The following is a 115,343-nucleotide window of genomic DNA, read 5'->3' on the forward strand; positions in this document are numbered from 1 at the left end:
GTAATTGCACTTCCGGGAAGCGCTTTTTTTGAAAAGAAGCTTCTGTTTTTTGCACTGACTAATCCCTGTTTTGTCATTTCAAAAATACCTATTTCGCTGGTTGAACCGAATCTGTTTTTAAATGCCCTTAGGATTCTCAGTTCCCGGCTTGCATCCCCTTCAAAATATAAAACCGTGTCAACCATATGCTCAAGCACCCTCGGCCCCGCAATTGAGCCTTCTTTTGTAATATGACCTATTATAAAAACAGGGATTTTAGTCTCTTTTGCCACCCTCATAAGCTCAAATGTAGCTTCCCTGACCTGCGAAACACTTCCGGGGGCAGATGAGAGGTTTTCTGAATAGATTGTCTGAATGGAATCTATTATTACCAAATCATAGTTTTTTATTTCTTCAAGTATGTTTTCAATTACAATTTCAGGCATAATAAAAAGATTTTTGTTCTTAATGCCGAGCCTTTCAGCCCTCAGTTTTATCTGTCCGGGACTCTCTTCCCCTGCCACATATAAAACTTTTTTATTAAGTTTTCCAGCAAGTTTCAGCATTAATGTTGATTTTCCAACTCCCGGGCTTCCGCCTATTAATACTAAACTGCCCGGCACTATGCCGCCACCCAATACCAAATCGAGTTCACTGTCTAAAGATGAAAAACGCTCAATTTCCTCTTTTTCAATATTTTCGAATTTTATAATTTTTGAAGGTTTTGAAGATGTTTTGCTTTTTTTTGTTTCACTTACTTCAACAAAGCTGTCCCACGCTCCGCAGGCGGGGCATTTTCCCATCCATTTTGCGCTTTTGTAATCGCACTCGGTGCATTCATAAGCTGTTTTAATTTTTGCCATTGAATTCTTCTATCGTTTTATTATATTTATTTATCTGCATCATTTTTGCCTCAACCATCAAATCTAAAATTCTCCAGGAGATTATGGCCATTACAAGTAATATAATATATATTGCCACAATCCATTTGTGTTTTTCTAAATCAATTTCATCGTCTTCTTTAAATCTTTTAACAGCAAGGCCTGTAAAAAAAACTATTATAATAATGCTTCCAAAATAAAAAACTATGTTATTCACTGTAAAGGCCCTCTAACATTCCTTCTATAAATTCATTTTTATCAAATTTAACCAAATCTTCTTTTTTTTCTCCGACCCCTACAAAATATATAGGGATTTTAAGCTCATTTACTATGCTGAATAAACTTCCTCCTTTGGCGGTTCCGTCCAGTTTTGTGACAATTATTCCGTCGATTCCCACAACTTCGTTAAATATTTTCGCCTGGTTTATTGCGCTGCTTCCCTGTGTTGCGTCGATTACCAAAAGTTTTTTTTGAGGAGCGTTAGGATATGCTTTTTTTGAGATATTTACTATTTTTTTAAGTTCATTTTGAAGATTTTTTTTGTTATGAAGCCTTCCTGCAGTATCAATAAGTGCTATATCAAATCCTTTTGCTTTAGCCGAGCTGATAGTGTCGTAAGTTATCGCTGCCGGGTCATGTCCCTGACGGGTTTTTATAATAGGAACATCTAAAATTTCAGCCCATCGGCTAAGCTGTTCGATTGCAGCAGCCCTGAAAGTGTCCGCAGCCCCTAAGATTACAGAATAACCGTCATTTTTGAATTTGTATGCTAATTTGGCAATTGTTGTTGTTTTTCCAGCCCCGTTTACACCGATGATTAAAAACACATACGGTTTATCGTTTATTTCAATTTTGTTTTCAGGCAGATTAAAAATTTTATCCAATTCTTTTTTAAGTCTTTCTCTGCTTACCTCATTTGGAAGTTTGTTTAGAAGTTTTTCTACCAAATCATAATCTATGTCCGCTTCAATTAAAGCTTCTTCAAGCAAATCTTTTGGAATTTTTTCTTTTTTTTCTGCTCCCACAATCTGCTTAATTGCTTCTTTTGTTTTATTTAAACTTTTTTTTAAAATTTTGAACATTTAAAATCCTTTTAATATTTCAACAGGTGTGAAATTTTCTAATTTTACGGTTTTGTTTTTATCTAAAATAACAGTGGTAGGATAGATTTTTATTTTAAAATAATCCTGTAAAAATTTATTGTCTGTTTTTATATATTTGATTTTCAGGTAATTTAAAGCTTCTTCTTGCATTTTTGAATAATTTGAATTATTATAAAAAAGAAGATAAGTTTTTTCTTTCGGATAAAGCAGTTTTTTATTTTTGAATGTTAAATTTATATCATTTAACCTAATAACTGTAATGTTTGATTCCATGGTTTTTTTAGTGATTTTTGTTTTAGATTTTTGCAAATTATTGTTATTTTTTGTATGATAATTATTGCATCCTAAAAATATAAGAATTATTAAAAAAAAATATTTCAAACCAGTCCTTTTTATGTAATTTTATCAAAAAGGTATAAAAATGAAAAACAGGTTTAGAAAAAAGTGTTTGGATAAAAAAATTTATAACAGATATTTGCTTTCAAAGAAAATATCAAAAGAAATTTATAATCTGGCGAAAAATTATAAAAATATACTTTTTTTTATCCCTTTGAAAAATGAGCCTGATATAAAAGGGGTGATTAACGCTTTAAGAAGGGAAAAAAAGAATATTTTCGTCCCGTTTATGCAAGATTTAAGCTTTAAGATGGTAAAATATCAATTGCCGATAAAAAAGAAAAAATTCTCAATTTTCGAGCCTGTAAACAAACAAAAAACTTTACAAAAAATAGATCTTGCAATAGTGCCTGTTGTGGGAATAACACAAAATTTTCAAAGAATAGGGTTTGGCAGGGGAATGTATGACAGATTTTTCGCCAATCTCAAATATAAGCCAAAAATTGTTTTCTTGCAGTTAACGCCTTGCGCCACAAAATTAAATGTGGCAGATAAGTTTGATATTAAGGCGGATGAATATATAAGTTTTAATATAAGGAGAAAAAATGAACGTTTTAATAATTTTAGCCGTTTCGATATTATCCGCTCTGGCGGGATACTTTATAGCCAGAAAAATTGATGTGGCAAAATATGATATTTATCTTTCAGAAGCCAAAGCCAAAGCAAAAGCTATTGAACATGAAGCTGAAATTTTGCTTGAAAATACAAAATCAAAAGCAAAAGAAATAGAACTTGAAGCTAAAAATTCTTTGGAAAAACAAAAAATTGAGCTTCAAAAAGAGTATGAAAACAAATTAAATGAAATTTTGAAAAAAGAAGAAGAAATTGAAGAATTGGTTGAGCAGCAAATGCAGGATGCACAAAAACTTGAACGGGAAAAGAATTTATTTGAAAAAGAAAAAAAAGTTATTGAAAAATTAAAAAACACTTTTAACCAAAAGATAAAAATACTTCAGGAAAAACTTGAAAATGCGGCAGGTCTTACAAAAGACGAAGCAAAAGAAATTTTATTAAATTCCTTAAAAGAGGATTTAAAAGATGATGTGGCGCATCTTACTAGAAAAATTATCAAAGAAGCTGAAAATAACGCAAAAAAAGAAGCGCAGTTTATAATAGCACAGGCAACTACGAGATATGCAGGAGATTTTGCAGGTGAGAGGCTTATAAATGTTGTTCCGATAGGAGATGATGAAATGAAAGGCAGAATTATAGGAAAAGAGGGTAAAAACATAAAAACACTTGAAATGGTGACAGGCTGCGATATTATAATAGACGACACCCCGGAAGCCATAACTGTCAGCAGTTTCAATATCTATAGACGTCAAATTGCAGTTGAAACCATAAAAAGGTTGGTGGAAGACGGAAGAATCCAGCCTGCCAGAATTGAAGATATTTATAAAAAAGTTACAGATGAATTTGAAGAAAAAGTTTTAAAAGAGGGTGAAGATATAATAATAGATTTGGGGCTTGCAAGTGCCAAAATACATCCCGAAATTGTCAAATTAATAGGAAGGCTTAAATACCGTGCAAGTTACGGACAAAATGCACTTGCACATTCTTTGGAAGTTGCGCATTTGGCAGGAATTATGGCTGCTGAAATAGGAGGAGACGAACTTTTGGCAAAAAGGGCAGGTCTTTTACATGATATAGGTAAAGCTCTGACTCATGATTTTGGAGGGGACCATGTAACGTTAGGATATGATTTATGTAAAAGATATAAAGAACCGGAAGTTGTGCTTAATGCAATAAAAGCACATCACGGGCATGAAGAAGCTAAAAGTATTGAAGCTGCGGCAGTCTGTGCGGCAGATGCCCTTTCTGCCGCAAGGCCGGGAGCAAGAAGAGAAGTTCTTGAAGCATTCTTAAAAAGGGTTGAATCGATAGAAAATATCGCCACTTCTTATCCTGAGGTATTAAATGCTTATGCTCTTAATGCGGGAAGAGAAGTTAGGGTAATAGTTGAAGCCGATTTGGTAAATGATGATGAGGCGGTTCTTTTAAGCAGAGAAATTGCAAAAAGAATTGAAAATGAGGTTAGTTTTCCGGGTGAAATTAAAGTAACCGTTATCAGGGAAAAAAGGGCCATATCTTTTGCGGCGGCATAAAATAGTGAAAATGGTGAGTAGTGAGTTGTGAGTGGTGAGCATGCCCGGCCGCTTGCAAAGCGGCGGGGTAGTGAATTATGAATTATGAATTATGAATTGAAAGTGGTCAAGTTCCACCAAGTAGCCAAGTTCCAAGCGAAAAGTGAGCTTGCTCACCTGGCTATCAAAAGCGGCTATGGTGAAAAATTAAAAATGAAAAGTGAAAAGTGATGGAAGTTTTAGCAAGACCTTTTGGGGAATTTCAAACAAACTGTTATATAGTTGATAAAAAAATTATTATTGACCCGGGCATTGGTGCGTTTGAGTGGATAAAAGAGAATGTAAAAGACCCTGTTGCAATAATCAACACCCATGGTCATTTTGACCATATCTGGGATGATAAGAAAGTAAAAGAATATTTTAATATTCCAATTTACATCCATAAAAATGATGCGTTTTTCTTGGAAAACGACCAGTTTGGTTTTAACCCTCCAAAAGTAAAACCGGATTTTTTACTTAATGAAGGTAATTATAAAATAGGGAATTTTGATATTTTAATCCGTCATTTTCCAGGGCATACACCGGGCAGTATCACTGTTGAAACAAGCGAATTTTTATTTAGCGGGGATTTTATATTTGACGGAAGCATAGGAAGGGTTGATTTTCCTTATTCAAATCCCGAGGATATGAAAAAATCAATCAAAAAATTTTTAAAAATTCCTTATGATAAAAAAATGTATCCGGGACATGGACCTGCCACAACAATAAAAAAGGCTCAGAAATTTCTTCCAATGTGGCTTGAATATCTTTAAAACTTTATTCCCTCTTTTAACAGGGCTTTATGGATATGGCTCATTTGAATAGATTTGTTTTTACACCATTTGGGGGCAAGCAGGTTTTCAGTTCCTGCCGTCATTCTTTGTATTGATACGTTTTGCGGCAGCATTTTAATGGCTTTAATTAATGTGTCTATATAAAGTTCTTCGTCTATCGGTTCAAAATTTCCTTTTTTATATTCAAGCGCTAAAAGTGTGTTTTGTGTTACATATAACGGATGAAATTTAACTGAATCCACTCCGAGATTGATTACATCTTCTACGGATTTTAGCATATCTTTTTGTGTTTCCCCCGGAAGTCCGAAAATTATATGAGCACATACATTTATCCCCATTTCTTTTGTTTTTTTTATGGTTTTTGCAATGTCTTCAAAAATTTCGGCCCTATTTATTTTGGCAAGTGTTTTATTGTTAGAACTCTGAACTCCGTATTCTATCCATATTTCATAATTTTTACTGAGTTCTTTTAAGTAATTCAAAGTATTTTCATCTATACTGTCGGCTCTTGTGCCGATGCTAAGACCAATTGCGTCGGGCAAATTCAAAGCTTTTTGATAAAGTGTTTTCAGAGTTGAAAAAGGGGCGTAAGTGTTTGTGAAACTTTGGAAATAGACTAAAAATTTTTCACTTTTATACAAATCTTTATAAAGTTTTACAGTTTCATTATATTGGGAATGCAGTTCTTTTAACTGTTTTTTTAAAAGAGGGTTTTCTTTTTTTAAAGGGGTTAAAGTAAATTTTTCTTTTTTAAAATTGGGGGAAAAGCTTTCATTTTCACAAAACACACACCCTCCCCTGGCTTTTGTCCCGTCAATATTAGGGCATGTGAAACCAGGTACGGAAATAGGAACTTTTTTTATTCTTTTATCAAATTTTTGTTTTAAATATTTTCCAAATGTATATAATTTATCCATAAACCTTCTTTTTACTTTTTATAACAAAAAAGAGAGGAAAAGTCTTGATAAAAGAAAAAACAGTTTTAAGAGGGGCTCAAATGTTTTCTAAAAAAGTTCCTTTGTTGGTAAGAAATCCTTTTTCTTTTAGTGCTTTGTTAAGTTCAGCTATAAGTTGTATTTTTGAACACTATTTTGAAATCTATATAATTTAATTTGTTTAAATTTCTTTTTCTTATTTTTGTATTTTCCATCCTTTCCCTTTAATTAATTCAAACATTTCGGTCATTATGCTTCCAAACATTGCGCTGATAGAATCTTTGACAGCACCAAAAAAACCTGTAAACTGTTCTTTTAAATCTTCCATAAAAGTGGTTTTTTCATCTGAATCTTCATCTTCCTGAACATTATATACCATAACCATTGTAGCCGCAATAACCGTTCCCGCTTTTTTTACAAAAGCCCCGGTTCTTCCAATGCTCTCGTAGCGTAAATGGTATAAGTCCGTCTGTCCAGTCGATAAACGGTCCGCTTCCGTCAAACGTCAGTTTGAAAACAATATACATCGTTGGTAGAATCCACCACATTAACAACACTATCCGGTTTTTCCTGCTTAAACTGTATGTTCCCGGAAGGTCGATAAGTTTTAAAGCGTTACCCCCGGCCAGTTCCCGACTTTTAAATTTGCACCTGCAATAGTATTAATTAATGCGGTTTTTCCCACATTCGGGTTTCCTGCAAAAGCAACCTGTTTTTTCAACTTTAATTTTTTCTCCTCTGATAATTCCCATATCTCTTAATTTTCTTTTATCTCCTCCACAATTATTTTGTTTGCAAGTCCAAATCCAAGGGCGATTCTGGATTCTCCTGCTTTTATAAGCAAAGGTCCCATATTATAAGTTCCTTATTTAATATATTCAACGAAAATCTTATCTGCAAGTCCTTCACCTATCACATGTTTTTTGCCTGTTTCTTTAACAGTTACCATTAAAGGTATTTTTTCTATATCTTTAATGTATAAAACCTTCTTTCCCACCTTCAAAATTTGCAACATCTGCACTCTCCCCCGGACTTAACTCAGCCAGTCTTTTTCCGTTTTCCATAATAACAGCTCTTGCCGATTCAAATCCTATAAGTCCTGTCTCTTATAATTAAATTCAACCAATTTTGTATTAGAATCTCCTTATATTTTTTTATTTCAAAAAGTCCATCATAAGATTTTAATGATAACTATTATCAACTTAATATTTGTTTAATAAAATGCGAGTATTATTCTTTTACAGTATGAAAAAGGCAAAAATAAAAAAATAATTTATTCAGGCAATATACCGTATATTCTCAGAGAATAAAGACAGATGTTTTTGTGTTATAGGTATAAAAAAACAATTAAGCGTTTATAGTCTGCAACAAATGCCACAGAGTTATAAAAAGTTTTTTACTCTTTTACATCAAATAAATTCACAAGGAGAATAAATGAAAAAAACAACACTCGGCGCACTGAAACTAAATCTTTTAGTGGAATAAGTGCAGACAGGGATTTTTTATACAGATGCAAATTATGAGGGTGAAAAGGATGATTTTTCTTATAGCTTAGGCGTTCAATATGCAAATCAGCATTATAATAATGAAGATTCAGCTAAAGTTTACGGATTTAGTGCAAGTGCAGGGTATAAAGGTTCTTTACATCTGCAAACTTCTTAACAATTGCTGAGGCTGGAAAAGACGGAGATGCAGTATTGGTAAACGGAGAATGGGACGCAAGTGATGTTATAAAAGGTCTTAGTATTTATTCAGATGTTGATGACAAGATTAATGATGATAAATTTAAAAATACAAGAGTGTTTGTAAATTACGCTTTTTAAAGACACTTTTTTGTGTCTTTAAAAAAAAAGGTGGATAGAATGAAAATAAAAAAATATTTAATTCAGGGTATTGTTTTATTTTTGGCAATATTTTCTTCTGTTATAATTTATACTGCTGTTTTTAATATATTAGAGGGATGAATTTAAAAATATCCGGATTTATATCTTGTAATAAAAAAACAATACCCTGAATTGAATATAGGAATAGCAACGGTTTATCGCACACTTGCAATGCTTGAAGAAAACAGTCTGATTAAAAAATTTGAAATACCAAAATCCAAGAAAAAATAGCAAAAGAACAGGAAAAAGAGAAAAAATCATAAACGGGATAATTGCCGTCAAAGCAGGCAAAACAGTAATTTTCCCTTTTATCATTTATCGCTTTTATTATGCTTTCAATAGAAAGATAGGCCAGGCTGTCGGCCTCTATATATTTTCTAATTTCTTCCACACTCATTTTGCTTGCAATAAGCTCTTCTTTTGTAGGAGTGTCTACACCATAATAACAAGGTGCTATGGTTGCCGGAGCCGCTATTCTCATATGAACTTCTTTTGCACCCGCATCTCTTAGCATTCTGACTATTCTTTTGGATGTTGTCCCCCTGACGATTGAATCGTCAATTACAACAAGTCTTTTACCTTTTATTTTTTCAATAATTGGAGAGAGTTTCATTTTAACTTTTAAATTTCTTATTTCCTGAGTTGGTTCTATAAATGTTCTTCCTACGTAATGGTTTCTCATAATTCCCATTTCAAACGGAATGCCGCTTTCTTCTGAATACCCCAGAGCCGCTGCAACCCCGCTGTCCGGTACAGGAACAACCATATCGGCAACAACCGGAAGTTCTTTTGCTAATTTTCTTCCCATCTGTTTTCTTGCAAGATAAACATTTTTTCCAAAAACATCACTGTCGGGTCTTGCAAAATAGATATATTCAAAAATACACTGCTTTGGCGAAGGCTTGAAAACCATTTCGCTTTTAATTTCATTATCTTCAAAAATAATCATCTCTCCGGGTTTTATATCTCTTATAAATTCGGCATCTACCAGCTCAAATGCGCATGTCTCGCTGGCTACAATATAGCCGCCTGAGCGTATTTTTCCGATAGAAAGAGGCCTGAATCCAAACGGATCCCTTAAGGCAAACATTTTATGCCGGGAAAGAATAACCAGTGAAAAAGCCCCTTTTACTTTTTTAACGGCATCTGTTATTCTTTCTTTGAGGGTGTTTTTCTGATAATCTTTGGCTATAAGATGAATTAAATTTTCTGTGTCCATATTACTTTGGAAAATAGCCCCTTTTTTTATAAGTTCTTTTCTTATTTCTTTTGCATTTACCAAATTTCCGTTATGTACTATTGAAATTTCCCCAAGTCCGTATCTTGCAAATATAGGCTGGGCATCAAGTATGGAATCGTCTCCTGCGGTGGAATATCTCGTATGGCCTATTGCCATATCGCCTTTTAAAATTTTAAAATCTTCTTCTTTAAAAATCTGTGTTACAAGTCCCCTGTTTTTAACCGTTTTGATGTGACCTTTAAAACTGCTGCTGATTCCTGCCGCCTCCTGACCGCGGTGCTGCATTGAAAAAAGAGAGTAAAATGCAAGTTTGCTTGCATTTTCATTACCGTAAATACCTACTACTGAACACATTTTTACTTCCTTAATCCCAATGCATCATTAATTGAATAAAGCCCCGGTTTTTGATTTATAAGCCATTTTGAAACTTTAATGGCGCCCCTTGCAAAGGTTTCCCTGTTTGTAGCCGTATGATTAAGTTCTAAGAATTCCCCGTCATTATAAAATCCTACAGTATGTCTTCCCACTACGTCTCCTCCACGCAAGGCAAAAACACCTATTTCATTTTTTGTTCTAGCCCCCACATGGCCGCTTCTTCCGGTAATCATTACATCTTTAAGTTCAAGTCCCCTGGCATTTGCACATGTTTTTGCTAATGTTAAGGCGGTACCGCTTGGAGCGTCGACTTTGTATCTGTGATGCTGTTCCACTATTTCAATATCAAAATCTTTAAGTTTTTCGCTGACCATTGCCACGAGTTTGTTTAAAATAGCAACACCTAAGCTCATATTTGTGGCATATAAAATAGGTGCTTTTTGGCTTGCCTCAATCATTAAATTTTTTTGGTGGTCATTAAGACCTGTAGTGGCGATAACAAGTGGTTTTGGATTTTCAAGGGCTGCTTCAAGAAGTTTTTGAGTCGCAATAGGTGCTGAGAAATCAATTGCTACATCAGAATTTTCAAGAAGTGTTTTTGCATCATTTGTTATTATAGTTTTTTCAGGAAATTCAACACTCTGTTTGCCTGTAAACATTACAGCTGAAAGAATGTCATCCGAATTTTTAATAATATTTACTAAAAGCTGACCCACTCTTCCGGTTGCACCAACAATTCCGTATTTCATTTATTCTCCTTTAGGTATTTTATAGCATTAATAGCCGCTGTTGCTCCATCTCCCGCTGCCGCAACAACCTGTTTGATGCTTGATTCCCTTACGTCTCCAGCCGCATATAGCCCTTTTAAACTGGTTTGCATTTTTAAATTTACTTTTACTTCTCCAAATTCGTTAAGTTCGGCTAAATCCTTTACCAGCTCATTATTTACATTCATACCTACAAATACAAATATTCCCTCGACGTTAATTTTTTCGTTTGAAGATAAAATTATACCTTCTACAAACTCATTTCCATATACTTTTTTGACGGTTTCGTTATAAATTATTTCAATATTTTCTGTATTAAAGACTTTTTTTTGAGTTGACGGGGCTGCGCGGAATTCAGAGCGTCTGTGGATTAAATATACTTTTTTTGCAATTTTGCTTAGATAGAGGGCTTCTTCCAAAGCTGTATCTCCCCCTCCTATTACGGCTACGATTCTGTCTTTATAGAAAAACCCGTCACACACTGCGCAATAACTGACGCCTTTTCCGGTATATTCTCTTTCGCCCTCAAATCCTGCTTTTCTTGGTGTGGCACCGGTTGCCAAAATTACAGCTTTTGCCGTATATTCATTCTTATGCGTTTTAATTTTCCATTTTCCATTTTCCATTATTAATTGTAATGCTTCCTCGCTTTTTATCTCGCATCCGAATTTTTTTGCCTGCTCGGGCCAGCACATCATCATTTCAAGTCCGCTTTTAACTTCACACACTCCGGGGTAATTTTCTATTTCACTGCTCAAAGTTATCTGCCCTCCGGGATTTAATTTTTCAAGAATTAGAGTTTTTGCTCCGAGTCTGCTTGCATATATTCCTGCACTTAGTCCCGCAGGTCCTCCTCCGATTATAATTACATCATATTCCATTTTTTCCTCCATTTTTAACTTTTCAACTCAGCTACTTAACTTCTTGGCAACTTACTCACAACTCACTATTCACTACTCACTTTTTTTAAAGGGCTGTCCTGCTTGTATAATAATTTATGATATCTTTTTATATTTACAGCAACAGGCACTTCATAAATGTTAAGATATTGTATAAGTTTAATTATAGTATTTATTCCGGCTGTTGTATAGATAATATTCGGATAATTTTTGCGTTTTTGATAAATATCTACTACTAAAACAGGGTAATGTGTTTTTATGTGTTTTATTAAATTTTTGAGATTGTTCATACGTGAGCTGAAAATAAGCAAAGTATATTCGTTTTTTTTGGGTATAAAAATATCATTTTTGGTATAAAGTATAATATTTTCAAAATTAACAAATTTATATTCACTGAATTTATATTTATAGTAGAAAAAAAAAGCAGCTACCATTAATGCTCCGAAAAAGGAGCTGAATGTATAGAAGAATTTACTTTTCAATTAAAGAAGCGAATTAATTTTTTCTTCGTACATAGCTTTTGGTGCAGCACCTATCATTGCATCGACAACTTCACCGTTTTTTATAAATAAAACTGTTGGAATACTTCTGATTCCAAATTGAATAGCAAGTTCTTGTTGTTCATCTGTATTAATTTTACCTACTGCTACGCCTTTGTCTTTATATTCTTCGCTTAATTCTTCAATAATAGGAGCAACCATTCTACAAGGTCCGCACCAAGGCGCCCAAAAATCTACTACAACTAATTTATTGTTTTTTACAGTTTCTTCAAAATTTTCTTTAGTAATTTCTAATGCCATTTTAATCCTTTTTTTTATTGAATTATATCCAAAATTTTATTAATTACCCATTAACAGAGGCTGTTTTTTTAAATTTTAACGATAAAATAACAAATCTTACAAACTGCCAAATTATACATTTTCTTTTCCATCTCTCAAAAGGAGTCGGATACATCCCAAATTTAGTTTCATCATATGCTCTTTTTTCCCATTCTTTTATTTTTAATCCTATTTGAGGACTTCTAATTGCCATTTTTTTCTCCTTAATTTTAATCTGGAATCAAATACCAAAAAGGTTTTGCTTTCGCTTTGTATAAAAACAGATAATGCATGAGCCACTTAAACCAGTGACCGGCACTTCCTACTTCACCTATTGTATATTTAATATCTCTTCCAAAATCCGGATATTTTTTGAAATCAGGTATTGTAGGATAAACAGACATACTTCCTGCAATTCCCCTAAATCCGTAATTTATGGAAACAATACAAATACTTGCAAGTTCTGCCATACTTGCTTTATGTCTGAAGCTTGGTTTTCCTTCAAGTATCCATTCTGCTATATTTAGAGCTGTTGCGTGAGCCATAACAGCGCTTGGCATACCTGTTCTTGGAGGTGCCGGTGTCAACGGACGGCCTGATTTAGTTTTATTTGGCATTGAAATTGGATGAGGAGGAGCGAATGCAATACCTACTGCAAATATGTTTTCATATGTCGGATTTTGAAGTTTTTTTGGCCAGTCTTCACCACTCCATTCATGATACGGTTTTTGCCCGCTTGAATAATCTGCATCTACTATCATTAATCCGTTTGGTTTAAATAGTTTATCTGTATAATCTTCCTCGTTTGGACCAACAGCTGTAATTCCGACACCGCTAAACGGAGGAATAAGCATTGCAAAATCATATTCGACTGTTTTTTCTTCACCTTCATATGTCTCATAATATACTTTGCCTCTCTCTACCTTATAAACACTTGCTCTTTTAATCCAGTCAACCCCATATTCACTAAACATAGAACGAATTATGTTTTTTGTATGTGTGATATAACCGTTGTTTTTAACATATGCACCGCCAAGGCCCAAATCACCTAAATCCATTTCATTAGTAATATAAGTTACATCAATATAATCCATTAAATCCAAATCATATATTAAAGATGCCACATTCATTGTATATTCAACCGCAGCACCCTGACAAGTACATCCACCATGTCCAAGACCGATAAGAACTTTTTGTTTTTCACCTTTTTTTGCTTTTTCTATAACTTTTTGAAGCTCTTTCCATGCATGATCCGCATGATTGTAACTGCATATAGATGTAGTATTTCCTGTCTCCGGTCCAAGCCCGGGAGTGGCTGAAAAATTTAATTTTGGACCGGTGGCATTAATTAAATAATCAAAATAAACTTTTTCTTTTTCTCCAGCTCTTGCACCTGCAGTATATTCAATAGTTACATACGGCTTGCTTTCTCCTGCATCACCTTCTGGATGAATACTAAGAGCTTTTGCCTGTTTAAATTCAATTCCAAGTTTAGAATATACAGGAGCTAATTCAAAATATACCTGTTCAGGCTTCATAGCACCTATTCCAACCCAGATATTTGAAGGAACCCATTGATATTTTGAATTAGGAGAAACTACAATAACTTCTGCTTTATTTTTAAGATTATGTTTTAAATTCATAGCTGCCGTATGTCCTGAAATACCTGCCCCTAAAACAACTATTTTTGGTTTCATTTTTAACCTTTTTTATTTTTTTATGTTTAATTATAACTCAAATATCTAATTTAAGATAATTTTTATCTTTATTTAATTAAAAGTTATTAAAAACTATAATCTGAAATTATTGACTATAAAGGTGACAGACACAACTTTTAATTAGAAATTATAAATGTTGAGTTATAAATTAAAAAAATAAAAATTAATTTAACATTTGAAATTTAACATTTATAATTATATTGGGTTTTGCCCAAAAGGGCAGGGAGTTAATGATGTTCGTAAGAATCTGTTACGTTTCTTATATCGAATATTTTATCAAGCAATGCAAAAACCGCTATGCCTATACCGAGACATCCTATAATTATCATCCATTCCATTGGATGAGGGGCAATATATGCATATGGGGTAATTGCGTCTAACTGGTAAACACCGTTTGCTTGATATCCCAGACCGTCAACCCTTGCGCTCATAGGAATAATATTACCTCCGAAAATAAATGCCTGTCTCATTAAAAATGCGCCTATAACTGCAGAAATGCCGCCTATTAATACAGCACCTTTACTCTTTGAAAAAAACAGGATAAAAGGAATTACAATTCCCAAAATCAGCCATCCCCAATACATCCAGCTGATTGGGCTTCCTTTAATCATTAAATTTACCCATTTAGGATCTACCAACATAAAATCTATTATTTCATAAATAGCGGCCAAAACTGTTAAAACAATCCCTGTTTTTGCTGCAATTTTAATAAAGTCGTCAAAATAAGGTTTTTCTCTTAATCCTAAAAATGCAAAAATAATTGCTCCGCCTATTCCTGTGATTCCACCTGTAATTAGGAAATAAATCCAAAGCTGAGGAATATCTGTCCATAAATGTCTTGGTGTGTTTTGGTTAAATAATAAACCTTGGATATAAAATTCTCCCAAGTCAATACATAAACTTAATATAACCAAAATTAACGCAAGTTTTTTCGCCAAATCTCTTTTGGATGTAATTAAGAAATAAATTTCGATAAATGTAAACGGTATATAAATACTGTATAAAGGCAGCATTAACCACATACCCGCCTGAGGCTGAGGATTTAAAACCATCCAGTAAATATGTAATAAGTTACCTAAGTCGCTTGCGATAGAAACTAATCCGCCAAAAACCATTGAAATACCGAAAGTCATCATAGCGGCTGCTACTTTTGGAGCAACTTTTACATGGAAAAGTTCTCCCAATGCAGTTAAGAAAATCAAGGCGCTTCCGCCGTAAAGCAGATAAACATACTGAGTTACAAATACGCCCCAAGGTTCCGCTTTGTTTACTTCTTCTATTTCCGGTAGATTAAAAATCTGCTCTTTCAAAGCAATAGCGGCATGTTTCAGTGCTTCAGGGTCACCTCCGGCTGCCACCATTCCTGCCTGGGAAATAAAATCGTGAAAATATCTTAAATGAAACAGTTCATACCAGCCTACCAAACCTATCGCTATTAAAACATATGCAATAAGCATTACTTTGTTAAAAAATAATTCTGTAAAACTGACTCTATTTATATTTAATCCGCAGCAATTTATATAATTTTTCATAGCGGCTCCTTACGCTTTTTTCCACTCAGGTTCTTTGGCCTGAGTTGCAGCTTCATATAATGGTTTAATCTCATCCCATGTGTGTGTTTTAACATCACCCAATGTTCTTTTTGCATATTCTTTATTTTCCGGTACAAGATAAAATAATTTAGGAAGCGTGCCTTCTTCTTCTTTTAAGAAGAAAAATTCTCTTTGTTTTAGTAAATTTACCAAATCGGAATCTTCATCTTCCAAATCACCGAATGTTCTAACTTTAGTCGGACATGTCGCACTACAGGCGGTTGTTCCGTATTCCTGGATTCTTCCGTCGCAGAATGTACATTTGTCAACTGCGTGTTTTGTCTCATCCACAAATCTTGCGCCGTAAGGGCAGGCTTCCATACAACCTTTACATAAAATACACATGGAAGGGTCTACTTTAACAAGTCCCCCTTCTGCATAATGGCTTGCCCCTGTAGGACATACAGTTACACATGGTGCGTCAATACAGTGATTACATTGAGACGGATAAAAATTTAAAAACGCGTCAGCGAGTGTTTTTCCGCCTTCTACAATACCAACCCATATTCTTTGTTTATCAGCTCCTAACATTACTCCGTTTTCGTCTTTACATGCCACTTCACATGCTCTACAGTCTATACAGTTTTGATATTCAAGTGCAATTGCATAATTTGCCATGGCTTACACCTTTCTTATTTTTACAAGAGTTTCGTTCATACTTGCGGAACCAAGAATTGGATCAATTGCGTTTTCACAAATCATAGCCTGGGATATACCGTTTTTGTATCCAAGTGTCATCATTGGAGACTGAGATCCAAACCCTGTTGCGATAAACGCCGTATCTTTTCTGATTCTTTTTGTAGGATAAACTTTGGCTCTTACTTTTTTACCCTGTTCGCTTGTAAGTTCCACTTCATCCTTGAATTTAAGCCCCATTTCTTTTGCAAGTTCATCATTTATCCACATATAATTATAATTCATTAAATCAAGCAGTAAATAGTTGTTTGAATGAAAACTTTGAGTAAAATATGCGTGTCTTCCGACTACCACCCTCACTTCTTTTTCATTGGTGTTTGGAGCTTTATATAAGCTGTCTCTCCACATAGGAAACATTCTTAAAGTTTCTATTTTACCGTTTATAGGATTTGTGAATTTTTTACCTTCCAATCCTTTTAAGGCTACTTTAATATATTTTCCTTTTTTAGGGACAATATAATAATCTTTCGGAAGAGTGGTAAATTTTTGATAAACAGTTTCAGCTAATTCATTTTTATTTTGAGTATCTTTTTTGAATGCTTTTAAATGTTCATCCAAAATACCTGATTTAACTGCATTTTCTATTCCAGGCCAGTAAACCCCCCATTCTTTTGCTATTTTGGCGGCTTCTTCTCCGTATAGTTCCTTCATTGTTTCTTCGTTATACTCAGAAACAGTTTTATCATAAGCCGCTGTTAATCTGAATGTTTCAATTCCCAAATCATCATCGCTCGCATGCTCTAAAATCGCTTTTAGAAGTTTTTCATCTTTAATATCTGCTTTTAATTTTGTTTTATCTATTTTAAAATCATCTGTTAAATATTTGGTTAAATCAAAGTTTTTTGGAAGTTTTACTCCAAAACCGCCTTCGTCCCAGGTATATTTAAATGTAATTGCCGCAAAAGGCTTTTCTATTCTTTTTGAAAGTTCTTTGCACATAAAATATATATCCTGAGCGTATCCTCTAGGTTCGACTCCCTGGCTTCTCCAGGTAATGTAAGGTTCTATTGTATTAAACATTTTTAAAGGGGATTCTCTTTCTACATAAACGGTATCCGGCAAGATTACGTCTGCATAAAGAGCTGTATCGGTTCCCTGAATGTCAATTACAACCACCAAATCCATTGTTTCATACATTTTGGCGGTTTTTTCATAATCAGGAACCGATTGAAGCGGATTTTGTTTATAATGGAATGCCGCTCTTACAGGATATTCATTATCAGCTAATTTTTCGCCTTTTTTCCATCTGGTATTTACATCCAAAATTGTATCTCTGATAATAGGCCAGCTACCTTTTTGAGGGTTGCCCAATGGATATGTGTTTGGTTTTAAGCAGGCAATATCAATTCTTGTTTTTGCGTTATCATAAATAGGAAAATCCTCATATTCATAGCTTTCAAATTTTAATCCTCTTCCAAGAATAATTCCGCCCGGTCTGTTAACGCATCCGTGAATTGAATTGAAAATCGCCTGAGCACGTCTAAAATCAAAATCCTGATAATACCATGTGGATTTTCTGCTTCTGTAGCAGTTTGCGGCACCTTTATATTTTTCAGCCGCATCTGAAAATTCTTTTGTAATTCTTCTGATTGTAGAAGCAGGAATTTCAGTTATTTTTTCAGCCCATTCAGGAGTATATTTGGCACCTTCACCCGTTGTAAAGAATTTTTCAAGTTCTTCAACTCCGGTAACATATTTTTTAATATAATCAGCCTTATAAGGAGTTTTATGAAAACCTTTATTAATGCTTTCATGAATCATTGCAAGGATTAAAGCACCGTCGGTTCCAGGTTTGATAGGAATAAATTCATCAGCCTGGGCAGCTGTATTAGTGTATCTTACATCAACATACACGATTTTTTCAATTCCTCTTTTGTGTGTTCTTTTAAACATATCAAGAGTATCCGGGGTTACAATTCCCTCAGCCCTGTTTGCTCCTAAGTTCAAAAGATATTTTGTGTTTCTGAAATCTCCCTGTCCCCAACTTCCAAATGTTAAGCTGTTTGCTATAAATGAAGGCGCAAAACATGTTGAAAAGTGGTCAATAAAGTTAGCAGTTCCAATACCGTTTACCAAGTTCATTATAATTGGTTCATCAACTACCCCTGATGTTGCACCGACACCGAAAAGGAATGTGCTTCTGTTATCTTTTTCCTCATCAAGTATTTTAATCATTTTTTTAGCAATATAATCAAGCGCTTCATCCCAAGAGGCTTTTCTAAATTTACCTTCACCTCTTTTCCCAACCCTGATTAAAGGTGTTGTAATTCTATCCGGGTCGTATTCTTCCGCAATTCCCGCATTACCCCTTGCACACATAAAATTTCTGCTTTTTGGATAAAGCGGATTCGGGTCTATTTTTGTTACCTTCCCATCAACGTTTCTAACAATTACCCCGCACATGTTTACGCACATACCGCAAACATTGGGGGTAAATTTTGCGTTTTTAATATCTTCTTCTTTCTTTTCTTTTTCGTTTAAACCTTCTTCATAAGGTCCAAAAGCAAATGCTGATGAGCCGGTTACCGCTACACCTGCTGCCGCAGCTGCTGAACCTTTCAGGAAGCTCCTTCTTTTTAAATCAACAATTTCAGACATTGATTCTCCTTTTAGAAATTTACGTAGTAATTGTAGCATAGTATTGAAAAAAATATATATCCCGAAGAGGGATATAAGAGAAAATTATCTTAATTTAATTAAAAGTTATATCTGATATAAGCTCTTATGTCTTTAGCTTTTTTAACATAACTGAACATTGTGTTATCTGGGTTACCCATATCACCAAAGAATGCATCACTTCCAGGATGATTGTATTTAATGTATGTATATCTTAACTGTGCTGTTAGATGAGGAATAATCTGATGATTGTAATATACATCAAAAGCGTGTCCTCTAACTGCTGCAATGCTTCCGGCTAATGTATCTTCTCCGTAAGTAAAGCTTCTCCAGTATTTGCTTCCGTTTACATAAGATAGACCGAATCTGTCGTTATCTGCAAATCCCGGCATATCAGCACCTACCCAGATACTGTGACCTGTTCTTTTTTTATCTGAACCAAGCATAGTTTGTCCGGATTTAGGTCTTGTTTCTGAAAATGCCCAAGAAACAAATGCTGTAGTGTTGTCAAGAAAATCGCTTATCCCGTCACCGATTCCTTGAGCCGCAAATACGGCGTTTTCACCGAAATAATTTCCTAATGTTGCCATGTCAGCAACAAATGTACTAGGACCTGTGAAAGCCATTTTAAAACCTTGAAGGTTAAATGCCCAGACTGTTTCTGTTTTTAATGAATATTGTCCGTCATCATAAGGAATTAATAAAAATCCTCCAAAATCTGCATGATGAGCATTACCTTTTGTATAATCAGGTTGAGTGTTGTTTAATGACCATTTTCCGTTAGAAGCGGTATAACCTCTTCCCAAACAGAATTTAATCCATGTTCCCCAATCAGCAAATTTATCTGATAGTTTAGAGAATAATGAGTTTCCAACTTCAAAACTGAATCCGTCAAATTCCATATTGATTAAATGTCCAAGCGGACTGTTTGCATTGTCTTCGTCAACTAAATTAGCTGGAAATCCCTGAGTCGCCGGTCTTCTACCCGCACTGAACATTAATCCGTTATCCGGACCAAACCAGTAATTAAAGAAAGCTTCTTTGATTCTGATATTTGCATCGTCAGGTGTTTCATTTACTACCCAGTCAACATTTTGGAAAGGTTGATTCATGCTGTTAATTGAAGTCATACCAAATACTTTATTGGCTTCGACTCTTACAGTTGCTTTTAAATTATCTGCGGGTTTGTATACACCTGTTAGGATAATTCTGTTTTGTAAAACCTGACCAATATGATCTTTTTTGTCAGTTTGTCCTGTAACTACACCTGCAAATTGATGTCCGCTTTGTCCTGTCATATCAGGAGCAATATTATATGTTAATCCTGATGTTGTTTGTTTGTTAAGATAATCGAATGCTGTTCTTAAATCATATCCCCAAAATAGATGTGAATTTACTACCACAGGCGATACTTTTTTATAGTATCTGTCGTTTTGTTCGTCAACTTTTTTTTCAACTTTTTGCTGGCTGGTTTTTAACTGATTTAATTGTTGCTGTAAAAGCTCGATTTGTTTTTGTAACTGCTCAACCGTAGGCTGTGCGAAAAGTCCTGCTACAACTGATGCTGAAAGTAAAAATTTTTTCATTTTTTTTTCTCCTTTGATTTTTTAATTTAATTTCGGATTTTTTTAGTCAGTGCAAATTATAACAAATTTAATGTAATTGTCTACCTCTCCCGGAGGTATTTTTTTTAAAGTCATCCGGGAGGTATTCTTCCCTGCAGTATTTGGGTGAAGAATACTTTTAAATAAGGGAGTTTGCCTTTTTCAATTATCTTTTGCATTCCTTTAGCAGCTTTTGGGTTCAATGTTTTTAGCTTTTCTAAAAAAGGTTTTGCGTTATCGGCAAACAATGCATTTAACTGATCTGGCGTTACAACGTTTAATTTTTTTAACAGTTCCGGCGCTTTTAATGTATGGCCGCCCGAATGTTTGATGTATCTTATGTATGCTCTGTAACCCGCTGTATAAGCGTTGATTGCATAAGCAAAAGATACAAGCATAATTGCACTGACTAAAATTTTAGAAAATTTCATAATCCGCCTTTAATGAATAAATGTTCATTTGCAATGAAATGATACATCATTTTTCCTTAAAGTTTGCTTAAAATAAAAAAAATTTATAACAAATTTAACAAATTTTTGCTAAATAAATGAAATTTGGAGATTTTTGTATGATTTTTCAATCCTTTTATTAATATTAGAATATGATATAATTTTATAAAAAAGGCAGTTATTGAAAGAAAAAGCGTATATACTTTTGGCAAAACAGGAAAACATATCAAACAGAAAGGCCAAGGAACTCATTGACAGAGGTTTGGTTTATGCAAGGGAAAAAAAAATAAAGATAGCAAGAGGGCTTCTTCCTGCTAATATAAAATTTAAAATTATCAATATTCCTGATATAAGAAAAATTTATGAGGATAAAAATATAGTGGTAGTTGACAAACCCCCGTTTATTACGAGCGAAGAAATTTCTCAAAAATTTAAACAGCCGCTTTTGCACAGGCTTGATAAGCAAACAAGCGGTATTCTTGTAATGGTAAAAAATAAAGAGTTTAGAAAACGGGCCATTGAAGAATTTAGAAATAAAAATGTTTATAAAGAATATATTGCATGGGTAGAAGGTATAATCGCCCAAAATGACATTATAAACCTTCCTATTGAAATTATTAAGACAAAATCGGCTTCTTTTGCTAAAATTTCACCAAAAGGTGAAGAGGCGGTTACCCAAATTGAGCCGATTTTGGCATTCAGGACAAAATCTAAAATAAAAGCCGTTATCCATACAGGAAGAACACATCAGATAAGGGCTCATTTAAAAGCGATTGAACATCCTATTATAGGAGATGTGAAATACGGGGGAAAAGAATACGCAAGGGTAATGCTTCACCACCATAAATTTAAACTGTTTGATTATGAATTTATTTCACCAGAGCCAGATGATTTTAAAATGCAGGAAGAAAAGTAATCAATTGAAAATGGAAAATTAAAAATTAGTTTTATTGTTACTATTTTTTTACAACTCACTAAAATGTAAAGGAGAATAATGTTTGGAAAAATAAGTGAAGGTTTTAGAAATGCAATTAATAAAATCAAACTTAAAGATGATGAGAAATCTTTAAAAAAAGCGCTCGATGAACTTAAAAAAAACTTGTTAAAAGCGGATGTTCATTTTAAAACGGTAAAAGAACTTATTAAAAAAGTGGAAATTGAAACAAAAAGAAAAGGTATAGGAAAAGCAAATTTTTTAATGGCGCTTGAAGATGCCCTAACCCAAATACTTAAAGCCCCGGGAAATTTCGGATTTGTATTTTCTCCCAAACCTCCCACTGTTGTAATGATGACAGGCCTTCAGGGTAGCGGTAAAACAACCACAACTGCAAAATTAGCATATTATCTTAAAACATTTAAAAAGAAAAAAGTGTTAATGGTTGCGGCCGATTTACAAAGACTTGCAGCGGTTGAACAGCTTAAACAGTTAGCCGAGGCAAACGGGCTTGATATATATTATGATGAATTTGCAAAAGACGCCGTTGAAGTTGTTAAAAAAGGTGTTGAATTTGCTAAAAGTAAATATTATGATGTTGTGCTTATAGATACGGCGGGACGCCTTGCTATTGATGAAGAGCTTATGAGCGAACTTGTTAAAATGAAAAAAGAGGTGAATCCGGATGAAATTTTTTACGTAGCCGATTCGCTCACGGGTAAAGATGCAATAAATACCGCCAAAACTTTTGATGAAAAACTTGATATATCAGGTGTTATTTTAACCAAATACGATGGTGACAGCAAAGGCGGGGTTGCCTTAAGCATTGCCCATCAGGCCCATAAACCTCTGAGATTCCTGGGAACCGGAGAAAAAATAGCAGATTTGGAAGTATTTATGCCCGAGAGGATTGTAAACAGATTATTAGGAGCCGGGGATATAGAAGGGCTTGTTGAAAAAACGGCCGCTATAATGGATGAAAAAGAAGCCAAAAAAATATCCAAAAAAATTAAAAAAGGCGAATTTAATTACGAAGATTTTATAAAGCAGCTTGAACAGATTAAAAAGCTCGGGAGTATGAAAAACCTGCTTTCAATGATTCCCGGAATGGGCGGAATGTTAAAACAGTTAGGAGAAATTGACCTTGAAAATTCTGATGAAATTAAAAAAATAAAAGCCATGGTAAATTCCATGACCCCAAAAGAGAGAACCAATTCGAAATTACTAAAAGAGAGTGCAAGTAGAAGAAGAAGAATCGCGAGCGGAGCAGGACTTAGTGTACAGGAAGTAAACAGAATCAATAAACAGTTTCAGAATGCGGCAAAAATGGCAAAAAAATTTGCCGGTAAGAAAATTCCAAATATGAATGAGCTTATGAATATGACAAAAGGCTTGAATTTTCCAAAATAATGTATTAAAATTTCACATTATTTTTAATGGGTCGGTTTGGGCGGGATAAAAAATAAATAAATAAACTAAGGAGATACACGTGGTAAAAATCAGACTTGCAAGATTTGGTAGAAAAAAAAGACCTTTTTACAGAATAGTTGTAACAGATTCAAAAAAAAGAAGAGATTCAGGATGGATAGAATCAGTAGGATATTATAATCCTTTAACTGAACCAGCAACAGTAAAAATGGATTTAGACAGGGTAAATTATTGGATTGGTGTAGGTGCTAAAATGAGTGAAAGAGTTATTAAACTAAAAAAAATAGCTGAAGAAAACGCTTAATGGTTGAATCTTTTGTAAGGGAATATGCCAAACTTTTGGCATTTGAACCTGATGTAATTAAAAGTGAAATTGTGCCGCATAGTGATTTTGATGAAATTATAATTTATGCAAAAAAAGCCGATGTGGGCAGAATAATAGGTAAAGACGGGGCAATGGTAAAAGCTATAAAAACCGTTATAAGCGGCTGCAGGGCAAAAGAAGATAAAAATTATAAAATTACACTAAAAGCATATGAATAAAAAAATTCCAATTGCAAAAATTGGAAAAACTTACGGGGTGAAGGGATGGCAGAAACTTCACCTCCTAACCGACTTTCCGGAGCAGTTCAAACCTAATGCTACATTTGAATCCGACAGAATAGATTTAACCATAGAAAAAATAGATATAAAAAGAAATCTGGTTAAATTTAAAGGCATAAATACACCCGAAGAAGCCAAGAAACTTATTAACAGAGTCCTTTATACCACTTCTGAAAAAACAAAAGAAGAAATAAAATTAAAAGAAAACGAATATTTCTGGTTTGAAATTATCGGATGTGAAGTAATGGAAAATATTGAGAATCGCCAAGTTGGAAGTTCCAAGTTCCAAGTTTTAGGAAAAGTGGTTGAAATAGAAAGGGTGGATGTAGATTATTTAATAATTAAAACCGGTGAATCTCTGGTAAATAAAGGTTATCCAAAAAGATTTTTAATTGATTTTAAAAGAAATGTGGAAAATGTGGATGTTGAAAATAAAAAAATTTATGCTAAAGGTGCAATAGATATTCTTGAAAGTCTTAAATGAAAATTGTTTTTGTTACTCTTTTCTCCAATTTAATAAAACCTTATTTTGAAGATTCTATTTTAAAAAAAGCATTAGAAAAATCTGTTTTTGAAATAGAATTTGTAAATTTTAGAGAATTTGCCGAAAATAGACATATGCATATAGACACTCCTCCTGCCGGGGGTGGGGCCGGAATGGTTATTGATAATATTGCCTTAAGGGGATGTTTAAATTTTTTAAAAAATAAATATCAAAATGCAAAAACTATTTTTTTAACTCCCGTTGGAAAAGTTTATAATCAAAAAGACGCTGTTCGTTTAAGTTACGAGGATGTTTTAATATTAGTTTCCGGAAGATATGAGGGATTTGATGAAAGGCTTATAGAAGATTTTGCGAATGAGGTTATAAGTATAGGCGATTTTATACTAACAGGCGGAGAGCTTGGAAGTTTAATAATAGCTGATAGTGTGTTAAGAAATATTAAGGGAGTTTTAGGAAACAGTGAAAGTTTAGTTGAAGAGAGTTTTAACAATAATCTGCTTGAAGCCCCCCAATTTTCAAAAACGGGTAAAATTCCGGAAATTTTAAAAAGCGGAAATCATAAAAAAATAAAAAAGTGGAAAGAAAAAACTTCGCTTTTTAAAACTAAATTTCATAGACCTGATTTATTTCAAATAAATAATAAAAAATTGAAAATGTAAAATTAATGTTTAGAATTTAATTTGTTTTTTTGTTAATTTTTGATATAATTACGCTTCAAAATAAGTGTGGATGCCCTAAGCGGCCAATGGCACAAAGGAGAAAATAATGAGAAACAGATACATCGAGGCTTTTGAAGCTAAACAAATTGAAGGAAAAAATGTTCCTGAATTCAGACCCGGAGACACTGTAAGGGTCGCGGTTGAAATTAAAGAAGGCGATAAAAAAAGAATTCAAAATTTTGAAGGTGTGGTAATTGCAATTAAAGGCACCGGTGCAGGCAAAACATTTACCGTGAGAAAAATCGGTGCAAACAATATCGGAGTGGAAAGAATTTTTCCATTTTACAGCGAAAGTATTGCCGGTATCGAAGTGGTAAGAAAAGGTAGAGTCAGAAGGGCAAAACTTTATTATTTAAGAGAAAAAACAGGTAAAAAAGCAAGAATCAAAGAAAGAAGAGATTAATCTCTTTCTTTTTTTGTAATAAATATAGTGACAGACACTGTGAATAATGTTAAATTGTGAATGTTGAGTTCTGAATTAGAGATTTTTGAATATTTTTTTAATTTAATATTTAATTCAACATTTAACATTCAACATTTAACATTCAACATTCAACATTCATAATTCATAATTTTTATACGGGCACTTTTTTAACACTTTGTTTTATTAAAATAATAATAAAAATATATTTTGATATAATTTTTAAAAAAAGGCAGAGGATGAGAGATTATAATGAACAGATTTTAAGTTTTGGGGAAATTCAAGAACCTCATGAATGTATTACAATTGCATACGGAAGCGTAAGGGTGGAACAGGCAAGAATGTATGATGATGTATTGCCTACCGATGCTTTTAAACAGGTTATTATAATGCTTCAGGAACAGGCTAAAGAAATGGAAGCTGACGGGGTAAAAAATATTACTGTCACCATTACTCCTTCTAAAAATAAAGAGGGAATAGATGTACTTGATTATTATTCAATGGGAACTTTAATTAAACTTAAAGATTGATTCTCTCGACAACATCCGGTAAAAAAGTCCATTCGGCTTTTTTTAATTCTTTATGATATTCTTCGTAAGTTTTAAATTTATAAGGATTTATGTGATATTGTAAAATAATATCGCCGCTGTCAAGCTCTTCTGATGCAAAATGTACTGTTATACCGCATGCTTTTTTTGCCTCGAAGGACAATTTGTCTGCATTTAAGCCTTTGAAATTCGGTAAAATGCTTGGATGTAAATTTATTATTTTGCCCTTGAATTCATTGATTATAAAAGAAGGCACTATTTTCATAAATCCTGCAAGTACTATTAAATCGGGATTTAAATTTTTAAGGTGTTCCAAAATTTCATTAAAATCACTGCTTATTAAAATAGGAGGTAAATTTTTTTCTTTTAAAGCATCAGAATCGGCTCTGTTTGTAATGCCTGCAATTATTTTATAATTATTTTCTTTTTTTATTAAATTTAAAAAATTGCTTCCGCCTTTTCCAAAAAATACAACTACTCTTTTCATTTATTCTTTTTATTTTTTGGAATTTGCAGCCATACCGGTTTTGGAGAGTTGATGGAAGCTTTTTTAAATTTTTGATGATATTGTTTGATTAAGGCTTTTAATACCCTTAAAAATTCCGATTTGTTTCTTGAGCCTGTTAAAATATAAAATATTTTTCCGTTAGGTTTAGAAAAAATCAATGTAGGGGTAACACCTTTAAAATGTTTTTTTATTGTTTCGGGAATGGAATTTTGTTGAATAAAATAAAAAACAGGAATAAAATTTTTGTTTATAAAATTAGAAACTTTCTTATCTGAATATACATATTTTGAAAGATATTTTGAAGGAGGGCATTTAATACCAGCTATTTCCGTCAAAATAAGTTTATGCTTTTTTTTAGCCAATATTTTTGCCATGTCATAAGATTTAACCCAATGAATGTTTCCGTACCAGTTAAATGCGAATAAATTTATTAATAAAATAAAGGGAAATAAAAACTTTTTCATATTTATCCTTAAATCAGTGTCAAACACTTATAATTTAGATTAAAAATATTATTATTTAATTATGCATTTTACATTTTCAATTATACATTTGATTAAATGGTGCCCAGGGACGGAATCGAACCGCCGACACAGGGATTTTCAGTCCCTTGCTCTACCGACTGAGCTACCTGGGCAAATTTTATAATTTTAAATGTTAAATTATAAATAATAAATGAAATTATATGTAATTAAATTTAATTTTATCTTAAATTTAGCATTTATAATTCAAAATTCATAATTATTTTTTTAAAAATATTTCCCCTGTCTTTATAACTTTTAAACTGGTCGAAACTTGCACAGGCAGGACTAAGCAGGGCGAGTGAATCTTCATTATGTTTTTTATCAATTAAATTAACAGCGTTTTGCAGTGTTTTTGTATCATTAAAAGGTATTTGATGTTTTTTTGCTAAATTAATAAATAAATCTCTTTTTTCCCCTATTATAAAAAGTTCAATATCAAGTTTTTGCATATATTTAAATAGTTCTTCGAAATTTTGACCTTTATCATCTCCGCCTATAATTAAATAAATTTTTTTATTTTTGTATCTTTTGAGTGCATTTAATGTTGCATCTATATTTGTGGCTTTTGAATCATCAACCCAGATTCTTCCATATTTATCTTTTATTTCTTCTAATTTATGCGGGTCTATTTTAAAATTTTTTAAACTTTTTTCTTTAAAATACAAAATATAATAAACAGCTTTTGCCAGTATTTCATCAAGTAAAAACGGAGATTTAAATTCAAATTCTTTAAATCCGAAATAATGTAGTAAATCCTCTTCATTTTCATAAAGGATTTTAAAGGCTTTTGTCGGTGAATTAAGTATTTTTGGCATTATTACCACGTCTCTTTCACTCATTCTTTTAAGAGGCGAAAGTTTTGCTTTTACATAATTTTCAAAACTTCCATGCCAGGAAATATGGTCTTCTTTTATAGGTAAAATTATAAAAATATTCGGTTTCGCAAATTTTGTATAATGGAGCTGAAAACTGCTGGCTTCTATCACCCAAAATTGTTTGTTTTTATCCATATCAGCAAGTGGAATACCGATATTTCCACCAATATCAGAATTTTGTAATAGATAATGTATCATCTCGGTAGTTGTTGTTTTTCCGTTTGTACCTGTTACCCATATCTGAAAAGGAGCTTCATTAAAATAATCAAATTCGCTGATTAAATTTTTGGCTTTTTTTATTAACGAATTATAAGGGGGAATACCGGGAGACGTTATTTCAAGATGGCTTTTTTCCGCTTTAAAAAGAAAAGGGGGCAAAAGAATATTGCCGTATTTATCAAACTCTATTTTTTTAAATCTGTCGTCATATATTTCCCAGCCCCCGCTTTTTGCAATGGATTTTGTGGTTAATCCGTATCCAAACAGAGATTTCATTTATTAAGATATCCTTTTAGCAGATTATCCAAATCAGTATTAAGTTTTATATTTAATTTTTTCTTTAAATGCCGTAAGGCTTGAAGTTTGATCAACCAAAATTCCTTTTACACTGCTTGCTATATATATTTTTCCGTCTGCATATTTTTTGAGCTTATCAATTGAAATATTTCTGTCTTTTGCCACTGTGTCAAGAAAATTATTGTAAGTAGGAAGCAGAAGATGTTTAAGCAGATACTCTTTTTGCTCAGGTGTTGCTTTTTTAAACCAGCTTATCGGTTCTTTGTATTTTCCGACTGTAATGGTGTCTTCTTCTATACCGAGTTTTTTGGCAAGTTTTGCTATTACGTAATGCGGCATAATAACGCCTATACTTCCAACAATTGCGTTTTTGTTTGCAACAATCGGTTTAACTGCGCTTATAATATAATATCCCCCGCTTGCCGCCATACTTTCGACATATGCGTAAACTTTGAGATATGCATTAAATTCATCGCTTCCGCTCGGACTTCCGCCGGGAGTATTAAATATAAATAAAAAGGCTTTTAAGTTTTTGTCTTTTTTAAGTCTGTTTATTTTGTCCATCAAAGAATTTATATATTTTATTGTTATGGTTTTATTTATATTAATTTCTGCCACATACGGTTTTGTAACAGGTTTATTAAACGAAAAACTTTTTTTAAAAAATAAAAACAAAATAAAAACTTCCGCAAGTAATATTAAAATAACTCCTATTAAAACAATTTTTTCTTTTAATGCTTTTAATTTATAAATTTTAAGCTCGGCTTTCAACTTTTCTTCCATATTTTTCCTTTACTTGTAATTTGGCCATTCACCACTCACTACTCACTATTTTTCACCTTATCTTTATTGAAAGTATAGCAATAATATTTGTGATAAGTGCAATTATCCAAAAGCGTATGGTGATTTTATTTTCCATCCACCCTGATTTTTCAAAATGATGATGAATGGGGGCCATTTTAAAAATTCTTTTTTTTCTTGTTTTATAGCTTCCGACCTGCAAAATTACCGATACTGTTTCCATTATAAAAACAAATCCTATAAAAATAAGAAGTATTTCGTTTTTTGTAAAAATACTCAATATTCCTATAATGGCTCCAAGGCTTAAACTGCCGCTGTCACCCATAAAAACTTCTGCAGGATTTGCATTGTACCACAAAAATCCAAGAAGCGAGCCTATTAAACCAAATGCTATTATGCTGAGTTCTCCCACACCTTTTTCAAAAGGATAAAAAAGATAATGAGAATAAATCGCATTTCCTAAAATATACGCAAAAATAGCGAGTGTAAGCAGGGCAAATATGCTCGGTATGGTGGCAAGTCCGTCAAGTCCGTCTGTAAGGTTTACCGCATTACTCATTCCCACAATTACAAATGCCCAAAAAATTATAGAAAAAATTCCCATATCAAAAAGAGGATGTTTATAAAAAGGAATATAAAGTTTTGTGTCAAATCCGTTTTTATATAATAAAAAGGCAACTATAAACCCGCCTATCCATTGAAAAATAAATTTTTGTTTCGGTGTGAGGCCTGCGTGATTGGATGAAGCTTTTATTTTGCCCCAGTCGTCTATTATTCCTATAATCATAAAAAAAACGGCCGTAAAAATTGTAATCAAAACAAAATTATTGAGTTTGGCGCTTAAAAGAACGGCTGTTAAGGATGAAATCATAAAAACAACCCCTCCCATTGTAGGGGTTGATGATTTGCTTTTATGGGTTTGGGGGGCGAGTTCGTAAATAGGCTGGGTCGCTTTGTTTTTTGCCCATTTTATAAACATTGGATATGTTAATATTGCCAGAAAAAAAGCTGTAAAAAAAGCAAATATTGCCCTGAATGAAAGATAATGAAAAAGGTGTATATGAAAATGCTCATATAAAAAATATAGCATAAAATCCCTTTTTTAGGTAAAATTGTATCAAAAAAAGGGTTAAAATGACTTTTAGCGGTAAAAATGTATTAATAACCGGAGCCAGCAGGGGAATTGGTGCTGAAATTGCAAGAGTTTTAGCCAAAAAGGGCTTGAAAGTCTGGATAAATTACAAAAGCTCTGCAAACTTAGCCGATAAGTTAAAAGAAGAAATTGAATCCGACGGAGGAATCGCAGGAGTGATAGGGTTTGATGTAAGTGATGAGAAAGCCTTTATTGAAGGTATAAAAACTATAATTGAGAGTGACGGCGAACTCAGTTATTTAGTAAACAATGCGGGAATTACAAACGACAAGCTTGCAATGAGAATGAGTGTTGATGATTTTAAAAAAGTAATTGATGCCAATTTGGTTTCCACCTTTATAGGATGCAGGGAAGCACTTAAAGTAATGGGTAAAAAAAGATTCGGGGCTGTTGTAAATGTTGCAAGCGTTGTTGCCGAGTCTGGTAATGCGGGCCAGGTCAATTATGTTGCAAGCAAGGGCGGAATTATTTCCATGACCAAGACATTTGCGCTTGAAGGGGCAGCCAGAAGCATAAGATTTAATTCTGTTACGCCCGGATTTATAAAAACCGATATGACAGAAAAACTTCCAGGGAAGGTAAAAGAAGAAATTTTAAATAAAATCCCTCTAAAAAGAATGGCCAAGCCCGCTGAGGTGGCAAATGCGGTTGCATTTTTACTTAGTGACGGGGCAAGTTATATAACAGGGGAAACCCTTAAAGTAAACGGCGGAATGTATATGTAATAAGTGGTGAGCTTGCCCGGCCGCTTGCAAAGCGGCGGGGTGGTGAGTTAATAATTATGAATGTTGAATTATGAATTATGAGTTTTGAATGATGAATTTTGAATGTTGATTTTGAAGTTGTGAATTGAAAAAAAATTAAAGGAGCGATATGAAATTCATAGGAACCCGTGGGACAGATAAAGAAAAAACATTCAGCGAAGTTATCTTGGACCCTGCCGCACCGAACGGAGGGTTGTATGTTCCTAAAAAACTGCCTAAAATTAATGAAAAATGGCTTTTAAAATATTATGATGTGCAAGGAGACAAACCTTATACACATATAGCAAGAGGAATTTTAAAACAATTTAAAGTTGATATTGATAATAAATTAATAGAAAAAGCACTGTTTACATATTTAAGAAATTTTGACGATGAAGAAGTCGTGCCTGTGGTAAGAATAAACGAGGATCTTTTTATAGGTGAGCTGTGGCACGGTCCTACCCGTGCATTTAAGGATATGGCGCTTCAGCCATTTGGAGTGATATTCTCAAATCTTGCCAAAAAAAGAGAAGAAAATTATTTAATTTTAGCTGCAACAAGCGGAGATACCGGGCCTGCGACCCTTAAAACATTTGAAAACAGAGAAAATATAAAAGTGGTATGCCTTTATCCTTATAAAGGGACAAGCGAAGTTCAAAAACTTCAAATGGTAACAACTGATGCTGAAAATGAAAAAGTCCTTGGAATCATGGGTAATTTTGACGATGCACAAACGGCACTTAAAAATTTATTAAAAGACAAAGAATTTAGAAAAACTTTAAAAGCAAACGATATTAAACTTTCAGCTGCAAACAGTGTAAATTTCGGAAGAATTATTTTTCAGACAGTTTATCATTTCTGGGCGTATCTGAAACTCGTTGAAAGAATGGAAATAGAAATGAATGATAAAATAGATGTTATTATTCCAAGCGGAAATTTCGGAAACGCACTCGGGGCATATTATGCTAAAAAAATGGGCTTGCCTATTGAAAAAATTGTAATTGCAAGCAATAAAAACAATGTTTTATATGAATTTGTCACATACGGAAAATATGATTTGAGAGATAAAAATTTAATTAAAACAATATCACCTGCCATGGATATTTTAAAATCATCAAATGTCGAAAGACTTTTATTCGACAAATTTGGAGAAAAAAGATGTATAGAATTGATGGAAAATCTTGAAAAAGAAGGGTATTTTGAATTAACTCCTAAAGAACACGAAAAAATAAAAGAAGATTTTTTGGCTGATTTTGCAACTGATGGAGAATGCGAAGAAATTATTAACAAATATACAAAAAACAATTATTTAATGGACCCACACACCGCTACAGCCGTTAAGGCTTATGAATATTTAAAAAACAAAAGTTTGATTAATAATAAAGTTGTAGCTTATTCCACAGCCGAATGGACAAAATTCGCTCCAAGCATATATAAAGCCCTGACAGGCGAGGATGTTGAAAGGGAAATAGCCGAGTTGGAAGAGAGAACAATTTCCGATAAAGATGCAATTGCATATATTGAAGCCAGCTTAGATGTAACAGCCCCTGAAATAATCAGAGAGCTTTTTGAAAAAGATATTAAAGAAACTGTAATCGATAAAAAAGAAATTAAAGAAAAAATTATAGAATTTATTGCTGAATGAAAACTGTTTTAGGAATATATCTATTTATTTTACTGGGGTTTTTGTCTAAAAAAAGTTTTAAAGAAATTGAGGTAAAAACCCTGGTTATTCTTTCGACCTATTTTCTCCAGCCTTTTCTTACCCTTTGGGGCATAATGCTTATTCCTTTAAATAAAGAGCTTGTTTTGGCACCGTTGATTTATCTGATGGCTGTTTTTACGGCACTGATTTTTACATATTTTTTTTCAAGAGGGCTTGAAAGAAAAGAAAAAATAATAGCAACTCTAACTCCTTTAATCGGAAATACCGGAAATTTAGGGATTCCTCTTAGTTATGCACTTTTTGGAGAAATCGGTGCAAGTGTTGCGACTTTGATTAATCTTGCAAATATATTTTTTATTTATACCTTTGGTATATTTTTTTATGCAAGCTCAAAATTTGATTTTAAAAACGCTTTCAAAAAAATTATAAAAATTCCTGTTATATGGATAGGGATTTTGGCAATATCGCTTAACCTTTTTGATATCAAATTTGATAAAGAAACAATGAAAATACTTCAAATGGGCGCTTTTGCCTCCATAGTTACCCAATTACTGATTTTTGGCATTTATATAGCTGAAATAAAAATAAAAGAGGTCAGTTTTAAACTGGCTTTTTTAACAAGTTTTAATAAATTTGTGGTTTTCCCTTTTGTCGCTTTTTTGATTTTAAAAATTTTTGGATTTAACGAAATTTTTTTTAAAACAATTTTATTGGAAGTAATGACACCTTTGGCAATTACAAATGTAAATTTGGCAAGTCTTTTTGATTTATATCCGAGAAAAGTTGCATTTTTAATTCTTTTAACTACTTTTTTATTTTTGATTGTATCTTTTTTATTTATTTAATTCCTCGTAATGTAAGACTCAAAAGTCCAAAATATTCATGAATTGCTTTATAACTTTTATGAAAATTTCCTTCTTTTGGAAAAATGTCCCATATTGTATAATAAGGTTTGTAATAAAATCCCACAGGTTTTGGAATGATTTTAAATCCGAAATGTTTAAAAAGTTTTATAGCCCTTTTCATATGAAATGCACTTGTTACTAAAAATATCTCTTTTTTTAGATGTAATTTTTTAAAAACTTTTGAAGTAAATTTTGCATTTTCATAGGTATCAAGTGAATTTCTTTCATAAAAATCTTTAATTTTACAATTACATATTTTTTTAAATTTTCCAACATCTTTTTTTATGAAATCGGCTTCTTTTATTTTAATCCCGCCTCCTGTATAAACAAACGGAAGATTATATTTTTTGGCTAAAAGTAAGCCGTAAATTTCCCTTTTAAATGCATCGGGATATGCTTTTAATATATCGTTTGGATTTACTCCTCCACCAAGTACAACAACGGCTTTTGGTTTGATATAATCTTTATTATAATTATGTTCAAGCGGATAAAGAAGTAAATTTGCAGCAAATTTATTTGATAGTAAGTAAAGAGTTAAAGCAGATATATAAAAAAGCCATTTTAATTTTTTAGCAAAAATACCGGCAAATATCAGTATAATTATAAAAATTCCTGGCGGCAGGAAAAGATAAGTAAACAGCTTTGAAATTATAAACATAAAGGAGCCTTTTTTGAATGTAATTATAACAGGTGCGAGCAGGGGAATAGGCAGGAAACTTGCCAGATATTACGCAAAAAAGAATAAAGTTTTTGCCATTGCAAGAGATGAAATTAAGTTAAATGAACTAAAAAAAGAAAATGAAAATATAATTCCTATAGTCTGTGATTTAAGCAATATTAATGAAGTTAGAAAACTTAGATTTGATGAAATTGATTTAGTTATTTGCAATGCCGGAATTTCACTTCCACATGCTCCAGATTTTACTCCGTATGAAGAGTTTGAAAAACTTTTTCAAATAAATTTTTTAAGCATTCACGCACTTTTAGAAAACATAGTGCCAGATATGCAAAAAAGAAAAAGAGGGAAAATTGTATTTATTTCTTCTCTTGCATCAATTATTGCATCTCCAACCTCTCTTCCTTATTCGGCATCAAAAAGGGCTCTTAATTCATATGCCCAGAGTCTTAGAAATATGTTAGCAAAATATAATATAAAAGTTATAAATATAATGCCTGGATTCATTAAAACCGATTTAACTGCAAAAAACGATTTTTATATGCCATTTTTAATGGATTTAAACGAAGGTGCTAAAAGAATTATTGATGCAATTGAAAAAGAAAAAAAAGAGTATGCCTTTCCAAAAAGATTTTATTATATTTTGAAAATGTTTAATCTGCTCCCTTTAAATATTCAGGATAAAATTTTGCAAAAATTTGCAAATTAACTTGCATTAAAAAAATTTTTTATGTATAATTTCAATCCACAAATATTCCGGCGTAGCTCAGTCGGTAGAGCAGACGGCTGTTAACCGTCGGGTCAGAGGTTCGAGTCCTCTCGCCGGAGCCACAAAATCAATGTAAAATGTAAAATTTTATTTTAAGGTGTCTGGCACTAATAAAGAATCATGGATAATTGATGTTAAATTTTGAATTAATATAATTATTGAATTATTTATATTTATAATTTTATACGCTCTTAATAATTGATTTTGTGTTTCTCTTGCAAAAATCTTTAAAATAAGATATATTAAATCCAAAAAAGGCTTTTAATGAAATCTGTTTGCACATATTGCGGTGTAGGATGTGAAATAGATGCCAAAATTCAGGATAATAAAATAGTAAAAATAAATCCTGTTAAAGACGGAATTTCAAGTGGTGGTGAACTTTGTATAAAAGGAAAATACGGATTTGAATTTTTAAACAACAGAATTAATAAACATCTGATAAGTTATAAATTTATTGAAAATAACGCTGATAATATGCCGCTTGAGCTTCAGGTCAGGCTTGCTAATTTGAAAGAATTTGATGAGAATTTTTATGAAGCTCCTTTGTCTTTGGCTGTTGACATAACCGCATGGAAATTAAAAGAGATTATAAAAAATTTTTCTTCCCATTCTGTCGCCTGTATAGGTGGGGCCAGAACAAGCGTTGAAAGTGCCTGGATGTTTCAAAAGTTTGCAAGGGAAGTTATAAAAACTCCTCATATCGATAACTGTGCAAGGGTTTGCCACGCTCCAAGCCTCAGCGGACTTAAAATGAGTATAGGGGAGGGGGCGAGCAGTGTGGATTATGATGCAATTTTTGACGCCGAGGTTATTTTTATAATCGGCTCTAACACAACGGTTGCACACCCGATGGTTGCAAGCAGGATAATAAAAGCCAAAAAAAGAGGCGCTAAAATAATAGTTGTTGATGTTAGGGAAATTCCTATTATGAAATTTGCCGATGTTAAAGTTATTTTGCCGCTTGAAAGTAATCTTTTATTTTTAAATGCAATCGCAAAAGAACTGATTGAAAACAATTTAACTGATATTGATTTTATAAAAAAAAGATGTGTTAAATTCGAAGGATATAAAGAGCTTTTATTTCATGATAAATATGATAAACATTTTTTCAAAAAATTAAAAGGGTTTGAGCAGGTAAAAGAGCAAATCGAAGAAATTGCGAAACTGATAACCAAAAAAACAATTTTTACATGGGGACTCGGGGTAACGGAGCATATTGACGGGACTGAGGCGGTTAACGCCATAAGCAACTTGGCTATGCTTACTGGTAATATTGGAAAAAAAGGTGCAGGGGTATTGCCTCTCAGGGGTCAGAATAACGTGCAGGGTGCCTGCGATGTGGGGTGTTTGCCTTATTACGGGCCTGATTATGCAATACCTGAAAAAATAGGGGAGATGACTCCGGATATAATAGAAGAGATGTTAAAAGGTAAAATAAAAGCCATAATAAATATGGGGGAAGATATTTTGCATATTCATCCCAATCAGAATAAAATAAATAAAGCTTTTGAAAATTTGGACTTTTTGGCAGTTTTGGAAGTTATGGCGAGTGTTATAACAAAAAAGGCCGATATTGTATTCGGTGTAAAAAGTGCATATGAAAAAGTGGGTGTTTATATAAATGCGGAAAGAAGGCTTCACCTTTCAAATCCTTTAATTAAATCAGATATGCCTGATGACTGGGAAGTATTGCAGGCAATATCTGAAAAATTAGGAAAGCGTTTTAATTTTAATTCAAGCGAAGAGGTTTTTAATGAAGTAAAAAAAGAAGTCAAAAGATTTGAGGGAGCCACATATGAAAGATTAGAAAAAAAACCTCTCCAATGGCCAGTAACAAAAGACGGAAAAGATTCACCCATTTTGCATACAAAAACTTTTTCCACGCCTGATGGGAAAGGCCATTTTCATTATCACAAATACCATTTAAGAGGTGAAGTAAAAGATATACTTGAAAATAAAAAAAGATGGTGGTTAAATACAGGAAGGGCTCTTGCGCAGTATAATAACGCCGCACAAACCAGATATTCGGAAAAATTAACTAAAAAATATGATGATGATGTTTTATTGGTAAATCCTGTTCATAAAAACGAAATAAGCAATACTGTTAAATTAAAATCACATTACGGAGAGAGCGGGCATTTGAAAGTAAAATTTACAAATTCCCTCAGACCCTATACTCTTTTTACAACTTTTCATTTTGCAAAAAATAAAATAAATTATCTTTTTGGAGACGAACATGACCATAAAGTAAAAACCCCAAATTTTAAAGCTGTGGAGGTGGAAATAATAAATGTTGATTAATATGAATGATTATCTGAAAACTGATTTTGATATGATTATAGATACCAGAAGCCCCAGAGAATTTGAAGAATCCCATATTCCGGGAAGTATAAATTTATATGTATTAAATAATGAAGAACATCACGAAATAGGGTATTTATATAAACAGGTTTCCAAAAAAGCCGCCAATAAAAAGGGTGTTATATATATTTTAAAAAACATTGCTTCGCATCTTGAAAATAATGAATTTGAAAATAAAAAAATTCTGATTTACTGTGCAAGGGGAGGAAAACGCTCCGAATCTTTTTATGTGATTTTAAGACAGCTCGGATTTGATGTTTACAAATTAAACAGAGGCTATAAGGCATATAGAAAATATGTCAGCGGATATTTACAAAATATTCCGAATAATTTTTTGGTGCTCAGGGGGCCGAGTGGGTGCGGTAAAAGTGAATTATTACAAAATTTAAACCCGAGTCTTGATTTAGAAGGTTTGGCCAATCATTACGGAAGTTCTTTCGGTTCAAAAGGAAAACAGCCTTCTCTTAAGAAAAGTGGATAAAAATGACTCTATTTTTGTAGAGGCCGAAAGTTCCAGGCTCGGAAATTTACTGCTTCCCGGGAATTTAACAAAAAAAATAAAAACTTTCCCACAAATAGAAATAAACGCACCTTTGGAAGACAGAATTAAAAGAATTTTGAAATATTACGGAGATATCGATAAAAATGCTTTTAGCGAAAATTTAAATAAAATTAAAAAATATATATCAAATGAAAGTTATAACGAAATATTCAGCAGTTTTGAAAAAGGCAATCTGGAAAAAGTGGCAAAAATATTGCTTGTGGATTATTATGACAAAGTTTATAAAAAAAAAGAATCAGATTGTTTTATTTTAAATACGGATATTGAAACAACACTGAAAAAATTAAAAGAAATAAAAGAAAAATTTGTTAAAATTTTTTAAAAAGGAGATTTATGAAAATAGAAGATTTAGGACTTTTAAAACAGCTTGGATATTCTGAGAATAATATTAAAGAATTGGAAAAAATAAAACAAAATACTCCAAATTTTAAGAAAATTAAAAATCATTTGGTTTCTTTAAATGATAAATTAAAATATTTAAACGGTTTTATTGCTTTTTCAAATTCTGTGCCGCATTTAAAAATCAAAATTGAAAATAGCGGGGAATTATTAAATGAAGCAAAAGAGATTATTGAAAAATGGGCTAAAAAATATAATGTAATTTTAGAAGAAGTAAAAGAAAATGTTTTTTATATAAAAGGTATTAATTGAACATATTGTTTTTATTGCTAAACTGATTTACAAAAGGTATGATTTTTAAAATTGTATCTTTTGTAATTATTTCATTCCCTTTTTGAATAATTGCAACCGAATTGGATTTAAGGAGGGGTTTTAGCATTCCTGAACCGTATTTATAACTGTTATATACTTCCCATTCTCCGTTTTCATAAAATCCGAGTGCCGTATGGTCTTTTTTTGAATTAACTTTAAAATCGTTTTTGTTTTTTGCAAAATAAGTCTCATGATAATATTTGTCTGCACCGCTCATTTTTCTTAAAACTGGTATTCCTATGCAAAACATATTTAAAAAACTGCTTAAAGGATTTCCGGGCATTGCAAAAATAAATTTTTTACCTATTTTTCCTATCATGGTAGGACGTCCGGGTTTTACCATTATTCCGTGAAAAAATTCTTTTAATCCCAAGGTTTTAAAAACATTAAACATAAAATCTTTTTCCCCGAAACTTATTCCGCCGCTTGTTATGATTACATCATAAAAATTTAGTATATTTTTTATTTCTTTTAATGTTTCTTCGTAAGTATCTGCTACAATTCCGATAATATCGGCATTAAAACTGTATTTTTTTAAGAGTGAATAAATTGAGTAAGAATTGATGTTATATATTTCATCTTCATCGGCTTTTTCATAAGGCTCTTTCAGTTCATTTCCGCTTGAAAGTATGGCAATAGAAGGTTTTTTATATACTTTTATATTTGTAATTCCCTGGCTTGCAAGCAGTGCGATTGTCTCAGGTGTTATTTCTTCGCCTTTTTTTATTAAAATTTCCCATTTTTGGATATCTTCGCCTTTTTTTCTTACATTGGCGCCTTTTTTTATTTCTGGAATTTCAATATATTCACCTGTAACTTTTAAGCAGTTTTCAATCGGAATTACAGTGTCTATACCTTTTGGGATTTTTGCCCCTGTCATAATTTTAACGCATTCATTGTTTTTTATATCAAAATCATCAAATTTATCTCCGGCATAAATAGTTTTTATAATTTTAAATTTTTTTTTGTCTGAATGCTTAAATCCAAACCCATCCATGGCGGAGTTGTCAAATGAAGGGTTGTTTTTAGCGGCTTTTACATCTTCGGCTAAAAAATAACCTAATGCTTCATTTATAAAAACATTTTTGGAAGTTGATAAAAAACTTTCTTTTAAAGAAACTTCCAAAGCCTCTTTATAGGGAATATTATTTAACATTATTTTTTCTTGGATTTTTTTACAGGGGTTACCAGTAAATTTATATAATTTCCTTCAAGTTTAGGCTCGTTTTGTTTTTCAGCCACATCTTTTATCATTTCCCAAACCCTGTTTATAACTTCAAAACCTTTCTCAGGTGTTGCAAGTTCTCTTCCTCTTAAAAAAACTCTTAGTTTTACATGTTTTCCTTTTTCAAGAAAATCTTTTATATGTTTAACTTTATAATTTATATCGTTGTCTTGAATTTTACTTGTAAATTTTACTTCTTTGACTTCAATTTTAACCTGTTTTTTCTTTGCTTCTTTTTTCTTTCTTTCCTGTTCGTATCTGTATTTTCCGTAATCCATGGCTTTAGCAACTGGAGGGTTGGCATTTGGGGCTACGCATACCAAATCAAGACCTTTATTATATGCTGTTTCAAGCGCTTTGGCTGAATCTACTATTTTAGGCTCACCTTGGGTGTCTACAAATCTTACTCTGTCTGTAAAATCAACTACTTCTTCGTTCAATAAAACCTTGTCTTTACTCATAATTTAACCTCGCATAATTTTTTGATCATTTCTACAAATTCTCCTTTGCTTAATTTATATTGTTCTCTTTTTTTTCTGTCTCTTATGGCAACCAAATCATTTTCCACCTCTTCATCACCTATAATTACTACATATCCGACTTTTTGTTTTTCAGCATTTCTTATTCTTTTATTGAGTGAATCACTGCTGTCATAAATTTCGGTAATAATATCGTCATTAAGAAGTTCTTTTTGAATTTCTTTTGCATAATTTACATGATTTTCATTAATTGGAACAAAAATCGCTTTAACAGGGGCTATAAAAGTAGGATATTCGCCTGCATAATGTTCTGTAAGGATTGCTATAAATCTTTCAAAACTTCCTATAATCGCCCTGTGAATCATTACCGGGCGTTTTTTGGTGTTGTTTTCATCAATATAATTTATGTCAAATCTTTCAGGCAGGTTAAAATCTACCTGAATTGTTCCGCATTGCCATTTTCTCCCTATTGCATCAGTAATTTTTATGTCTATTTTCGGACCGTAAAATGCCCCACCGCCTTCGTCTATTCCATAATTTCTGTTAAGTCTGTTTAATGCACCTTTGAGGGCATTGGTTGCTTTTTCCCAGATTTCATCGCTTCCTATTGATTTTTCAGGTCTTGTAGAAATTTCCATTTCATATTCAAAGCCGAATCTTTGCATTATGGCATCTACAAATTCGAGTACTTTTATTACTTCATCTTCTATCTGGTCGTCCCTGCAGAATATATGTGCGTCATCCTGGGTAAATTCCCTAACTCTTAAAAGTCCGTGTAAAACGCCTGATTTTTCGTGTCTGTGGACTGTTCCGAATTCAAAAAATCTAAGAGGCAGTTCTTTATAACTTCTTACTTTATGCCCGAAAATTTTGACATGACTTAAGCAGTTCATAGGTTTAATACCGTATTCTTCCGCCGGTTTGTTGGGGTCGTCGTTTTCAATTTCTGTAAAATACATATTTTCCTTGTAGTTGTAATAATGCCCTGAAATTTTCCACATATGGCTTCTTAGAAGTTCGGGACCTTTTACGGGCAGGTAATTTCTTCTTATATGTGCGGAATATAACAGTTTTTCAAGATTTCCCCTTAGAAGTGTACCTTTTGGCAGCCAAATAGGCATACCCGCCCCGATTTCTTCATCAAACATCCAAAGTTCAAGCTCAGTTCCGAGTTTTCTGTGGTCTCTTTTTTTTGCCTCTTCAAGCATTTTAAGATACTCTTGCAATGCTTCTTTTGTTGCAAAAGCGGTTCCGTAAATTCTTGTCAGCATCTCGTTTTTACTGTCTCCTCCTAAATAGGCACCTGCAACTTTTTGAAGTTTTACGTTTTGAAGGTATTTGGTGTTTGGCACGTGGGGTCCGCGGCACAGATCTTCAAAATCCCCCTGTTTATAAATAGAAACCTTGTCTTCGTTGATCATATCCAGAACCGCCTGTTTCAGTTCATCATCTTTAAATTTTTTTCTTGCCTCATCCATTGAAATATAATATTTTTCAATAGGAATTTTTTTCTTAGCAAGGGCTTTCATTTTCTTTTCAATATTTTTTAAATCTTTATCGGTAATGCTTTCTTCTGTTTTTAAATCATAATAAAATCCGTTTTCTATGCTAGGCCCCACATAAAATTTAGCATCGGGATAAAGCTCTTTTATAGCCTGAGCCATTAAGTGGGCAGCTGAGTGTCTTATAAGTTCGAGTGATTCAGAAGAGTTATCAAAAAATATTGGTTCTAAATTTTCAATACCCATTTCCTGAGCTGTTTGAATATCAATAATTTTATCATTATATTTATAACCGATTATATCGTTATGCATTTTTGTCCTTTGAAGTATTTTGAAGGTTTAATAGTAGAAATAATAATCAAATGTAAAATCCTACTTTATTAATTTTCCATTTTACATTTTTGATTTTCAATTAAATTAACCCCTTTTTTGGTATGAATTTTAACTTAATTAATTTTTAATGTCAACAAAAAATAATGGAGAATGGAGAAATATACCAACCCTACGGTTATTTTGACAATTTGATAATGAGTGAATAGTGAGTAGTGAATGGTAAATAAATGTAAATTTTTTTATAATAATTGGTATTAATAATGGAAAATTAAAAAACGAAAAGTAAAAATTATAAATAGAAAATTTTAATAAAATGTTTTTACATTTATTTTTTATTTCCAATTATACATTTTACATTGAATAAGGTGTCAGAGAAATTTTTGTGTTAAAAAGAAAAATCCCAAAAGAAGGGATTATCCTAAGAATGGATTAGCATAAAGTGCTATTAAAGCAAGTACAAGTGCATAAATAACTTGTGCTTCGATCATCGCTAATGCGATGAACATTGTACCCATTAATTTACCGCCAAGCTGAGGATTTCTTGCAGTACCAGCAATTGTTGCTGCAGCAGTATGTCCCATCCCGATAGCACCACCAAGTGCAGCCAAACCTAAACCTACAACGGCAGCTACTACGCTGTAAGCTTGAATCATAGTAGAATCACCTGCAAATGCAAATGCCAAAAATCCTGCCATTAAAAGAGTGATTTTTTTCATTTTCTTCTCCTGTATATTTTATTACGCTATGTCCGTTCGGCTTGCGTATCCCTACTTATCACACAGCGCATTGCAATTATAAATAAAAATTAATTTTTTTGCAAGGTATGTTTTTTAATAATAAGTATAAATAATTAAAATAAAATATTTTTTCAATTGTTTTTTTAATTAATTTATGATATAATAATCATAGATAAGTTTTACTTATCTTAAGCTTTATTTAAGTTTTAGGCTGTATAATTACACCGAATGTGTATTCATTAGGTTAATGAATGCACACATAAAATTAAAAGGAGAAAACATGAGACGCTTAGCAAAAATGTTGGTAGCTGGAGCGCTACTTGCAAGTGTCACAGCAACAATGGCATTTGCTGATTACAACAAAGGATTTAAGTATTACGAAAAATATGTGAAAAGAATGTCACATATCAAAGGTACTAAATTCCTTAAAATCATAGGTGCTCAAACACCTGATGATATTAATGCATTATTTAAAAATAATGCAAAACCGTTAATTTCTCTACTTGAAAAAAAAGGTCAAAAAAAAGCTGCTAAAGCTATTGAAAAAATCGTTAAAAAACATAAACTTAACGATTTAAAAGACTTTTTGGTAGGAATGGTTAACGGTAAAATTCCAGCTGGCTGATAACGCTTAACAGGGCTTCGGTGAAGCCTTACGTTTTCTTAAATATTTTGATATAATTTTTCCCTTCGATGGAGGGGATGTGATCCCGGTGGACACCCCGGGCTTCAAACCCGGTGGGGCGGCAGGTGACTGTTTGCCCGGAAGGTTCGATTCCTTCCCCCTTCCGCCAAAAAATTATAAATTTTATTTATAAATAATTAGTGTCTGACACTATTGAAATAAAAAAAAAGAGAAAGAAAATTATTTGTGAAAAGTTTTAACTGCTTTTTCTTTAAATTCTTCGATTTTTTGAAGAAGTTTTTTAAATATATTTTCTGTTTTATTGCCGTTTTTAATCTCTTTTTCAAGCTGTGTAATTTGTTCTTTTAACATTTTGTATGTTGTATCGCTTGTGCTTGTATATCCTAAAATTTCAGCTAAAGATAACTGTTTTTTTGCTTCATCCAAATATTTTAAAGCCTGATTTTTGTCTTTTTTAACACTCTCGCTTGCATTTTTAACAAGGGCTTGAGCTTTGATAAGCGGGATAGGAATAATGGTATCTGTTTCTACCAATGTTGAAAGTGCCATTGACAAAACATCTTTTGCTTCTTTGGCTTTTCCTTCATTTATATATTTTAATGCCAAATTAAGAGCAGCCGGATATGTTGCAATAGGTAAATTGATTGTTTTGATCACAATTTCGCTTCTCAGAGAATTTAACACTTCCCTTGCCTGAGGTAATTTATTTTCTGCTACAAGTATTTTTGCTTCACTTGCAAGTTTTTTTACGTCTTTTACATCTCCTTGATATTGATATGCGTTAATTTGAACATCAACAGGTAAAAGATAAGGTGTATTAGGTCTATTTAATAAATCGCTAAGTTCCCCAATAGCTTTTTTTATTGAGTCTTTTGCTTTTTTAGTATTTTTTCCGCTTATATATATTAATGTATCCTGGGTATATTGGATAGCTTTTACCGCTTCATTTGCAAGTTCAGTGTTTTGGGCTTTTTTTTCCGCTTTGATTACGGCTTTTTTACTCACCTGAGCGGTTTTTGCATCTGCGGCTAAACTAGATGATACCAAAATGGAAGCCAATACCACTGATGTTAAAATTCTTTTCATTTTTCCCTCCTAAAGTTTTATTTTTTAGAATTATATAATTTTAGTCGTTTATTGTCAACAATTTTATTTATATTTATTTATATTTTTTAAATACTCGATTATAACTTCTTCGACTGTCGATTTTTTTTGTTGAGGTATATAAACTTTGAAGTATTTATCATCAATATTTTCACCTGTTATAATATGCTTCATAAAAACGGCTTTTAAAAAATTAATTAGTTTAGTTTTGTCTTTTGTCTGATATGAAGGTGATTTCATAGAAGAATATTCTTTTGTTTTAGTGTCATAAAGAATTAAATATTTACATTCTTCAAAATGTGGACAAAATTTTGAAGTCATCCATTCTCCGTCGCTTGTTATAATTATTTTCATAAAAATCCTTTTTTTGATAAAATATTAACAAAAATACCGGCGGTATTTTACAAAGGAAAGAAATGAATCTGTTTAGACAAATTCCAAAAGTGGATAAACTTTTAAAAAATAAAAATCTTCAAGATATTCCAGAGAATGTTTTGCTTTATTCCATACATTCAGTTTTGAATGAACTCAGAGAAAAAATAAAAAATAATAAAATAGATAAAATAGATGAAAATAAAATAATAAATGAAATTGAAAAAAAAGCTTGCGGCATATTAAGCCCTTCTTTAATTAATGTAATTAATGCCACAGGTGTTACAATCCATACAAATCTCGGCAGAAGTTTGATAGATGAAGAGATTTTTGATGAAGCAAAGAAAGTCAGTACGCATTACTGTAATTTAGAATATGATTTGGATAAAGGAAAAAGGGGGGACAGGTATCATCACAGTGCGAAACATTTGAGTTTTCTTTTTGGGTGTGAAGATGCGTTGGTTGTTAATAATAATGCGGCGGCTGTATTTTTGATTTTAAACACATTTGCAAAAGACAAAGAGGTTATAGTGTCAAGAGGCGAACTTGTTGAAATAGGGGGAAGTTTCAGAGTGCCTGAAGTTATGAAAGCAAGCGGTGTAAAACTTGTTGAAGTCGGAACTACAAATAAAACAAAACTAAGAGATTATGAAGAGGCAATCAATGAAAATACAGCAATGCTTATGAAAGTTCACAAATCAAATTATACTATTGAAGGGTTTAGTGAAGAAGTTTATATTGATGAAATTGTCAATCTTTCCCGTAAACATAATCTGCTTGATTATTATGATTTGGGAAGTGCATATATTCCAAAGCTTCCTTACGGACTTTCAAACGCTGAGCCTTCAATTAATGATATTATGAAATTTTCACCTTCACTTGTAAGTTTTAGTGGAGATAAGCTTTTTGGAGGTGTTCAGGCAGGAATAATAGTTGGTAAAAAAGAGCTAATTAATAAACTTAAAAAAAATCAGATATTAAGAATGTTTAGGGTAGATAAAATTACACTCTCCCTTATTCAGGCAACCACTTTAGCGTATATTAAAAAAGAATATGAAAAAATTCCAACTATAAGGCAGATTTTTGCATCTATTGATGAACTTAAAAACAGGGCAAAAAAAATACTTAGCCTAACACCAGCCCTAAGGGCTAATATAAAAGAATCAAAAACATACGTAGGCGGGGGGACTATGCCAAATAAAGCCATTCCTACCTTGGTAATTGAAATTGAAGGAAATGCTGTGAATTGGGAGAGAAAATTCAGGGAAAAACTTGTTATCGGTAGAATAGAAAATGAACATTTTGTTCTTGATGTAAGAACAATTCAGGATGATGAAATAGAAAAACTTGCAAATATAATAAATGAATTAATAAGCTGTGAGGTGAAACAATGAGAAATATTATTATTGGAACCGCAGGGCATGTAGACCATGGAAAAACATCTTTGATTGAGGCTATGACCGGATATAACGGAGATGAGCTTAAAGAAGAAAAAGAGAGAGGAATTACAATTGATTTAAGCTTTACAAATATGAAAAGAGATGATGTAAATGTGGCATTTATAGACGTTCCGGGGCATGAAAAACTTGTAAAAAATATGATTAGCGGGGCGTTTGGATTTGACGCTACGCTTTTTGCAATAGATGCAAACGAAGGTGTTATGCCGCAGACCATAGAGCATTTGGAAGTACTTGATATTTTAAAAGTTAAAAATATCATTGTGGCTTTGACAAAAATAGATTTGGCAAGTGAAGAGACTATTGAAAAAAGAAAAAAAGAGATAAAAGAATTAATAGCTAAATTTAAGAATTTAAAGCTTCTTGATATTATCCCGACTTCCACTAAAATGCCTGAGACTATAGAAAATCTTAAGAATTATCTGTTTAACCTGCCTCCGAGAAATATTACACATTCCAAATTTTTCAGATACTATATAGACAGGGTGTTTTCCCTAAAAGGAATAGGAACTGTTGTAACAGGGACTGTTTTAAGCGGAAAAGTCAGACTTAAAGATAAAGTTTATATTAATGAAACGGCTACTGTTACAACGGTTAAAAACCTGCAGGTTCATGGTGAAAATGTTAGTGTTGCCCATACCCATCAAAGACTTGCCATTAATCTCAATATTTCACACAATGAACTTAAAAAAGGATATTTGTTAAGTACAAAAGGATACTTAAGAGGATTTAAATTAATTGATGTTTATATTGCACCGGTTGAAGGAAAAGAGATTAAGCATAATATGGAAGTTTTATTTATAAGCGGTGCAAAAAGAATACCTGCGAAAATTTTGATGTTTGATTCAAATGCAAAAGAAGGTTTTGCAACTATGAAGTTGCAGGAAAAAGGATTTTTTGTTTATGAAGATCCGTTTGTGGTGCTTCATAAAGGAAGGGTTATCGGAGGAGGCGAAATTTTAAATCCTATAAGCGACCCTATTAAAAGAAATAAAAAATTATTGCTGTTAAATGCTTTAAAACAAAGGGATTTCCAAAAAGCATTTTCTATTTTGGTTGAAAATCACAAAAAAGGTTTCGGACTTCTTCAAAGTTATCAGAGATTTAATTTTTCGCCCGATGAAGCTCTCGGTATTGCAAAAACATTAAAAAATGTCTTTATAGATGAAGAAAATTATAATATTTTTTCAATGGATGTAAAAAAAGAGATAGAAAATGTGATAAAAGAAACTTATGAAAAAAACAAATTTGCCTTTCTTTCTCCTGCATCACTGAAACTCAGATTAAAATGGGCGAGTGAAAAATTGATTGAAACTGTTTTAAATGAATTTGTGGAAGAAGGATTTTTAATAAAAGAAGGCAATATTTATAAAAGAAAAGATCTTGGTGAAGTGAATATTGAAAAATCAGTCGAGCACAGGCTTTATTCGCTTTTGGATAATTCCGGCTTGACTCCCGAAGCACCTTATAATATATACGAAAAATTAAATATTGACAGAAAAGTGGGCGATCAGGCTATGAAGAACCTGACTAAGGCTAAAAAAGTTGTAAGGCTTGCCCATAATTTGTTTGTAAGTGATAAAAATATAAATTATGCAATGAAAAAAATGCGGGAAATTATGGAGAAAAAAGGATATATTGATATTAAAACATTTAAAGAAGAGATGCCTATGAGCAGAAAATATATTGTGGCTTATCTTGATTATTTGGACAATATGGGGGATATTGTTAAAGTAGATAATAAAAGATATTTGAAGAAATAAGAAGGAAAAATTATTTAACAACTAAAGGAAACTCTTTAAATTCCTTAACAGTTGCTATTGCTTTAGCACTCACTCCTTCATTTTCCATTCTTTTTAAAAGTTCATTAACTTTTTCTTGAGAGGCGCTGATTAAAAGTCCTCCGCTTGTTTGGGCGTCAAATAAAATCATCTGCTCTTCAAAACTGAGTTCTTTTTCAAATTTTACTTTTCCTTCTAAAAATAGCTGGTTATTATAGCTTCCGGCAGGAATTATTCCCATGGATGCCTGATTAATCGCTTCTTTTAGGAAAGGCACTTTTTCAAATTCTATTTCTATAGTGAAATTATTAGCACTCATTTCATATAAATGTCCTAAAAGACCAAAACCTGTAACGTCAGTCATTGCATTTACACCGATTTCTCTTGCAATGAGACTTGGTTTGTAATTTAATGTCCTTAAAATTTCAGCTACTTCAGAAGCTGTTGTTTCATCTACTAAATCAGCTTTTATTGCTGTTGTTAAAATTCCCATTCCAAGCGGTTTTGTAAGCACAATTACATCATCTTTTTTTAATGTATTGTTCCTTATAATTTTTTGAGGATGAATTGTACCTGTAACGCTAAGTCCGTAAATCATTTCGGGAGTTTCTATTGTATGGCCTCCGGCCAATACCCCTCCGCACTCTTTTATTTTATTTTCACCGCCTTTTAAAATTTCGTTTAATACATCTTTTCCATGATGACAATTATCAAATCCGACTAAATTAAGTGCTGTTTTAACATCTCCTCCCATTGCAAACACATCGCTTAGGGAATTTGCAGCTGCAATTTGTCCGTAAATAAACGGGTCGTCAACAACAGGTGTAATAAAATCGGCTGTTTGTACAAGTGCTATATTATCACTCAATTTATAAACACTTGCATCCTCATTTCCTTCAAATCCGACTATTAAATTTTCGTTTTTTCCATCAAGAACTTTTGTAGCTTTGTTTAGCTCCTCCGGAGCCAATTTTCCTGCTCAGCCGGCTGCTCTTACATATTTTGTAAGTTTTGCGCTGTTGTTTAATTTAAGCATATATATCCTTTAAAATGTTATAACTTTGTCTGCTTCTTCAACCCAGGCAGCCAAGTCTTTCATTGTAGCTTTGATTTCAGGTGCAAAATATGGCTCGTTTTTAAATAATCCACATCTTGCCTGACATGTGCCGCATACTTTTAATTTTATACCGTTTTGATACATTTCTTTTAACATTGCAACCAAATCGTTATCGTAAGTTTCTGGTTTTTTATTGCAATCCCTTGCCATATCCACGGCATCATTCATTAAAAAAATTTTTACATCGTTTCCTTTTTCAAATAAAACTTTTGCAAGTCTAAGCCCGTTCCAAGCAACATCACTTCCGTCATAAGGTTCGTGATTGAATATAATTAAAATTTTCATTTAACCTCCTTAATTTCTTTTATTTTTCCTTTATAACCTACGATTTCTATTGCGTGTAACAGTTTTTGAGGTGTTGTTTTTGTATCGTCAAAAATTACCGTTGCTGTTTTAGTGTTTAGTAGTACTTTTGCTTTTATAACACCCGGTGTCATTTTTAAGCTTCTTTTTACAGCCATTGTACATAATGGACAAGTCATTCCACTTACTTTAATAATAGCTATTTTTTCAGCACCAAAAAGTGAACAAAATAATATTAAATTTAAAATAATTTTTTTCATTTATTCTCCCATAAACAGATATTGAGCCCAAAAAGGGTAAGTCAGCATAATTAGTACAAAAACAGTACCTATACTTAAATATTTTACATAATTTTTGCAAATACTGCCACTGCAAACAGGCCTTTTTCTAAGTTTAAAGAAATAATTTATCCACAGATAAACAATAATTACAACAGCCGCAATTGTAAAGTATATTCTATATGGTGCAAAAATATGTAAAAATGAAAGACTGCCGACACTTACTCCAAAAATCAAAAAAAGCAAAGGCCCTAAACAGCATGTGCTAGCCAAAATTGCTGTTATTGCCGCACCTGCTATTAAAGCCCAAAAAGATTTTGACTCTTTACTTTCATTTTGAATTTCGCAACTGTAACCTTTTATAGCATTTATTATTGTATCTTTTCCTTCTTTTTTTTCATTAAAATAAATTCCTTGCGTTTGCAAAAATCTTTTTACATTTTGAATAGAAGAGAAGGAATTAAGTCTTATTTCAATAATTCCTTCTTCTATTTCCTCTAATGCCTCTTTTGTTTTAAGAACTGGTTCCGGACAAGCTAAATTTCTTAAATCCAGCTTTTTTACCATTAAAACAGTTCCTGAGAAGTAATTTTATATTCAAAACTTTTTGGAACATAATAATTTAACACATCATCATTTACCTCTGCATACGGATAACCAAACATATTTAATGGATATTGAACAGGTTTTGGATAAAGTATGAAATCTCTTGCATGATTAAATCCAACCCAGTTCATTTCCCATGAATGCAGATATTTTTTTACTAATTTTTGAACTTTTGGGTGGTTGTAAGGATATTTTTCAACTAATTCTAGTTTTGTAACATCAGCAGGGTCTGTAGGTATCCATCCGGCCCCTGGAATATAATATTCAGCCCTGCAGTGTTGCCAAGTGGTAATATTTGCAAAACCTTTGCTGTCACTTTTTCCAAGGGCCTTGTCAAAGTGGCTTTTTCCAAGTCTGATACCAAAAACCTCTCTTGCAGGAATGCCTGCCGCTCTTGTTAGGGCGGTAAAAAGTGAGCTTAAATCTGTACATTTTCCTCCAAACCATCCGTTTTTATAAATATATTCGGCTGTCGGTTTTTTTTGCTCCTGCATCATTTTGCCAACTTCACCTTTTCCACATCCAATAGTTTTTGGATTTCTGAATGTATGGGCTGTACACCATAAATAAATTGCTTTTACTTTTTCAAATCTGTCTTTTTTACCTTTTGTGATAAGTTCCGCCACTTCTTTTACAAGTCCGTCAGTAGGAATATGGGCAGTAGGTTCAAGATATTTTAACACTTCTTTTGGAAAAGGAAGATTTTTTTTGCTGGCTTCTTCTATTAATTTTAATGGAACACTTCTATCTTTTGTTTCAATTTCCATTTCCATGGTCAAAATTTTAGGCATAGCTGATTTTTCCCAATATGCATAAAAAGTATTTGCATCATATTCATTTTTATTGTTAATATCATAATCGTTATAATTTCCGCCAAATCTTAAAAATTTAACTTTTTGATATGGTGCATTATATGGAAGCGGGTTCCATAATCTTGCAGGATAAATTGACTCGTCGTATTTTATGTCAAAATAATATTCAACCCTGAATCTTCTTGTGTTTTCATCGTTAGCACTTACTATACTTGGCATAGAAGCTGCCACGCCTAAAGCCGCACCTGTTTTTAAAAATTCTCTTCTTTCCATTTTTACTCCTTTTAAATTTTTTGTATTTTTATTTTTGTTGAACTAAAATCTGGTATACCTCCGATCGGATCAACCAAAGGTAAATCATAAAATTTTTTGTCTAATTTACTAATTTTATTTACACAAATTCCCATTGCTCTTTTTTTATCAGGAATTACGTAATTATTTTTAGTAACATCTCCTAACATTACATCAGCAGCATTTTTTATAAATAAAGTATTTGCTCCGTGTTGCCAGTGTCCAAAATGATGCGAATAAGCACAGCATCCTTTGGCAACAAAATTTGTAATTTTAATTGTCGTAATTAGATTTTTTCCATCTTCATTTACTATTTTTACTTTGTCATAGTCTTTTAATCCTAATTTTTTAGCATCAATTGGGTTTATTTTTAATGTAATATCTGGTTCGTAATAAAGGGCTTTATCTAAACATATAGTTCTTGATTGTGTATGTAATGCCGATTTGTATGATGTTAAATAAAATCCAAATCGATTATCGGTTTTAATCAATTTTAATGTACCGAAATTTTTTTCTCCTATTATGGTATTTGTAGAAGTTGCAAGTTTTTCATTATATATATGTATTTTTTCAAAACCAAATATATAATTGTCATTTTCATCAAACCAATTGTTCTCTTTAAATACACCTCCTTTTGCTAAAACATTACATACTTTTTCCCATTCTTCTGATTGTAAAATATGTTTGTGTTTTGTAACAATATAATTTTTTTCTACATAATCAATAGTTTTTTTATCAGCCTTAGATATTTTTGCATTGTGTGCAAGATTGTAAATACCTCTTAGATAATAATCTTCTTGGGTATTTAAAGAAAATTTATTGTTTATAGCTTTTTCTCCATAACCAGGTAATTTTAATTTTTTAGAAAGGTCAATCAAAAATTTTTCTAAATTAATATTATTTTTTGTGAGAGGCTCTATTATAGGTGTTCTAACACCAGTAAAATGACCTCCAGGAGCATGTGGATTTAAAAAGCCATAATGTCCTTCTAAATACGATACATCAGGAATTATATAATCTGCATAGATATTTGTTTCATTAATAGTTGTGTCTATTGATACAAACAGAGGAACTTTTGTTTTATTTTTTAACGTAGATTCAAATCTGTATCCTCCAGGCATAGAATATATTATATTAGAGAAGTATGTAAATAAAATTTTTATATTATAAGGATATTTTTGGTCTATACCGCTCATTGCGGCTACACTTAATCCTCCTTTAGTAAATTCATACCAAGGTAATTTTGATGGGTATCCATGTTTTTTAAATTCTGCAGTTTCTTCATATTTTGCTTTTTCTCTTGAAATTTTAATACCTTGAGGCTTTTTCATTCCAGCAAATTTTGTTAAATCATAAACGCCTTTTTTCCAATCAGCTGCTTTTTTGCCTCTTCCTAAATATCCTCCTTTTCTGTTTACATTTCCAATTAATGCATTTAACATAGAAATTGCATAACTTGCATAAGTTCCGTTTATATAGTTTCCTCCTCCATGATACGCAAAAGCTGCACTGTGTGGGGCATTTTCCCAAAATTCTTTTGCCAATATATAAATGTTTTTTTTATTAACTCCGCATTCTTTAGCATAATCATCAATTGAATGTTCAAAAACAGAGTTTTTCATTATTTTAAATGCTGTAACTACCTTTATTCCTTTTATTTTACCTTCATATTCTAATTTTGGATTTTTAGCATTATTTGAAGGAATAATTTTTCCATTTTCATAAACCATAAAATCATCATTTTTTAGTCCAATATCTGACCCTCTTAAAAATTTTCCATAATTTTTGTTTTCTTTATCAATTATTACTAAATGTGTAGCATTTGAAAATGTTGATCTTTTTTTATTTTTAGCTTCTTTTAAAGAAGGAATTCTTAAAAAGTTTTTATCATACCAGTTATTTTCTATGAGTATTCTTATTATACCCATAGCTAATGCACCGTCTTTAGTAGGGGTTATCGGTATCCATTTGTGAGCAACTTTTACTGCTTTTGGAGCTTTTGGATCAATTAATACGATTTTTAAATCATTATTTGCAGTTCTTTTTGCAATTATACTTCCTGATGTATTTACTCCAGGCTGTAATGCTGAATAAATATTAGCACCAAATATTAACATATATTTACAATTTTGAAAATCTGCCTTCATTTCAGCTTCTTTTCCGTCTGTAAAAGCGTAATTACCCATTCTAAAGCCGATACCACATATATCAGTATGTGCAATATAATTTTTTGAACCGATAGAATTATAAACCCATCTTTTTATAAAATCTACTCTTCCTCCTTGGGAACGTCCTGTAAACCATACAAATTGGTTTCTTTTAGAACCTAATTCTTCAGCTTCTTTATTGATAGGTTCATCAGATAAAATATCTTTTATGCCTGGATAATATGTTTCATCCCCTAAATGTTTAAAATTTTTACCTCCGAAAGCTATTTCATTTATTAAAGTATCCCAATCTATAGGTTCGAATTTTCCGCTTCCTCTTTCACCGATTCTTTTTAAAGGTTTTGTTATTCTGTAAGGATTATAAACATATTCATTATTCATTTGCGGTTTTGCACACGTTGATGCTGAATATTTAAAACTTTTTTCTATATCTGTTGAATAAGAAATTTGGTTGAAATCTCTATTATATGGGTGATAAGGATTTCCATCAACTTGTACACATTTGTTGTCTTTAACGGCTATTCTTAAACCGCATCTTGCATTACAAGCTAAACAGACGGTATTTACTATTTTATCTGCTTTTGGTTTTTTTGTTTCATAAAATCCATATTTTTCTTTATAAATAGGTGTAACATCAGTAAAAGTCGCTAAATGGTGATAAAGTGCATATTTTAAAGTTGGATTGTTTTCTAGAAGTTCTTTTAATTTTCCTTTAGGATTTTTAAGATTTCCATAAACTAAAGCCCCGCCTGGGCAAATACTGACACATCTTGGAATGTCTCCTTGAATAATTCTGTCAAAACACATATCGCATTTTTTTGCTTTTTTATCAAAAACTATAGCGTCAAAAGGACAGGCTTTAGCACAACTTTGTTTATTTTCGGCACAATTGATATCACATTTGTCTTCATTTATTAATATAACTCCATCTTTTACACTAATTGCATTATATTCACATGCTTTTAAACAAGGTTTTGTATAACACTCAGCACAAATGTTTTTTTGTTTTGTAATTAATTTGGCTTTTGGATATTCTCCTATTTCTTCTTTTTCTATTTTGAAAAACACTACATCATAAGGAAGATTTTTTTCAAGTTGACATGCTGCCATACAGCTTTTGCAGTCTAAACATCTGCTTTGGTCATATATTAAAACAGGCATAAATTCATTTTCTTCAGCATTAGCAAATTTAAATGTTGTTGTGCTGATTAAAACACTAAATGCTCCAATTTTTAAAAATTCTCTTCTTTCCATTGTTTTCCTTATAAACTTATCGTATTTTTATGCAGTAAAAAGTCCATTGTGTCGTATGCATTTCCTATTTCTCCAACTTTTAGTTCTTCTGGAGGAATTTTGTAAAAATTCATACAAACACCGCATGAATAAATTTTTACGCCTCTTTTTTCAAATTCTTTTAAAATTTCTATTGTTTTTTCATTTTTAGTGGTTAAAAATACGCCTTTGTTTACGCAAACTATAATTTCAGGAAGTTTTTTAAATTCGAGTGTTGTTTTTAAAAATCCTTCCATTAATATATGCCCAAGTTCTCCTTCGCCAACTTTGTCGTCTTTTATAAAAAGCACCTTATCTAAAAATTTATCATTATCTTCTTCTTTTGGTGCAATGCTGCATTCATAACCTTTTACAATCCTGATTATGGTTTCACCGTTATCCAGTTTTTCTTCTTCTGCAACCAGTCCCTGGTTTGCCGCAAATCTTTTAACATTTTGAACGGATGAAACAGAATTTACCAAAACCTCCAAAATTCCTTCGTCCATCTCTTCGAGGGCTTTTTTTGTATCAAGCACAGGTTTTGGACATGCCGCATTTCTACAGTCTATTTTTTTATTCATTTGTTACTCCTTTTGTTGTTTCGTATCCGGCAAGAGCCGCTCCAAATGCCCCCATCATCTGAGGATATTCCGGTGTATATACTTCTTTTTTTAATTTTTTTGAAAGCAATTCCCTAAGAAGTGAATTTTTAGCACCTCCCCCTGTAAAAACAATTTTGTCTTCCGGTCTAATGCTTTTGGCCATTCCGGCAAGTCTATTAGCAATTGAATCAATAATTCCATATCCTATATTCTCAGGTTTTTCTTTTTTTGCTATAAGTGAAATTACTTCAGATTCTGCAAACACCGCACACATTGAAGAAATTTGAATAACTTTGTCGGCATTTTTGCAAAAATCCCCAAATTCATCAAGCGGAATCTGGAGTTTCGCAGCCGCCATTTCTATAAATTTTCCGGTTCCGGCAGCGCATTTGTCATTCATTTTGAAATTATCAAAATTTCCACCTTCGGTTACTTTTATTACCTTGCTGTCCTGTCCTCCTAAATCAATAACAGTTCTTACATCGGAAAAGAAAAAATAAGCCCCTTTGGCATGGGCTTTTATTTCACTGATTACCGGAACGTCAAACGCTTCTTGTATCATATATCTTCCATAACCTGTTGCGACCAAAGTTTCTATTGGCTTATCTTTTAAATATTCTTTTACCTGCTCGTCGGGATTTATAACGGTATCCAATACTTTAATGTCAATTATGTTTTTATTATCATCAATTCCAACAATTTTTGTATAGGTTGAGCCTATGTCAACTCCGTAATACATTAAAATCCTTTAAATTTAACGTTCTTTTTAAATGAAATACTTTCCAAAAACGCTTCAACCCTTGTTTTAATCTGACCCATATCTTCCATTGAATAGTCTGATTCAATTCTAAGTACAGGAATGTTTTCAGCCTGAAGTCTGTCTATTACTCTTTTTGATTCTACATTGTATGTATGGCAAAAAGAGAGTGAATAATAAATAATACCGTCAGCTTTTCTTTCTTTATACATTTTGATTATTTTATCTATTCTATCATCATTTGGAGTAAAGCATGCACAGTCTATTTTCATATATCTATCGAGCATATTATTCATCAAATCATCAATGTTTTTTGCATTTTCTGTTTGGATATTGTCTTTATAATATCTGTGGCCTATGCAGGCTTCTTCGTTTATTATTGCTCCTCCTGTAGTTTCTACTATATGGTGAAGTTTCCAGTTTGGAGGCGCCATAGGCGTACCTATCACCATAATTCTAGGAGTGTCTTTTGGCACGACTGAAACTTTGTTTTTGATTCTTTCTTCAAGTTCGTCGCATAGTTCATTTACTTTTTTTGTAAATCTCTCAGGGTCATCATAAAAAGAGATTTGGTTAATTAAAAGCCCGTCTTTCCCGCTAATTGGCACAACATCAGGATACATTCCCCTTAATTTGTCAAGACGCTGCATTGCTTCTCTTTTTTTGTTTATTATTTCAATTCCCTTTTTAAGCTCTTCAAATGTAAGTTCTTTTCCTATAATTGATTCTATATGTTTTTTAAAATCATAAACTTCACTTTTCCAAAGTTTTTTTTCTTTTTCTCTTTTCATTTGAGGAATATGCATTACATGAGTTGGGTGCAATTCGTTTAAAATTTCCCACGTTTTTTTCTTAGCTTCGCAGCTTGTTTCCCCGTAAATAAAATCTGAAGCCTGTGTATACGGACATGTTTTTTGAACTTTAAATCCATACGCAGATTTAATTAAAGGGCATATATTTCTCGGTAAATCCCTTTCGGCATCTGCAATAGAAAATTCAGCCCCGCCGCATAATCCGTAACATACTCCCTCAGCCCCGACAACAATCTCTTCCGGGACAAATATACAAAAAGTTCCAACTAAAGGTTTTCCTTCTTTTTTCTTTTCTAAAATTTCTTCTATTCTTTTACCGTGTATTTCACTCATTACATAATCAAAATATTCCATTGCTTTTGGTCTGTTTTCCTGCTTTAAATAAAACTCAGGATATATTTCACCAAGAGCAGCTAAGAGTTCATTGTGTTTTTCTACATCCATTCCTAATTCTTGATACATAGGTGTGTAATCTTTAGACATACTTATCCTTTTTTAATTTTTTAATTTTTATTTTTTTAGGATAAGCCTTATCCTTTTAACAACATTTTATCTTGAAGGTTTTAGAAGTACATCATGAAGCTTTTTTGAAGTTTATGCCTCATGTGTTTCCCAGCCTGGGAGCTTAATTAGAGAATTATAACTCTTTTTTTCTTAAAGTTTGCTTAAAGTTTAAATTATTGTAAATAATTTTTTAATTTTTTCATATCTATAATGATGTATTTGTCTTTGCCGATTTTTTTCAAAATTTTTTCTTTTATCAGCTGGTTAAAAAATTTGGAAGTAGTCTGTCTTTGCGAACCGATAAAAGTTGCCAAATCTTTTATGCTTAAAGATAAGTCTATTTCAATACCTTCATCAGTTTTTTTACCGCTTTTTTTTGCAATTTCCAAAAGAAATGAAATTATTCTTCTTTTGCAGTTTTCAAAAACCAAGCCTTTAATGATATCTTTTTCAACCATCATAATATTTCTGAATGAATTTAATACAGAATTACAAAACATAGGATTATCGAAAACGGCAGAATATTTTGTAACATCAAGAGATAAAACAACGGAGTCGCTTATAAATTCAATTATAGATTCCGGATGCATTACATATATATTATTTTTCGATAAAAAATATAATATAAATTCTTTGTCTTCATATAAAAAAGAAACTTTTGCTTCACCTTCTTTAAAAATTAACAGTTTTGTTTTTTCTTCAGGATAAAATATTTCCCCTTTTTTAAAATGCATTTTTACAAATTTTGATAAATCTTCTTTACTTAAAATTTTTTCTATATCAAAACTGTCAATTTTAATTCTGCAAAATTTCATTTTAACTCCTTTTATATGGAATTATAACAAATAATGAATTATTATTCATTTGTAATCAGAGCGTCTTTTATATGACACGGTTGTTTATAAAAAAGATATATTATTTTGATGAATAAAAATCCCAAAAGGAGGAATAATGACAAAAGTACAAACCACATGTCCTTATTGTGGGACAGGTTGTAATATAGATTTGATTGTTGAAAACGGAAGAGTCGTTAAAGCGGAAGGCACTAAAAACCATCCTGTAAATGACGGTGAATTGTGTCTAAAAGGTATGTTTGGATGGGAATATATACATTCTCCAAAAAGACTGACCAAACCTTTAATCAGAAAAAAAGATGGTAAATATTCAAGAGATGGGCGTTTGGAAGAATCTTCATGGGAAGAGGCATACGCTCTTGTTGCTTCAAAATTAAAAGAAACAGTTGAAAAATATTCATCTGATAGTGTTGTGGGTTTTTCATCAGCAAGATGTACAAATGAAGAAAATTATATTTTTCAAAAATTTATAAGGGCACTTGGTTCAAATAATGTAGACCACTGTGCTCGTTTTTGACACGGTCCTACAGTAGCCGGTCTGGCTAAAACACTTGGAAGCGGGACTATGACAAACGATTTAGCGGAATTTGCAACAGATACGGATGTTTTTTTGCTTATAGGTACAAATACAAGCGAATGCCACCCTATTATAGCTATGCAGGTTTTAAGAGGCCTTGAGAGAGGTGCAAAGCTTGTTGTAATTGACATTAAAAAAACAGATATGGCAAAAAAAGCGGATATATTTATCCAGATACCGAGCGGATATAATATACCTTTAATTAATGCAATGATAAATTATATTATTCAAAACAATTTATATGATAAAGAATTTGTTGAGAAATATACAAACGGATTCGAATGGTTAAAAGAAACAGTTAAAGATTTTACTTTTGAAAAAGTGGAAAAAGAAACAGGTGTGTCAAAAGAACTTTTGATTGAAGCTACTGAATTATATGCAAAAGGAAATCCTTCCGCAATACTTTATACAATGGGAATTACTCAGTTTATAGACGGAACATATAATGTAATGGATGTTTCAAACCTTGCAGTTGTTACAGGAAATTTAGGTAAAAAAGGAGGGGGTGTCAATCCATTAAGAGGCCAAAACAATGTTCAGGGTGCAGGTGATATGGGTGCTCTTCCTGGTGATTTGCCAAGCGGAAAAGTGACTAATCCAAAAGCCCGTGAAAAAGCTGAGGAAATTTGGGGATTCAAAATAAATTCTAACCCGGGATTAAAGCTTTCTCAGGTACCTCATGCAATTGATGAGGGAAAAGTGAAATTTTTATATATTTTTGGAGAGAATCCTGTAATGAGCGATCCGTGGACGGAACATTTTATTCACGCTTTGAAAAAAACAGATTTTATAGTTGTTCAGGATATATTTTTGACAGAAACAGCCCAGGAAGCGGATGTTGTATTGCCAAGTGCGTGCTGGGGTGAAAAAGACGGAACATTTAGTAACACTTCAAGAAAAGTTCAATTGGTAAGAAAAGCTGTTGAGCCTCCTGCAAATTTAAATCCGGACTGGAAAGTAATCTGTAATGTAGCAAACAGAGTAGGATTAAAAGGTTTTAATTTTAATACGGCTGAGGAAATTTGGAATGAAGTCAGAAAATTAAATCCTTTCAAATTTAAAGGTATTACTTATGAAAGAATGGCTAAATTAAACGGAATAAACTGGCCTTGCCCCGATGAAGAGCATCAGGGAACTCCTTATTTGTATGAAGATAACAAATCTTTTTTACCTGACGGAAAATTCAGACTTGTACCTATCGGTTATACACTTGATAAAAATGAAAGAATTGTTTTAGAAAATAAATTAAGAAAAACTTTTAATATTCCTGATGATTATCCTGTAGGCGTTGGGTGTCCTAGTGAACAGCCTACAGAAGAATATCCTTGTATGTACACAACAGGCAGGAAAGTTTACCATTATCATACAGGAACAATGACAAGAAAATGCAAACCTTTGGAAATGGGAGCAGATATTATGGGACCTGTTATTGAGGTCAGCGAAGATATAGCAAGAGAAAAAAATTTGGAGAATGGATGCTATGCCGTGGTTTATAATAAAAGAGGAAAGATTGCTGCGAAAGTGTTGGTAAATAAAGACTTAAGATACGGAACTATATTTACCACATTTCATTATGCGGAAGCAGACGGAAACGAACTTACCAATGCAGAAGAATCAGACCCGGTATCAGGAATGCCGCCGCTTAAAATGTCAATAGCGGATATTAAAAAAATTTCCGAAGAAGAGTTTTTAAAAATAAGAACAGAAATTCTTAGAGAAATAGAACCTGAAATTATTGAAAGGAGGGGTTAAAATGCAATCAACAAGAAAAAATAAATTTGTTATAGCCAATCCAGAAGTATGTATAGGATGTGCTACCTGTATGGCGGCTTGTTACAAGTCCGCATATGAAAGAGGAAAACTTGCAACCCCTCGCTTGATTGTAACAAGAACTTTTAACGGAGTAATGCCTAATCAGTGTAGACAGTGTGATGATGCGCCGTGTGCAAATGTCTGTCCTGTGGGTGCGCTCACATTTGGAGATGACTGTATAGAACTGCATGAAGAAATATGTATTGGTTGTAAATTATGTACTATTGCCTGCCCTTTTGGGGCTATAAGACCTGCAGCGGAAACAATGCCTTCGGTTGATTATGCTCTTGAACCAGATACTATGCTTACACTGGAATCTGTTGCGGGATTAAAAACGGTTGCAGTAAAATGTGATTTATGCAAAGGAAGAGAAGGCGGGCCTGCTTGTGTTGAAGCATGTCCTACAGGGGCATTGATGTTTTTGGAACCTAATAAACAGGAAAACATGATTTTGGAAAAATCTGAAAAAGCAGTGGAAAAAACAGTAGAAACTTCTCACCAACATAAAGGATAAAAAATGGGAGTGGTATATTCACTTTATATAATAGCCGCTGTTACTTCTTTGGTTTTATATAAAGAAAATAAAATAGCGCTGAAAGTGGGCTTTGGTTTAACGGCATTGGCCTCGGCTTATGCTGTTTTTTATTTTTTAATTCATCTGACATCAACCGAATCTTTATCTCTTGGAAATTATTTTATCTTTAATCCGCATTTTATGCTGGATCCATTAAGAAACTTTTTTTCTTTGGTAATTTCTTTTATAGGACTGGCTGCTTCAATTTATTCAATGAATTATGCCGAAGAATATTCAAAAGCTGGAAGTCTTGGGGTAATGGCGTTTTTTTACAGTGCATTTATACTTGCAATGCTTTTGGTTATTTCAGCGGCAAATGTATTTTGGTTTATGATTTTCTGGGAATTAATGACATGGGTTTCATATTTTTTAATTTGTTTTAATGATTCTCAAAAATCTCTAAAAGCTACCATTATTTATATGGGAATTGCCCATTTCGGTGGTGTAATGATATTAATATCTTTATTGTTACTCTCTTATCAGGCGGGTTCTTTGGAATTCAGTCATTTTTATAATCTTTCTCTTTCACCTGTAATGGCAGCTATTATATTTTTATTTGCATTTTTCGGTTTCGGCTCAAAAGCGGGTATGTTCCCGCTTCATGTATGGTTGCCTATGGCCCACCCGGCTGCACCTTCTAATGTATCAGCCCTTATGAGTGGCGTTATGATTAAAGTTGCAATTTTTGGAATGATTCAAACCTGTTTATGGTTGCCTTTGACTTCATGGATGGGAATTACAATATTAATTATAGGTGCACTTTCAGCACTACTTGGTGTATTATATGCCTTAATGCAGCATGATTACAAAGCACTTTTGGCTTACCATTCAGTTGAAAATATTGGGATTATCCTTTTAGGTTTGGGAACAGGCGTTTACGGTATGGCCATACATTCTCCTGTTCTTGCGGCAGTTGGATTTTTGGCAGGTTTATATCATGTGTTAAACCATGCAACATTTAAAGGATTGCTTTTCTTAGGTGCGGGAAGCGTATTATATACAACTCACACTAAAGATATGGAAGTTTTAGGCGGGCTTGCAAAAAAAATGCCTTTAACTGCTTTTGCGTTTTTAATTGGTTCTATGGCAATATCAGCACTTCCTCCTCTAAACGGATTTGTTAGTGAATGGTTAACTTATCAGTCTATGCTTCAGGCCGCCCTTGGCGACGGAATTTTATATAGATTTGCCTTTACACTTTCAATTGTGGCTTTAGCACTTACAGGTGCACTTGCTGTATTCTGTTTTGTAAAAGTATACAGTGTAATTTTTGGCGGAGTTCCGAGAAACAGAAAAATTTATGAAAAAGCAAAAGAAGTTCCTCTTTCAATGCTTACAGGAATGTATTTATTGGTTATAGCATGTTTCGCATTCGGTCTTGGAGCAACGAAGATAGTTAATTATTTGATGAATGTGGTTTCTTCATTTGCGGGGAACTATCAGGCGACGGCAGGAGGAAATTTAGTTTCACCTTTAGGTTCAATGGTTTCAACGCCGTTTATAGCCATTATGTTAATTTCTTTCTTGGCACTGCCGTTTATTTTTGTAGTTATATATATTAATAATTCAAAAACAAAAGTAACTATCAGAGAAACTGACCCTTGGGCATGCGGATTTAAATATTCTCCAAGAATGCAGATGACTGCCGCTCCGTTTACAGGAAGTTTAAGAAGATTAATGGACTGGTTATACAGATCAGATACAAAAGTAGAAGACCAGGGATATTTTAAACCTGTAAAATTTATTTATCATGCCAGGGATATCTGGTGGAATTTATTTTATTCTCCATTTATCAAAATTACGGCCTATTTATCAGAAAAAATGAAATATTTGCAAAACGGTAATACAAATATTTACATTTTATATATTTTATTGACGTTATTTATTTTCGTCGGTATAGCATATTTGCTATAAAAGGAGAAAGCTATGAACAGTATATTTTGGATGGTAATTCAAGTTGTCACAATAGTGGCGGTTATGCCTTTTTTTGACGGAATTGCAAGAATTGTCAGGGCAAGGATGCAATCAAGAAAAGGTCCTAACAGTGTTTTTCAGACATATTACGATATTTTTAAATTATTGAAAAGAGGAGGAAAAACAACCCCTAAATATTCCCACTGGTTTTTCAGATATGCACCTTTTATGCTTTTTGCAGCAAATGCGGCAATTTTAGCCGCACTTCCTATTACTTACAGCGATAATATCAATGCCGGGGCATATGCGGATATATTTGTAATTATTTACTTAGGTGCTCTTGTAAGATTTATTTTCGGTGTTGCTTCCATGGACAGCGGTAGTCCATTTGCCGCAATAGGGGGGAGCAGGGAGCAGATGCTCGCTGTTTTTGTAGAGCCGGTGGCGATTATCTGTTTAATTGTAGTAATGCTTCTTGCCAAAACATCAAATTTAGTTGTTATTCAAAATTTAGTAAGGGAAGGCGTGGTAGGATATCAAATCCCGGCGTTTGCCGTTGCGTCAATAGCATTTCTTTGGGCAAGTTATGTTGAAACGGGAAGAAATCCTTATGATTTGGCCGAAGCTGAACAGGAGGTTCTTGAAGGAGTTGCTGGAGAATATTCAGGAAGCGATTTGGCAATAGTTGATGTGGCATTAATGATAAAACAGGTTGCAATGATAGGACTTTTTTTATCTATATTTGAACCTTGGAATTTTACAAATCCCCTTTTGGCATTATTTATTTTTATTATTGAGATTGGAATTTTTTATGTAGGCGCAACATTTATAGATAATTTGGGACCTCGTTATAAATTGTTAAAAGGTTTCAAAAAAAATGCCTCTTTTGCATTTTCGGTTGCATTTGTTGCATTAATACTTTATGTGGTAGGAGTTTAAAATGGATATGGTAAGTTTTTTGGCAATTTTGATGATAATTGCATCATTTTTGGTGTTTTCCCTTAGAAATCTTAAATTTGCAACATATGCGTATATATTAGAAACTTTGCTTTTAGTTGGTATTTTTTTTACATTGGCAGGAAAATATCAAGTAAATTCACTTTACGGATGGGCGGTTATTGCTTTTTTTACAAAAGTTTTAATTGTGCCTTACATAATTTTAAGGCTTATTAATAAACTTGGTGTCAAGTCTGAAGAAACTCCGGTAGAAGGATTTTTTGTAAGTCCGGTTATTGCTCTCGGTTTTTCTTTGGCCATTGCAATGATGCTTTTTCCTGTTTTAAAGAGTTTTGCTTTACTTAAAGAAGATATACCTTTAGTAGCGTCTTTAACTATTTATTCATTGGGAATATTTGGACTGATTTTAAGAAAAAACGCCGTTAAACAGATTTTATCATTATGTCTTTTTGAAAACGGAACACATTTAACACTTGCGCTTGTTGCTTATAATTCTCCTGAAATTGTTGATATAGGAATTTTAACAGATGCCATTTTTGCAGTAATTATCATGTCAATTTTAGCAACAAGATTTTATAAATTTTTTGGTTCTTTAGATACTTCCAAAGCAAATACTTTAAAAGGATAGGTTATGAGTATGCATTTATTATTGGCTCTTGTAATGATAATTCCGTTAGCAACGGCTATTATTATATATTTTTTACCGAACAACTTTTCCACGCTTTCAATTTTTCATGTAATAGGCTCATTTGCCACATCAATAATAGCTTTTTATGCTATTTCAAATGTTATTCACGGTGGCATATATTTTCTTTGGGACAAACTTTTTTTCTTAGATTCTGTAGGAGGAGTATTTTTGACACTTATTGCTCTGACAGGGCTTTTGATTAATATTTATGCCGTAAAATATATGCAATGGGATTTGGAAGAAGGAAAAATAGAAATAAAAGATGTTAAATTATATTATTCGTTAATGAATTTATTTATATTTACAATGATTACATCAGTAGTTGCAAACAATATTGCAATAATGTGGGCTGCGATTGAAGCAACCACACTTTCATCTGTATTTATGGTAGCACTTTACAAAAACAAAAGAGCTACTGAGAGCGGATGGAAATATATAATTATTTGTAGTGTCGGTTTGGCTTTTGCACTTTATGCAACTGTATTAATGTATGGAGCAGGATATCATGCATTAAAAAACGGTGAAAGTGCGATGCTTTGGACATCTTTATATACGAATGCAAAACTTTTAGACCCGAGTGCATTAAAATTGATTTTTGTTTTTGCTTTAATAGGATTTGGAACAAAAGCAGGTCTTGCACCAATGCATACATGGCTTCCTGACGTTCACTCAGAAGGTCCTTCTCCGACTTCAGCTATTCTAAGCGCAGTTTTATTAAAATGTGCAATATTGGCGATAGTCAGATATTATTCTGTTATAGGAGAAAACGTAGGATTTACGTATGTTCAAATACTTACACTTGTTGTATCACTGCTTTCAATATTTATTGCGGCAATGTTTATAATTCGCCAAAAAGATATAAAAAGAATGTTTGCATACCACTCAGTAGAACACGTTGGGATAATTGCTTTTGGATTTGGAATCGGCGGACCTTTAGGCGTTTTTGCAGGGCTTTTTCATACAATGGCCCATTCTCTTTCAAAAGCGCTTGCTTTTTGTGTAAGCGGAAATATTATGAAAATTTATGGCACAAGGGATATGGACAAAATGGGAGGACTTATGAAAATAAACCCTTTAACGGCGGTGCTTTTTGCCATTGCAATATTTTCATTAATCGGCGCACCTTTGCTTGCTGTATTTGTAAGTGAGTTTTTAATGGTCAAAGCAAGTATCATGACTACCCAGTATTTGCCGGTATTTTTATTTGTTGTCGGACTTGGAATTATTGTTATAGGTGTTTTGGCTCACTTTAATCATGTTGTGTTTGGAAAACCAAGAGGAGAGGTTAAAACACAAACACTCGGAGCAAATGCTCATTTGCCTTTAATAGTTTTGGGGGCTTTGATAATAGCTTTTGGAGTTTTTTATATTCAAGACTGGTATTTATTGCTTGATAATGCAGTAAAAAATATTTTACATATTTAAGGAGAAATTATGGTTGGAGATAAATTTATAAACAGATTAAAACAAAAAATTAAAATTAAGGATATTGTGAGAAATCCTGAAGATCAGATTGTTATTACAGTCGATAGAAACGATTTGCCAGAAGCTGTGAGAATGCTTTATTATGATATGGGCGGATGGCTTTCAAGTATGGTTCCAACCGATGAGAGGGAAATAAACGGATGCTATGGGGTTTATTTTATTTTATCAATGGAAGGAAGTAAAATAAATCCTGAAGATGAATTAAGTCAAAATGACAAATGCTGGATTACCGTAAGAGCTTATTTGCCTTCTACAAATCCCATTTATCCATCAGTTACAAAAAAAGTTCCGGCAGCCGTCTGGTATGAAAGGGAAGCATATGATATGTTTGGGATTGTGGCAGAAAGTTTACCTGATCCAAGAAGACTGGTACTTCCTGATGACTGGCCGGATGGAATTCATCCTTTAAGAAAAGATGCAATGGATTACAGATACAGGCCCGACGCACTCGCTCCAGAAGATGAGCCTGATTATGAATTTATAACACCGGAAGGTGAAGGCACCGTTGATGTTCCATGGGGGCCTTTGCATATTACAAGTGATGAACCGGGTCATTTCAGGCTTTTTTGCGATGGTGAAACAATTATAGATGCGGATTACAGGTTATATTATCAGCACAGAGGTATGGAAAAGCTTGCCGAAAACAGAATGAATTATGACCAGATGGGGTTTTTGGCTGAAAGGGTATGTGGAATTTGCGGATTTGCACATTCAATCGCCTGTATAGAAGCGGCCGAAAGGGCTGTCGGAATGAACATTCCTTTGCGTGCCCAGGCGATTAGGGTGATGTGTCTTGAAATTGAAAGACTGCATTCACATTTATTAAATATCGGTCTTGCCTGTGAAGTTACGGGTAATGTGACGGCTTTTATGCATATATTTAGAGTTCGTGAATACACTATGCAGCTTGCGGAATTAGTTACAGGAGGCAGAAAAACTTATGGAAACGTAATGGTTGGCGGTGTAAGAAGAGATATGAGTGCTGAAGAGATGAAAAAAGCACTGGAGCTTGTAGATAAAATAGATTCTCTTACAAGAGAGGTCTGGGATGCAGTTATGGAAGATGATGCTCAGATTTCAAGATGGAAGGGTGTTGGAATACTTGATAGAAAAGTTGCAAGGGATTTTTCACCCGTAGGCCCGAATATCAGAGGGAGCGGATTTAAAAGAGATACAAGATACGACCATCCGTATGATATTTTTGAAAAATTGGAATTTGATGTGGCAGTAGAAAATGGATGCGATGTTTTGGCAAGGGAAACCGTAAGATACAAAGAAGTATTGGAATCACTTAAAATTATAAGACAGTGTATTGAATTTATGCCAAATACTTCAATATTTATCAAGCCGCAGGATACTGTTATTAAACCAGGAGCTTTTGCATTGGGAAACGATGAAGCTCCAAGGGGGGGAAATATTCACTGGGTAATGCATGGAAATGCCCAGAAAGTATTCAGATGGAGATGCAGGGCGGCTACATATAATAACTGGCCGTCACTAAGATACCAATTCCAGGGTAACGATATTTCCGACGCAGCTTTAATTGTTACATCATTGGACCCTTGTTATTCATGTACGGAAAGGGTTACGGTTATTGATGTAAAGACCAAAAAAGCAAGAATAGTGACTCAAAAAGAGTTAAAAAAATATGCGCAGACACTTAAAAACTCTCCATTAAAGAAATAGGAGTTAAAAATGAAACTTTTAGATATATCAAAAGAAATCGGGATAATAACATATGATTATCCGTTTAAATCATATGAAGTTCCCGAAGGTTTTCGTGGAAAACCTGAATATGATTATGAAAAATGTATAGGATGCGGTGCATGTGCAATAGCGTGCCCTCCTAATGCTTTAAATGTAAAATATGACAAAGAAAATAATAAAGTAATCTGGTCTTTTGACTGCGGAAGATGTATATTTTGTGGAAGATGTGAAGAAGTTTGTCCTACCGGAGCAATAGCTCTTTCACCTTTATATGAAATGGCAGTAAGATTTGATTATAAAAATCTAAAAGAAGAGAGTGAACTTGAAGTTGTAAAATGCAAAATATGCGGTAAAGCTTTTACAACAAAAAGACTTATCAATTATGCCATAGAAAGAATGGAGGTTGCGGGTGCGGTAATTAATGAAGAAAAAATCGATTATTTGCATACATGTCCCGAATGTAAAAAATCTGGTGCCGTTGAAAAATTTATATCAGAAGAGCACTTTGGAGGTAAAAAATGAGTAAAAAACCAACAGTAATATTGCCAAATGAAATATTTGAAGCAAATAAGCTGGAAGATAAAATTAAACATTTACAAAATATAAAAAGAAGCTTTAATGTTTTTAGGATTGACTGTGGATCCTGCAACGGTTGTGAAATAGAAATATTTGCTGCTATTACTCCTATGTGGGACCCTGAGAGGTTTGGCTTTAAACTTGTTGCAAGTCCGAGACATGCGGATATTCTTGTTTGTACAGGGCCTCTTACAAGGCAGACTTATTATCCTCTTTTAAGGGCTTATGAAGCCACCCCAGACCCTAAAGTTGTGGTTGCTGTTGGGGCTTGTGGATGCAGCGGTGGTATATTTTATGATTCTTATGCAGTCTGGGGAGGTATTAAAAGCACAGTGCCTGTTGATGTGTTTGTGCCGGGCTGTCCACCTCATCCGGCAAGTATTATTTACGGACTTGCAGTCGGGCTTGATATTTTAAAACAGCGTCTTGAATATAAAAAACATGATGGAGATAGCGGGGATGCACCTGAAATTGAGAAATCTCTTTTAGACAATATTCTTTTTGAACGTGATGTTTATATGGAATCTAAAAGGCTTATGGGATATTTGTTTGGTAAAAAACTTTACAATAAATTCATTGATATTATGAAAAAATCAAAAGATCCTAAAAATCCGGAAATTACAAAAAATTCTTTTATAAAAAATATAAAAAATGAACAAGATTCAAGATACAGGGAATGTATGGTTACTTTATTCAATGAAGTTTATCTTCCTTTTTTAAAAAAACATTTTTATTTAAATATAGATAAATATAATATTATGGAAAAAATATGATTGAGGTAAACAGATTAACCAAAAGGCATGTGGACAAACCTAAAAAAATGCCAAGAGAGTTAGAGCAGATTAAAATATTTTCCACTCTTACAGGACATGGGGTGGGTACTATTGATTTTGTCGAGTGTGTTATGAAACTTGAAGATGAAGAATTTAATAATATTTTGGAAAATTCAAAAGATTATGCCAAATTTAAACTGGGTAATCTTTTGAAATACAGGGAAATAGAAATTTTTCCCGAACATATTGAAAAACTTAAAGATTCAATGGCTGAATGTGAATTAAAAAATCTTTTTTTATCCTTAAAAGAGGGATATTTTGTATTAAGGCTGAAATAATGAAAAAAGCCCTTTTGGTTATTGGTAATGATTTAAGAGGTGATGACGGCGCTGCATTATATCTTGGAAAACTGGTTGAAAAAAATTTACCTGAATGGAAAGTTTTTTTCGGTAATGATACACCTGAAGATAAAATTTATCAAATCAGGGATTTTAATCCCGATTTGCTGGTTGTTGCAGATTCGGTTGTAGGGCTTGAATCTAAAAGTGAATTTTTAGAAGTTAAATCATCTCCAGAATATATTTTTACTACCCATAATATTCCTACTCATATTCTTATTAATCTGCTTGAAAATTTTGCCAAAAAAGTCTTTTTTTTAGGAATAAATGTAAAAAAGGAAAATTTAAGCGGAATTAATATGAACCTTTCTGATGAAGCAAAAGAAAACTCATTAAATGCTTTTTTACAGATAAAAAAATTTAACTCTTTATTTAATTAAATTTTTTTAACCGTCTTTTATAAGACACAATTCTTTTTTAATTCATTATAAACTTTTATGTATTTAAATTTTAAAAAGGAGTAAAAATGGTAAAAGCACCTCATGAAACAATAGTTGCTTTATCTGACATGTCAAAACATAAAGCGGAACTGCCTATTTTAAGCGTTATTCTTCTTGCTATTATGGCCGGAAGCGCCATTGCAATAGGTGATATTTTCTGGGCTCATGCCACAGTGGGTGTTGGTGCAAAACTGGCACCAGGTATTGCTAATTTTATAGGAGGTTTTGCATTCTCCGCAGGATTGATGTTAGTTGTATTTTACGGAGGACATTTATTTACAAGTTCAGTATTGAGTGGTGTTAGCTGTTGTGAAAAAAAAGTTGGAATTTTTGGTGGAGTTGTAAGTTATTGGACAATTGTTTGGATTTTTAACTTTGTGGGAGCCGCTTTTACAGCCTGGCTTTATTACAAATCAGGGCTTCCTTTAAAATATCATGAAGCTATTTTAAAACATTTTGTTCATTTAGGAGAAGCAAAAGTATCTTTAACTTTTACAGAAGCCTTTATAAGAGGTATTTTTTGTAATGTGTTAGTTTGTATGGCTGTCTGGCTTGCTGTTGCATGTAAAGACGGTGCAGGTAAAGTCTGGGGTATCGCATTTATTATTGCGGCATTTGTTGCCAGTGGATATGAGCACTGTGTTGCTAATATGTTTATTATTTCAGAAGGTCTAATAGCAAAAGCACATTATATGGCTCAGTTTGGCGGCGATATTCATGCAGTTGCCAGTGCCCTTCATCTTCCGGCTGAAGCGATAGAACATTTAAATATAAAATCTTTTTTATTGGATAATGAATTACCTGTAACATTGGGAAATATTGTAGGTGGAGTTATTTTTGTCGGAATTGTGGCTCTTATGGCTCATAAACCCGATATTGAAAAAAGCGGTTGTAATAATCATTAATTAAATTATATCCGTCTTATTGACGGATATAAAATTAAACATGGCCGGAAAAAAATAAAAACTCCTTAGGATATTGCTTCATTCATTTTATTCCTCCTAAAAGCCCTTCTTCTTTTCCGGTCATATTTAATTTTATTTTTTTGTATAATACTTTTAAAGGAGTTTAAATGGATGCTACATATAATTTTGAAATTACAAAAATTAAAGGTGATAAAAAATTTAAATTCAATGATACCCTAATCAGGGAAATCAGATTGGATATTTATGTAAACAATGAAAAAATTGTTTCAATGATGGCTACCCCTGTTGACCAGGAAGCGCTGGCGATAGGATATTTGATAAGTGAGGGGATTATAAAAGATATTAAAGATATTGAAAATTTAAAATTAAAAAAAGACGGACTGATTGTTGATATAAAGGCAAAAATAAATAAAGAGAAGGCTAAAAGATTGAATGAAGAGGGTATAATTGTAAGTGGATGTGGAAAAAGTATCAGCGCAAATTTAGATATTGACCCTGCAAAAATAGATGCTGCAAAAATAGAGAGTGATTTTAAAATAAAAGCCTGTGATATTTCAAAGCAGATGGATGAATTTTATAAATCATGCCCTCTGTACGAACAAACCGGATGTGTGCATACTGCAAGAATTTATTTTGATGAAAATAACTATTTTGACGCAGAAGACATTGCCCAGCATTCTACTATTGATAAAGCGGTGGGAAAAGCTATTTTAAATAAATTTAATCCGCAAAATGGAATTATGATGGTAAGCGGAAGGCTCAGCAGTGAAATGGTGGTAAAAGCGGTTATGCATAAAATACCCGTTTTAATTTCAAGGACAGCTACAACCTGCCTTGGATTTAAAATAGCTGAAAAATTTAATTTGACGCTTGTGGGTTTTGCAAGGGGAGATAAAATGAATGTATATACCCATGATTACAGAATTGTTGTTTAAGGAGCAGGTATGATAAAAGAATTAATAGAAAAATATAAAAACGATGAAAATAAATTAACTTGTGCAAAAGCTTATGTTGTGGCTAAAAAAGCTGGGGTTGAACCTATCGTTGTAGGTAAGACGGCTGATGAAATGGGGGTTAGGATTACTGACTGCGGTCTCGGACAGTTTGGAGGGCTTGATTTTACGGACAATTATGAAGAAGAGATTGTAAAAGAGCTTGAAAAACTGAGTGATGATAAAAAAAGGGTTTTTTGCAAAGATGCAAGAAAATTAGCCGAAAAATATAATCTGAAAAAAGTAAGAAGTGCTATAAAAGATAACGGATTTGAGGTAATATACTGCGAACTGGGTGTTTTTAAAGAAAAAAAACGTCCACGTGCTTTTATTAAAACAAAAGTCTGGATAGAAAATCAAAAAGGTGAATTACTGTTTGGAAAAGGAAAAACTGAAATTTTAGAATTAATTGAAAAAGAAGGTTCGATTGCAAAAGCGGCTGAGAAAATGGGACTTAATTATAAAAAAGCCTGGTCGCATATAAAAACTCTTCAAAAAAACCTTGATGATGAATTGGTAACCGTAGAAAAAGGTGTAAAAGGCGGCACATATTTAACTCCCAAGGCAAAGGAGTATATTGAAATTTTTAAAGAATTGGAAAGTGAAATTCAGGAATTTGCCAATAAAAGGTTTAAAGAGCTGTTTTTAAAAAAATTAAAAGGCCCTAAGAAGAAGAATTAAAAAGATGATTAATTATATCAACATTTAATTTATATTTTCTCTTTGGCAGTTTTGTAATAATATTTTTATCCTGCAAATCTTTAAACAGTTTTATCAAGGTAGGTTTGCTGATATCAATTCTTTTCATTATTTCAGGGTAGGATAGTGAAAAATTGTAATTATCATCCAAAGAATTTACTATAAGTTTTATAACTTCCAATTGTTTGCTTTCGCACACTAAAGAAGCTAATTTAAATAAAATAGTAGAGTTTTCCAATTCTTTTTTTTGGTATTTAGGAAGCAGTGTTTCATAAATACTGTCCAATAATTCTTTTATTTTTATCGGTTTTACTAAGTAATTTGAAACTTTTTCTTTTATTGCTTCAAGCAGATAATCTGTTTCGGTATAGGCGGTTGTTAAAATAAAAGGAATTTTAAAACCCTGATTTTTTAAAAAAGAGATAAATTCAATTCCGTTTTTATCTTCTATTAAAATGTCGCTTATAATTAAATCTATATGGTTTTCTTTTAATATTTTATAAGCTTCCTGTGTATTGCTTGCCAGATATATTTTTTTAACAAAATCTTTAAGAATTTCACCTAAAGTGTTTAATAAATTTTTATCATCTTCTATATATAAAATATTAAAATTTTTCAAAATATCATAATTTTTCATTACTTGCCTTTGGTAAAATAATTTCAAACATTGCACATTTGTAAAATTTTTTTGTACCCATTTTATGAATTATATTTTTGCCTTTATTTTTCCTCCCATAAAGGATATAATCTGTTCTGCCATATAAAGCCCTATACCGGTTCCCTGCTGTTTTGTTTTAGTGGTAAAATAGGGCTCAAAAATTTTATCCATTATTGATTCATCTATTCCGCCCGCATTATCTATTATACTTATAATTATATCTTTTTTTGTTTCTTTTACCGTTATTAATATCTTTTTTTCTTTTATATCTGAATTTATCAAAGCTTCAATGGCATTTGTTATAAAATTGATACATACATGCGAAAGCTCATTCGGATAACCTAAAATTTTAATGTCTTTTTTAATATCTATTTTTAAATCAATGTTATTTTTTTGTAGAATAAAAGAAAGTAGTTTTTGAGTTTTTTCTAAGCATTCTTTTAAAGAAAATCTTTTTTTAACTTTATCAGGTTTAAAAAAGTTTCTGAAATCTTCTATTGTTTTTGACATATTTTCCGCAATCATCAATGCTTCTTTTGTTTTGTTTTCTATATATTTATTATCAAGTTTACCCAATTCATTTTTTATTTGAAAAGATTCGATAATCATGGATAAATTAGCAAGTGGTTGTCTCCATTGATGTGCAATATTTTGAAGCATTTCTCCCATTGCTGCTAATTTACTTTGCTGGAACATAATTTTATCTTTTTTCCTGATTTCATTAATTTTCTTTTCTATTCTTTTTTCAAGTGTTTTATTCATTATTTGTAATTCTTTGGTTTTTTCTTCAACTTTTTTTTCAAGTAATGTATTGATATTTTTAAATTTTTCAATAATCAAAAATATTAATGTAATTGTAATGATAAATACAATAATAATACTTATAATTGAAGCTTTCACGGCAAAAGAAAATTTTTTATCTGTGTTGTTTTTTTGAATTATTGCTTTTTTGAGGTTTATGTTAATCAGGTTTGATAAATAAATATTAATTAAATTTATATTATTAGATAGTTTTTGAATGTTGATTTCTCTTGTTGTTAAAAATTTGTTTAATTTATTGTCAATCTCTTTTTTCAGTGTTTTTATATTGTTGAATATCAGATATTCAAATGTGTTTTTTGGTATTGATTCTGTTTCTAAGTAGTTATTCCACTCTTTTTGTATTAAAATATTTGCGAGTTTTATAACGTTATTTGCTTCTTTAAAACCGATTTCTTTTCTTTTATATTGATTTATGGTTTCATAAATATTTATTTTGTATAAATCTTTTATGTGAGAAAGCTTTACAGATGAAACAAGCCTTTTCTGAAAAAGTATGTCAATATCGTTTTTAAATGAAAATATAGTATATTGGGACATAAAAATAATACTTAAAAGCAATATCGAAATTATTGAGACAATAAGTTTTGTTTTATTTAAAAAACCGGTTTTTATAAATTTTTTTATCATTGTATTTCTTTAAAAACATTGTTTTTATATTTATATAAATATGTTTTATTTAAAAGATGATTGTTTTTATATTCAATCGGAATACCTTTAAGAATGTTTTTGGGTGTTTTTTTTATAATTTTTTTTAAATGCTCCTGAGTATAGGGAAATGTTAGATGATTAAATGCGTTAATTAAAATTTTTGTTGCAAGATATGATTCAAATCCGTAAAATGTCGGCTCTGTTTTTGGATTTAATTTGTGTAGAGATGTCAGATAATTTTTGGCTTCTGTTATATTTGCCTTATAATAGGGAACAACTTCTGAAAAAATAATATTGTTTTTATTTTTTATCAAAGATATAAGTTTGTCGGGATTAACAAAAGAAATTGTAATAAATAAAACATTTTTATCTATTTTTCTGTAATTTTTAATAAACAGAGCCGCTATTTCCGCGGTTGAACCGAGAATAATAGCCTGCGGTTTTGAAGAAGAGATTGAATTTAAGGCTGAATCAATCAAATATGTGTTTCTTTCATATGTCCCCACACTTGATAATGAAAGTTTGTGTTTTTTTAACGTATCACATAAATGAAGATATATTTCATCACCGTAATCATCATTTTGATATAAAAGAGAAATTTTATTTATATGTTTTTTTAACAGATAATTTATAATGTGTTCAATTTCATCTTTGTAAGATGCTCTAAAATTAACTACATTTTTATTTTTTCTTAAAAATTCTGCACCTGTGAAAGGGGCAAAAACGAAAATTGAATGTTCATTCACAAAAGGTAAAACCGCTTTTACCGTAGGGGTTCCTGTGAGGCCGTATAACAGAAATGAATTGTTATTATAAAAATTTATAATATTCATTTTCATTAAATCGGGTTCGTATTTATCATCTTTAAAAATAAATTTAATTTTTTCTTTATTGGGAATATTGAAATTATTATAATATGCTAATGTTCCATATTTTATACTTTCTCCCATGTTTTTCATTATTCCGCTAAGAGGAAGTGAAGATGAGATTATATATTTTTTTGGAGCTGAAAAAAGAATATAAGAAATAATAATAATTATCAAAATTAAAATTAAAAAAATTTTTTTCAAAACAAACCTTTTAAAAATTTTTACTTTTTAAGCTAACTTTAAGCTTTTTGGTGTTATATTAGCATTAATCAAAAATTAAAAGGCTGCAAATGATTGAATATGCTTTTTATACAACTGAACCTTTGGATTTTCCGTTAAGTGAAAATATAATTGTAATAAACGATTCAAATACTCCTACAATTATATCAAATTCAAAAGAAACAAACCCGATAGTTTATGCCCCTGAAATTAATTTTTATATTAAACATTCAAAAGCACATATTTTGGAAAAAATTGATGTAATAAATAAATTTTATGAGATCAGGGGGATAAAATTAGATTATGCGAAATTTAACGAATATAAAAAAGAAGTTAAAAACAGGCTTTTAATTATAGGGAATAAAGAAGAAGCTGAGAATTTTGATGATTTAAAAGAATTTGACAAATATTATTCCCTTCCTGAATGGATAAAAGATATTAGTGGAACAATAGGAAATTTGAAATTTACAATTCAAAAAGGAAATGAATCAATTGATTTGGAAGTAGACCAGGCAATATGGTTTAACGCCCCTGAAATTGCATTTAAACAAAGAGGAATAGTTGATCCGTTTGATATAGGAGTGGAAAAAGCAAAACAGATTATAAGAAAAAGAGTAGGAATTTATGAATATAGAAATTATGTTACATACAATAAAGATGTATGTCAGTATCATCACAGGGTATTAAAAGAAACATGCGGAAACTGTGCAAATGTATGCCCTACAAATGCTATTATAAAAGACGATGAAACAAAAGAGCTTGTTTTTTCGCATATTGACTGTGACGGATGCGGCGGATGTGTAAGTGTTTGTCCGAGCGGTGCGTTGGATTTCAGTGCAATTCCAAGAGATTCTTTTTATGAAATTTCTAAAATTTTCAGCGGATTTATTCCTTTTATCGTGCCGGAAGATATGGTTGAAAATCTTGAAATTGAACTTCCTAAAAATGTAATGCCTTTGGTAATAGAAGGCAGAAAATTTTTGGATGAGGTTCATTTATTGACTCTGTTTCAGGACAGCGGGGCTCAAATAGTGTTTTTAAATGATAATTTTTCAAAAGGTGAAAAAGAGGCAGTTAAATTAATAAATGAGATTTCAAACAGAAAATTTGGAAAAAATGCCGTTTTATTTACCCAGAGTCCTAAAGAAGCACAAAATCTTTTAAACAAAGCAGAAAAAATACCTGAAGCAAAATGTATGATAAATGAAAACAACTTAAATAAAAGGGAGATTTTTTCAATCAGACTTTCACATTTAATTGAAAATGATGATTTAGGGATTATCGATTTAAGTGATAATAATTTCATCCATTACGGAAAAGTAGAAATTGATGAAAATAAATGTACTTTGTGCATGGGATGTGTGAGCGTCTGTAATGTCGGGGCATTAACCGCTCATGATGAAGACGGTACTTTAAAATTTGATGCTTCTATGTGTACAGCCTGCGGATACTGCGAGGTTGCATGTGCTGAAAAATGCCTTAAAGTAATTCCTGATAAGCTTGAATTAAATAAAGACTTTTTCGGACAGAAAACAATGGCAAAAGACGAACCTTTTTATTGCATAATGTGCGGGAAACCGTTTGCTCCAAAAAAAGCAATTGAGAGAATTGCAGCACAGTTATTACCTATTTTTACAGATGAATTAAAGAAAAAATCTATTTACTGCTGTCCTGAATGCAAATCGAAGCTGTTGTTCAATGAATATATAGAAAGGAAAACCAATGGAAAATAAACAATTAGAAGAAGCCAGAGCCTTTTATTACGGTTTTTTTTCAAAACTGTTTACATTTTTTGATGATGAAAAAAGATTTGAGGGGGTTAAAGAAGCTGCAAAAATTTTATATCAAAATGCGCTTGAGCCGAATTCAAAAGAAGCACTAAAACATTTTATTGAAAATTTTGATGAAAATAAATTAATTCAGGAATATGATGATATTTTTTATGATTTGGCAAACGACCCTGTGCCAACTACAGCCTCTTATTATGATGAAGAGATAGAAAATGGAAAAATGAGGGTTAAAATGGTTGATATTGTTTTATCGTCCAAATTCAGAAAAAATGAAAAATTTACTGATACAGAAGATGATATAGGTTTTATTTTGCCATTTATGCATTATTTGATTTTAGAAAAAATAAACGGAGATGAAAAAGCGGTTTGGCTTGAGGAAAAAACATTTGATGTTTTAAATATATTTATTGATGATTTTATAGAAAATGTTTATATGCATACAGCATCAGATCTTTACAAAGATATTGCCGTGGTATTAAAAGCTTTTATAGAAACAGAGAGGATGTATCTTGAAAAACCAAAACCTACTATTGAGAAAGTTTCCAAAAAAATTGATATTAAAACCGTTCAGGATGAAGAGGCAAGAATAAGAAAAGCTAAAAAGAAAAAAGAAAAAAATCTTGTTTGTAATTTGGAAGAAGGCGGGGATGTGGAAGATGATGTATAGAGATATCTGCAGAGCTTTATGAGCCCTGCCGTTATCTCTATATGAGATAAATCCAAAAAAGGAGTGAAAATGAAAAGAAGAAGCTTTTTAAAAGGTGCACTTGGTGTCGGTGCATTGAGCGTGGCTTCTTCAACGTTGGTTTTTGCCAAAGCCGACGATGAAGATGTTGGAAATGGGGTTGTAAAAGGACATTCCCCTAAAAAAGAGATTCTCTACAGAAAAACTAAAAATTGGGAAATTTATTACAAAAATGCAATATAAGGAGAGAAAATGAGCTCACAAGAAAAATTAAACGTTAGAGTGGGCAGAAGGGCGTTTTTAAAAATGGCTGCACTCTCTGGAGTTGCGGGTGCAACAATGCTAAACGCTGCACCGGCTCTTAGAGATGCAAGCGAAGAAGAATTAAAAAGCCCTTACCCAGGTAGTAAAAAAGTAAAAACTGTATGTACTACATGTTCAGTTGGGTGTGGAATTATAGCAGAAGTTAAAAACGGTGTATGGGTAAGACAGGAAGTTGCCCAAGACCATCCGATCAGTCACGGAAGTCACTGCTGTAAAGGTATTGATTCAATCGATGTTATCAGAACAGAAAAAAGAGTTAAACATCCGTTAAAAAAAGTTAACGGAAAATGGCAAAGAATCAGTTGGGATCAGGCTGTTAACGAAATTTCAGAAAAAATGTTAAATATCAGAAAAGAGAGTGGTCCTGATGCGGCAATGTTTTTAGGGTCTGCAAAAATGGGCACAGAGCAGGCTTATTATTTTAGAAAATTTGCCGCAATGTGGGGTACTAACAATATAGATCACCAAGCGCGGATATGACACAGCGCAACAGTCGCGGGGGTCGCGAACACATGGGGTTATGGCGCTATGACAAACCATTTGGGAGATATTCAAAATTCTAAAGCTATTATAATATTTGGTGCTAACCCGGCAGTAAACCATCCTGTAGGATTTAAACATATTTTAAAAGCAAAAGAAAGAAATAATGCTACTTTAATTGTTATAGATCCAAGATATACAAAAACTGCCGCAAAAGCAGATTTATATGCAAGGGTAAGACCTGGAACCGATATTCCGTTTATGTATGGAATGCTTCATTTAATATTTAAACACGGCTGGCAGGATGAATCATTTATTAAAGACAGAGTGTTTGGAATGGAACATGTTATAGAAGAAGCAAAAAAATGGACTCCTGAAAGAACTGCCGATGTAACAGGTGTTGATGTTGATACATTAATTCAAATTACAAGAGCGTACGTTACAAGTAAGCCTGGAACATTAATTTGGGCAATGGGTCTAACTCAGCATTCAATCGGTTCTTCTAATACAAGAATGGCTCCGATTTTACAGTTATCTTTAGGTAATATGGGTAAATTTGGTGGTGGATGTAACATTTTAAGAGGACACGATAATGTTCAGGGTGCAACAGATATGTGCTGTTTGTCGCATTCATTACCGGGATATTACGGATTAAGTGAAGGAAGCTGGAAATATTTTGCACATAACTGGGGAGTTGATTTTAAATGGTTACAAAGCAGATTTGACACTCCAAAAATGATGCATACAAAAGGATTCACTCTTGCTAAATGGTGGCAAGGTGTATTACAGGAAGAAAAAATTTATCAAAAAACTCCAATCAGGGCTTTATGGGTTCAGGGTAACGGTATTACTTCTATTGCCCAGACAGCAAAAGTACAACAGGCTCTTGATAAATTGGATTTATTGGTTGTGGCCGAACCTTTTGCAAATGAGGCTGCTGTAATTACAAACAAAAAAGACAATGTTTATATCTTACCAACAGCAAGTCAGTTTGAATGTGAAGGTAGTGTTACCGCCACAAACAGAACAGCTCAGTGGAGAAGCAAAGTGGTAGATCCGCTTTATGAATCTAAAACCGATGAAGAAATTATGTTTACATTTGCCAAAAAATTCGGATTTTACAAAGAATTTGTAAGCGGTTTGATGATGGGTGTAAAAAACGGCAAAGCCGTAAAAGTTAAAAATTCATTCAAATGGCCAGAAGATGCAACAAGAGAAATTGCAAGAACCATTAAAACTATCGGTTTAACCGGTTGGACACCTGAAAGACTTAAAAGACATCAGCAAAACTGGCATATGTTTGATGAAGTAACTCTTAAAGGTATTGGTCCGATGAAAGGCGAATATTACGGATTGCCATGGCCTTGTTGGACAGAATACCATTCAGGAAGCCCTGTTTTATATAACATTGATATTCCTGTAATGGAAGGCGGAATGGGATTCAGGGCAAGATTTGGAACTGAATATAAAGGTCAGAATTTATTGGCCGGAGATCATGCAACTATAAAAGGTGCAAAAGTAAAAGGCGGATATCCTGAACTTACAAAAGAAAATATTGAAAAAGTTCTCGGTATCAGATTATCACCGAGAGAAAAAGCTATTATGGGTAAAAACTGGAAAGTCGACTTAAGCGGACTAATTGCAAAATATGCTCTTAAAGCCGGAGTTGCACCATACGGTAACGCAAAAGCAAGAGCATATGTATGGACATTCCCTGATAAAATTCCAATGCACAGAGAGCCGCTTCATACACCAAGATATGATTTGGCTAAAAAATATCCAACATATCCTGATAAAAAAGACCAATATAGAGTTGATACTAAATTTATTTCTATTCAAAAAACCGACTGGGCAAAAGAATTCCCAATTATTCTTACAACAGGAAGACTTGTAATGTACAGCGGTGCCGGACTTATAGAAAGAAGCAGTAAATATCTTGCTGCATTAGCTCCGGAAATGTTTGTAAGTATCAATCCAGAACTTGCTTATAATTATGGAATTAATGACGGAGATATGATTTGGATTCACTCACCCGAGGGAACAAAAATCAAAGTAAAAGCAAGATTTACTTATGCAGTAGCACCGGATAGAATTTTCTTGCCTTATCATTGGGCTGGTATTATGCAAGGTGTTGATATGAGCGAAAATTATCCGGAAGGCACAAAACCGTATGCAATCGGTGAGAGTGCAAATACAGTAACTAATTATGGATACGACATTGTTACCCAAATTCCTGAAACAAAAGCGGGGTTAGTCCGCATTGAGAAAGCATAAGGAGTAAGATATGTATGAATATGAAAGAATGAAATTTTATTGTGATGAAGACAGATGTATTGAATGTAATGCCTGCACAATAGCCTGTGCGGAAGCACATGAACTGCCTGTGGGTATTCACAGAAGAAAAGTAGTTACATTAAATGAAGGAATTGAGGATAAAGAATTTTCAGTATCTATAGCCTGTATGCACTGTACCGACGCACCTTGTTCACAAGTTTGTCCGGTCGATTGTTTTTATATCAGAGAAGACGGAATAGTACTTCATGACAAAGATAAATGTATAGGATGTGGTTATTGCTTATACGCCTGTCCTTTTGGTGCTCCTCAGTTTCCAAGAGACGGAGCATTCGGAATTAGGGGAGTTATGGATAAATGTACAATGTGTGCTGGAGGTCCTGCTCCCACTTTTTCTGAAAAAGAGTATCAGTTATATGGTCAAAACAGAATTGCAGAAGGAAAAGTACCTATGTGTGCTGCGGTATGCTCTACTAATGCATTAATTGTTGGGGATGCCGAGAGCGTTTCTAAAATAATAAGAGAAAGAGACGCAGCTAAAGGCAAAGGGCCTATGACTCCATACGGATGGGATCAGGCGTATAAATAAGGAGTTGTTATGAAAAAATTACCGCTATTTAGCGTAATAAGTTTTTCTCTTTTATATGCCGGGATTGTTCCTTTAGTGGAGCCAAATCAGGCTCCCGAGCATCCTGGGAGTAGATTGATTTCTCCTGAATTGATAGAAGCAATCCCTTCTTGGCATAAATATGGAGAACTGTTTTTATATTTACAGACACACTGGAGCAAAATTTTATTTTTAGTTGTTTTAATAGCGGTGCCTGCAGTTTTTTTGCTTCATTATTTGATTGTAGGTCCCAAAATTTTTTCCCATGAAGGAAGAAAATTTTTAATTTTTCCGACATGGCAGAGAATTATACATTGGATAGCTGCTTTGGCATTTATTTTATTGGTCCCTTCAGGCTTTTTTATTATTTATGCTAAATTTTTTGGAGGAGGTACTCCTATTAGATTTATGAGATATCTGCATGACATAGGGGCATTTTTATTTGCACTGGTTGTAATTCCTATGACTGTAATGTGGTTTAAAGAAATGCTTCCGAGACTTTGGGATATTAAATGGATGATGATACTTGGAGGTTATTTGGTTAAAAGAAAACAGGAAATCCCTGCAAGTAAATTTAATGCTGGTCAAAAAATGTGGTATTGGCTTGCTATGTTTGGCGGAATGGTTATGATTATAACAGGTGTAATGATGTATTTTCAGGATTTCGACATAGCCCTCCTTAGAAAACTGAATTTATATCAGATAGATTTGTTAAGATTAGCTGTTATTATTCATTTAACATTAGCATTATTTATTGTTGCATTCTTTTTTACTCATTTATATATGTCTCTTTTTGCCATTAAAGGTTCAATTGAGAGTATGATAGACGGTTGTAAAAGTGAAGATGAGCTTAAACATTTACATTCTATTTATTACAAAAAAATTGTTAAAGAAGGCAAAGACAAAGAACTTGCCGAAAAATGCAAAGATTAAAAACAGACTAATTTTTAGTCTGTTTATTTTTATTACTTTTTTGGATTTATCTCATAAAAAATATGCAAAAAATGCATAAAAAAATATGCGTTTTTGTCATATAAAAGACATTTTTATTTTTTTTATATAGTAAAATATGCAAAATTTCCATAAATAAAAGGAGAAAAAATGAAAAAATTTGCTTTAATTTTCAGTGTTATCGTTTTATTTGCCTTTGGTAAAAAAATAGTTGTATTCCATGCCGGAAGTTTAAGTGTCCCGTTTTCACAGATTGAACAAAAGTTTGAGAAAAAATATCCTCAGTATGATGTGGTAAGGGAAGCTGCCGGAAGCAGGGCGTGTGCCCGAAAAATTACTGATTTACATAAAAAAGCCGATGTAATGGCAAGTGCTGATTATAAAGTTATAGATAACCTGCTTAGACCAAAATATGCAAAATTCAATGCTTTGTTTGCAACAAATGAGATGATTATAGCCTATACGCCGCATTCAAAATATGCTGATAAAATAAATTCAAATAATTGGATGGATATTTTATTAAAACCTGGAGTAAAAGTGGGGCATTCCAATCCTAATTTAGACCCGTGTGGATATAGAGCAATGATTGTAGCAAAACTTGCCGGAATTTACTATAAAAGACCAAAATTTTTTGATAAGTTATTCGGTTACGGAGACAGTTATGAAAACGGTGAGGAAAACAGAAATAAAGTAGTTGTCAGACCGAAAGAGACAGATTTATTGGGATTACTTGAAGCCGGAGCGTTTGATTATCTGTTTATTTATAAATCTGTTGCAATGCAGCATCATTTAAAATTTATTACTTTGCCTCCTCAAATTAATTTAGGTGATAAAAAATATGCATCTTTTTATAAAAAAGCGAGTTTTAAAGTTACAGGTAAAAAACCGGGAACTTATATTGTAAAAAAAGGCGCTCCTATGGTTTACGGAATAACAGTTGTGGAAAATAAAAAAGAAGGACTTCCTCCTCATGAAAAAGGTGCTGTTTTATTTGTAAAATATGTTCTTTCTCCCGAAGGTCAGGCAATAATGAAAAAAAACGGTCAGGGTGTAATAAATCCTCCGATAATTGAAGGCGATGACAGTATATTAAAAAATTATTAATTTATAAATTATGGGTTAATCCCTTTTTTCTTTTTTTATAACAAAAAATATGCAAATAATGCATAAAAAGGAGGAAAAATGAAAAAGATTTTATTTATATTTTTAGTTTTAGTAACCGAAATATTTTCAGCTGATATTAAACATATAAAAATTTGCGCGGGAGCGGGGCTTATAAAGCCGATAAATGAAATAGTGAAAAATTTTGAAAATGAAAATAATGCAGTAATAGATATTCATTACGGAGGTTCGGGAGAACTTTTTTCAATTTTACAGACTAACGGCTGCGATGTGTTTATTCCTGGCGCTTATTATTATACAAAAGAAGCTTTAAATAAAAATTTAGTTTATAAAAAAAGCGTTAAAATAATAACAAAACATATTCCTGTATTGGTTGTTCAAAAAGGAAATCCAAAAAATATTCATACCCTTAAAGATTTAACTCGTCCTGATATTAAAATAATTTTAGGTGACCCGAGGGCTACGGCTATAGGAAAAGTCAGTATAAAAATTTTAAAAAAGAATAATCTTTATAAAAATGTCAAAAAAAATATTGCTATGTATGCTGGGACCGTTAATCAATTGCTTATATATATGGTAATGGGACAGGCTGACGCTGCAATAATGTGGGAAGATATGGTTTCTTGGGCAAAACAGAAAGGGAAATTGGAAGTTATTAAAATTCCTGAAAATGAAAATATAATTAAAACAATACCTACTGCGGTTGGAACAATTTGTAAAAATAAAAAACTTGCCAATAAATTTAATAATTATCTCTCTTCTGGTAAATCAAAACAAATTTGGAAAAAATGGGGATTTGAAATATGAAAATATTCAGTTTTAAAACAATTAGCATAAGTATGTCTTTATTGATTACTTTTTTGCTTTTGATTGCTGTTTTGAGCCTGTTTTTTGTTCCTAAAATCGGAGACATCATCAATGCTTTGCGTTCTGGGGAAATGATTTATTCTATTAAATTATCTCTTATAACGTCTCTTTTATCAACTTTTTTTGTTTTGATTTTTTCTGTTCCTATCGCTTACGCTTTGTCAAGATATGATTTTTTTGGCAAATCTATTTTAAAGACAATAATAAATTTACCGATGGCTTTCCCCGAACTTGTATTGGGACTCTCTTTACTTTTACTTTTCAGCAAAACGTTTGTCGGAGATTTTTTTGATGAATTGGGGATTCAGATTGTTTTTACAAAAGCGGGCATTGTAGTAGCGCAATTTTTTACCGCTTTGCCTTACGGAATCAGAATTATTTATTCATCGTTTGAAAGTGTTAACAAAAGATATGAATATGTTTCAAGAAGTCTGGGATATAGCGAATTTGAAACATTTAAAAATGTATTGGTCCCTTTGATAAGAAACGGGATATACGCTTCGGCAATTATAACTTTTGCAAGGTCAATGGGGGCATTCGGAGCGGTTTTGATTTTAGCGGGGGGTTCTTATATGAAAACGGAAATACTTCCTATAACGCTGTTTTTAAATATTTCTTATGGAAATATGGGAATGGCTATTACCAGCGGTATTGTGCTTATTGTTATTTCATTTGTTGCAATATTGTCCGTTGAATATATGGAAGGAAAAGAAAATGTTTTTAAAGATTGAAAATATAAATATAACTTTAGGAAAATTTACTTTAACAAACGTTGATTTCGGCATAAAAAAAGGGGAATATGTAACAATAATAGGGCCAAGCGGAAGCGGTAAATCCATTTTGCTTGAAACAGTTGCGGGATTTTATAAGCCTCAAAGCGGAAAAGTATATTTGAATAATGAAGATATAACCGATAAGCCGATTGAATCCAGAAACATCAGTATCGTTTATCAGGATTATGTTCTTTTTCCCCATATGAGTGTATACGAAAATATAATGTACGGATTGAAAAAACACAATAAAAATAAAACACAAAACGATAAAGATATTAATGAAATAAGCAAACTTTTAAAAATAGACCATTTATTAAAAAGAAAACCTTTAACACTTAGCGGGGGAGAGATGCAAAGGGTAAGTATAGCAAGAGCTTTAATAGTAAAACCACAGCTTCTTTTAATGGATGAGGCTTTCAGCGCTCTCGATTATAAAATTAAAAAAGAAATGAGACAGTTGCTTAAAGAGGCGGCTAAAAAATATAATACCACCGTATTGCATGTAACCCATGATTTTGAAGATGTATGGACACTGGCTGATAAAACGGTATTGATGAGATTTGGAGAAGTGTTACAGGTTGGTACTCCCGAAGAAGTGTTTTCAAAACCGAAAAACAGAAAAGTTGCCGATTTTGTAGGAACAAATATTTTAAATGCCAAAGTTATTGATAAAGAAGATAATTTGAGCGTATTAGAAATAGACGGATTCAAGCTGTATTCCATAGATGATGCAGATATAGGGCAAAATGTAAAAATTTCTATTCGTCCGGAAGATATCATAGTATCCAAATCCGGCTGTGAAAAAGAATCCGCAAAAAACTGTATTTACGGATTTATTGAAAAGTTAGAAAAAAAAGGTTTTTTAGTGGATTTAATAGTTAATGTAAATGATATAAAATTTGTTGTGCTTATTACATTAAATTCATATGAGAAATTGAATTTACAAGAAAAAACAAACGTATATTTAATTTTTAAAGCATCAAATGTGCATATATTTTAAATAAAATGTATAATTATAAAAAACTGCCTATATAAAAAGGTTACCGATGAAAAATAATATTTTTATTTTTCAAAATAAAAAAAAATTACGGCCGGTGTTTATGGTATAGTTTTATTTGTGAAGTATATGTTTTTATATGTGCTTTTGGTTAATCAAAAAATATTAAAGGAGATGAAATGTTTGTAGAATTAAATGACAGGGTTTATATAAATAAAAACAGGATATCAAGAATTAAAATAGATGAAGTTCAGGACGGAATAAGAGTGAGATTTTATGAAGGAAACGAGCAGATTGCAAAATCACACAGATTTAAAAATGTGGGAGAAGCCAAAGAGTGGATTAAAAATAAATTTTTAGGATAAAAATGCTTAAGGTTGAAAATCTTTTTTTAAAAAAAGGCGATTTTATTTTAAATCAGGTTTCTTTTGATGTAAATAATAAAGAATATGTTGTTATGCTTGGAAAAACAGGAAGCGGGAAAACCCTGCTTCTTGAATCCATCGCCGGTTTTCACAGAATTGAGGGAAAAATTTATTTTGAAGGCAGGGATATTACGAATTTTCCTCCTGAAAAAAGAAATTTCGGGTTTTTATATCAGGATTTTCAGCTTTTTAAAAATTTAAATGTTGAAAAAAATATCCGTTTTTCTGAAAAATTTAAAGGAAAAGACAATAAACTGTTTAATGATTTAATTAATTTTTTAAATTTAAAGCATCTTTTAAAAAGAAAAATTGTAAATTTAAGCGGAGGTGAAAAACAGAGAATTGCACTTGCAAGGGCAATATATTCAAGGCCTAAAATACTGCTTCTGGACGAACCTTTGAGTGCGATTGACCCGACTTTAAGAAATGAAATAATGAAAAATTTAAAACAGCTGCCAAATAGATACAATATTTCTGTAATTCATGTAACGCATAATTTCAGGGAAGCTTCTTATTTAGCCGATAAAATAGGAATAATTTTAAAAGGGAAACTTTTGCAGTTTGATGAGAGCAAAAAAGTTTTAAATTCTCCCGATTCTTTGGAAGTTGCCAAATTTCTCGGATTTAAAAATATTTTTGAGCTGTCTTTATTAGGTTTTGAGAATTCTCATAAATATTTTTCGATTGATCCCAATTTGATTTATATAACAAGAGAAAAAAAAGAATATGATTACTGTTTTAAAGGACAGATAGATGAAATTATGGGTATTACCGACCATTATAAAATTTATGTAAATGTTAATGGGGAAATGTTTTTTATAAAAATATCTAAAAATTATTTTAAAGAACTTGATTTGAAAAAAGGAGAGCAGGTATTTTTATGTTTTGATAAAAAAGATATTGTATTTATTTAGGAGTGTGGATGAAAAAAGTTTTTATATTTTTAAGTCTTATTATATTACTCTTTTTAACGCTTCCTTTATGTAAATTAATCTTTGGTATTTCTTTAGCCGGGTATATTCAAACAATTAACGATAAAGAAGTGATAAATTCTATTTTTTTAACAATGAAAGTTTCATTTTTTTCCACACTTTTTGTGTTTTTTACAGGGGTGCCTTTAGCTTATCTGATTGCAAGAAACAGTTTTTTTGGAAAAAGTGTGCTTGAGAGTGTTATAGACATTCCAACAATGGTGCCGCATACCGCTGCCGGTATTGCACTGCTTATGACGTTTGGGACAAGAAATATTGAAAATTTTTTGGATAAACTGGGGCTCGGTTTTGTCGATTCCACTACGGGTATAATGGCCGCTATGATGTTTTTATCATCACCGTATCTGATTAATTCTGCAAAAGAGGGGTTTAAAAATATTGACCCTAAAATAGAAAATGTGTCCCGCTCTCTTGGAGCCTCTTTTTTTTATACATTTTATAAAATAGTTTTGCCTCTGGCTAAAAAGGATTTAATTAACGGAATGCTTTTGATGTGGGCGAGGGGGCTTGGAGAATTCGGTGCTGTTGTTATTATTGCATATCATCCGATGGTGGCGCCTGTTTTGATATATGACAGGTTTATAAATTTCGGACTGAATTATTCAGCGCCTGTTGCCGCATTAATGATTATAGTTTCAATTGTTATTTTTTCAGTTATAAGATATCTGAATAATAAGTTTTTTTAATGATATAATTGCATTAAAAAAAGGCATTTGATGCAAGATATTATTAGGAACTTTTCTATTATAGCCCATATTGACCACGGGAAAAGCACGCTGGCCGACAGACTTATAGAATTTACGGGCGGAATTAATGAGAGGCAAAAAGAAGATCAGCTTCTTGATACAATGGATATAGAAAAAGAAAGAGGGATTACTATAAAAGCCCAGAGTGTAAGGCTTGAATATAAAGGATATATATTAAATTTAATCGATACACCGGGGCATGTGGATTTTTCTTATGAAGTGAGTAAATCACTTAAAAGCAGTGAAGGTGCCCTTTTGGTGGTGGATGCAACACAGGGGGTTGAAGCCCAGACGCTTGCAAATGTATATATGGCTGTTGAAAATAATCTCGAAATTATTCCTGTAATTAATAAAATTGACCTTCCGAGTGCCGAACCAGAAAGAGTGGCGGAAGAGATAGAGCAGACCATAGGTATTGACGCAAGTGAGGCGATATTTGTAAGCGCAAAAACAGGAATAGGAATAGAAGAGCTTCTTGATGCAATAATAGAAAGAATTCCTGCTCCAAAAGGGGATAAAAACGCCCCTGCAAAAGCCTTGATTTATGACAGCTGGTTTGATAATTATTTAGGGGCGATTTGTTTAGTGAGGGTTTTTGACGGGTCTATCAAAAAAGGTGATGAAGTTTTGGTAATGGGGACCGGTAAAAAACATAAAGTATTAGACCTTTTTTATCCACATCCTCTTAAAAAACTTAAAACCGACGAAATTAAAACAGGTGAAGTCGGAGTGGTTGTAATGGGGCTTAAAAATGTAGCCGATATCAGGGTGGGAGACACCATTACAAACGCCAAAAATCCTGCAGGCGAGCCGGCTGCCCCTTTTGAAGAGCCGAAAAGTTTTGTATTTGCAGGGATTTACCCGATAGATACCGACAAATATGATGAACTTAGAGACGCACTTGAAAAATTAAAATTAAATGATTCGTCTATTACTTACGAGCCCGAAACTTCACATGCACTCGGGTTTGGGTTCAGGGTAGGGTTTTTGGGTCTACTTCATATGGAGGTCGTAAAAGAAAGGCTTGAAAGAGAGTTTGGTATTGAACTTATTGCTACTGCTCCGAGTGTTACATATAAAGTAAAACTGACTGATAAAAGTGAAATAGAAATATCAAACCCATCAGACCTCCCTCCGCCAAATAAAATAGAAAAAATTTACGAACCCTATGTAAAAGCCACCATTTTAACTCCAAGTGAGTATATAGGAAATTTAATTCAGTTTTTAAATGACAAAAGAGGAGTTCAGTTAAAAATGGATTATCTCTCTCCCGAGAGGGTACTCTTGGAATATGAACTTCCTTTGAATGAAATTGTTACGGATTTTTACGATAAATTAAAAACACTCACCCGTGGATATGCAAGTTTTGATTATGAACCAATTGGATACAAAGAAGGCGATTTGGTTAAAATGGATATAAGGGTGGCCGGGGAAATTGTGGATGCCCTTAGTATTATTGTTCCAAAAGAAAAAGCTGAGAGGAAGGGAAGGGAGTTAATTAAAGTTATGAAAGAATTAATTCCAAGGCAATTATTTGAAGTGGCTATTCAGGCAAGTGTGGGAAATAAAATCATTGCCCGTGAAACTGTAAAAGCATTAAGAAAAGACGTTACCGCCAAATGTTACGGAGGGGATATAAGCAGAAAAAGAAAACTGCTTGAAAAACAAAAAGAGGGTAAAAAAAGAATGAAATCAATCGGAAAGGTTAATATTCCTCAGGAGGCGTTTTTAAGTATTTTGAAAATCGACTAAATTAAACGGAAAATGGATAATGGATATTGACTAAATGGTTATAATATAAAAAAATAACTACAAAGATAAAAATATGACAGCTTCAGAGCTTCATTTTGCTAACGCACCGCTCAAATTTTACTAAAAATTGCAAACAGCTACGCAGGCCCTAAGGGCTCGGTGCAATTTTTTAAACGCAAAATTTTCGCTAAATTCCGCTACGCTGTCATATTTTTACTTTTACGTTATTTATTAGTTAATGTCAAAAATTATCTTTTTATTTTATACGCAAATATTAAGCTTATTATCAAAAACATAAAACTTAAAATTCCCACTCTCTCAAGCCCTATTAAATCGCTGAAAACACCTATTAAAAATGTAACAATTGCCGGTATCAGGAATGCAAGCATCATATAAACACCGTTTAGAGCGGTTGAATTTTTTTGGTGGTGGATGATAGAAAGCATCACAGGCCCGGTTGAAAAGAGGCTAAGTCCCAAAAGTATTAAAGGCAGATAAATTAAATGAAAATAAATAAAAAGGGGCATTGAAAATATTGCTATAAGTGTTGAAATAATCAATGTTTTTTTATATCCTAATCTGTCTCCTATGTTTCCTGCAAGAAAAGTACCAAGAATTGCGAAAAACTGAAAAAAACTTAAAGATATATTTGCTTTGTTTAAACTCTCACCCGTATGTGTTAAAAACAGAGGAAGATAAAAAGCGAAAAATATTTTTGCAAAACTCTGGAAAAATATAAAACCGGAAATTATCAGAAAAAATTTTTTATATTCTATAAAGATTTTAAAGTTCGCTTTTTGTTTTGTTTTCGGTTTGAAATTGCCTTTTATATCCTTTAATTTCCACCATAAAAAAGCTGATGCAAAAACAGCAAAAAACACGGTTTTTAAGAGTCCTTCAAGTCCCCAGATACTTATTGCCGCCGTTGCAATCAAGGGAGCTATGGTTCTTGCCAGCTCTCCCCCGACCATAAACATACTCATACCAAAACCCATTTTAGGGGTAACCTCTTTTACAATTCCCGGGGTTGCTATATGAAAAATCTGGGCTGAAATTCCCGCTAAAAAAAGTAAAATCAGTAAAATAATATAATTTGGTGCTATTCCTATTAAACTCATAAAAACAGCTGTGCTAACAGGTGTAAGAATTGTAAAAATTCTTAAATCTTTTTTTGAAACCAATAAACCAAGATACGGATTAAATAAAGCGGGAATTCTTCTCACAACATCAAGAAGTGACGCTTCAGTAACGCTGATTCCAAGTTTTTGAATTAAAAGCGGTAAAACAGGCGCGAGAAAGGAAGTGTAAATATCGTGTGTCAAATGGGCAAAAGATAGTAAAAAAACATTGAATTTACTTTTCATAAACTGCCTTTTTTAAGCAATTGTAGCAGAAAATTATAGTTTGATATTTCTTATTCCGTAATTTTCCACTACAAAATCTATATCTTTGTCACCTCTTCCTGAAAGATTGACTAAAATTGTATCGTTTGGTTTTTCTTTTGCCAGTTTCATAGCATATGCAACGGCATGTGCACTTTCAAGGGCCGGAATAATTCCTTCATACTGGCTTAAAGCGTAAAACGAATCAACGGTTTCTTCATCGGTTATTGCTGCAATATTTAATCTGCCTCTTTCTTTTAAAAATGCCTGCTCCGGTCCAACTCCCGGATAATCAAGTCCGCTTGCTATTGAATAAACAGGTGCCGGGTTTCCGTTTTCATCTTTTAGCATTAATGTGTTAAATCCGTGAATCACACCTTCATCCCCATACATTAATGTGGCTGCATGTTCTCCCAGTTTTGTACCTTTTCCAAGAGGCTCGACTGCATATAATTCAACCTCATCATCAATAAATCCGCTGAATATTCCCATAGCATTGCTTCCGCCTCCTACACATGCAACTACATTATCGGGTAAAAATCCAAGCATTTCCAAAAACTGCTCTTTTGCCTCAAATCCCACAACACTTTGAAAATCCCTAACCATCATAGGAAACGGATGTGGACCAACAACACTTCCTATTGCATATAAAGAAGTGTCAAGCTGTTTTACATAACTTTCAAACGCACTGTCCACCGCTTCTTTCAGTGTTTTTAACCCGTGTGTTGCAGGCACTACCTCGGCACCTAATATTTTCATTCTTACAACATTAGGATGTTCTTTTTCAATATCAACTTCACCCATATGTATTTCACATTCAAGTCCGAAATATGCTGCCGCTGTTGCCAGTGCTACCCCATGCTGTCCGGCCCCGGTTTCTGCAATCAGTTTTTTCTTGCCCAAATATTTAGCCAAGAGGGCTTCTCCCATACAGTGGTTTAATTTATGTGCCCCCATATGGTTTAAATCTTCCCTTTTTAAATATATCTGGGCTCCATTTAGGGCATCTGAGAGTCTTTTTGCATGATACACTGGCGTTGGTCTGCCTTGAAAATGCTTTTGAATTCTTCTGAGTTCACTTATAAAATCATGAGAGTGTTTGAGTTTAAGATAAGCTTTTGTGATTTTGTCAAATTCATCTTTTAATATATCAGGAATGTAAGCTCCACCGAATCTACCGAAAAAACCTTCACTGTCAGGATATTTTTGTAAATGTGATTTTTTCATAACAGTCCTTTTTGTCTATTTTAATAAAAAAGAAAAATTAATGGAGATTTAAAAATTCTTTTATCTCTTCAACTTTGTCTGTTTTTTCCCATGAAAACTCTTCCCTTCCAAAATGTCCGTAAGCTGCTGTATTTTTATAAATCGGTTTAAGTAAATCAAGTGTTTCAATTATTCCTTTTGGGGTTAGATTAAATATTTTTCTAACTGCAACTTCAATTTTTTGTTCATTTACTTTTGCCGTGCCGTGTGAATCAATATAAATACTGACAGGTTCAACAACTCCTATGGCATAAGCAATCTGAACAGTTATTTTTTCGGCAGCCCCCGCAGCAACCAAATTTTTTGCTACATATCTTGCGGCATATGCCCCGCTTCTGTCAACCTTTGTTGGGTCTTTCCCGCTGAATGCCCCTCCGCCGTGAGGTGCCGCCCCCCCGTATGTATCAACGATAATTTTTCTACCGGTAAGTCCCGCATCCCCCTGAGGGCCTCCTATTACAAATTTGCCGGTCGGATTTATGAAATACTCAACATTTTTGCTTAGTATACTTGCAGGAATTACTTTTTTTATAACTTCTTCAATAACAGCTTCTTTTATTTCAGAATAGTTAACGTCTGGTTCGTGTTGGGTGGATACAACGACTTTTTCAACACTTACGGGTTTTCCGTTTACATATTTTACACTAACCTGAGCTTTTCCGTCCGGTCTCAGCCATGGAACTATTGCTTCTTTTCTTGCAATCGCCAGTCTTTTTGTAAGTTTATGGGCAAGCATTATGGGAAGAGGCATAAGTTCAGGGGTTTCGCTGCATGCATATCCGAACATCATGCCCTGATCGCCCGCTCCTATTTCTTCTCCTTTTTCAACCCCTTGACGAATATCCGGACTTTGCTCTCCAACTCCATTTAATACCCCAGCAGTTCTGTAATCGAATCCGAATCTTGCATCTGTATATCCGATTTCCCTTACCACCTCTCTTGCAATTTCCTGCATAGGGGCGTAAGTTGTAGTTTTAAGCTCTCCCGCAATAATACAAAATCCATTGCTAAGAAGTGTTTCACAGGCAACTTTTGCATTTTTGTCTCTTTCAATTATATAATCAAGTATTGCATCACTGATTTGGTCAGCCATTTTATCAGGATGGCCCTCAGTTACACTTTCGCTGCTAAATAAATATTCTCTCATAAATTCTCCTTATTTCATTTTCCATTTTCCATTTTCCATTTTACATTTTTCATTAAGTTGCATACTCCTATTTTGAAAGTGCTTAAAAAAGCATTTTCAAAAGACAAGAATATGCAATTGTAATTATACAATTGAAAATGTAAAATGTAAAATGAAATTAATATTATTTATTCAAACACTCTTTTGAAGCTTTAGCAATGAATTTTAATACATCATTATCTGTTTTATGCCAGATAAAATAATTATACGGATAAGCTGATTTTATTTTTTCAAAAACACATCTGCAGTATTTATATTTATTAGGTAAAGAAGAGTTTTGCATACATGAATGAATAAATTTAAACTGATAATCAAACGGATAATTATAAGAAAAAAGAAAAAGAGGTAAAAAAACGAGCAGTTTTTTCATTAAAGAGTTTTTCTGACCTCTAATGTTGCGTCAACCATATTTTTTAGACTCGGTTTTACTTCTTCCCATTTTCTTGTTTTGAGTCCGCAGTCCGGATTAATCCATACTTTCTCAGCCGGCAATACTTCTAAAATCGCTTTAATTTGATTGACTATTTCAACTTTACTTGGAACTCTTGGAGAATGAATATCATAAACTCCCGGACCGATTTCGCCTTTATATCCTCTTTCTTTAAAGATTTTGAGTAATGAATTGTCACTTCTTGCATTTTCGATAGAAATAACATCCGCATCCATATCTTCAATGGCATCCATAATATCACTGAATTCTGAATAACACATATGGGTATGGATTTGAGTCTCTGGTTTTACGCTTGAGGTTGTTATTCTAAATGCAGTAATTGCCCAATCTTCATATTCTTTTCTTTTACTGTTTCTTAAAGGATAACCTTCCCTCAGAGCCGCTTCGTCAACCTGAATTACTTTAATCCCGGCAGCTTCAAGGTCTTCCACTTCGTCTCTTATTGCGATGGCCATTTGGTATGCTGTGTCTCTTTTTGGCTGGTCGTCTCTTACAAAAGACCAGTTTAGCATCGTAACAGGGCCTGTTAGCATTCCTTTCATCGGTTTATTAGTTAAATTTTGGGCATATGTAATCCATTCAACCGTCATATCTTTAGGTCTAGAAACATCTCCGTAAATCAAAGGAGGTTTTACGCATCTGCTTCCGTAACTCTGAACCCAACCGTTGCTGGAAAATGCAACGCCTTTTAACTGCTCGCCGAAATATTCAACCATGTCGTTTCTTTCAAATTCACCGTGTACCAATACGTCAAGTCCTATTTCTTCTTGAAATTTAACCAAATCTTTAATCATATCTTTAATTTTTGTTTTATACTCTTCTTCATTGATTGCGCCGTTTTTATAATCACGTCTTAGTTTTCTAAGTTCAGGTGTTTGAGGAAAACTGCCTATTGTTGTGGTAGGTAAAACAGGATATTTTAAATTTTCATGTTGAAGTTTGATTCTTTCAACAAACGGTACATTTCTGTGTTTATCTTTTTCACCTAAGTTTGAAACTCTGTCCTGAACGATTGTATCGTGAATTTTAGAAGAGGTTTTTCTTGTTGCAATTGCGATTTTATTGCTTTCAAGCACTTCTTTTTCGTATTCGCTTAAAGTTTCGTTTCTAAAAAGTTTATCAATTACTCTTATTTCATCAAGTTTTTCAAGAGCGTAGCTTATCCAGGATTTGATATCTTCATCCATTTTTGTTTCATATTTTAATGTATATGGGACATGAAGTAAAGAGCAGCTGCTTCCTATGTGGATTTTGTCTTGTTCTACAGCTTCGGTAAGCCCTTTTACAAATGCGGCGGATTTTTCAATATCGTTAACCCATACATTTCTTCCGTTGACTATTCCAATCCCCACTTCTTTACCGGCATCAACTAATGCTTTAATTGAATTTTCGCTTCCTAAAACAAAATCTAAAAACATTCCTTTTACAGGTGTTGAGGCGAGAATTTCATTTGCTTCGTTTGAATGCTCGAAATATGTGGCAACGTAAATATTTGCAGTGTTTCCAAGTTCGTCATAAACTTTTTTTAATATTTTTAAATCTTCTTCATCCGGATTTGTTACGAAATACGGTTCGTCCATCTGGATAGTATAATTTTTAAATTTATTTAAAATCTCTTTATATACAGGAAGTAGTTTTTCAATTATATTTTTTTCATTGCCTTCGATTTTGCTTAGTTTTACGTAAGTAACAGGCCCTATTAAATTTATTTTTGGAGTAATTCCGACTTCTTTTGCCAATGCAATTTCATTTTCTATTTTTGTTGTATCAGCTCTGAAATCCATGTTTTCATCAAGTTCTGGCACAATATAATGATAGTTTGTATTAAACCATTTGGTCATTTCCATTGCTTTATGGTTTTTATCACCTCTTGCCATTGCAAAGTATCTGTCCATACAGTTTTCTATATCCTGATATCTTTCAGGAACAGCATTAAGCATTACCGTGGTATCAAGCATATTGTCATAAAAACTGAAATCATTGACACTTATCATATCTATACCGGCATTTTTTTGATAAATTAAATGTCTTTTTATTAAATCAGCAGCTGTTTGTTTTAATTCACCCTGAGAAATTTTACCTCCCCAATAACTTTCCAACGCTCTTTTAAGCTCCCTTTGTTCCCCAATTCTCGGGAATCCAATAACATAAGTCGCCATATTTTTCCTTTTTTTAGCGAAATTATAACAAATTTATAAATTTACCTGCCTGCGATTTTTATATTTTTTGTTTTTTTATAACAGTTATTCCACTTCTTTAAAAGAATTGTTTAGTATTTTATATAATTTTGTTTTGTAATTTATCTGATGGTTGAATATATAAATATAAAAATCATTCATATAAAATAAATCTTCACTGTTTTGCATATTATAAATTTTATTTACTAAAATATCGGCGGCATAATTTAGCCAGTTGTATCTGATATCCGAATTTAAAAGAAGGGCGTAATCGTTTATCATTAAAGGCGGACGGATAATGGAATTTGCAATTATCAGTTTATCTATGTCATTTGGCTGGGTTAAAAATATAATGGATGGGGAATAACATAACTGGGGCGAAAAAACTAAAAACGGCTCAATTTCTTTTGAAGTTATGTTTGAAAGCACTTCCGCACTTTTTGACACATCGGTATTTAAAATTATAAAAGAATTGTTTAAATCGGCATAATTTATATCAGGAAAATTATAATTTCTGACAAAAAACGGATTTGTTTTTTCATATGCAAGCAATTGATTTGATATTTGGGTATTTTGTGAAATTGTAAAAAGTCTGTCATTGATAAATGCGGTAAATTTTTGTATTTGATTTTTGAAATTTATTCCTCCGAAATATATATTTTTAAATGTTTCATTAAAATCGTTTTTATTAAAAGTTGGTACAAAAAAAGTTTTATTATAATCCCCCAGAGTCAAAATTTTTGAGCGGTTGGTTTCTATGTCTATTACATAATGCTGAGGTAAATTTGAAATATTTACATCATTGTTATAAAGTGTTATATTAAAATCCACCCCTTTTTGGATAAGATAAGCGTTTATGGCGTTTAAAACAGAAGGAAGAAACTTAAAAAATTTCTGTTTGTTTATAATAATTGCAAAATCGGCTTTTGAATTTTGAGGATAAAATTTTTCATTAAAATTTTCTTCAGTTGTTTGAGTGGAATTAATTTCTGAAGAAGTGGTATTGTTTTCAGTACTGTTTATATCCATGAAAGAATTTTGAAATATTGTTTCCTGAGAAAAAAGCAATACGGCAAAAAAGATAATTATTCTTTTCATAACATACTCTTTATTAAAAGAAAATCAGAATAAGCTTCTTTTTTTGCCGAAGGGTTTCTGAGTAAATAACTCGGATGGAATGTCGGTATCACTTTTTTCTCCTTATATTCGAATATCTGCCCCCTGACTCTGCTTATAGGCAAATCTATATCCATTAAATACATAAAAGCCGTTTTTCCGAGGCATACCAGTATTTTTGGATTTATTATATCAATTTGTTTGAGAAGATACGGTTTACAGGTCTGGGCTTCTTCTATACTCGGGACCCTGTTGCTTGGCGGTCGGCATTTTACAATATTTCCTATGTATACATCTTCCCTTGTCATATCCAAAACGTTTAAAATTATTTTTGTAAGCAGTTTTCCCGCTCTTCCCACAAAAGGCCTTCCTGTTTTATCCTCTTCCGCTCCGGGTCCTTCACCTATAAACATAAGCTTTGCTTTGAGGTTCCCTTCTCCAAACACTACATTTGTTCTTGTTTTTGATAAATCGCAAAGGGTGCAGTTTAAACATGTTTTTTTAAGCTCTTCCAATTCGTCCGGCATGGGGAGTTTGTTTTCTTTTGAACTGAAACCCTCGAAATATTGCTCTCCGGATTCTTTTAATTTATAGAGATATTTTAATTTAATAAGGTTTTTCAACTTTTTCCTTTTGAATGTTAATATTACCGTTAATTTTATATGTAGGATATGTTATTTTTATGTCTTTTTCTTTTAAAAGGGCATCCAATATTTCACCAGAAATCTGGCTTCTGTAAATAAGAGGGGAAGTTGAAATAACTAAATACCAGGCGCTGATTCTAATTCCGTTTTCTTCTATTAATGTCAATACACGCGGTTCTAAATTGTATGATTTAAAATTATATTCAATTTTAAGCCTCTGCATTCTGGTTTTTGTGGCGGCGGATTGTCTTTTTGTCTGGTTAGTTAAAATGTTTTTAATAATATCCACGGCTTTTTTATAATTTGAATCAAACGTAAGCGTTATATCTATTCCGTCCCATACAGTTGCCAGTCTTTTATGTGTATAATTAAAAATGGGGTTGTTAAAAACAACATTGTTGGGAATAAACACTATTCTTCCGGCCCGTCTGTTTTTGTGGTATGTTGTATATGTTACATCTTCGTAAATTACTATTCTTGTAAGGGTTATATCGATAACGTCTCCGACTATTTGAACATTTCCGTTTTGAAGATACATTTTAATTCTGTCCCCGACTTTAATATTTCCGTTAATCATAATAACAAACCAGCCGAAAATATTCATAAACCAGTCTTTCATGGCAATTGCAATACCGGCTGAAATAAATCCCAAAATGGTTATAATATATGTTGCATTATTAATATAAAAAAGAAGGGAAGTTAAAACAATAATAAATATTGTGAGAATATTGATAATTTTATTTGATATATATAAATTTTCTTCTTTAATGTATTTTTTAAGTATAAATTTTAAAATAAACGAAAAAATAATTAAAAATATAATTATTGCAATTAAAACGGCCAATTTATTTAGCTGGTTTTTAATCTCTTTTTTAATTTTTTCTTGCTGGTTTAGAATAAATGTTTTTAATGTTTCAAGCTTTTTTTTATAAATGGTATTAATTAATTCAAAATCATTTATCATATTTTCTAATTGGTTATCTTTAATTTTTACTTCTTTTTTTAATTTATATAATTTTTTTAAATTGTTTAATGTTTCTTTAAACTGCTGATATGTCTGAATGTTCTGCAAAAGAACATTTTTTATCTGCTTTTCATAATTAATTGCGGAAAATATTTCAAACGGGTTTTCTATCTGTGGTGCTTTTGGAATATTTTTTAATTTAATCAATGTGTTGAAAATATTTTCGTTTTCTTTTAACAAATCAAGCTGTGTCTGTATAGTCAAAAGCTTTTTTTTATATCTGGGATTTTTTTTAGAGAGATATTTTAATTTATTGTATGTATTGAGTAATTTTTGGTAATCTATATAGTTTTTATATGTTAAGTAAAAAGAATTTTTTGACAGTTCGGTATTTAATTTTAATATTTTTTCTTTAGTCATATTAAGTTCAGTTAAATTATTATCGTTTGCATATAAAAAAATAAAAGAAATTATTAAAAAAAATATTTTCACTTAAATTTCCTTAAAATATTTAAAACAGTTTCTTTATCTATATTTTCAATTATTTTATATTTTCCGATAAGCTCCGGAATTATAAATTTAATTTTATTGTTCATAGTTTTTTTATCTGCAAAAAAATGCTCATAAAATTCTTCTTCGTCTTTTATTTTAAAACTTGTAGGTAAATCATATTTTTTCAGTAAGTTTTTAATTCTTTCATTTTCCTCAGTTGTTAAATATCCAAGTTCAATTGATAATTCATTTGCCATAATCATGCCTATTGCCACAGCTTCCCCGTGGAGGTATGTTTTGTAATTTGTCAGGTTTTCTATTACGTGTCCGAATGTATGGCCGTAATTGAGTACGCTTCTTATTCCTTTTTCTTTTTCATCTTCGTTTACGACATCTGCTTTTATTTCTACGCTTCTTTTTATAATTTCTTCAATACTTAATTTATCATTTTCTAAATTTTTAAAAAATTCCTTATCAAACATTACGGCCATTTTAATAACCTCAGCCATTCCTGCCGCAAATTCCCTTTTTGGTAAAGTAGTTAAAAAATGGGTATCTATATAAACAGCTTCAGGCTGATAAAAACTTCCTATTAAGTTTTTTCCAAATTTAGTGTTTATTCCTGTTTTTCCTCCTACAGAACTGTCAACCATAGCAAGGAGTGTAGTTGGAATTTGAATAAATTTAATGCCTCTAAGAAATATTGAAGCCGCAAATCCGCTCATATCTCCTATTACTCCTCCCCCAAATGCTATAATTACAGAGTTTCTGTCATATTTTGCATCAAACAATCTCTCAAGTGCGTATTCAATGCTCTCAAAATTTTTATACTCTTCACCGTCCGGGAGTGTAATTATTTTAAGCTCATCTGTTTTTAAATGATTTAACAGATAATTTAAATGATATCCGGCAACTGTAGGGTTTGTGATTACGGCCGTTTTTTCATTTAGCGTTAATTGTGGAAGTTTTTTAATTGTTATGTCGTATGTTTTGTTTGGTGTTTTTATATTTACTTTCATTTTTCTCCTTATTTTACCGGGATTAAAAACTGGGAAAATTTATCAAGCATTATATATGCATTGTATATTTTCGGATTGAAAATTTGGAAAATTTTTAAAACCGGCGGTGAAATAAACGGTTCAATTATACAGATGTTTTCTTTTGTTTTTAATTTTATTATCGGATTTTTTTGTGTTTTGGTAAATGTAATTTTTTTAAAATTATAAACTTTTGCAAATTTTTCCAGATATTCTTTTAATTCTTTCAGGTCTTTTTCTTCTATAAAAGGTTCTAAAAAATTTATACCCAAATTTAATTGAAAAGACAAATCAAAAATACTCGGTGCAATCCGATCAAGCATTTTATCCTGTAAAAGGATTACAAATTCTTTACATTTTTTAATTGACTCGTTCCCCTGTTTAAAAACAGGGATTTTAATGTCGAAAAAAGTTTTTTTATATTTATAAAAATATCCGTTATTGGTAATTACCAGTCCTATATTATATATATTTGTATCATTTTTTAATGTTTTTTCATAATCCGATGAAAAATAATCTGTGTATATGTCTATGTTTTTGAATTTATAAAGTTTGTAAATTTTAAAATTTAATTTAGGATTGATAAGTTTAATAATTAATTTTTGATTTTTTAATTTTCTATGTAAAAACAGTGCTGATTTTAAAAGATTATAAAGAGTTTTTTTATCCGTTTGCATATCGATTAAAAGATAAATGTTTCTTCCGTAAGGAGCCGGGAAAGCTCCCAGGTTTTTTTTGCTTTCTATAAAGAAGGATTTTAATTTCTCAGGCTCTCCTATAAGTAAAAGTTTATCATTGGGAAGAATCAGTGTGTGTCTGCTGGGAATAATGAATTTGTTCTCTCTGTAAATTACGGCAATTTTTATGTTTTTCCATCTTTGGATAAAATTGGGGTTTTTATAAGCAAAAACAGAATGGGGAGGAATTTCCACTTCAAGTATTTCACCGATTCCAAGGCCTATATCCCTTGCGAAAAGGGGCACATCCGGAAGATGGTCTAAAATTTTGTTTGTAATTAATTCAATATTGTCTATTATCTCAATATTGTTTTGTAAAGGAATTTCAATATTTTCCCAAAATTTCGCAAATACGATTGAAGAGTAATTTTTTATTTTATTTATTACAAATTCAGCTGTTTTTTTGTTTTTTATATAAACAATTATTTTATTTATATCTTTAAAAAAAAGCGAGCGGTATAATTCGAATGCAAAAAAGGGTATTTTATAATAAAAAAAATTTTCTTTTTCAATTTTTGTTATTTCATCTTCTTTTTCATATATTATATAATACTCAGCTTCTTGAACATAAGAAGAGGCTATTTTTTCTATTAATATTTTGGATTCCTTTGCGCCGGCAAACAAAACTATTTTATTCAAATAAAACCTTTGATAAAATTTCAGTAATTATATCATATATAATTAGTGAGTAGTGAGTGGTAAAAAATAAAAAAGGAAAATTATGGAATTTAAAATTGATGCCATTGATTCAAATGCAAGAGCGGCTACAATAAAAACAGACCACAGTGAAATTAAAACACCTATATTTATGCCTGTGGGTACGGCGGCGGCCGTGAAAAGCCTTGATGCTGTTGATTTAATGAATATTTTGGATGCAAAAATAATTCTCGCTAATACATATCATTTGTATTTAAGGCCGGGTGATGAGACTGTTAAGAGTTTTGGAGGTCTTCACGGATTTAGCGGATATAACAGAAGTTTTCTGACAGACAGCGGTGGATTTCAGGCTTTTTCGCTGGGGGAGAATGTAAAATTTAGCGATGAGGGTATCTGGTTTAAAAGTCATATTGACGGAAGCAGCCATTTTTTTTCACCAGAAAAAGTTATTGATATAGAATATAATTTAAACAGCGACATTATGATGGTTTTGGATGATTTGATAGCTCTTCCGAATACAAAAGAGAGAATAAAAAAATCAATAGAAAGAACAACCCAGTGGGCCAAAAGAAGTCTGATTCATCATATTAGTAAAGGGGCAAAAAACAATCTTTTTGCCATTGTTCAGGGCGGAGTGGATTTTGAGTTTAGAAAAATTAGTGCCGAAAGCCTTGTGGAAACCGAAATTGAGGGAAGAAGTTTTGACGGATTTGCAATAGGGGGTTTAAGTGTCGGGGAAGAGAACCGGGTTATGTATGACACAATAGAATATACTGTGCCGTTTCTTCCCGAAAATAAACCAAGATATTTAATGGGGGTAGGAACCCCGGAAGATATAATAGAAGCAATTGAGAGAGGAGTTGATATGTTTGATTGCGTGATGCCAACCCGTAATGCAAGAAACGGTTATCTGTTTACCTCTTTTGGGATTTTAAGAATTAAAAATGCAAAATACAAACTAGATAGTAGGCCGATTGATGAAAAATGCAACTGTTATACCTGCAGAAATTTTTCAAGGGGGTATTTAAATCATTTATTTAGGGCAAAAGAGCTTACCTATTTCAGACTTGCCACAATTCATAATCTGCATTATTATTTGAATTTAGTAAATAAAGCCAGAGAAGCTATCATAAATAAAAAATTTAAAGAATTTAAAAAAGAATTTTATTCTGCGAGAAATTAAATTTTTATGTCCTGAATTTTACAGGCAGTTCTTTAAATTCCAGATTTTTTCTGCTTTTTAAAATATTTCCGTTTTTATCGATTTCAAATGTGTAATCTACTTCAGCTCCCATTTCATCAGTTGAAGTTGCATTTAAAATAATGTTGTTATTTTTGATATAAATTGAAGTTGGATAGTCATCCATTCCTAAATCTATTCTTCTTGCCCAGACAATTTTTTTGTTTGATATATATACGATTAAAATGTCGTCATTTGTATAAGTGATACTCCCTAAAACCAGCATTCCTTTATTAAAAGGAATTATAAATTTTGCATTTTCTTTTTTTACAGATGCTATTTTTGAATATAATAAAGCGTTTTTATAGATATAAATATCTGATTGGGTTTTATTGTTATAAACATTAATAGCTGTATAAACGTCGTTTTTATCTATAAAAAAATCAGCGGGGGCGGCATATTTTTTCCCTATATAAACAGTGCTTATCAATTTAAATGTTTTTAAGGAAAAAGTTAAAATTACAGGCATTTCTTTGATGTTGTCATATCCTAAGATATAAAAATGATTGTTTTTAATTAGATATTTTTTAGGGTCAATTAATAAATTAATAATTTTTTTAGTAATTAAATTGTAATTTTTGTCTAATTTATTTATACTGATTCCGTTTGGCTGCGTTTTAGAAAAATAATAATAATCTTTATAAAAAATTAGGCTGTTTTCTGTTACTCCGTATTTTTTCAATAATTTTATATCTGTTTTCGGATTTGCTTTTTGCAACGGAATTTGATTTTGGGTACACCCTGCAAAAAACAGCATTATAATAATAAAAATTTTCAAAAAATTTTTCATTTTTAATTTTTCATTTTTAATTTTATTCATAATATGTCACCGAGCTTTTACCGAATTTTTTTGTTTTTATTTTTTTATAATTTCCAAGAGTCTCCGGGAAATCGTAATTGCTTTGATGCTCTATTATAATTTTTTCAACATTGATTTTCGGAAGCTGTTTTATTAAAGTCTGGACTTTATCGTAAATATCTTCAAAACCTTCCCTTATAGCAAACGGCGGGTCGAAATAGAAAAACGCTTTTTGTTTGTTTCTTTTAAGCTCTTCTATAACATCCCATATAGTTTCAAAGCTGTCTCCCAAAATAATCGAGCATTTTGATGCGTCTTCAACTTTTAGGGAATCAATGTTTCTTTTTAAAACTTTGGCGGCTTCGGGGTCTTTTTCCAAAAAATAAGCTTTGTTTGCGCCTCTGCTTACAGCTTCAAGTCCAATGCTTCCAACCCCGCTGAAAACTTCCACCCAGTTTGAATCGGGCACTTCCCACTGAAGGGTGTTAAAAACACTTTCTTTAAGTATGTTTTTAGTACTTCTTGTAGTTCCCTTGTTTCCCATAAAAAGTTTTTTTCCTCTGTATTTTCCGCCTATTATTTTTATATTACTCTTTTCCATAATGTTCCTTAATTGTTTTTATAAGTTCTTTTTTACAGTTTTCAAGAATTTTTTCTATTTTATCTTCTATTGTTTCTTCATTGTTTTTTATATTCAGAATTTTTTCCAACTGTAATAAAAGAGATGTTTTTGTAAAAGGCTTTTTTATTTCTTTTCCTATTGTTATCCCGTTTTTTTCGGGGTTGTCTGTTATTAAAATACCGCTGTTATCTATGTAATCTTTTAAAAAATATTCAAGCGTATATTGTAAAAGAGGAGAATCACATTCGACTTTTACTTTCAATTAAAACCTTTTTTATAATTTTAACATAAAATTTTTTAAAAATTTGACGATATAATTACAGTTAATTTAAAGGGGTAAAAAATGGATGTTTTCTCTTCAGTTAAAAACAATATTCAAAAAACACAAAATTATGACAATATAAATAAAAATATAAATCAGAATAAAATTGAAATGCAAAAACTAAATCAGACAAATGATTATGAAAATAAAAAAACATTAACCCAAAAAGCCACTCAAACCGATAATAAAATGGATAAAGAGCATTTAAAAAAAGAGCTGCAAAAATTGACAGAAGAGCTGAACAGGGCTATAAATCCTTTAAATACCTCTTTAAAATTTAAATTTAATGATAAAATTGATTTTTTAACGGTCGAAGTGGTTGATACCAAAAAAAACGATGTAATAAGAAAATTCCCGAGTGACGAAGCATTGAGACTTATGGAAAAAATGAAAGAAGTGGTGGGAATATTATTTGATAAAAAAGGATAAAAATGGGCAGTGATTTCGGAAGCTTAAGTTCCCTTGGAATAGGAAGCGGTGTTTTAACATCAAATGTAATCGATAAATTAAAAAATGCAGATAAGGAAATAATGGTTAAACCGATTGAAAGCAAACTTGAGCTGGCGAAAAAAAAGGAAAAGGCTTTAAGTGAATTTCAGGCAATCGGCGCTATTGTAAAAACTGATATGATAGACCTTGCAAGCGGCTCTGTTTTTGCAAAAGTAAATACGTCTGTGAGCGGAAGCAGTGTCAGCGTAAGCGCCAGTGACGGGGTTAAGCCCCAAACTTTTGATATAAATGTCAATAATTTGGCTCAAAACGACATATATGAATCAAACGGTTTTAGCGGAAGCGACGAAGTGATTAACACAAGCGGAAAAGACCAGGTTTTAAATATAGGCGTAGGAGGTGTTTCTTCCACCATAACCCTGAAAGCCGGCTCAACGCTTAATGATTTAAAAGACACCATCAATAATGCAAATATCGGAATTACCGCTTCTATTATAGATACGGGAATAGGCAATAATCCTTATAAACTTATTTTAAAAGCCAATGATACGGGGGCTGAGAATATTATTAAATTCAATTATTCAGGAATAGAAGATTTGGGCTTAAATGCCATAAATTATACATCCGCTTCGTTTAATTCAGATACAGACAGCATAAATAACAGCGGGACTGCCCAGACATTTAAAATTACCGTTAACGGGGATGAATATACAATGAATGTGGCTGACGGGGAGAGTGTTGGTGATTTTATAAATGCTTTGAATAACGGTAATCTTAAAGACAGTGACGGGAATTCTTTAGGAATAAATGCGACTTATGATAACGGGCAGATAAAATTTAAAATGGAGGCTGTCGGTGATATTTCCATAGACGATACGAATTTACTGAGCGATTTTAACAGTAATACTGCTTTTACAAATTCAAACAGGATACAAAAAGCCGGAGATGCCGATTTTATATATAATGGTGTGGAAATAAACAGAAGTTCCAATAAAATAGACGATTTAATCCCGGGGGTTACAATAAATCTTAGTTCTACCGGAAATTCAACGGTTAATATAACATCAAATATTGATGAAATTACAAAATCTATTCAAAAATTTGTAGCAGATTACAATAAAATGATTTCAAATCTTCAAAGTCTTACGGCATTTGATAAAGATACCGGTAACGTGGGGTTGTTTCAGGGCGAAAGCGAATTTACCTCTCTTGGGAGCAGTTTTTATTCCGATATTTTCGGTGTGGTTTTAAGCGATAAGGGTGAGGCAAGTGACAGAAACGGAAACAAATACACAACCGATATAACTTTTAGTGCCACTGATTTGGGATTTGATTACAACAGAACAGGCATGATAAGCTTTGATGCAGATAAATTTAAAGACGCCTATAATAAAAATCCTGATCTGGTTGAAAGATTTACCACTACCGCTTTTACAAACCTTAAAGTGGATTTTGATTCCAAAATCACCGGTGATAACAGCTCTTTGAATCTTTTAAGCCAGGAGCTTAAAACAGATGAAAAAAGTTACGAACAAAGAATGGATGCCATGAATCAGTTTCTTGAAACAAAATACGAAATAATGTCTAAACAGTTTGCCGCCTATGATGAGATGATAAATGAATTTAATGCAAAAAGCCAGAGTCTTACAATGATGATTCAACAGGCAATAAATGCAAAAAAATAAAGGATAAATAATGACATATAATAAAGCCCTTGAAAGCTATAATCAAATGAATGTTCAAATTGACAAGCCTGAAAAACTGGTTCTTATGCTTTATGAAGGAGCATTAAGATTTGTTAATTTTGCAAAAAAAGCCATAAAAGAGGGAGATATAGAGAAAAAAGTTAAATATATTATAAAAGTGTCAAATATATTTATAGAACTTATTAATTCTCTTGACTATGAAAACGGAGGAGATATCGCATATTATTTAAACGGGCTTTACGGATATCAGCTGGAGTTATTGGCAAAAGCAAATTTGGAAAATGACGAAAAATATCTTGAAGACGTAATAAGGGTGTTAAAAGGTTTAATTGAAGCCTGGAAAGAAGAAACTGGGATAAGTTAGGAAGGTGAGTTGTGAATTGTGAAAGTGGGAGTAGATGGAAAATTATTTGAATGAGCTGAAAATTGCTGTAATTAATGAAGATTTTGATAAATTAAAAAAATTAGTAAAAGAAGATATTACATTTTCTTCCATTGAAGAGGCTGAAGAGATTAATGCATATATTAAAAAAGCGGTAAAAATTCTGAAAAAAGAAAAAGAAAAACTTTCACATGAAATGCAAAAAATTAAAAAACTTCAAAAATTTAATATTCAAAAGAAAAACGATTTGTTTAATTTTAAAATTTGAAATTTCTTAGAGCTTTTATATCTTTTATAAAAAATGTTTTTTGACCTTTTTTTTCCATGATATTATTTTTTATAAGCATATTTAAAAACATCGATAATGTCTGTCTGGAAGTTCCCAAGAAAGTGGCGAATTCATCGATTGTACAGTTTAAATTTATTTTTAAACCTTTAGGTGTTTTTTCCCCAGCGGCTATTGCGGCGGATGTTAAAAATTCAATTGCCCTTTGGGAACAGGGTTTAAATGCCAAATCAAATATAAGCTCCCTTTCTATATTTATGTTTTTGGTTAAAGAATTTAATAATAAATTACAAAAATTAGGGTCTTTGAATAATTCATAATATTCATCTGCTTTTAAAAAATAAAATTCACTGTTTTCTTTTGCTTTTATTATATTGTTTTGATTACAGTAGGCCATATTGTTTTTGCATAGATAATATAGCGTTATTTCTTTTTCATTATTATAATATGTTACTTTGATTTTACCTTTTTTAATAATTAAAATACGTTCGCTATTTGGAAAACATATTTCATTTTTTTTAAGATATCTTTTGGGAATATTGTCAAAATAGTCTGATTTCAAAATTTTTTCTATATCTTTTGATTCTATCAATATTCTGCAATTTGGCATAAAATTCCTTTTTTGTCAGACTCCTGACATTTTTAAAATTCATTATGAATTATAATTCATTATGAAATAAAAATCAAATTAAGGAGAATAAAATGAAACTTGGAAGAATTTTAGGATTATCATTAATTGCAGCTTCTTTTATGTTTGCACACACTTTTAAACTTGCCGACACTATAAAAGGTGCAGGCCCTATGGTTAAAGAATTCAATGCTGAATGCCATTATTATGAAAAATATATAAATTACATTACGCCTGATGAGCTTAAAAAATGGATTGATGAAGACAAAGATTTTACAATTGTTGATGTAAGAAGCGTTGACGAAATGAAAGGCGGAGAAATAGACTGGCCGGATTATGACGAATATCCAAGAGGGGATGTTGCCATTTATGCAGCAATGGGCGGTTTGAAAAAAAATAATGTTTATGTTTTTGTATGTGCAACAGGCCACAGGGCGGTATTGGCCGGAGCGGAACTTGTTAAATGGTTTAATTTTCCTAAAAAGAACATTTATGTTTTAAGAGGCGGTATCAACGGATGGCTTAATTCAGGATATTCAGTTGTTAACAAAGTTACAGAGTTTGGAGGATTCAAAGGTTTGAAGAAAGCAGGAAAAGTAAAAGAACCTGTTATTTTAGACCAGTTTTAATTAATTCCCTTCTCCGGGAATTTTAAAAAAACTGCTGCCGCTTCCGCTGAAAAATCCAAAATCTTTATATTTGTTAAGTTCAGGGTAAATTGTAAGAGCCGGCATTAATAAATCATTAAGCTCAGCAGGGTGTTTTGATGATAATAATTTCTGTGTGGAAATTTTGTCAAAGTCGCTGTCTTTGGGATTGAAAAAATTTTCTTTATAGATTTTATAGACTTTTGGGGTTGAACATTCAACGGGAGGTGTAAAAACTTCTATGTCAAAACTTTTTTCTTCAACCGGTTCAACTGTTTCGCCCCTTCCGTAAACATTTGCCGTGTCCACATCATATAAAAAGAAAGCGACATCGCTTCCTATTTTTTTACCAATTTCAACCAGTTCTTTGGTGGAGAGGTTTAAATTAAAAGCTTTGTTTGCCAAAAGTAAAAATGCGGCCGCATCGCTGCTGCCTCCTCCTAGTCCCGCCATTTCTGGAATTTTTTTATGGATTCTGATCTCTTTTCCAATAAAAAATTTTTTAATCTCGGGATAGGTTTTTGTTAATTCAACATAGGCTTTGAATACACTGTTGTCTCTTAAAACGCAGTTTATATCCCCCACAATATTAAATTTATCAGCTTCAATTATTTCTATTTCATCATATAGATTTTTTACTCTCATAAATCTTGATTTTAATAAATGATAATATCCGTCAAATCCCACTATTTTTAAAAAAATATTTACTTTTGCATATGCTTTAATTTTCATTAATAACCTTTGAAAGATTTTTAATATCTTCTAATTTATTACCTGCCGCTTTTAAATTCTGCTCTTTCACCTCTTCAATCAGTTCGCTTCTTAATATAGTTTTATTTCTCGGAGCCTGGATTCCTATTTTAACCTGATTTTTATCTATTGAAACTATTACAATTTCAATATCGTCTCCTATTTTTATTCTTTCGTTTTCTTTTCTTGATATTACTAACATAATTCAATCCTGTTTAAGATATATTTTACTTCTTCGTTAATTTCAATAATAGCAAAATATTTATCATATGTCACAAAATAAATACCGTTTTTTTGAATTTTAAAATCATTTTTATTTAATTTTTTACCAAGTAACAAATTATTTATATCATTTAAATAAAAATTTTCTTCTACATTTAAATATTCAAGAGGATTTAATTTTTTTTCGCATTCATAAAAAAATTTACCCTCATTTACTCTTTCAAGATATGTTAAGCTTCCAACAGTTCCTAATTTTTCGGCAATATCATATCCTAACGTTCGGATATACGTCCCCTCACTTACACTTGCTTTAAACGTAATAAACGGATGTGAATAATTAATTAGCTCTATGTCAAAAATTTTTATTTGAATTTCTTTATCCAAAAATTCATCATTTTTCATTTTCCATTTTTCATTTTCCATTAGTTTATATGCCCTAATCCCGTTTATTTTTTTTGCTGAGTAACGGGGCGGAGACTGAAATTGCCTGCCTTTGAATGAATTTAAAACTTGTTTTATTTTCTCAATTTCTAATTTTTCAACATTTTCAATTTTTTCAATTTTTTCTATATCAAGGGAGGGGGAATAGGCTCCGAGCAATAACGAAGCAATATATGTTTTTGGAGTTTTTTTTAGGAATCTGAACAGTTTTGTATACTGACCCGTGGCAATAATAAGGCTGCCGCATGCAAACGGGTCAAGCGTTCCGGAAAATCCCATTTTTTTAATGCCGTATTTTCTTTTTAATTGATTTAAAAATTTGTTTGAACTTATGAAACTTGGTTTTTTAGCCACAAACAACAAATTATTGCACTCACTACTCACCATTTTCACTACTTACTATTTTTTACGCTTTTTCCACAAAGTCGCTTAATATTTCCCTGACACTTCCACCAAAATCTATTTTAAGTTTTGTTTTGTTTCCCGCTTTATTTATTCCTATGATTCTTCCGGTTCCGAATACTTTATGTTTGACAAGGGTGCCGTTTTTTATTCCGCTGCTTTCTTTTAAATTTACCCTTTCTCCTTTAATCAAGCCTGCTTCAGTTAAAAATCTGCTTTTTTGGACATGGCTTCTTGAACCTCTTACATATCTGCTTTGGGTGTAAGATAATGTCAGTTTTTTTCTGGCTCTTGTGAATGCTACATAAGCAAGTCTTCTTTCTTCTTCTATATCAGCATCGCTAAGCGGGAAAAATCCTTCTTCCAAACCTATAACAAAAATATGGTCAAACTCCAATCCTTTACTTGCATGGATAGTCATTACGTTTATCATTTCATTGGTAATTTTATCCTGGTCGCTTTCAAGGGAAAGTTCGTTTAAAAATTCTCTTATATTCAAATCTTTTTTATCCCTCATTGTTCCGTAAAATTCTTCAACATTTCTTTTTTTGTCTTCATCTTTGTAAGAATTGCTAAAATCAATAATTTCTTCCAGAATCTCAGGAATTTCATCAATATTTTGTTTTGAAAGCATTTCAAGAAAAGATGCGAAATCTTTTAATGATTTGGCTGTTTTTTTACTCAAAAATTCCAGATTGTCCTCTTTTATAAATTCAATATAGCTTTTATCGCCCTTTCTTTGTTCAATTTTAAGTATTGTAGCTTTTCCTATACCCCTTTTGGGCTTGTTTACCACTCTTTTAAAAGAGTATTCATCATGGGAATTTACTATAAGTCTTAAATAGCTTATTAAATCTTTTATTTCTTCTCTTTCATAAAATTTCATACCTCCCACAAGTTTGTAAACTATGCCGTAACTTCTAAGAGCGTCTTCAATTGAGCGTGAAAGTGCGTTAATTCTGTAAAGAACGGCTATTTCCCTTGGGCTTACCCCGTTTTCAATCAACTTTTTTATTCTTTTCGCTATTTCTTCTCCTTCGGCGATTTCATTGTAGCTGGCAATTATTTCAACACCGTCTCCGTCTCCGTTTGCCGAAATAAGTTTTTTACCGTATCTTTGTTTATTGTAGCTTATTAAATTATTGGCTGCTTCGAGTATTTGATTGGTTGAGCGGTAATTTATCTGAAGTTTGACGACTTTTGCCCTGAAGTCTTTTTCGAAATTTAAAATATTTTTGTGGTTTGCCCCCCTGAATCCGTAAATTGACTGGTCGTCGTCTCCAACCACACAGATATTATTGTGATTAATGCAGAGTTTTTTTAATAAAAGAAGCTGTATTTCATTTGTATCCTGATATTCATCCACCATTATATACTGATATTTGTCTGAAATTTCGGAGCATAAATCTTCATTGTTATGTAAAATGTCAAAAGGTAAAAGCAGTAAATCGTCAAAATCAACCAGATTGTTTTCAAGCAAATATTTTTGATATTTATCATAAATATAAGCGAGTTTTTTATAAGTGGTGTCGTTTGCAAGCGAAAAAACCTCATCCGGATTAAGAAAGGAATTTTTATATTTACTTATTTCTTTACTGATAAAATTTGCCGGCAGATCGTTGGAGATGGATTTTATTATTTTTTTCTGGTCGTCTGTGTCTATTATTACAAAATTATTGTCTCTGTTTAATAAATATATATACAGTCTTAAAAACATCAGTCCGAATTTATGAAAAGTTACGAGCAGCGGCGGATGTGCTATGTTTTCTCCGACCATGTTTAAAGCCCTCTCTCTCATTTCCGCGGCGGCTTTGTTTGTAAAAGTGAGTGTGAGTGTGTTTGCGGGGTCTATTCCCAAAGAGAGCAGATAAGCAAGGCGCGTTGTAAGCGTTTTTGTTTTTCCGCTTCCGGCACCCGCAAGTATCAGTAATGCCCCGTCGATATGTGTTGCGGCTTTTTTCTGTTCTTCGTTTAATTCTTCTAAAAAATACAAAATTTGCCTTTTTTTATTAATTATAACAAATTTTTATAAAAAAATAAAAAATTAATTTATAATTTAATTTTTATTATGTTATAATTTTTTATTATATTTAAAGGAAAAGTATGAGCATTAAATATTTGGACAAAATATATACTTTTTTGGTTATTTACAAAGAGTCTTCGTTTTCAAAAGCAAGCAGGGTTTTGGGGATTTCCCAGCCGGCGGTTACACAGCAGATAAGAATTTTGGAAGATTTTTTGGGTGTGAGTCTTTTTGAAAGAAAAAAAACTGGCGTTCTGCTTACAAAAGAAGGTCAGGAATTTTTAAAATATGCCAGGGATTTTGAAAAATTTTTAAATAATTTTGAAAAAAAAATTAAAGAATTCAAAAAAATGGATACACCTTTTTTGATAGGTGCGTCCCCTACTGTTGGTAATTATAATCTGCCTGAATGTATTAAATATTTTCAGTCTTTAATAAACAAAGATATTAATCTGATTATTAAAAGCAATAATGAATTATTGGAAGATGTGGAAAAAAAAGCTCTGGATTTGGCGTTTGTTACCAAAAAGAATAAAAACTCTCTTTTTTATGAAGAATGGATAGAAGATGAACTGGTTGTTTTTTCCAATAAACCGCTTCCTCCCAAAATAAGTATTGATGAACTTAAAAAATATAAAATGATATGCAGGGAGCCAAATTCCTCTACGAGGGAGTTTGTGAAAAAAATGTTTGAAGCTAAGGAATTTGAGTGCGATATGTTAAATATTATAAGCGTTGTTCATAATTCCACAGCTTTAAAATACACGGTTTTAAATTCATCCGAGCAGGTAGTTTCCATTATTTCGAAATCGGTTATCAAAGGGGAGCTTAAAAATAAAAAATTGTTTGCTTCAAAAATAAAAGATATGAATCTAAAAAGAAAAACATATGTTGCATACAGGGAAAAAACAAAAGAAATAGAAGCTATTTTAAATTTTATTCATCAATAAATTTTTTATTTCTCGGATT

The 115,343-nt window shown here is 32.1% G+C and carries 123 protein-coding genes, 3 tRNA genes and 1 pseudogene (2 of these 127 running past the window's edge); 62 read left to right on the plus strand and 65 right to left on the minus strand.

Annotated features, from left to right (window positions below; genetic code table 11):
- The 4 genes in view from radA to DZ67_RS0105775 are tightly spaced (each overlapping or abutting the next) and all read right to left on the minus strand, a layout consistent with a single transcriptional unit that may run on beyond the window.
- Positions 1-842, minus strand: the 5' portion of a protein-coding gene (gene radA / locus DZ67_RS0105760; protein ID WP_024791885.1) for a DNA repair protein RadA. 457 nt of this gene lie to the left of the window's left edge; only the first 842 of its 1,299 coding nucleotides appear in the window; it begins with the start codon at positions 840-842; its stop codon lies beyond the left edge, outside the window.
- Entirely contained in the window at positions 829-1,077 is a 249-nt protein-coding gene (locus DZ67_RS0105765; RefSeq protein ID WP_024791886.1) for a hypothetical protein, read from the minus strand. The genes radA and DZ67_RS0105765 overlap by 14 nt, the downstream gene beginning before the upstream one ends.
- The gene (ftsY, locus tag DZ67_RS0105770; RefSeq protein WP_024791887.1) at positions 1,070-1,942 is read right to left on the minus strand and encodes a signal recognition particle-docking protein FtsY; all 873 of its coding nucleotides are present in this window, start codon (positions 1,940-1,942) and stop codon (positions 1,070-1,072) included. The genes DZ67_RS0105765 and ftsY overlap by 8 nt, the downstream gene beginning before the upstream one ends.
- Positions 1,943-2,344, minus strand: a complete 402-nt coding sequence (locus tag DZ67_RS0105775) for a hypothetical protein (protein WP_024791888.1) — start codon at positions 2,342-2,344, stop codon at positions 1,943-1,945.
- A gap of 40 nt (positions 2,345-2,384) precedes the next feature.
- On the opposite strand from DZ67_RS0105775, the gene DZ67_RS0105780 reads away from it, so the two are divergent.
- The 3 genes from DZ67_RS0105780 (at position 2,385) to DZ67_RS0105795 (ending at position 5,255) form a co-directional block, all read left to right on the plus strand.
- Positions 2,385-2,978 carry a 5-formyltetrahydrofolate cyclo-ligase gene (locus tag DZ67_RS0105780; RefSeq protein WP_024791889.1) on the plus strand — a complete coding sequence of 198 codons (594 nt, stop codon included), beginning with the start codon at positions 2,385-2,387 and terminating at the stop codon, positions 2,976-2,978.
- Complete coding sequence (gene rny / locus DZ67_RS0105785; protein WP_024791890.1) at positions 2,905-4,464, plus strand: ribonuclease Y; 1,560 nt, start codon at positions 2,905-2,907, stop codon at positions 4,462-4,464. Before DZ67_RS0105780 ends, rny begins: the two co-directional genes overlap by 74 nt.
- A gap of 209 nt (positions 4,465-4,673) precedes the next feature.
- A complete protein-coding gene (locus DZ67_RS0105795; RefSeq protein WP_024791891.1) occupies positions 4,674-5,255 on the plus strand; it encodes an MBL fold metallo-hydrolase in 582 nt (193 codons plus the stop codon).
- Here DZ67_RS0105795 and DZ67_RS0105800 read toward each other — a convergent pair.
- The 4 genes and pseudogenes from DZ67_RS0105800 to DZ67_RS10590 all read right to left on the minus strand — a co-directional run bounded on the left by DZ67_RS0105800 (position 5,252) and on the right by DZ67_RS10590 (position 7,064).
- On the minus strand, positions 5,252-6,193 hold the full coding sequence (locus DZ67_RS0105800) for a TIGR01212 family radical SAM protein (RefSeq protein ID WP_024791892.1): 942 nt from the start codon (positions 6,191-6,193) through the stop codon (positions 5,252-5,254). The two genes, DZ67_RS0105795 and DZ67_RS0105800, sit on opposite strands and share 4 nt — an antisense overlap.
- Before the next feature lie 214 nt (positions 6,194-6,407).
- On the minus strand, positions 6,408-6,713 hold the full coding sequence (locus DZ67_RS10430) for a hypothetical protein (RefSeq protein ID WP_024791893.1): 306 nt from the start codon (positions 6,711-6,713) through the stop codon (positions 6,408-6,410).
- 26 nt (positions 6,714-6,739) lie between these two features.
- A pseudogene (locus tag DZ67_RS11295) lies at positions 6,740-6,932 on the minus strand (FeoB small GTPase domain-containing protein); the annotation flags it as partial.
- A gap of 36 nt (positions 6,933-6,968) precedes the next feature.
- A complete protein-coding gene (locus tag DZ67_RS10590) occupies positions 6,969-7,064 on the minus strand; it encodes a FeoA domain-containing protein (RefSeq protein WP_156919575.1) in 96 nt (31 codons plus the stop codon).
- 632 nt (positions 7,065-7,696) lie between these two features.
- On the opposite strand from DZ67_RS10590, the gene DZ67_RS10595 reads away from it, so the two are divergent.
- The 3 genes from DZ67_RS10595 (at position 7,697) to DZ67_RS11300 (ending at position 8,325) form a co-directional block, all read left to right on the plus strand.
- On the plus strand, positions 7,697-7,873 hold the full coding sequence (locus tag DZ67_RS10595; RefSeq protein ID WP_156919576.1) for a hypothetical protein: 177 nt from the start codon (positions 7,697-7,699) through the stop codon (positions 7,871-7,873).
- Between the two features lie 35 nt (positions 7,874-7,908).
- The gene (locus DZ67_RS11065; RefSeq protein ID WP_269078237.1) at positions 7,909-8,034 is read left to right on the plus strand and encodes a hypothetical protein; all 126 of its coding nucleotides are present in this window, start codon (positions 7,909-7,911) and stop codon (positions 8,032-8,034) included.
- A gap of 192 nt (positions 8,035-8,226) precedes the next feature.
- The gene (locus tag DZ67_RS11300; protein ID WP_201768317.1) at positions 8,227-8,325 is read left to right on the plus strand and encodes a transcriptional repressor; all 99 of its coding nucleotides are present in this window, start codon (positions 8,227-8,229) and stop codon (positions 8,323-8,325) included.
- Here the strand turns inward: DZ67_RS11300 and purF are convergent.
- The 12 genes from purF to DZ67_RS0105905 form a co-directional block, all read right to left on the minus strand.
- Positions 8,288-9,688, minus strand: a complete 1,401-nt coding sequence (gene purF, locus DZ67_RS0105850) for an amidophosphoribosyltransferase (RefSeq protein WP_084043348.1) — start codon at positions 9,686-9,688, stop codon at positions 8,288-8,290. The two genes, DZ67_RS11300 and purF, sit on opposite strands and share 38 nt — an antisense overlap.
- Positions 9,689-9,690: 2 nt before the next feature.
- Complete coding sequence (gene dapB / locus DZ67_RS0105855; RefSeq protein WP_024789872.1) at positions 9,691-10,458, minus strand: 4-hydroxy-tetrahydrodipicolinate reductase; 768 nt, start codon at positions 10,456-10,458, stop codon at positions 9,691-9,693.
- A complete protein-coding gene (gene trxB, locus DZ67_RS0105860; RefSeq protein WP_024789873.1) occupies positions 10,455-11,357 on the minus strand; it encodes a thioredoxin-disulfide reductase in 903 nt (300 codons plus the stop codon). Before trxB ends, dapB begins: the two co-directional genes overlap by 4 nt.
- Before the next feature lie 65 nt (positions 11,358-11,422).
- Positions 11,423-11,809: a hypothetical protein gene (locus DZ67_RS0105865; RefSeq protein WP_024791895.1), complete on the minus strand. Its 387-nt coding sequence runs from the start codon at positions 11,807-11,809 to the stop codon at positions 11,423-11,425.
- A 48-nt stretch (positions 11,810-11,857) separates the two neighbouring features.
- On the minus strand, positions 11,858-12,175 hold the full coding sequence (trxA, locus tag DZ67_RS0105870) for a thioredoxin (protein ID WP_024789875.1): 318 nt from the start codon (positions 12,173-12,175) through the stop codon (positions 11,858-11,860).
- Positions 12,176-12,218: 43 nt separating this feature from the next.
- Positions 12,219-12,407 (minus strand): hypothetical protein, encoded by a 189-nt coding sequence (locus DZ67_RS0105875; RefSeq protein ID WP_024787736.1) that lies wholly within the window; start codon positions 12,405-12,407, stop codon positions 12,219-12,221.
- A 16-nt stretch (positions 12,408-12,423) separates the two neighbouring features.
- Positions 12,424-13,890 carry an NAD(P)/FAD-dependent oxidoreductase gene (locus tag DZ67_RS0105880; protein WP_024791896.1) on the minus strand — a complete coding sequence of 489 codons (1,467 nt, stop codon included), beginning with the start codon at positions 13,888-13,890 and terminating at the stop codon, positions 12,424-12,426.
- 248 nt (positions 13,891-14,138) lie between these two features.
- A complete protein-coding gene (locus DZ67_RS0105885) occupies positions 14,139-15,443 on the minus strand; it encodes a sulfide reductase (RefSeq protein ID WP_024787738.1) in 1,305 nt (434 codons plus the stop codon).
- 9 nt (positions 15,444-15,452) lie between these two features.
- Positions 15,453-16,121, minus strand: a complete 669-nt coding sequence (locus DZ67_RS0105890) for a 4Fe-4S dicluster domain-containing protein (RefSeq protein ID WP_024791897.1) — start codon at positions 16,119-16,121, stop codon at positions 15,453-15,455.
- 3 nt (positions 16,122-16,124) lie between these two features.
- On the minus strand, positions 16,125-18,797 hold the full coding sequence (locus DZ67_RS0105895; protein WP_024787740.1) for a molybdopterin-dependent oxidoreductase: 2,673 nt from the start codon (positions 18,795-18,797) through the stop codon (positions 16,125-16,127).
- 98 nt (positions 18,798-18,895) lie between these two features.
- Complete coding sequence (locus DZ67_RS0105900) at positions 18,896-20,401, minus strand: DUF3373 family protein (RefSeq protein WP_024791898.1); 1,506 nt, start codon at positions 20,399-20,401, stop codon at positions 18,896-18,898.
- 110 nt (positions 20,402-20,511) lie between these two features.
- Entirely contained in the window at positions 20,512-20,850 is a 339-nt protein-coding gene (locus tag DZ67_RS0105905; protein ID WP_024791899.1) for a hypothetical protein, read from the minus strand.
- Positions 20,851-21,049: 199 nt separating this feature from the next.
- On the opposite strand from DZ67_RS0105905, the gene DZ67_RS0105910 reads away from it, so the two are divergent.
- From DZ67_RS0105910 to DZ67_RS0105945, 8 genes are all read left to right on the plus strand, one after another.
- Entirely contained in the window at positions 21,050-21,784 is a 735-nt protein-coding gene (locus DZ67_RS0105910) for an RluA family pseudouridine synthase (RefSeq protein ID WP_024787743.1), read from the plus strand.
- Between the two features lie 78 nt (positions 21,785-21,862).
- Entirely contained in the window at positions 21,863-23,212 is a 1,350-nt protein-coding gene (gene ffh, locus DZ67_RS0105915) for a signal recognition particle protein (RefSeq protein WP_024787744.1), read from the plus strand.
- A gap of 79 nt (positions 23,213-23,291) precedes the next feature.
- Positions 23,292-23,534, plus strand: coding sequence for a 30S ribosomal protein S16 (gene rpsP / locus DZ67_RS0105920; RefSeq protein ID WP_024787745.1), 243 nt, complete (start codon positions 23,292-23,294; stop codon positions 23,532-23,534).
- On the plus strand, positions 23,534-23,773 hold the full coding sequence (locus tag DZ67_RS0105925; protein WP_024787746.1) for a KH domain-containing protein: 240 nt from the start codon (positions 23,534-23,536) through the stop codon (positions 23,771-23,773). The genes rpsP and DZ67_RS0105925 overlap by 1 nt, the downstream gene beginning before the upstream one ends.
- On the plus strand, positions 23,766-24,317 hold the full coding sequence (gene rimM, locus DZ67_RS0105930) for a ribosome maturation factor RimM (RefSeq protein WP_024790897.1): 552 nt from the start codon (positions 23,766-23,768) through the stop codon (positions 24,315-24,317). The genes DZ67_RS0105925 and rimM overlap by 8 nt, the downstream gene beginning before the upstream one ends.
- Positions 24,314-24,997, plus strand: a complete 684-nt coding sequence (trmD, locus tag DZ67_RS0105935) for a tRNA (guanosine(37)-N1)-methyltransferase TrmD (protein WP_024787748.1) — start codon at positions 24,314-24,316, stop codon at positions 24,995-24,997. The genes rimM and trmD overlap by 4 nt, the downstream gene beginning before the upstream one ends.
- 106 nt (positions 24,998-25,103) lie before the next feature.
- Positions 25,104-25,460, plus strand: coding sequence for a 50S ribosomal protein L19 (rplS, locus tag DZ67_RS0105940; protein WP_024787749.1), 357 nt, complete (start codon positions 25,104-25,106; stop codon positions 25,458-25,460).
- A gap of 257 nt (positions 25,461-25,717) precedes the next feature.
- Positions 25,718-26,008, plus strand: a complete 291-nt coding sequence (locus tag DZ67_RS0105945) for a hypothetical protein (protein ID WP_024787750.1) — start codon at positions 25,718-25,720, stop codon at positions 26,006-26,008.
- On the opposite strand, the gene purN is transcribed toward DZ67_RS0105945, so the two are convergent.
- The 6 genes from purN to mraY form a co-directional block, all read right to left on the minus strand.
- Positions 25,998-26,513, minus strand: a complete 516-nt coding sequence (gene purN / locus DZ67_RS0105950) for a phosphoribosylglycinamide formyltransferase (protein WP_024791900.1) — start codon at positions 26,511-26,513, stop codon at positions 25,998-26,000. The two genes, DZ67_RS0105945 and purN, sit on opposite strands and share 11 nt — an antisense overlap.
- Entirely contained in the window at positions 26,510-26,998 is a 489-nt protein-coding gene (locus DZ67_RS0105955; protein WP_024787751.1) for a thioredoxin family protein, read from the minus strand. The genes purN and DZ67_RS0105955 overlap by 4 nt, the downstream gene beginning before the upstream one ends.
- A 97-nt stretch (positions 26,999-27,095) precedes the next feature.
- Positions 27,096-27,171, minus strand: a tRNA-Phe gene (locus tag DZ67_RS0105960).
- Positions 27,172-27,255: 84 nt separating this feature from the next.
- A complete protein-coding gene (gene murD / locus DZ67_RS0105965; RefSeq protein WP_024787752.1) occupies positions 27,256-28,428 on the minus strand; it encodes a UDP-N-acetylmuramoyl-L-alanine--D-glutamate ligase in 1,173 nt (390 codons plus the stop codon).
- Between the two features lie 39 nt (positions 28,429-28,467).
- Entirely contained in the window at positions 28,468-29,232 is a 765-nt protein-coding gene (gene sppA / locus DZ67_RS0105970; RefSeq protein ID WP_024791901.1) for a signal peptide peptidase SppA, read from the minus strand.
- Between the two features lie 52 nt (positions 29,233-29,284).
- Positions 29,285-30,340 carry a phospho-N-acetylmuramoyl-pentapeptide-transferase gene (gene mraY, locus DZ67_RS0105975; protein WP_024787754.1) on the minus strand — a complete coding sequence of 352 codons (1,056 nt, stop codon included), beginning with the start codon at positions 30,338-30,340 and terminating at the stop codon, positions 29,285-29,287.
- Positions 30,341-30,384: 44 nt separating this feature from the next.
- On the opposite strand from mraY, the gene fabG reads away from it, so the two are divergent.
- The 3 genes from fabG to DZ67_RS0105990 all read left to right on the plus strand — a co-directional run bounded on the left by fabG (position 30,385) and on the right by DZ67_RS0105990 (position 33,657).
- The gene (gene fabG / locus DZ67_RS0105980; protein WP_024787755.1) at positions 30,385-31,128 is read left to right on the plus strand and encodes a 3-oxoacyl-ACP reductase FabG; all 744 of its coding nucleotides are present in this window, start codon (positions 30,385-30,387) and stop codon (positions 31,126-31,128) included.
- 148 nt (positions 31,129-31,276) lie between these two features.
- Entirely contained in the window at positions 31,277-32,791 is a 1,515-nt protein-coding gene (gene thrC / locus DZ67_RS0105985) for a threonine synthase (RefSeq protein ID WP_024787756.1), read from the plus strand.
- Positions 32,788-33,657: an AEC family transporter gene (locus tag DZ67_RS0105990; protein WP_024787757.1), complete on the plus strand. Its 870-nt coding sequence runs from the start codon at positions 32,788-32,790 to the stop codon at positions 33,655-33,657. The genes thrC and DZ67_RS0105990 overlap by 4 nt, the downstream gene beginning before the upstream one ends.
- Here the strand turns inward: DZ67_RS0105990 and DZ67_RS0105995 are convergent.
- The gene (locus DZ67_RS0105995; RefSeq protein WP_024787758.1) at positions 33,650-34,375 is read right to left on the minus strand and encodes a YdcF family protein; all 726 of its coding nucleotides are present in this window, start codon (positions 34,373-34,375) and stop codon (positions 33,650-33,652) included. The genes DZ67_RS0105990 and DZ67_RS0105995 overlap by 8 nt on opposite strands.
- A 13-nt stretch (positions 34,376-34,388) precedes the next feature.
- On the opposite strand from DZ67_RS0105995, the gene DZ67_RS0106000 reads away from it, so the two are divergent.
- The 6 genes from DZ67_RS0106000 to DZ67_RS0106025 all read left to right on the plus strand — a co-directional run bounded on the left by DZ67_RS0106000 (position 34,389) and on the right by DZ67_RS0106025 (position 38,736).
- Entirely contained in the window at positions 34,389-35,102 is a 714-nt protein-coding gene (locus DZ67_RS0106000; protein WP_024787759.1) for an SDR family NAD(P)-dependent oxidoreductase, read from the plus strand.
- 46 nt (positions 35,103-35,148) lie between these two features.
- A tRNA-Asn gene (locus tag DZ67_RS0106005) sits at positions 35,149-35,224 on the plus strand.
- Positions 35,225-35,426: 202 nt separating this feature from the next.
- A complete protein-coding gene (locus DZ67_RS0106015; protein WP_035907181.1) occupies positions 35,427-37,463 on the plus strand; it encodes a molybdopterin oxidoreductase family protein in 2,037 nt (678 codons plus the stop codon).
- Entirely contained in the window at positions 37,453-38,004 is a 552-nt protein-coding gene (locus DZ67_RS10270) for a rhodanese-like domain-containing protein (RefSeq protein WP_051428191.1), read from the plus strand. The genes DZ67_RS0106015 and DZ67_RS10270 overlap by 11 nt, the downstream gene beginning before the upstream one ends.
- Positions 37,997-38,407: a hypothetical protein gene (locus DZ67_RS10275; protein ID WP_051428193.1), complete on the plus strand. Its 411-nt coding sequence runs from the start codon at positions 37,997-37,999 to the stop codon at positions 38,405-38,407. The genes DZ67_RS10270 and DZ67_RS10275 overlap by 8 nt, the downstream gene beginning before the upstream one ends.
- A gap of 11 nt (positions 38,408-38,418) precedes the next feature.
- Positions 38,419-38,736 carry a hypothetical protein gene (locus DZ67_RS0106025; protein ID WP_024790899.1) on the plus strand — a complete coding sequence of 106 codons (318 nt, stop codon included), beginning with the start codon at positions 38,419-38,421 and terminating at the stop codon, positions 38,734-38,736.
- Here DZ67_RS0106025 and DZ67_RS0106030 read toward each other — a convergent pair.
- The 4 genes from DZ67_RS0106030 to DZ67_RS0106045 all read right to left on the minus strand — a co-directional run bounded on the left by DZ67_RS0106030 (position 38,729) and on the right by DZ67_RS0106045 (position 43,051).
- Positions 38,729-39,952 carry a molybdopterin molybdotransferase MoeA gene (locus DZ67_RS0106030; protein ID WP_024787762.1) on the minus strand — a complete coding sequence of 408 codons (1,224 nt, stop codon included), beginning with the start codon at positions 39,950-39,952 and terminating at the stop codon, positions 38,729-38,731. The genes DZ67_RS0106025 and DZ67_RS0106030 overlap by 8 nt on opposite strands.
- Positions 39,952-40,482, minus strand: coding sequence for a translation initiation factor IF-3 (gene infC, locus DZ67_RS0106035; protein WP_024789897.1), 531 nt, complete (start codon positions 40,480-40,482; stop codon positions 39,952-39,954). Before infC ends, DZ67_RS0106030 begins: the two co-directional genes overlap by 1 nt.
- On the minus strand, positions 40,479-42,314 hold the full coding sequence (thrS, locus tag DZ67_RS0106040) for a threonine--tRNA ligase (RefSeq protein WP_024787764.1): 1,836 nt from the start codon (positions 42,312-42,314) through the stop codon (positions 40,479-40,481). Before thrS ends, infC begins: the two co-directional genes overlap by 4 nt.
- Before the next feature lie 434 nt (positions 42,315-42,748).
- Complete coding sequence (locus DZ67_RS0106045) at positions 42,749-43,051, minus strand: F0F1 ATP synthase subunit C (protein ID WP_024787765.1); 303 nt, start codon at positions 43,049-43,051, stop codon at positions 42,749-42,751.
- Between the two features lie 301 nt (positions 43,052-43,352).
- Between DZ67_RS0106045 and DZ67_RS0106050 the strand changes: the two genes are divergently transcribed.
- Both DZ67_RS0106050 and DZ67_RS0106055 read left to right on the plus strand, forming a co-directional pair.
- Positions 43,353-43,697: a hypothetical protein gene (locus tag DZ67_RS0106050; RefSeq protein ID WP_024787766.1), complete on the plus strand. Its 345-nt coding sequence runs from the start codon at positions 43,353-43,355 to the stop codon at positions 43,695-43,697.
- A gap of 70 nt (positions 43,698-43,767) precedes the next feature.
- A tRNA-Sec gene (locus tag DZ67_RS0106055) sits at positions 43,768-43,866 on the plus strand.
- Between the two features lie 71 nt (positions 43,867-43,937).
- On the opposite strand, the gene DZ67_RS0106060 is transcribed toward DZ67_RS0106055, so the two are convergent.
- Both DZ67_RS0106060 and DZ67_RS0106065 read right to left on the minus strand, forming a co-directional pair.
- Positions 43,938-44,804 carry a YfdX family protein gene (locus DZ67_RS0106060; RefSeq protein WP_024787767.1) on the minus strand — a complete coding sequence of 289 codons (867 nt, stop codon included), beginning with the start codon at positions 44,802-44,804 and terminating at the stop codon, positions 43,938-43,940.
- A 63-nt stretch (positions 44,805-44,867) separates the two neighbouring features.
- Positions 44,868-45,176: a NifB/NifX family molybdenum-iron cluster-binding protein gene (locus DZ67_RS0106065; protein WP_024787768.1), complete on the minus strand. Its 309-nt coding sequence runs from the start codon at positions 45,174-45,176 to the stop codon at positions 44,868-44,870.
- Between the two features lie 62 nt (positions 45,177-45,238).
- On the opposite strand from DZ67_RS0106065, the gene selA reads away from it, so the two are divergent.
- Together selA and selB are read left to right on the plus strand one after the other, a co-directional pair.
- Complete coding sequence (selA, locus tag DZ67_RS0106070) at positions 45,239-46,588, plus strand: L-seryl-tRNA(Sec) selenium transferase (protein ID WP_024791902.1); 1,350 nt, start codon at positions 45,239-45,241, stop codon at positions 46,586-46,588.
- The gene (gene selB, locus DZ67_RS0106075; RefSeq protein WP_024787770.1) at positions 46,585-48,414 is read left to right on the plus strand and encodes a selenocysteine-specific translation elongation factor; all 1,830 of its coding nucleotides are present in this window, start codon (positions 46,585-46,587) and stop codon (positions 48,412-48,414) included. Before selA ends, selB begins: the two co-directional genes overlap by 4 nt.
- A gap of 10 nt (positions 48,415-48,424) precedes the next feature.
- Here the strand turns inward: selB and selD are convergent, their stop codons facing one another.
- From selD to DZ67_RS0106125, 10 genes are all read right to left on the minus strand, one after another.
- A complete protein-coding gene (gene selD, locus DZ67_RS0106080) occupies positions 48,425-49,468 on the minus strand; it encodes a selenide, water dikinase SelD (protein ID WP_084021797.1) in 1,044 nt (347 codons plus the stop codon).
- A 9-nt stretch (positions 49,469-49,477) separates the two neighbouring features.
- A complete protein-coding gene (locus DZ67_RS0106085; RefSeq protein ID WP_024787772.1) occupies positions 49,478-49,834 on the minus strand; it encodes a DsrE/DsrF/TusD sulfur relay family protein in 357 nt (118 codons plus the stop codon).
- Positions 49,831-50,112, minus strand: coding sequence for a heavy-metal-associated domain-containing protein (locus tag DZ67_RS0106090; protein WP_024787773.1), 282 nt, complete (start codon positions 50,110-50,112; stop codon positions 49,831-49,833). Before DZ67_RS0106090 ends, DZ67_RS0106085 begins: the two co-directional genes overlap by 4 nt.
- On the minus strand, positions 50,113-50,697 hold the full coding sequence (locus DZ67_RS0106095) for a mercuric transporter MerT family protein (RefSeq protein ID WP_024787774.1): 585 nt from the start codon (positions 50,695-50,697) through the stop codon (positions 50,113-50,115). It abuts the gene before it with no gap.
- Positions 50,697-51,821: a transglutaminase domain-containing protein gene (locus DZ67_RS0106100; RefSeq protein WP_024787775.1), complete on the minus strand. Its 1,125-nt coding sequence runs from the start codon at positions 51,819-51,821 to the stop codon at positions 50,697-50,699. The genes DZ67_RS0106095 and DZ67_RS0106100 overlap by 1 nt, the downstream gene beginning before the upstream one ends.
- 11 nt (positions 51,822-51,832) lie before the next feature.
- Positions 51,833-55,261 carry a molybdopterin-dependent oxidoreductase gene (locus DZ67_RS0106105; RefSeq protein WP_024787776.1) on the minus strand — a complete coding sequence of 1,143 codons (3,429 nt, stop codon included), beginning with the start codon at positions 55,259-55,261 and terminating at the stop codon, positions 51,833-51,835.
- An 8-nt stretch (positions 55,262-55,269) separates the two neighbouring features.
- The gene (yedF, locus tag DZ67_RS0106110) at positions 55,270-55,860 is read right to left on the minus strand and encodes a sulfurtransferase-like selenium metabolism protein YedF (RefSeq protein ID WP_024787777.1); all 591 of its coding nucleotides are present in this window, start codon (positions 55,858-55,860) and stop codon (positions 55,270-55,272) included.
- The gene (locus DZ67_RS0106115) at positions 55,853-56,620 is read right to left on the minus strand and encodes an acyl-CoA dehydratase activase (RefSeq protein WP_024787778.1); all 768 of its coding nucleotides are present in this window, start codon (positions 56,618-56,620) and stop codon (positions 55,853-55,855) included. The genes yedF and DZ67_RS0106115 overlap by 8 nt, the downstream gene beginning before the upstream one ends.
- Positions 56,620-57,933: a double-cubane-cluster-containing anaerobic reductase gene (locus DZ67_RS0106120; protein WP_024787779.1), complete on the minus strand. Its 1,314-nt coding sequence runs from the start codon at positions 57,931-57,933 to the stop codon at positions 56,620-56,622. Before DZ67_RS0106120 ends, DZ67_RS0106115 begins: the two co-directional genes overlap by 1 nt.
- 194 nt (positions 57,934-58,127) lie before the next feature.
- Positions 58,128-58,769, minus strand: a complete 642-nt coding sequence (locus tag DZ67_RS0106125; protein ID WP_024790900.1) for a Crp/Fnr family transcriptional regulator — start codon at positions 58,767-58,769, stop codon at positions 58,128-58,130.
- Positions 58,770-58,905: 136 nt separating this feature from the next.
- On the opposite strand from DZ67_RS0106125, the gene fdhF reads away from it, so the two are divergent.
- The 14 genes from fdhF to DZ67_RS0106200 all read left to right on the plus strand — a co-directional run bounded on the left by fdhF (position 58,906) and on the right by DZ67_RS0106200 (position 73,308).
- Positions 58,906-61,137: a formate dehydrogenase subunit alpha gene (fdhF, locus tag DZ67_RS11305; RefSeq protein ID WP_084021798.1), complete on the plus strand. Its 2,232-nt coding sequence runs from the start codon at positions 58,906-58,908 to the stop codon at positions 61,135-61,137.
- A gap of 1 nt (position 61,138) precedes the next feature.
- Positions 61,139-61,711 carry a 4Fe-4S dicluster domain-containing protein gene (locus DZ67_RS0106140; protein ID WP_024787783.1) on the plus strand — a complete coding sequence of 191 codons (573 nt, stop codon included), beginning with the start codon at positions 61,139-61,141 and terminating at the stop codon, positions 61,709-61,711.
- A gap of 3 nt (positions 61,712-61,714) precedes the next feature.
- The gene (locus tag DZ67_RS0106145; RefSeq protein ID WP_024790901.1) at positions 61,715-63,685 is read left to right on the plus strand and encodes a proton-conducting transporter transmembrane domain-containing protein; all 1,971 of its coding nucleotides are present in this window, start codon (positions 61,715-61,717) and stop codon (positions 63,683-63,685) included.
- A gap of 12 nt (positions 63,686-63,697) precedes the next feature.
- Positions 63,698-64,624 (plus strand): respiratory chain complex I subunit 1 family protein, encoded by a 927-nt coding sequence (locus tag DZ67_RS0106150; protein ID WP_024787785.1) that lies wholly within the window; start codon positions 63,698-63,700, stop codon positions 64,622-64,624.
- 1 nt (position 64,625) lies between these two features.
- Entirely contained in the window at positions 64,626-65,270 is a 645-nt protein-coding gene (gene hyfE, locus DZ67_RS0106155) for a hydrogenase 4 membrane subunit (protein ID WP_024790902.1), read from the plus strand.
- Positions 65,271-65,273: 3 nt separating this feature from the next.
- Positions 65,274-66,755, plus strand: coding sequence for a hydrogenase 4 subunit F (locus DZ67_RS0106160; protein WP_084021799.1), 1,482 nt, complete (start codon positions 65,274-65,276; stop codon positions 66,753-66,755).
- Between the two features lie 9 nt (positions 66,756-66,764).
- The gene (locus tag DZ67_RS0106165) at positions 66,765-68,501 is read left to right on the plus strand and encodes a hydrogenase large subunit (RefSeq protein WP_024787788.1); all 1,737 of its coding nucleotides are present in this window, start codon (positions 66,765-66,767) and stop codon (positions 68,499-68,501) included.
- 9 nt (positions 68,502-68,510) lie between these two features.
- Positions 68,511-69,044, plus strand: a complete 534-nt coding sequence (locus DZ67_RS0106170; protein ID WP_024790903.1) for a formate hydrogenlyase complex iron-sulfur subunit — start codon at positions 68,511-68,513, stop codon at positions 69,042-69,044.
- Positions 69,041-69,871, plus strand: a complete 831-nt coding sequence (locus DZ67_RS0106175) for an NADH-quinone oxidoreductase subunit B family protein (protein WP_024789927.1) — start codon at positions 69,041-69,043, stop codon at positions 69,869-69,871. The genes DZ67_RS0106170 and DZ67_RS0106175 overlap by 4 nt, the downstream gene beginning before the upstream one ends.
- Positions 69,868-70,209 carry a formate hydrogenlyase maturation HycH family protein gene (locus DZ67_RS0106180; RefSeq protein ID WP_024787790.1) on the plus strand — a complete coding sequence of 114 codons (342 nt, stop codon included), beginning with the start codon at positions 69,868-69,870 and terminating at the stop codon, positions 70,207-70,209. Before DZ67_RS0106175 ends, DZ67_RS0106180 begins: the two co-directional genes overlap by 4 nt.
- Complete coding sequence (locus DZ67_RS0106185) at positions 70,209-70,649, plus strand: hydrogenase maturation protease (protein ID WP_024787791.1); 441 nt, start codon at positions 70,209-70,211, stop codon at positions 70,647-70,649. Before DZ67_RS0106180 ends, DZ67_RS0106185 begins: the two co-directional genes overlap by 1 nt.
- A gap of 86 nt (positions 70,650-70,735) precedes the next feature.
- Positions 70,736-71,614, plus strand: a complete 879-nt coding sequence (locus DZ67_RS0106190) for a formate/nitrite transporter family protein (RefSeq protein ID WP_024787792.1) — start codon at positions 70,736-70,738, stop codon at positions 71,612-71,614.
- Between the two features lie 167 nt (positions 71,615-71,781).
- Positions 71,782-72,570 carry a formate dehydrogenase accessory sulfurtransferase FdhD gene (gene fdhD / locus DZ67_RS0106195; protein ID WP_024791903.1) on the plus strand — a complete coding sequence of 263 codons (789 nt, stop codon included), beginning with the start codon at positions 71,782-71,784 and terminating at the stop codon, positions 72,568-72,570.
- 9 nt (positions 72,571-72,579) lie between these two features.
- Complete coding sequence (locus tag DZ67_RS0106200) at positions 72,580-73,308, plus strand: winged helix-turn-helix domain-containing protein (RefSeq protein ID WP_051428196.1); 729 nt, start codon at positions 72,580-72,582, stop codon at positions 73,306-73,308.
- Here DZ67_RS0106200 and DZ67_RS0106205 read toward each other — a convergent pair.
- From DZ67_RS0106205 to DZ67_RS0106215, 3 genes are all read right to left on the minus strand, one after another.
- Positions 73,292-73,963, minus strand: a complete 672-nt coding sequence (locus DZ67_RS0106205; RefSeq protein ID WP_024791904.1) for a response regulator — start codon at positions 73,961-73,963, stop codon at positions 73,292-73,294. The two genes, DZ67_RS0106200 and DZ67_RS0106205, sit on opposite strands and share 17 nt — an antisense overlap.
- A 69-nt stretch (positions 73,964-74,032) precedes the next feature.
- Complete coding sequence (locus DZ67_RS09955; protein WP_051440289.1) at positions 74,033-75,433, minus strand: sensor histidine kinase; 1,401 nt, start codon at positions 75,431-75,433, stop codon at positions 74,033-74,035.
- Entirely contained in the window at positions 75,430-76,524 is a 1,095-nt protein-coding gene (locus DZ67_RS0106215) for an ABC transporter substrate-binding protein (protein ID WP_024787797.1), read from the minus strand. The genes DZ67_RS09955 and DZ67_RS0106215 overlap by 4 nt, the downstream gene beginning before the upstream one ends.
- 89 nt (positions 76,525-76,613) lie before the next feature.
- Between DZ67_RS0106215 and DZ67_RS0106220 the strand changes: the two genes are divergently transcribed.
- From DZ67_RS0106220 to lepA, 14 genes are all read left to right on the plus strand, one after another.
- Positions 76,614-78,275 (plus strand): 4Fe-4S binding protein, encoded by a 1,662-nt coding sequence (locus DZ67_RS0106220; RefSeq protein WP_024787798.1) that lies wholly within the window; start codon positions 76,614-76,616, stop codon positions 78,273-78,275.
- Entirely contained in the window at positions 78,265-78,999 is a 735-nt protein-coding gene (locus DZ67_RS0106225) for a TorD/DmsD family molecular chaperone (protein ID WP_024787799.1), read from the plus strand. Before DZ67_RS0106220 ends, DZ67_RS0106225 begins: the two co-directional genes overlap by 11 nt.
- Positions 79,000-79,062: 63 nt before the next feature.
- Complete coding sequence (locus DZ67_RS0106230; RefSeq protein WP_024787800.1) at positions 79,063-79,260, plus strand: twin-arginine translocation signal domain-containing protein; 198 nt, start codon at positions 79,063-79,065, stop codon at positions 79,258-79,260.
- Positions 79,261-79,269: 9 nt separating this feature from the next.
- Positions 79,270-82,095 (plus strand): formate dehydrogenase subunit alpha, encoded by a 2,826-nt coding sequence (locus tag DZ67_RS11070; protein WP_255327380.1) that lies wholly within the window; start codon positions 79,270-79,272, stop codon positions 82,093-82,095.
- Positions 82,096-82,105: 10 nt separating this feature from the next.
- Positions 82,106-82,702: a formate dehydrogenase FDH3 subunit beta gene (fdh3B, locus tag DZ67_RS0106245; RefSeq protein WP_024787803.1), complete on the plus strand. Its 597-nt coding sequence runs from the start codon at positions 82,106-82,108 to the stop codon at positions 82,700-82,702.
- A 9-nt stretch (positions 82,703-82,711) separates the two neighbouring features.
- Positions 82,712-83,653 carry a formate dehydrogenase subunit gamma gene (locus tag DZ67_RS0106250; RefSeq protein WP_024787804.1) on the plus strand — a complete coding sequence of 314 codons (942 nt, stop codon included), beginning with the start codon at positions 82,712-82,714 and terminating at the stop codon, positions 83,651-83,653.
- A 168-nt stretch (positions 83,654-83,821) separates the two neighbouring features.
- Positions 83,822-84,775, plus strand: coding sequence for a tungstate ABC transporter substrate-binding protein WtpA (wtpA, locus tag DZ67_RS0106255; protein WP_024790905.1), 954 nt, complete (start codon positions 83,822-83,824; stop codon positions 84,773-84,775).
- A 78-nt stretch (positions 84,776-84,853) separates the two neighbouring features.
- Positions 84,854-85,600 carry a molybdate ABC transporter substrate-binding protein gene (modA, locus tag DZ67_RS0106260; RefSeq protein ID WP_024787805.1) on the plus strand — a complete coding sequence of 249 codons (747 nt, stop codon included), beginning with the start codon at positions 84,854-84,856 and terminating at the stop codon, positions 85,598-85,600.
- The gene (locus DZ67_RS0106265; protein WP_024787806.1) at positions 85,597-86,391 is read left to right on the plus strand and encodes an ABC transporter permease; all 795 of its coding nucleotides are present in this window, start codon (positions 85,597-85,599) and stop codon (positions 86,389-86,391) included. Before modA ends, DZ67_RS0106265 begins: the two co-directional genes overlap by 4 nt.
- Positions 86,375-87,433: an ABC transporter ATP-binding protein gene (locus DZ67_RS0106270; RefSeq protein ID WP_024787807.1), complete on the plus strand. Its 1,059-nt coding sequence runs from the start codon at positions 86,375-86,377 to the stop codon at positions 87,431-87,433. Before DZ67_RS0106265 ends, DZ67_RS0106270 begins: the two co-directional genes overlap by 17 nt.
- Positions 87,434-87,609: 176 nt before the next feature.
- Positions 87,610-87,795, plus strand: a complete 186-nt coding sequence (locus DZ67_RS0106275) for a hypothetical protein (protein ID WP_024787808.1) — start codon at positions 87,610-87,612, stop codon at positions 87,793-87,795.
- A gap of 2 nt (positions 87,796-87,797) precedes the next feature.
- Positions 87,798-88,769, plus strand: a complete 972-nt coding sequence (locus DZ67_RS0106280; protein ID WP_024790906.1) for an ATP-binding cassette domain-containing protein — start codon at positions 87,798-87,800, stop codon at positions 88,767-88,769.
- 8 nt (positions 88,770-88,777) lie between these two features.
- On the plus strand, positions 88,778-89,533 hold the full coding sequence (locus DZ67_RS0106285) for an ABC transporter permease (RefSeq protein ID WP_024787809.1): 756 nt from the start codon (positions 88,778-88,780) through the stop codon (positions 89,531-89,533).
- Positions 89,534-89,563: 30 nt separating this feature from the next.
- Entirely contained in the window at positions 89,564-91,345 is a 1,782-nt protein-coding gene (gene lepA / locus DZ67_RS0106290; protein ID WP_035907190.1) for a translation elongation factor 4, read from the plus strand.
- A gap of 248 nt (positions 91,346-91,593) precedes the next feature.
- Here the strand turns inward: lepA and DZ67_RS0106295 are convergent, their stop codons facing one another.
- The 10 genes from DZ67_RS0106295 to DZ67_RS0106340 all read right to left on the minus strand — a co-directional run bounded on the left by DZ67_RS0106295 (position 91,594) and on the right by DZ67_RS0106340 (position 103,436).
- A complete protein-coding gene (locus tag DZ67_RS0106295; RefSeq protein ID WP_024790907.1) occupies positions 91,594-92,709 on the minus strand; it encodes an MFS transporter in 1,116 nt (371 codons plus the stop codon).
- 33 nt (positions 92,710-92,742) lie between these two features.
- Entirely contained in the window at positions 92,743-93,954 is a 1,212-nt protein-coding gene (gene trpB, locus DZ67_RS0106300) for a tryptophan synthase subunit beta (RefSeq protein ID WP_024787812.1), read from the minus strand.
- 37 nt (positions 93,955-93,991) lie between these two features.
- Complete coding sequence (gene metK / locus DZ67_RS0106305) at positions 93,992-95,140, minus strand: methionine adenosyltransferase (RefSeq protein ID WP_024787813.1); 1,149 nt, start codon at positions 95,138-95,140, stop codon at positions 93,992-93,994.
- Positions 95,141-95,303: 163 nt separating this feature from the next.
- A complete protein-coding gene (locus tag DZ67_RS0106310; protein ID WP_024790908.1) occupies positions 95,304-95,549 on the minus strand; it encodes a hypothetical protein in 246 nt (81 codons plus the stop codon).
- The gene (gene metE, locus DZ67_RS0106315) at positions 95,549-97,789 is read right to left on the minus strand and encodes a 5-methyltetrahydropteroyltriglutamate--homocysteine S-methyltransferase (protein ID WP_024787815.1); all 2,241 of its coding nucleotides are present in this window, start codon (positions 97,787-97,789) and stop codon (positions 95,549-95,551) included. The genes DZ67_RS0106310 and metE overlap by 1 nt, the downstream gene beginning before the upstream one ends.
- Positions 97,790-97,873: 84 nt before the next feature.
- On the minus strand, positions 97,874-98,905 hold the full coding sequence (locus DZ67_RS0106320) for a hypothetical protein (protein WP_024787816.1): 1,032 nt from the start codon (positions 98,903-98,905) through the stop codon (positions 97,874-97,876).
- Positions 98,902-99,546: a uracil-DNA glycosylase gene (locus DZ67_RS0106325; protein ID WP_024787817.1), complete on the minus strand. Its 645-nt coding sequence runs from the start codon at positions 99,544-99,546 to the stop codon at positions 98,902-98,904. Before DZ67_RS0106325 ends, DZ67_RS0106320 begins: the two co-directional genes overlap by 4 nt.
- Positions 99,530-101,023, minus strand: a complete 1,494-nt coding sequence (locus tag DZ67_RS0106330; RefSeq protein WP_024787818.1) for a mechanosensitive ion channel family protein — start codon at positions 101,021-101,023, stop codon at positions 99,530-99,532. Before DZ67_RS0106330 ends, DZ67_RS0106325 begins: the two co-directional genes overlap by 17 nt.
- Entirely contained in the window at positions 101,020-102,042 is a 1,023-nt protein-coding gene (gene aroB, locus DZ67_RS0106335) for a 3-dehydroquinate synthase (protein WP_024787819.1), read from the minus strand. Before aroB ends, DZ67_RS0106330 begins: the two co-directional genes overlap by 4 nt.
- Before the next feature lie 8 nt (positions 102,043-102,050).
- Positions 102,051-103,436, minus strand: coding sequence for a TrkA C-terminal domain-containing protein (locus tag DZ67_RS0106340; RefSeq protein ID WP_024790909.1), 1,386 nt, complete (start codon positions 103,434-103,436; stop codon positions 102,051-102,053).
- 82 nt (positions 103,437-103,518) lie between these two features.
- Between DZ67_RS0106340 and tgt the strand changes: the two genes are divergently transcribed.
- Positions 103,519-104,637 (plus strand): tRNA guanosine(34) transglycosylase Tgt, encoded by a 1,119-nt coding sequence (gene tgt / locus DZ67_RS0106345; RefSeq protein ID WP_024787821.1) that lies wholly within the window; start codon positions 103,519-103,521, stop codon positions 104,635-104,637.
- A 4-nt stretch (positions 104,638-104,641) separates the two neighbouring features.
- Here tgt and DZ67_RS0106350 read toward each other — a convergent pair whose 3' ends face one another.
- From DZ67_RS0106350 to DZ67_RS0106360, 3 genes are read right to left on the minus strand one after another with little or no spacing between them, the layout of a single operon-like run.
- Positions 104,642-105,514, minus strand: coding sequence for a hypothetical protein (locus DZ67_RS0106350; protein ID WP_024790910.1), 873 nt, complete (start codon positions 105,512-105,514; stop codon positions 104,642-104,644).
- A complete protein-coding gene (gene rsmD, locus DZ67_RS0106355) occupies positions 105,507-106,094 on the minus strand; it encodes a 16S rRNA (guanine(966)-N(2))-methyltransferase RsmD (protein ID WP_024787823.1) in 588 nt (195 codons plus the stop codon). The genes DZ67_RS0106350 and rsmD overlap by 8 nt, the downstream gene beginning before the upstream one ends.
- Positions 106,081-106,377, minus strand: coding sequence for a hypothetical protein (locus DZ67_RS0106360; protein ID WP_024787824.1), 297 nt, complete (start codon positions 106,375-106,377; stop codon positions 106,081-106,083). Before DZ67_RS0106360 ends, rsmD begins: the two co-directional genes overlap by 14 nt.
- A gap of 81 nt (positions 106,378-106,458) precedes the next feature.
- On the opposite strand from DZ67_RS0106360, the gene DZ67_RS0106365 reads away from it, so the two are divergent.
- Genes DZ67_RS0106365 through DZ67_RS0106380 form a run of 4 tightly spaced genes read left to right on the plus strand, consistent with a single transcriptional unit; the run spans position 106,459 to position 109,243 of the window.
- Positions 106,459-106,866: a flagellar protein FlaG gene (locus DZ67_RS0106365; RefSeq protein ID WP_024790911.1), complete on the plus strand. Its 408-nt coding sequence runs from the start codon at positions 106,459-106,461 to the stop codon at positions 106,864-106,866.
- A gap of 2 nt (positions 106,867-106,868) precedes the next feature.
- On the plus strand, positions 106,869-108,572 hold the full coding sequence (gene fliD, locus DZ67_RS0106370) for a flagellar filament capping protein FliD (protein WP_024787826.1): 1,704 nt from the start codon (positions 106,869-106,871) through the stop codon (positions 108,570-108,572).
- Positions 108,573-108,582: 10 nt separating this feature from the next.
- Positions 108,583-108,957, plus strand: coding sequence for a flagellar export chaperone FliS (gene fliS, locus DZ67_RS0106375; RefSeq protein ID WP_024787827.1), 375 nt, complete (start codon positions 108,583-108,585; stop codon positions 108,955-108,957).
- 34 nt (positions 108,958-108,991) lie between these two features.
- The gene (locus DZ67_RS0106380) at positions 108,992-109,243 is read left to right on the plus strand and encodes a hypothetical protein (RefSeq protein WP_024787828.1); all 252 of its coding nucleotides are present in this window, start codon (positions 108,992-108,994) and stop codon (positions 109,241-109,243) included.
- Here the strand turns inward: DZ67_RS0106380 and DZ67_RS10280 are convergent.
- Positions 109,233-109,871, minus strand: coding sequence for a Crp/Fnr family transcriptional regulator (locus DZ67_RS10280; protein WP_024790912.1), 639 nt, complete (start codon positions 109,869-109,871; stop codon positions 109,233-109,235). The two genes, DZ67_RS0106380 and DZ67_RS10280, sit on opposite strands and share 11 nt — an antisense overlap.
- Positions 109,872-109,963: 92 nt before the next feature.
- On the opposite strand from DZ67_RS10280, the gene DZ67_RS0106390 reads away from it, so the two are divergent.
- Positions 109,964-110,518 (plus strand): rhodanese-like domain-containing protein, encoded by a 555-nt coding sequence (locus DZ67_RS0106390; RefSeq protein ID WP_024787831.1) that lies wholly within the window; start codon positions 109,964-109,966, stop codon positions 110,516-110,518.
- Here the strand turns inward: DZ67_RS0106390 and DZ67_RS0106395 are convergent, their stop codons facing one another.
- From DZ67_RS0106395 to DZ67_RS0106410, 4 genes are read right to left on the minus strand one after another with little or no spacing between them, the layout of a single operon-like run.
- Complete coding sequence (locus DZ67_RS0106395; RefSeq protein ID WP_024787832.1) at positions 110,519-111,268, minus strand: 4-(cytidine 5'-diphospho)-2-C-methyl-D-erythritol kinase; 750 nt, start codon at positions 111,266-111,268, stop codon at positions 110,519-110,521.
- Positions 111,258-111,488 carry a carbon storage regulator CsrA gene (gene csrA, locus DZ67_RS0106400; protein WP_024787833.1) on the minus strand — a complete coding sequence of 77 codons (231 nt, stop codon included), beginning with the start codon at positions 111,486-111,488 and terminating at the stop codon, positions 111,258-111,260. The genes DZ67_RS0106395 and csrA overlap by 11 nt, the downstream gene beginning before the upstream one ends.
- Positions 111,482-112,336, minus strand: coding sequence for a tRNA pseudouridine(55) synthase TruB (gene truB, locus DZ67_RS0106405; RefSeq protein WP_024787834.1), 855 nt, complete (start codon positions 112,334-112,336; stop codon positions 111,482-111,484). The genes csrA and truB overlap by 7 nt, the downstream gene beginning before the upstream one ends.
- 19 nt (positions 112,337-112,355) lie before the next feature.
- Complete coding sequence (locus DZ67_RS0106410; RefSeq protein ID WP_035907193.1) at positions 112,356-114,347, minus strand: ATP-dependent helicase; 1,992 nt, start codon at positions 114,345-114,347, stop codon at positions 112,356-112,358.
- 107 nt (positions 114,348-114,454) lie between these two features.
- Between DZ67_RS0106410 and DZ67_RS0106415 the strand changes: the two genes are divergently transcribed.
- Positions 114,455-115,324, plus strand: a complete 870-nt coding sequence (locus tag DZ67_RS0106415) for a LysR family transcriptional regulator (protein WP_024790913.1) — start codon at positions 114,455-114,457, stop codon at positions 115,322-115,324.
- On the opposite strand, the gene DZ67_RS0106420 is transcribed toward DZ67_RS0106415, so the two are convergent.
- Positions 115,311-115,343, minus strand: partial view of a hypothetical protein gene (locus DZ67_RS0106420; RefSeq protein WP_024787836.1) — the 3' portion only. Its footprint extends 384 nt past the window's final position; only the last 33 of its 417 coding nucleotides appear in the window; its start codon lies beyond the right edge, outside the window; it ends in the stop codon at positions 115,311-115,313. The two genes, DZ67_RS0106415 and DZ67_RS0106420, sit on opposite strands and share 14 nt — an antisense overlap.

It is taken from the genome of Lebetimonas sp. JS138 (assembly GCF_000523335.1).
In the GTDB taxonomy this organism is placed as follows: Bacteria; Campylobacterota; Campylobacteria; order Campylobacterales; family Nautiliaceae; genus Lebetimonas.

Excerpts from the sequence above, each read along its gene's own strand:
- DZ67_RS0105795 (WP_024791891.1), top strand. The coding sequence starts at position 4,674 with ATGGAAGTTTTAGCAAGACCTTTTGGGGAATTTCAAACAAACTGTTAT.
- DZ67_RS0106120 (WP_024787779.1), bottom strand. The coding sequence starts at position 57,933 with ATGTCTAAAGATTACACACCTATGTATCAAGAATTAGGAATGGATGTA.
- DZ67_RS0106115 (WP_024787778.1), bottom strand. The coding sequence starts at position 56,620 with ATGTATTACGGAGTTGACATAGGCTCAACCTATACAAAAATTGTTGGA.
- DZ67_RS0105880 (WP_024791896.1), bottom strand. The coding sequence starts at position 13,890 with ATGAAACCAAAAATAGTTGTTTTAGGGGCAGGTATTTCAGGACATACG.
- trpB (WP_024787812.1), bottom strand. The coding sequence starts at position 93,954 with ATGAAAAAATCACATTTACAAAAATATCCTGACAGTGAAGGTTTTTTC.
- DZ67_RS0106100 (WP_024787775.1), bottom strand. The coding sequence starts at position 51,821 with ATGGAAAGAAGAGAATTTTTAAAAACAGGTGCGGCTTTAGGCGTGGCA.
- fliD (WP_024787826.1), top strand. The coding sequence starts at position 106,869 with ATGGGCAGTGATTTCGGAAGCTTAAGTTCCCTTGGAATAGGAAGCGGT.
- trxB (WP_024789873.1), bottom strand. The coding sequence starts at position 11,357 with ATGGAATATGATGTAATTATAATCGGAGGAGGACCTGCGGGACTAAGT.
- DZ67_RS0106065 (WP_024787768.1), bottom strand. The coding sequence starts at position 45,176 with ATGAAAATAATTATAACAAGCGACGGAGAATGGATGACTTCAAAATTT.
- DZ67_RS0106125 (WP_024790900.1), bottom strand. The coding sequence starts at position 58,769 with ATGAAATTTTGCAGAATTAAAATTGACAGTTTTGATATAGAAAAAATT.
- modA (WP_024787805.1), top strand. The coding sequence starts at position 84,854 with ATGAAAAAGATTTTATTTATATTTTTAGTTTTAGTAACCGAAATATTT.
- DZ67_RS0106295 (WP_024790907.1), bottom strand. The coding sequence starts at position 92,709 with ATGAAAAGTAAATTCAATGTTTTTTTACTATCTTTTGCCCATTTGACA.
- DZ67_RS0106145 (WP_024790901.1), top strand. The coding sequence starts at position 61,715 with ATGGGAGTGGTATATTCACTTTATATAATAGCCGCTGTTACTTCTTTG.
- DZ67_RS0106180 (WP_024787790.1), top strand. The coding sequence starts at position 69,868 with ATGATTGAGGTAAACAGATTAACCAAAAGGCATGTGGACAAACCTAAA.
- DZ67_RS0106140 (WP_024787783.1), top strand. The coding sequence starts at position 61,139 with ATGCAATCAACAAGAAAAAATAAATTTGTTATAGCCAATCCAGAAGTA.
- DZ67_RS0106415 (WP_024790913.1), top strand. The coding sequence starts at position 114,455 with ATGAGCATTAAATATTTGGACAAAATATATACTTTTTTGGTTATTTAC.
- DZ67_RS0106200 (WP_051428196.1), top strand. The coding sequence starts at position 72,580 with ATGATAAAAGAATTAATAGAAAAATATAAAAACGATGAAAATAAATTA.
- yedF (WP_024787777.1), bottom strand. The coding sequence starts at position 55,860 with ATGAATAAAAAAATAGACTGTAGAAATGCGGCATGTCCAAAACCTGTG.
- csrA (WP_024787833.1), bottom strand. The coding sequence starts at position 111,488 with ATGTTAGTAATATCAAGAAAAGAAAACGAAAGAATAAAAATAGGAGAC.
- DZ67_RS0106030 (WP_024787762.1), bottom strand. The coding sequence starts at position 39,952 with ATGTTAAATAATATTCCCTATAAAGAGGCTTTGGAAGTTTCTTTAAAA.
- DZ67_RS0106280 (WP_024790906.1), top strand. The coding sequence starts at position 87,798 with ATGCTTAAGGTTGAAAATCTTTTTTTAAAAAAAGGCGATTTTATTTTA.
- DZ67_RS0106310 (WP_024790908.1), bottom strand. The coding sequence starts at position 95,549 with ATGAAAAAACTGCTCGTTTTTTTACCTCTTTTTCTTTTTTCTTATAAT.
- DZ67_RS0106250 (WP_024787804.1), top strand. The coding sequence starts at position 82,712 with ATGAAAAAATTACCGCTATTTAGCGTAATAAGTTTTTCTCTTTTATAT.
- sppA (WP_024791901.1), bottom strand. The coding sequence starts at position 29,232 with ATGGAAGAAAAGTTGAAAGCCGAGCTTAAAATTTATAAATTAAAAGCA.
- DZ67_RS0105990 (WP_024787757.1), top strand. The coding sequence starts at position 32,788 with ATGAAAACTGTTTTAGGAATATATCTATTTATTTTACTGGGGTTTTTG.
- selB (WP_024787770.1), top strand. The coding sequence starts at position 46,585 with ATGAGAAATATTATTATTGGAACCGCAGGGCATGTAGACCATGGAAAA.
- thrC (WP_024787756.1), top strand. The coding sequence starts at position 31,277 with ATGAAATTCATAGGAACCCGTGGGACAGATAAAGAAAAAACATTCAGC.
- DZ67_RS0106165 (WP_024787788.1), top strand. The coding sequence starts at position 66,765 with ATGGTTGGAGATAAATTTATAAACAGATTAAAACAAAAAATTAAAATT.
- DZ67_RS0106225 (WP_024787799.1), top strand. The coding sequence starts at position 78,265 with ATGGAAAATAAACAATTAGAAGAAGCCAGAGCCTTTTATTACGGTTTT.
- DZ67_RS0106175 (WP_024789927.1), top strand. The coding sequence starts at position 69,041 with ATGAGTAAAAAACCAACAGTAATATTGCCAAATGAAATATTTGAAGCA.
- DZ67_RS0105925 (WP_024787746.1), top strand. The coding sequence starts at position 23,534 with ATGGTTGAATCTTTTGTAAGGGAATATGCCAAACTTTTGGCATTTGAA.
- DZ67_RS0106220 (WP_024787798.1), top strand. The coding sequence starts at position 76,614 with ATGATTGAATATGCTTTTTATACAACTGAACCTTTGGATTTTCCGTTA.
- DZ67_RS0106390 (WP_024787831.1), top strand. The coding sequence starts at position 109,964 with ATGAAACTTGGAAGAATTTTAGGATTATCATTAATTGCAGCTTCTTTT.
- fdhD (WP_024791903.1), top strand. The coding sequence starts at position 71,782 with ATGGATGCTACATATAATTTTGAAATTACAAAAATTAAAGGTGATAAA.
- DZ67_RS0106275 (WP_024787808.1), top strand. The coding sequence starts at position 87,610 with ATGTTTGTAGAATTAAATGACAGGGTTTATATAAATAAAAACAGGATA.
- DZ67_RS0106395 (WP_024787832.1), bottom strand. The coding sequence starts at position 111,268 with ATGAAAATTAAAGCATATGCAAAAGTAAATATTTTTTTAAAAATAGTG.
- DZ67_RS0106380 (WP_024787828.1), top strand. The coding sequence starts at position 108,992 with ATGGAAAATTATTTGAATGAGCTGAAAATTGCTGTAATTAATGAAGAT.
- DZ67_RS0106270 (WP_024787807.1), top strand. The coding sequence starts at position 86,375 with ATGTTTTTAAAGATTGAAAATATAAATATAACTTTAGGAAAATTTACT.
- metE (WP_024787815.1), bottom strand. The coding sequence starts at position 97,789 with ATGGCGACTTATGTTATTGGATTCCCGAGAATTGGGGAACAAAGGGAG.
- aroB (WP_024787819.1), bottom strand. The coding sequence starts at position 102,042 with ATGAAAGTAAATATAAAAACACCAAACAAAACATACGACATAACAATT.
- tgt (WP_024787821.1), top strand. The coding sequence starts at position 103,519 with ATGGAATTTAAAATTGATGCCATTGATTCAAATGCAAGAGCGGCTACA.
- DZ67_RS0106045 (WP_024787765.1), bottom strand. The coding sequence starts at position 43,051 with ATGAAAAAAATCACTCTTTTAATGGCAGGATTTTTGGCATTTGCATTT.
- DZ67_RS0106060 (WP_024787767.1), bottom strand. The coding sequence starts at position 44,804 with ATGAAAAGAATTTTAACATCAGTGGTATTGGCTTCCATTTTGGTATCA.
- DZ67_RS0106105 (WP_024787776.1), bottom strand. The coding sequence starts at position 55,261 with ATGGAAAGAAGAGAATTTTTAAAAATTGGAGCATTTAGTGTTTTAATC.
- mraY (WP_024787754.1), bottom strand. The coding sequence starts at position 30,340 with ATGCTATATTTTTTATATGAGCATTTTCATATACACCTTTTTCATTAT.
- trxA (WP_024789875.1), bottom strand. The coding sequence starts at position 12,175 with ATGGCATTAGAAATTACTAAAGAAAATTTTGAAGAAACTGTAAAAAAC.
- DZ67_RS0106015 (WP_035907181.1), top strand. The coding sequence starts at position 35,427 with ATGAAATCTGTTTGCACATATTGCGGTGTAGGATGTGAAATAGATGCC.
- selA (WP_024791902.1), top strand. The coding sequence starts at position 45,239 with ATGAATCTGTTTAGACAAATTCCAAAAGTGGATAAACTTTTAAAAAAT.
- hyfE (WP_024790902.1), top strand. The coding sequence starts at position 64,626 with ATGGATATGGTAAGTTTTTTGGCAATTTTGATGATAATTGCATCATTT.
- DZ67_RS0105995 (WP_024787758.1), bottom strand. The coding sequence starts at position 34,375 with ATGTTTATAATTTCAAAGCTGTTTACTTATCTTTTCCTGCCGCCAGGA.
- dapB (WP_024789872.1), bottom strand. The coding sequence starts at position 10,458 with ATGAAATACGGAATTGTTGGTGCAACCGGAAGAGTGGGTCAGCTTTTA.
- rny (WP_024791890.1), top strand. The coding sequence starts at position 2,905 with ATGAACGTTTTAATAATTTTAGCCGTTTCGATATTATCCGCTCTGGCG.
- fliS (WP_024787827.1), top strand. The coding sequence starts at position 108,583 with ATGACATATAATAAAGCCCTTGAAAGCTATAATCAAATGAATGTTCAA.
- DZ67_RS0106085 (WP_024787772.1), bottom strand. The coding sequence starts at position 49,834 with ATGAAAATTTTAATTATATTCAATCACGAACCTTATGACGGAAGTGAT.
- DZ67_RS0106185 (WP_024787791.1), top strand. The coding sequence starts at position 70,209 with ATGAAAAAAGCCCTTTTGGTTATTGGTAATGATTTAAGAGGTGATGAC.
- lepA (WP_035907190.1), top strand. The coding sequence starts at position 89,564 with ATGCAAGATATTATTAGGAACTTTTCTATTATAGCCCATATTGACCAC.
- purN (WP_024791900.1), bottom strand. The coding sequence starts at position 26,513 with ATGAAAAGAGTAGTTGTATTTTTTGGAAAAGGCGGAAGCAATTTTTTA.
- DZ67_RS10270 (WP_051428191.1), top strand. The coding sequence starts at position 37,453 with ATGTTGATTAATATGAATGATTATCTGAAAACTGATTTTGATATGATT.
- wtpA (WP_024790905.1), top strand. The coding sequence starts at position 83,822 with ATGAAAAAATTTGCTTTAATTTTCAGTGTTATCGTTTTATTTGCCTTT.
- DZ67_RS0105955 (WP_024787751.1), bottom strand. The coding sequence starts at position 26,998 with ATGAAAAAGTTTTTATTTCCCTTTATTTTATTAATAAATTTATTCGCA.
- rimM (WP_024790897.1), top strand. The coding sequence starts at position 23,766 with ATGAATAAAAAAATTCCAATTGCAAAAATTGGAAAAACTTACGGGGTG.
- DZ67_RS10280 (WP_024790912.1), bottom strand. The coding sequence starts at position 109,871 with ATGCCAAATTGCAGAATATTGATAGAATCAAAAGATATAGAAAAAATT.
- DZ67_RS0105885 (WP_024787738.1), bottom strand. The coding sequence starts at position 15,443 with ATGAAAAATTATATAAATTGCTGCGGATTAAATATAAATAGAGTCAGT.
- metK (WP_024787813.1), bottom strand. The coding sequence starts at position 95,140 with ATGAGAGAATATTTATTTAGCAGCGAAAGTGTAACTGAGGGCCATCCT.
- murD (WP_024787752.1), bottom strand. The coding sequence starts at position 28,428 with ATGAAATCTCTGTTTGGATACGGATTAACCACAAAATCCATTGCAAAA.
- DZ67_RS0105800 (WP_024791892.1), bottom strand. The coding sequence starts at position 6,193 with ATGGATAAATTATATACATTTGGAAAATATTTAAAACAAAAATTTGAT.
- DZ67_RS0106205 (WP_024791904.1), bottom strand. The coding sequence starts at position 73,963 with ATGAAAAATTATGATATTTTGAAAAATTTTAATATTTTATATATAGAA.
- trmD (WP_024787748.1), top strand. The coding sequence starts at position 24,314 with ATGAAAATTGTTTTTGTTACTCTTTTCTCCAATTTAATAAAACCTTAT.
- purF (WP_084043348.1), bottom strand. The coding sequence starts at position 9,688 with ATGTGTTCAGTAGTAGGTATTTACGGTAATGAAAATGCAAGCAAACTT.
- fdh3B (WP_024787803.1), top strand. The coding sequence starts at position 82,106 with ATGTATGAATATGAAAGAATGAAATTTTATTGTGATGAAGACAGATGT.
- DZ67_RS10590 (WP_156919575.1), bottom strand. The coding sequence starts at position 7,064 with ATGGGACCTTTGCTTATAAAAGCAGGAGAATCCAGAATCGCCCTTGGA.
- ffh (WP_024787744.1), top strand. The coding sequence starts at position 21,863 with ATGTTTGGAAAAATAAGTGAAGGTTTTAGAAATGCAATTAATAAAATC.
- DZ67_RS0106285 (WP_024787809.1), top strand. The coding sequence starts at position 88,778 with ATGAAAAAAGTTTTTATATTTTTAAGTCTTATTATATTACTCTTTTTA.
- DZ67_RS0106320 (WP_024787816.1), bottom strand. The coding sequence starts at position 98,905 with ATGAAAAGAATAATTATCTTTTTTGCCGTATTGCTTTTTTCTCAGGAA.
- DZ67_RS0105780 (WP_024791889.1), top strand. The coding sequence starts at position 2,385 with ATGAAAAACAGGTTTAGAAAAAAGTGTTTGGATAAAAAAATTTATAAC.
- DZ67_RS0105945 (WP_024787750.1), top strand. The coding sequence starts at position 25,718 with ATGAGAGATTATAATGAACAGATTTTAAGTTTTGGGGAAATTCAAGAA.
- DZ67_RS0106025 (WP_024790899.1), top strand. The coding sequence starts at position 38,419 with ATGAAAATAGAAGATTTAGGACTTTTAAAACAGCTTGGATATTCTGAG.
- DZ67_RS0105895 (WP_024787740.1), bottom strand. The coding sequence starts at position 18,797 with ATGTCTGAAATTGTTGATTTAAAAAGAAGGAGCTTCCTGAAAGGTTCA.
- DZ67_RS0105905 (WP_024791899.1), bottom strand. The coding sequence starts at position 20,850 with ATGAAATTTTCTAAAATTTTAGTCAGTGCAATTATGCTTGTATCTTTT.
- fabG (WP_024787755.1), top strand. The coding sequence starts at position 30,385 with ATGACTTTTAGCGGTAAAAATGTATTAATAACCGGAGCCAGCAGGGGA.
- DZ67_RS0106050 (WP_024787766.1), top strand. The coding sequence starts at position 43,353 with ATGAGACGCTTAGCAAAAATGTTGGTAGCTGGAGCGCTACTTGCAAGT.
- DZ67_RS0106150 (WP_024787785.1), top strand. The coding sequence starts at position 63,698 with ATGAACAGTATATTTTGGATGGTAATTCAAGTTGTCACAATAGTGGCG.
- thrS (WP_024787764.1), bottom strand. The coding sequence starts at position 42,314 with ATGCATAACGATATAATCGGTTATAAATATAATGATAAAATTATTGAT.
- DZ67_RS0106090 (WP_024787773.1), bottom strand. The coding sequence starts at position 50,112 with ATGAAAAAAATTATTTTAAATTTAATATTATTTTGTTCACTTTTTGGT.
- ftsY (WP_024791887.1), bottom strand. The coding sequence starts at position 1,942 with ATGTTCAAAATTTTAAAAAAAAGTTTAAATAAAACAAAAGAAGCAATT.
- DZ67_RS0106265 (WP_024787806.1), top strand. The coding sequence starts at position 85,597 with ATGAAAATATTCAGTTTTAAAACAATTAGCATAAGTATGTCTTTATTG.
- DZ67_RS0106190 (WP_024787792.1), top strand. The coding sequence starts at position 70,736 with ATGGTAAAAGCACCTCATGAAACAATAGTTGCTTTATCTGACATGTCA.
- DZ67_RS0106350 (WP_024790910.1), bottom strand. The coding sequence starts at position 105,514 with ATGAATAAAATTAAAAATGAAAAATTAAAAATGAAAAATTTTTTGAAA.
- DZ67_RS0105890 (WP_024791897.1), bottom strand. The coding sequence starts at position 16,121 with ATGGCAAATTATGCAATTGCACTTGAATATCAAAACTGTATAGACTGT.
- DZ67_RS0106170 (WP_024790903.1), top strand. The coding sequence starts at position 68,511 with ATGAAACTTTTAGATATATCAAAAGAAATCGGGATAATAACATATGAT.
- DZ67_RS0105875 (WP_024787736.1), bottom strand. The coding sequence starts at position 12,407 with ATGGCAATTAGAAGTCCTCAAATAGGATTAAAAATAAAAGAATGGGAA.
- infC (WP_024789897.1), bottom strand. The coding sequence starts at position 40,482 with ATGAGTAAAGACAAGGTTTTATTGAACGAAGAAGTAGTTGATTTTACA.
- rplS (WP_024787749.1), top strand. The coding sequence starts at position 25,104 with ATGAGAAACAGATACATCGAGGCTTTTGAAGCTAAACAAATTGAAGGA.
- DZ67_RS0105865 (WP_024791895.1), bottom strand. The coding sequence starts at position 11,809 with ATGGTAGCTGCTTTTTTTTTCTACTATAAATATAAATTCAGTGAATAT.
- DZ67_RS0105900 (WP_024791898.1), bottom strand. The coding sequence starts at position 20,401 with ATGAAAAAATTTTTACTTTCAGCATCAGTTGTAGCAGGACTTTTCGCA.
- DZ67_RS0106095 (WP_024787774.1), bottom strand. The coding sequence starts at position 50,697 with ATGGTAAAAAAGCTGGATTTAAGAAATTTAGCTTGTCCGGAACCAGTT.
- rsmD (WP_024787823.1), bottom strand. The coding sequence starts at position 106,094 with ATGGAAAAGAGTAATATAAAAATAATAGGCGGAAAATACAGAGGAAAA.
- truB (WP_024787834.1), bottom strand. The coding sequence starts at position 112,336 with ATGGTGAGTAGTGAGTGCAATAATTTGTTGTTTGTGGCTAAAAAACCA.
- DZ67_RS0106160 (WP_084021799.1), top strand. The coding sequence starts at position 65,274 with ATGAGTATGCATTTATTATTGGCTCTTGTAATGATAATTCCGTTAGCA.
- DZ67_RS09955 (WP_051440289.1), bottom strand. The coding sequence starts at position 75,433 with ATGATAAAAAAATTTATAAAAACCGGTTTTTTAAATAAAACAAAACTT.
- DZ67_RS0106365 (WP_024790911.1), top strand. The coding sequence starts at position 106,459 with ATGGATGTTTTCTCTTCAGTTAAAAACAATATTCAAAAAACACAAAAT.